General features: G+C 75.1%; 102 protein-coding genes (2 of these 102 only partly in view). 62 read left to right on the forward strand and 40 right to left on the reverse strand.

Annotation, left to right across the window (positions count from 1 at the left end; genetic code table 11):
• Nucleotides 1-4590: the 5' portion of an ATP-dependent RNA helicase HrpA gene (hrpA, locus tag NF338_RS01515; RefSeq protein ID WP_412845844.1), read on the reverse strand. Its footprint begins 180 nt before the window's first position; 4590 of the gene's 4770 nt are visible here — the first part of the coding sequence; its start codon is at nucleotides 4588-4590; its stop codon lies off the left edge, out of view.
• Nucleotides 4591-4697: 107 nt separating this feature from the next.
• Here hrpA and NF338_RS01520 point away from each other — a divergent pair, with 107 nt between their 5' ends.
• Nucleotides 4698-4985, forward strand: a complete 288-nt coding sequence (locus NF338_RS01520; RefSeq protein ID WP_047231257.1) for a FitA-like ribbon-helix-helix domain-containing protein — start codon at nucleotides 4698-4700, stop codon at nucleotides 4983-4985.
• A complete protein-coding gene (locus NF338_RS01525; protein ID WP_264029157.1) occupies nucleotides 4982-5410 on the forward strand; it encodes a type II toxin-antitoxin system VapC family toxin in 429 nt (142 codons plus the stop codon). The genes NF338_RS01520 and NF338_RS01525 overlap by 4 nt, the downstream gene beginning before the upstream one ends.
• Before the next feature lie 10 nt (nucleotides 5411-5420).
• On the opposite strand, the gene NF338_RS01530 is transcribed toward NF338_RS01525, so the two are convergent.
• Both NF338_RS01530 and NF338_RS01535 read right to left on the reverse strand, forming a co-directional pair.
• The gene (locus NF338_RS01530) at nucleotides 5421-5984 is read right to left on the reverse strand and encodes a GNAT family N-acetyltransferase (RefSeq protein ID WP_264029158.1); all 564 of its coding nucleotides are present in this window, start codon (nucleotides 5982-5984) and stop codon (nucleotides 5421-5423) included.
• Nucleotides 5985-6154: 170 nt separating this feature from the next.
• A complete protein-coding gene (locus tag NF338_RS01535; RefSeq protein WP_264029159.1) occupies nucleotides 6155-7105 on the reverse strand; it encodes a helix-turn-helix transcriptional regulator in 951 nt (316 codons plus the stop codon).
• 130 nt (nucleotides 7106-7235) lie between these two features.
• Between NF338_RS01535 and NF338_RS01540 the strand changes: the two genes are divergently transcribed.
• Entirely contained in the window at nucleotides 7236-8363 is a 1128-nt protein-coding gene (locus tag NF338_RS01540; RefSeq protein ID WP_264029160.1) for an epoxide hydrolase family protein, read from the forward strand.
• A gap of 104 nt (nucleotides 8364-8467) precedes the next feature.
• Nucleotides 8468-9376, forward strand: a complete 909-nt coding sequence (locus tag NF338_RS01545; RefSeq protein WP_264029161.1) for a siderophore-interacting protein — start codon at nucleotides 8468-8470, stop codon at nucleotides 9374-9376.
• Between the two features lie 32 nt (nucleotides 9377-9408).
• On the opposite strand, the gene NF338_RS01550 is transcribed toward NF338_RS01545, so the two are convergent.
• Both NF338_RS01550 and NF338_RS01555 read right to left on the reverse strand, forming a co-directional pair.
• The gene (locus tag NF338_RS01550) at nucleotides 9409-9801 is read right to left on the reverse strand and encodes a type II toxin-antitoxin system VapC family toxin (RefSeq protein WP_264029162.1); all 393 of its coding nucleotides are present in this window, start codon (nucleotides 9799-9801) and stop codon (nucleotides 9409-9411) included.
• On the reverse strand, nucleotides 9798-10052 hold the full coding sequence (locus tag NF338_RS01555; RefSeq protein WP_264029163.1) for a type II toxin-antitoxin system Phd/YefM family antitoxin: 255 nt from the start codon (nucleotides 10050-10052) through the stop codon (nucleotides 9798-9800). Before NF338_RS01555 ends, NF338_RS01550 begins: the two co-directional genes overlap by 4 nt.
• Before the next feature lie 157 nt (nucleotides 10053-10209).
• Here NF338_RS01555 and NF338_RS01560 point away from each other — a divergent pair, with 157 nt between their 5' ends.
• Nucleotides 10210-11265, forward strand: a complete 1056-nt coding sequence (locus NF338_RS01560) for an NAD-dependent epimerase/dehydratase family protein (protein ID WP_264029164.1) — start codon at nucleotides 10210-10212, stop codon at nucleotides 11263-11265.
• Between the two features lie 153 nt (nucleotides 11266-11418).
• On the opposite strand, the gene NF338_RS01565 is transcribed toward NF338_RS01560, so the two are convergent.
• The 8 genes from NF338_RS01565 to NF338_RS01600 form a co-directional block, all read right to left on the reverse strand.
• A complete protein-coding gene (locus NF338_RS01565; protein WP_264029165.1) occupies nucleotides 11419-12513 on the reverse strand; it encodes an LLM class flavin-dependent oxidoreductase in 1095 nt (364 codons plus the stop codon).
• Between the two features lie 205 nt (nucleotides 12514-12718).
• Nucleotides 12719-13021: a hypothetical protein gene (locus NF338_RS01570; RefSeq protein WP_204538222.1), complete on the reverse strand. Its 303-nt coding sequence runs from the start codon at nucleotides 13019-13021 to the stop codon at nucleotides 12719-12721.
• Between the two features lie 168 nt (nucleotides 13022-13189).
• The gene (locus NF338_RS01575) at nucleotides 13190-14839 is read right to left on the reverse strand and encodes a bifunctional phosphatase PAP2/diacylglycerol kinase family protein (RefSeq protein WP_264029166.1); all 1650 of its coding nucleotides are present in this window, start codon (nucleotides 14837-14839) and stop codon (nucleotides 13190-13192) included.
• A 66-nt stretch (nucleotides 14840-14905) separates the two neighbouring features.
• The gene (locus NF338_RS01580; protein ID WP_087470265.1) at nucleotides 14906-15406 is read right to left on the reverse strand and encodes a hypothetical protein; all 501 of its coding nucleotides are present in this window, start codon (nucleotides 15404-15406) and stop codon (nucleotides 14906-14908) included.
• A 136-nt stretch (nucleotides 15407-15542) separates the two neighbouring features.
• Nucleotides 15543-16415, reverse strand: a complete 873-nt coding sequence (locus NF338_RS01585; protein WP_264029167.1) for a metal ABC transporter permease — start codon at nucleotides 16413-16415, stop codon at nucleotides 15543-15545.
• Nucleotides 16412-17176, reverse strand: a complete 765-nt coding sequence (locus NF338_RS01590) for a metal ABC transporter ATP-binding protein (RefSeq protein WP_264029168.1) — start codon at nucleotides 17174-17176, stop codon at nucleotides 16412-16414. Before NF338_RS01590 ends, NF338_RS01585 begins: the two co-directional genes overlap by 4 nt.
• The gene (locus NF338_RS01595; protein ID WP_318782936.1) at nucleotides 17173-18105 is read right to left on the reverse strand and encodes a metal ABC transporter substrate-binding protein; all 933 of its coding nucleotides are present in this window, start codon (nucleotides 18103-18105) and stop codon (nucleotides 17173-17175) included. Before NF338_RS01595 ends, NF338_RS01590 begins: the two co-directional genes overlap by 4 nt.
• A 127-nt stretch (nucleotides 18106-18232) precedes the next feature.
• Nucleotides 18233-18994: an IclR family transcriptional regulator gene (locus tag NF338_RS01600; protein WP_264029169.1), complete on the reverse strand. Its 762-nt coding sequence runs from the start codon at nucleotides 18992-18994 to the stop codon at nucleotides 18233-18235.
• Nucleotides 18995-19028: 34 nt separating this feature from the next.
• On the opposite strand from NF338_RS01600, the gene NF338_RS01605 reads away from it, so the two are divergent.
• Nucleotides 19029-19562 (forward strand): helix-turn-helix transcriptional regulator, encoded by a 534-nt coding sequence (locus tag NF338_RS01605; RefSeq protein WP_264029170.1) that lies wholly within the window; start codon nucleotides 19029-19031, stop codon nucleotides 19560-19562.
• Between the two features lie 10 nt (nucleotides 19563-19572).
• Complete coding sequence (locus NF338_RS01610; protein ID WP_047231031.1) at nucleotides 19573-19983, forward strand: VOC family protein; 411 nt, start codon at nucleotides 19573-19575, stop codon at nucleotides 19981-19983.
• A gap of 6 nt (nucleotides 19984-19989) precedes the next feature.
• On the opposite strand, the gene NF338_RS01615 is transcribed toward NF338_RS01610, so the two are convergent.
• Complete coding sequence (locus tag NF338_RS01615; protein WP_204538211.1) at nucleotides 19990-20910, reverse strand: LysR family transcriptional regulator; 921 nt, start codon at nucleotides 20908-20910, stop codon at nucleotides 19990-19992.
• A 130-nt stretch (nucleotides 20911-21040) separates the two neighbouring features.
• Here NF338_RS01615 and NF338_RS01620 point away from each other — a divergent pair, with 130 nt between their 5' ends.
• The 6 genes from NF338_RS01620 (at nucleotide 21041) to hutI (ending at nucleotide 29409) form a co-directional block, all read left to right on the forward strand.
• A complete protein-coding gene (locus NF338_RS01620) occupies nucleotides 21041-21331 on the forward strand; it encodes a hypothetical protein (protein ID WP_047231033.1) in 291 nt (96 codons plus the stop codon).
• Nucleotides 21332-21441: 110 nt separating this feature from the next.
• Nucleotides 21442-21915, forward strand: coding sequence for a nitroreductase family deazaflavin-dependent oxidoreductase (locus NF338_RS01625; protein WP_264029171.1), 474 nt, complete (start codon nucleotides 21442-21444; stop codon nucleotides 21913-21915).
• A gap of 187 nt (nucleotides 21916-22102) precedes the next feature.
• On the forward strand, nucleotides 22103-24487 hold the full coding sequence (locus NF338_RS01630; RefSeq protein ID WP_264029172.1) for an excinuclease ABC subunit UvrA: 2385 nt from the start codon (nucleotides 22103-22105) through the stop codon (nucleotides 24485-24487).
• A gap of 189 nt (nucleotides 24488-24676) precedes the next feature.
• On the forward strand, nucleotides 24677-26314 hold the full coding sequence (hutH, locus tag NF338_RS01635) for a histidine ammonia-lyase (protein ID WP_264029173.1): 1638 nt from the start codon (nucleotides 24677-24679) through the stop codon (nucleotides 26312-26314).
• 33 nt (nucleotides 26315-26347) lie between these two features.
• Entirely contained in the window at nucleotides 26348-28021 is a 1674-nt protein-coding gene (gene hutU / locus NF338_RS01640; RefSeq protein WP_264029174.1) for a urocanate hydratase, read from the forward strand.
• A complete protein-coding gene (gene hutI / locus NF338_RS01645; RefSeq protein ID WP_264029175.1) occupies nucleotides 28021-29409 on the forward strand; it encodes an imidazolonepropionase in 1389 nt (462 codons plus the stop codon). The genes hutU and hutI overlap by 1 nt, the downstream gene beginning before the upstream one ends.
• Nucleotides 29410-29442: 33 nt before the next feature.
• Here the strand turns inward: hutI and NF338_RS01650 are convergent, their stop codons facing one another.
• The 3 genes from NF338_RS01650 to NF338_RS01660 are packed head-to-tail and all read right to left on the reverse strand — an operon-like array spanning nucleotide 29443 to nucleotide 31593.
• Nucleotides 29443-30492 carry an arginase family protein gene (locus NF338_RS01650; RefSeq protein ID WP_264029176.1) on the reverse strand — a complete coding sequence of 350 codons (1050 nt, stop codon included), beginning with the start codon at nucleotides 30490-30492 and terminating at the stop codon, nucleotides 29443-29445.
• A gap of 37 nt (nucleotides 30493-30529) precedes the next feature.
• Nucleotides 30530-30907, reverse strand: a complete 378-nt coding sequence (locus NF338_RS01655) for a DUF1304 family protein (protein ID WP_087470256.1) — start codon at nucleotides 30905-30907, stop codon at nucleotides 30530-30532.
• On the reverse strand, nucleotides 30904-31593 hold the full coding sequence (locus NF338_RS01660) for a maleylpyruvate isomerase family mycothiol-dependent enzyme (RefSeq protein ID WP_264029177.1): 690 nt from the start codon (nucleotides 31591-31593) through the stop codon (nucleotides 30904-30906). The genes NF338_RS01655 and NF338_RS01660 overlap by 4 nt, the downstream gene beginning before the upstream one ends.
• Nucleotides 31594-31683: 90 nt before the next feature.
• Between NF338_RS01660 and NF338_RS01665 the strand changes: the two genes are divergently transcribed.
• Nucleotides 31684-32124, forward strand: a complete 441-nt coding sequence (locus NF338_RS01665; protein WP_264029178.1) for a MarR family winged helix-turn-helix transcriptional regulator — start codon at nucleotides 31684-31686, stop codon at nucleotides 32122-32124.
• A gap of 426 nt (nucleotides 32125-32550) precedes the next feature.
• A complete protein-coding gene (locus NF338_RS01670) occupies nucleotides 32551-37050 on the forward strand; it encodes a PQQ-dependent sugar dehydrogenase (RefSeq protein ID WP_264029179.1) in 4500 nt (1499 codons plus the stop codon).
• 172 nt (nucleotides 37051-37222) lie between these two features.
• On the opposite strand, the gene NF338_RS01675 is transcribed toward NF338_RS01670, so the two are convergent.
• The gene (locus NF338_RS01675; protein WP_167551021.1) at nucleotides 37223-38122 is read right to left on the reverse strand and encodes a universal stress protein; all 900 of its coding nucleotides are present in this window, start codon (nucleotides 38120-38122) and stop codon (nucleotides 37223-37225) included.
• A gap of 214 nt (nucleotides 38123-38336) precedes the next feature.
• Here NF338_RS01675 and NF338_RS01680 point away from each other — a divergent pair, with 214 nt between their 5' ends.
• From NF338_RS01680 to NF338_RS01690, 3 genes are all read left to right on the forward strand, one after another.
• Nucleotides 38337-39068: a response regulator transcription factor gene (locus NF338_RS01680; protein WP_082379792.1), complete on the forward strand. Its 732-nt coding sequence runs from the start codon at nucleotides 38337-38339 to the stop codon at nucleotides 39066-39068.
• 142 nt (nucleotides 39069-39210) lie between these two features.
• On the forward strand, nucleotides 39211-39684 hold the full coding sequence (locus tag NF338_RS01685; protein ID WP_204538192.1) for a pyridoxamine 5'-phosphate oxidase family protein: 474 nt from the start codon (nucleotides 39211-39213) through the stop codon (nucleotides 39682-39684).
• A 31-nt stretch (nucleotides 39685-39715) separates the two neighbouring features.
• Nucleotides 39716-40237, forward strand: coding sequence for a GNAT family N-acetyltransferase (locus tag NF338_RS01690; protein WP_264029180.1), 522 nt, complete (start codon nucleotides 39716-39718; stop codon nucleotides 40235-40237).
• An 18-nt stretch (nucleotides 40238-40255) separates the two neighbouring features.
• Here NF338_RS01690 and NF338_RS01695 read toward each other — a convergent pair whose 3' ends face one another.
• Complete coding sequence (locus NF338_RS01695; protein WP_264029181.1) at nucleotides 40256-41443, reverse strand: GAF domain-containing sensor histidine kinase; 1188 nt, start codon at nucleotides 41441-41443, stop codon at nucleotides 40256-40258.
• Between the two features lie 198 nt (nucleotides 41444-41641).
• Between NF338_RS01695 and NF338_RS01700 the strand changes: the two genes are divergently transcribed.
• Nucleotides 41642-42424, forward strand: coding sequence for a tetratricopeptide repeat protein (locus NF338_RS01700; protein WP_264029182.1), 783 nt, complete (start codon nucleotides 41642-41644; stop codon nucleotides 42422-42424).
• Nucleotides 42425-42651: 227 nt separating this feature from the next.
• On the opposite strand, the gene NF338_RS01705 is transcribed toward NF338_RS01700, so the two are convergent.
• Entirely contained in the window at nucleotides 42652-43224 is a 573-nt protein-coding gene (locus tag NF338_RS01705) for a hypothetical protein (RefSeq protein WP_264029183.1), read from the reverse strand.
• A gap of 228 nt (nucleotides 43225-43452) precedes the next feature.
• Nucleotides 43453-43971 (reverse strand): hypothetical protein, encoded by a 519-nt coding sequence (locus NF338_RS01710; RefSeq protein WP_264029184.1) that lies wholly within the window; start codon nucleotides 43969-43971, stop codon nucleotides 43453-43455.
• A 205-nt stretch (nucleotides 43972-44176) separates the two neighbouring features.
• On the opposite strand from NF338_RS01710, the gene NF338_RS01715 reads away from it, so the two are divergent.
• From NF338_RS01715 to NF338_RS01735, 5 genes are all read left to right on the forward strand, one after another.
• Nucleotides 44177-46207 (forward strand): M15 family metallopeptidase, encoded by a 2031-nt coding sequence (locus NF338_RS01715; RefSeq protein ID WP_264029185.1) that lies wholly within the window; start codon nucleotides 44177-44179, stop codon nucleotides 46205-46207.
• Nucleotides 46208-46424: 217 nt separating this feature from the next.
• Nucleotides 46425-48161, forward strand: a complete 1737-nt coding sequence (locus NF338_RS01720) for an ABC-F family ATP-binding cassette domain-containing protein (RefSeq protein ID WP_264029186.1) — start codon at nucleotides 46425-46427, stop codon at nucleotides 48159-48161.
• A 94-nt stretch (nucleotides 48162-48255) separates the two neighbouring features.
• Nucleotides 48256-48789, forward strand: coding sequence for a DUF2087 domain-containing protein (locus NF338_RS01725; protein ID WP_264029187.1), 534 nt, complete (start codon nucleotides 48256-48258; stop codon nucleotides 48787-48789).
• Between the two features lie 65 nt (nucleotides 48790-48854).
• Nucleotides 48855-49394 (forward strand): aminoacyl-tRNA deacylase, encoded by a 540-nt coding sequence (locus tag NF338_RS01730; protein ID WP_264029188.1) that lies wholly within the window; start codon nucleotides 48855-48857, stop codon nucleotides 49392-49394.
• Between the two features lie 272 nt (nucleotides 49395-49666).
• Nucleotides 49667-50041, forward strand: coding sequence for an STAS domain-containing protein (locus NF338_RS01735; protein ID WP_244286300.1), 375 nt, complete (start codon nucleotides 49667-49669; stop codon nucleotides 50039-50041).
• 1 nt (nucleotide 50042) lies between these two features.
• Here the strand turns inward: NF338_RS01735 and NF338_RS01740 are convergent, their stop codons facing one another.
• Nucleotides 50043-50279: a hypothetical protein gene (locus NF338_RS01740; protein WP_264029189.1), complete on the reverse strand. Its 237-nt coding sequence runs from the start codon at nucleotides 50277-50279 to the stop codon at nucleotides 50043-50045.
• 146 nt (nucleotides 50280-50425) lie between these two features.
• Between NF338_RS01740 and NF338_RS01745 the strand changes: the two genes are divergently transcribed.
• The 3 genes from NF338_RS01745 to NF338_RS01755 all read left to right on the forward strand — a co-directional run bounded on the left by NF338_RS01745 (nucleotide 50426) and on the right by NF338_RS01755 (nucleotide 55849).
• Nucleotides 50426-51718, forward strand: a complete 1293-nt coding sequence (locus NF338_RS01745; RefSeq protein ID WP_264029190.1) for an exonuclease SbcCD subunit D — start codon at nucleotides 50426-50428, stop codon at nucleotides 51716-51718.
• Complete coding sequence (locus NF338_RS01750; RefSeq protein ID WP_264029191.1) at nucleotides 51718-55032, forward strand: AAA family ATPase; 3315 nt, start codon at nucleotides 51718-51720, stop codon at nucleotides 55030-55032. The genes NF338_RS01745 and NF338_RS01750 overlap by 1 nt, the downstream gene beginning before the upstream one ends.
• 145 nt (nucleotides 55033-55177) lie before the next feature.
• Nucleotides 55178-55849: a class I SAM-dependent methyltransferase gene (locus NF338_RS01755; RefSeq protein ID WP_264029192.1), complete on the forward strand. Its 672-nt coding sequence runs from the start codon at nucleotides 55178-55180 to the stop codon at nucleotides 55847-55849.
• Here NF338_RS01755 and NF338_RS01760 read toward each other — a convergent pair.
• Nucleotides 55803-56630: a TetR/AcrR family transcriptional regulator gene (locus NF338_RS01760; protein ID WP_264029193.1), complete on the reverse strand. Its 828-nt coding sequence runs from the start codon at nucleotides 56628-56630 to the stop codon at nucleotides 55803-55805. The two genes, NF338_RS01755 and NF338_RS01760, sit on opposite strands and share 47 nt — an antisense overlap.
• Before the next feature lie 85 nt (nucleotides 56631-56715).
• Here NF338_RS01760 and NF338_RS01765 point away from each other — a divergent pair, with 85 nt between their 5' ends.
• Both NF338_RS01765 and NF338_RS01770 read left to right on the forward strand, forming a co-directional pair.
• Nucleotides 56716-57144 (forward strand): VOC family protein, encoded by a 429-nt coding sequence (locus NF338_RS01765; protein ID WP_264029194.1) that lies wholly within the window; start codon nucleotides 56716-56718, stop codon nucleotides 57142-57144.
• A 163-nt stretch (nucleotides 57145-57307) separates the two neighbouring features.
• Nucleotides 57308-57472 carry a hypothetical protein gene (locus NF338_RS01770; protein ID WP_157759503.1) on the forward strand — a complete coding sequence of 55 codons (165 nt, stop codon included), beginning with the start codon at nucleotides 57308-57310 and terminating at the stop codon, nucleotides 57470-57472.
• Nucleotides 57473-57654: 182 nt separating this feature from the next.
• Here the strand turns inward: NF338_RS01770 and NF338_RS01775 are convergent, their stop codons facing one another.
• The 3 genes from NF338_RS01775 to NF338_RS01785 all read right to left on the reverse strand — a co-directional run bounded on the left by NF338_RS01775 (nucleotide 57655) and on the right by NF338_RS01785 (nucleotide 62840).
• Entirely contained in the window at nucleotides 57655-58476 is an 822-nt protein-coding gene (locus NF338_RS01775) for a uracil-DNA glycosylase (protein ID WP_264029195.1), read from the reverse strand.
• Between the two features lie 113 nt (nucleotides 58477-58589).
• Entirely contained in the window at nucleotides 58590-60068 is a 1479-nt protein-coding gene (locus tag NF338_RS01780) for a multidrug effflux MFS transporter (protein ID WP_264029196.1), read from the reverse strand.
• Nucleotides 60069-60146: 78 nt separating this feature from the next.
• On the reverse strand, nucleotides 60147-62840 hold the full coding sequence (locus NF338_RS01785) for a tetratricopeptide repeat protein (protein WP_264029197.1): 2694 nt from the start codon (nucleotides 62838-62840) through the stop codon (nucleotides 60147-60149).
• A 76-nt stretch (nucleotides 62841-62916) separates the two neighbouring features.
• On the opposite strand from NF338_RS01785, the gene NF338_RS01790 reads away from it, so the two are divergent.
• From NF338_RS01790 to NF338_RS01815, 6 genes are all read left to right on the forward strand, one after another.
• Complete coding sequence (locus tag NF338_RS01790) at nucleotides 62917-63828, forward strand: DUF1266 domain-containing protein (protein WP_264029198.1); 912 nt, start codon at nucleotides 62917-62919, stop codon at nucleotides 63826-63828.
• 2 nt (nucleotides 63829-63830) lie between these two features.
• On the forward strand, nucleotides 63831-63968 hold the full coding sequence (locus NF338_RS01795) for a hypothetical protein (RefSeq protein WP_264029199.1): 138 nt from the start codon (nucleotides 63831-63833) through the stop codon (nucleotides 63966-63968).
• Nucleotides 63969-64080: 112 nt separating this feature from the next.
• A complete protein-coding gene (locus tag NF338_RS01800; protein ID WP_264029200.1) occupies nucleotides 64081-64770 on the forward strand; it encodes a DUF2993 domain-containing protein in 690 nt (229 codons plus the stop codon).
• A gap of 28 nt (nucleotides 64771-64798) precedes the next feature.
• Complete coding sequence (locus tag NF338_RS01805) at nucleotides 64799-65968, forward strand: winged helix DNA-binding domain-containing protein (protein WP_264029201.1); 1170 nt, start codon at nucleotides 64799-64801, stop codon at nucleotides 65966-65968.
• A gap of 50 nt (nucleotides 65969-66018) precedes the next feature.
• Nucleotides 66019-66654, forward strand: coding sequence for a hypothetical protein (locus tag NF338_RS01810; protein ID WP_264029202.1), 636 nt, complete (start codon nucleotides 66019-66021; stop codon nucleotides 66652-66654).
• 17 nt (nucleotides 66655-66671) lie between these two features.
• The gene (locus NF338_RS01815; RefSeq protein WP_264029203.1) at nucleotides 66672-67067 is read left to right on the forward strand and encodes a MerR family transcriptional regulator; all 396 of its coding nucleotides are present in this window, start codon (nucleotides 66672-66674) and stop codon (nucleotides 67065-67067) included.
• A gap of 11 nt (nucleotides 67068-67078) precedes the next feature.
• Here the strand turns inward: NF338_RS01815 and NF338_RS01820 are convergent, their stop codons facing one another.
• Nucleotides 67079-67963 carry a CPBP family intramembrane glutamic endopeptidase gene (locus NF338_RS01820; RefSeq protein ID WP_264029204.1) on the reverse strand — a complete coding sequence of 295 codons (885 nt, stop codon included), beginning with the start codon at nucleotides 67961-67963 and terminating at the stop codon, nucleotides 67079-67081.
• 110 nt (nucleotides 67964-68073) lie between these two features.
• Between NF338_RS01820 and NF338_RS01825 the strand changes: the two genes are divergently transcribed.
• From NF338_RS01825 to NF338_RS01840, 4 genes are all read left to right on the forward strand, one after another.
• Nucleotides 68074-69369 (forward strand): FAD-binding protein, encoded by a 1296-nt coding sequence (locus tag NF338_RS01825; RefSeq protein WP_264029205.1) that lies wholly within the window; start codon nucleotides 68074-68076, stop codon nucleotides 69367-69369.
• 371 nt (nucleotides 69370-69740) lie between these two features.
• Entirely contained in the window at nucleotides 69741-70685 is a 945-nt protein-coding gene (locus tag NF338_RS01830) for an ABC transporter substrate-binding protein (RefSeq protein ID WP_087470228.1), read from the forward strand.
• Nucleotides 70686-70841: 156 nt separating this feature from the next.
• On the forward strand, nucleotides 70842-71858 hold the full coding sequence (locus NF338_RS01835; RefSeq protein ID WP_264029206.1) for an amino acid ABC transporter permease: 1017 nt from the start codon (nucleotides 70842-70844) through the stop codon (nucleotides 71856-71858).
• 56 nt (nucleotides 71859-71914) lie between these two features.
• Nucleotides 71915-72679 carry an amino acid ABC transporter ATP-binding protein gene (locus tag NF338_RS01840; protein WP_264029381.1) on the forward strand — a complete coding sequence of 255 codons (765 nt, stop codon included), beginning with the start codon at nucleotides 71915-71917 and terminating at the stop codon, nucleotides 72677-72679.
• Between the two features lie 13 nt (nucleotides 72680-72692).
• Here NF338_RS01840 and NF338_RS01845 read toward each other — a convergent pair whose 3' ends face one another.
• Complete coding sequence (locus NF338_RS01845; protein ID WP_087470226.1) at nucleotides 72693-72917, reverse strand: hypothetical protein; 225 nt, start codon at nucleotides 72915-72917, stop codon at nucleotides 72693-72695.
• Between the two features lie 188 nt (nucleotides 72918-73105).
• Here NF338_RS01845 and NF338_RS01850 point away from each other — a divergent pair, with 188 nt between their 5' ends.
• The gene (locus NF338_RS01850) at nucleotides 73106-73546 is read left to right on the forward strand and encodes an SRPBCC domain-containing protein (RefSeq protein ID WP_264029207.1); all 441 of its coding nucleotides are present in this window, start codon (nucleotides 73106-73108) and stop codon (nucleotides 73544-73546) included.
• Nucleotides 73547-73576: 30 nt separating this feature from the next.
• Here NF338_RS01850 and NF338_RS01855 read toward each other — a convergent pair whose 3' ends face one another.
• Nucleotides 73577-74632, reverse strand: a complete 1056-nt coding sequence (locus NF338_RS01855; protein WP_264029208.1) for a hypothetical protein — start codon at nucleotides 74630-74632, stop codon at nucleotides 73577-73579.
• A gap of 277 nt (nucleotides 74633-74909) precedes the next feature.
• On the opposite strand from NF338_RS01855, the gene NF338_RS01860 reads away from it, so the two are divergent.
• Entirely contained in the window at nucleotides 74910-78770 is a 3861-nt protein-coding gene (locus NF338_RS01860) for a TM0106 family RecB-like putative nuclease (RefSeq protein ID WP_264029209.1), read from the forward strand.
• 185 nt (nucleotides 78771-78955) lie between these two features.
• Here the strand turns inward: NF338_RS01860 and NF338_RS01865 are convergent, their stop codons facing one another.
• The 3 genes from NF338_RS01865 to NF338_RS01875 form a co-directional block, all read right to left on the reverse strand.
• On the reverse strand, nucleotides 78956-79702 hold the full coding sequence (locus NF338_RS01865; RefSeq protein ID WP_264029210.1) for a hypothetical protein: 747 nt from the start codon (nucleotides 79700-79702) through the stop codon (nucleotides 78956-78958).
• 294 nt (nucleotides 79703-79996) lie between these two features.
• Nucleotides 79997-80200, reverse strand: a complete 204-nt coding sequence (locus NF338_RS01870; RefSeq protein ID WP_047231069.1) for a cold-shock protein — start codon at nucleotides 80198-80200, stop codon at nucleotides 79997-79999.
• 239 nt (nucleotides 80201-80439) lie between these two features.
• Complete coding sequence (locus tag NF338_RS01875; protein WP_264029211.1) at nucleotides 80440-80916, reverse strand: nitroreductase family deazaflavin-dependent oxidoreductase; 477 nt, start codon at nucleotides 80914-80916, stop codon at nucleotides 80440-80442.
• A 347-nt stretch (nucleotides 80917-81263) separates the two neighbouring features.
• Between NF338_RS01875 and NF338_RS01880 the strand changes: the two genes are divergently transcribed.
• The 5 genes from NF338_RS01880 (at nucleotide 81264) to NF338_RS01900 (ending at nucleotide 86824) form a co-directional block, all read left to right on the forward strand.
• Nucleotides 81264-82517 carry a branched-chain amino acid ABC transporter substrate-binding protein gene (locus NF338_RS01880; RefSeq protein ID WP_087470221.1) on the forward strand — a complete coding sequence of 418 codons (1254 nt, stop codon included), beginning with the start codon at nucleotides 81264-81266 and terminating at the stop codon, nucleotides 82515-82517.
• Nucleotides 82518-82631: 114 nt separating this feature from the next.
• Nucleotides 82632-83690, forward strand: a complete 1059-nt coding sequence (locus NF338_RS01885) for a branched-chain amino acid ABC transporter permease (protein ID WP_239576557.1) — start codon at nucleotides 82632-82634, stop codon at nucleotides 83688-83690.
• The gene (locus NF338_RS01890; RefSeq protein ID WP_264029212.1) at nucleotides 83687-85045 is read left to right on the forward strand and encodes a branched-chain amino acid ABC transporter permease; all 1359 of its coding nucleotides are present in this window, start codon (nucleotides 83687-83689) and stop codon (nucleotides 85043-85045) included. Before NF338_RS01885 ends, NF338_RS01890 begins: the two co-directional genes overlap by 4 nt.
• The gene (locus tag NF338_RS01895) at nucleotides 85042-86118 is read left to right on the forward strand and encodes an ABC transporter ATP-binding protein (RefSeq protein ID WP_087470218.1); all 1077 of its coding nucleotides are present in this window, start codon (nucleotides 85042-85044) and stop codon (nucleotides 86116-86118) included. Before NF338_RS01890 ends, NF338_RS01895 begins: the two co-directional genes overlap by 4 nt.
• Entirely contained in the window at nucleotides 86105-86824 is a 720-nt protein-coding gene (locus tag NF338_RS01900; RefSeq protein WP_087470217.1) for an ABC transporter ATP-binding protein, read from the forward strand. The genes NF338_RS01895 and NF338_RS01900 overlap by 14 nt, the downstream gene beginning before the upstream one ends.
• Before the next feature lie 60 nt (nucleotides 86825-86884).
• Here the strand turns inward: NF338_RS01900 and NF338_RS01905 are convergent, their stop codons facing one another.
• Entirely contained in the window at nucleotides 86885-87901 is a 1017-nt protein-coding gene (locus tag NF338_RS01905) for a GGDEF domain-containing protein (protein WP_264029214.1), read from the reverse strand.
• A 184-nt stretch (nucleotides 87902-88085) separates the two neighbouring features.
• Between NF338_RS01905 and NF338_RS01910 the strand changes: the two genes are divergently transcribed.
• Nucleotides 88086-89909 carry a PQQ-binding-like beta-propeller repeat protein gene (locus tag NF338_RS01910; RefSeq protein ID WP_264029215.1) on the forward strand — a complete coding sequence of 608 codons (1824 nt, stop codon included), beginning with the start codon at nucleotides 88086-88088 and terminating at the stop codon, nucleotides 89907-89909.
• 21 nt (nucleotides 89910-89930) lie between these two features.
• Entirely contained in the window at nucleotides 89931-91658 is a 1728-nt protein-coding gene (locus NF338_RS01915; protein ID WP_264029216.1) for a PQQ-like beta-propeller repeat protein, read from the forward strand.
• Between the two features lie 23 nt (nucleotides 91659-91681).
• Here NF338_RS01915 and NF338_RS01920 read toward each other — a convergent pair whose 3' ends face one another.
• A complete protein-coding gene (locus NF338_RS01920; RefSeq protein ID WP_264029217.1) occupies nucleotides 91682-92620 on the reverse strand; it encodes a transglutaminase-like domain-containing protein in 939 nt (312 codons plus the stop codon).
• Between the two features lie 141 nt (nucleotides 92621-92761).
• Here NF338_RS01920 and NF338_RS01925 point away from each other — a divergent pair, with 141 nt between their 5' ends.
• The gene (locus tag NF338_RS01925; RefSeq protein ID WP_264029218.1) at nucleotides 92762-94243 is read left to right on the forward strand and encodes a DUF1254 domain-containing protein; all 1482 of its coding nucleotides are present in this window, start codon (nucleotides 92762-92764) and stop codon (nucleotides 94241-94243) included.
• A gap of 4 nt (nucleotides 94244-94247) precedes the next feature.
• On the opposite strand, the gene NF338_RS01930 is transcribed toward NF338_RS01925, so the two are convergent.
• Complete coding sequence (locus NF338_RS01930; protein ID WP_264029219.1) at nucleotides 94248-95084, reverse strand: MerR family transcriptional regulator; 837 nt, start codon at nucleotides 95082-95084, stop codon at nucleotides 94248-94250.
• Between the two features lie 73 nt (nucleotides 95085-95157).
• On the opposite strand from NF338_RS01930, the gene NF338_RS01935 reads away from it, so the two are divergent.
• A complete protein-coding gene (locus NF338_RS01935) occupies nucleotides 95158-97533 on the forward strand; it encodes a S9 family peptidase (protein WP_264029220.1) in 2376 nt (791 codons plus the stop codon).
• A complete protein-coding gene (locus NF338_RS01940; RefSeq protein ID WP_264029221.1) occupies nucleotides 97530-98516 on the forward strand; it encodes a hypothetical protein in 987 nt (328 codons plus the stop codon). The genes NF338_RS01935 and NF338_RS01940 overlap by 4 nt, the downstream gene beginning before the upstream one ends.
• Nucleotides 98517-98563: 47 nt before the next feature.
• Here the strand turns inward: NF338_RS01940 and NF338_RS01945 are convergent, their stop codons facing one another.
• The 3 genes from NF338_RS01945 to NF338_RS01955 all read right to left on the reverse strand — a co-directional run bounded on the left by NF338_RS01945 (nucleotide 98564) and on the right by NF338_RS01955 (nucleotide 101351).
• Nucleotides 98564-99208 carry a zinc ribbon domain-containing protein gene (locus tag NF338_RS01945; RefSeq protein WP_264029222.1) on the reverse strand — a complete coding sequence of 215 codons (645 nt, stop codon included), beginning with the start codon at nucleotides 99206-99208 and terminating at the stop codon, nucleotides 98564-98566.
• 152 nt (nucleotides 99209-99360) lie between these two features.
• Complete coding sequence (locus NF338_RS01950; protein WP_264029224.1) at nucleotides 99361-100278, reverse strand: hypothetical protein; 918 nt, start codon at nucleotides 100276-100278, stop codon at nucleotides 99361-99363.
• 2 nt (nucleotides 100279-100280) lie between these two features.
• A complete protein-coding gene (locus NF338_RS01955) occupies nucleotides 100281-101351 on the reverse strand; it encodes an SPFH domain-containing protein (RefSeq protein ID WP_264029226.1) in 1071 nt (356 codons plus the stop codon).
• Nucleotides 101352-101447: 96 nt separating this feature from the next.
• On the opposite strand from NF338_RS01955, the gene NF338_RS01960 reads away from it, so the two are divergent.
• The 4 genes from NF338_RS01960 to NF338_RS01975 all read left to right on the forward strand — a co-directional run bounded on the left by NF338_RS01960 (nucleotide 101448) and on the right by NF338_RS01975 (nucleotide 105907).
• Nucleotides 101448-102299 (forward strand): NUDIX hydrolase, encoded by an 852-nt coding sequence (locus NF338_RS01960; protein ID WP_264029227.1) that lies wholly within the window; start codon nucleotides 101448-101450, stop codon nucleotides 102297-102299.
• Nucleotides 102300-102363: 64 nt separating this feature from the next.
• Complete coding sequence (locus NF338_RS01965; RefSeq protein ID WP_264029228.1) at nucleotides 102364-104115, forward strand: hypothetical protein; 1752 nt, start codon at nucleotides 102364-102366, stop codon at nucleotides 104113-104115.
• A 189-nt stretch (nucleotides 104116-104304) separates the two neighbouring features.
• Nucleotides 104305-105603 (forward strand): inorganic phosphate transporter, encoded by a 1299-nt coding sequence (locus tag NF338_RS01970; protein WP_264029229.1) that lies wholly within the window; start codon nucleotides 104305-104307, stop codon nucleotides 105601-105603.
• A gap of 25 nt (nucleotides 105604-105628) precedes the next feature.
• On the forward strand, nucleotides 105629-105907 hold the full coding sequence (locus NF338_RS01975; RefSeq protein WP_087470202.1) for a hypothetical protein: 279 nt from the start codon (nucleotides 105629-105631) through the stop codon (nucleotides 105905-105907).
• A 100-nt stretch (nucleotides 105908-106007) separates the two neighbouring features.
• Here the strand turns inward: NF338_RS01975 and NF338_RS01980 are convergent, their stop codons facing one another.
• Both NF338_RS01980 and NF338_RS01985 read right to left on the reverse strand, forming a co-directional pair.
• Nucleotides 106008-107060, reverse strand: coding sequence for a LacI family DNA-binding transcriptional regulator (locus NF338_RS01980; RefSeq protein WP_264029230.1), 1053 nt, complete (start codon nucleotides 107058-107060; stop codon nucleotides 106008-106010).
• Between the two features lie 227 nt (nucleotides 107061-107287).
• On the reverse strand, nucleotides 107288-109063 hold the full coding sequence (locus NF338_RS01985) for a discoidin domain-containing protein (protein WP_264029231.1): 1776 nt from the start codon (nucleotides 109061-109063) through the stop codon (nucleotides 107288-107290).
• Between the two features lie 267 nt (nucleotides 109064-109330).
• Here NF338_RS01985 and NF338_RS01990 point away from each other — a divergent pair, with 267 nt between their 5' ends.
• The 7 genes in view from NF338_RS01990 to NF338_RS02020 are tightly spaced (at most 49 nt apart) and all read left to right on the forward strand, a layout consistent with a single transcriptional unit that may run on beyond the window.
• A complete protein-coding gene (locus tag NF338_RS01990; protein ID WP_264029233.1) occupies nucleotides 109331-109903 on the forward strand; it encodes a MauE/DoxX family redox-associated membrane protein in 573 nt (190 codons plus the stop codon).
• 49 nt (nucleotides 109904-109952) lie between these two features.
• On the forward strand, nucleotides 109953-110495 hold the full coding sequence (locus NF338_RS01995) for a TlpA family protein disulfide reductase (RefSeq protein ID WP_264029234.1): 543 nt from the start codon (nucleotides 109953-109955) through the stop codon (nucleotides 110493-110495).
• On the forward strand, nucleotides 110495-112447 hold the full coding sequence (locus tag NF338_RS02000; RefSeq protein WP_264029236.1) for an ABC transporter ATP-binding protein: 1953 nt from the start codon (nucleotides 110495-110497) through the stop codon (nucleotides 112445-112447). Before NF338_RS01995 ends, NF338_RS02000 begins: the two co-directional genes overlap by 1 nt.
• A complete protein-coding gene (locus NF338_RS02005; protein WP_264029237.1) occupies nucleotides 112444-113196 on the forward strand; it encodes an AfsR/SARP family transcriptional regulator in 753 nt (250 codons plus the stop codon). Before NF338_RS02000 ends, NF338_RS02005 begins: the two co-directional genes overlap by 4 nt.
• 16 nt (nucleotides 113197-113212) lie before the next feature.
• Nucleotides 113213-113995, forward strand: coding sequence for an ABC transporter ATP-binding protein (locus tag NF338_RS02010; protein ID WP_264029238.1), 783 nt, complete (start codon nucleotides 113213-113215; stop codon nucleotides 113993-113995).
• Nucleotides 113992-114504, forward strand: a complete 513-nt coding sequence (locus NF338_RS02015) for a S26 family signal peptidase (protein ID WP_264029239.1) — start codon at nucleotides 113992-113994, stop codon at nucleotides 114502-114504. The genes NF338_RS02010 and NF338_RS02015 overlap by 4 nt, the downstream gene beginning before the upstream one ends.
• Nucleotides 114501-114742: the beginning of an ABC transporter permease gene (locus NF338_RS02020; protein WP_264029240.1), read on the forward strand. Its footprint extends 2548 nt past the window's final position; 242 of the gene's 2790 nt are visible here — the first part of the coding sequence; its start codon is at nucleotides 114501-114503; its stop codon lies off the right edge, out of view. The genes NF338_RS02015 and NF338_RS02020 overlap by 4 nt, the downstream gene beginning before the upstream one ends.

A 114742-nucleotide genomic window follows, 5' to 3' on the forward strand; every position in this document is an offset into this window, starting at 1 on the left:
GTACGCCTCTTCGACGTCGTGCACGCGCCACGCGAGCTCGGCGTCGCGGTTCGGGTTCGTCTGCGCCTTCTCCAGCCGGTACGACGCCGCGCGCAGGTAGCGCGTCAGGTGCGGCAGCCGTCGGGGCGGGGTCTGGGAGACGAAGCCGTCGTGGATCAGGCCCGCGGCCTGGTCGCGCAGGTCCGTGAGCGTGTTGAGCAGCGCGAGGCTGTTCGACGCGCGGATCTCCGCGTCGAGGTTGCGCGACGCCGTGAGCGCCGCGACCACGTGCCCGACCACCTGGTGCACCTGCTCCTCCAGGTGCGCCCGCACGAACGCCCGCGCCGCCGCGTAGCCCTCCGCGTCGCGGATCGTCGTCGCGTCCGGCTGCGCCCCGTGCTGCCCGCTGCCGCCGCTCGTCAGCGCGATCACCGCGGCGAGCTGGAGGTCCGCGACGAGCGCCTCGGTGTTCCGGTACGGGCTGGCCGCCATCGTGAGCGACTGCGTCCCGTTCCACCGGCTGGTGATGCGCCCGGTCTGCAGCGCCGTCTCCGACAGCAGCAACCGCCGCACGCCGCGCGCGTGCTCGCGCGTCTGCGCGTTCGCGTCGGCGAGCACGCGCAGCGCGACGACCGGCTTCCCCTTCGCGTCCTGCTCCTCGACGACCGCGGGGTACCCCCGCACGACCACCCCGCCCCCGAGGTCCGTCGACACCGTCGCCGGGAGTCGGCCGTCGCTCAGGTCGTCGGGCCAGGTGGTCAGGTTCGCGCGTTCGGTCACCAGGGCGGGGGTGGTCGCGTCCGCGGCGGCTGCCCGTCGCGTCGTCGCCTCGTCGAGGTCCGACGACGCCAGATCGGTCCGCACGTCGGCTCGCCCGGGCGAGCCGGTCGCCACGGCCGGAACTGCGCCGCCGCGCACTGCGGCTTGTCCGTTGCGGGACGGTGAGCCGGACGCGGAGGCGGGGGAGGGGGCGTCGGATGCGAAGGGCGTGGCGGGCCTGGCGGGAGCGCCGTGAGGAACGAGCGGCGCGGATGGTAGCCCGAACACCGACGCCCCCTCCGTCGCCGGACCCGACCCCGAGACCGACGCACCCGACCCGGGAACCGATCCCGAAGCGGCCTCACGAAGAGCAGCACCCACCGCTCCCTTGACCGCCGCGCGGACCGCGGCCTGGTTCTGCGCGGCGAGACGGCGCTGGAGCGCGAGAAGGTCCTTCGACTCGTCGAGGACGACGGACCCGCCGCGGCCGCGCGGGTCCTCGACGCGGAACGTCATGCGCAGGTGCGCGGGCAGGCGCGCCTCCTGCTCGGGGCCCCACGCGTCGTCGGGGACGGCGACGTCGCGCAGCGCCCGGACGGCGCGCGTGAACGCGACGTGGAACGGCTCGGCCATGTCGCCCGCGCGGGCCATGTCCTCCCAGGCGGGCGTGTGCGCGCGGAGCCAGGCGACGACGTCGCGCGCGACGTCCGGTGCCGGCACGAGCTGGACGCGGACCGGCTTGGGCAGCGAGCGGATCGTCGCCGTGGCGAGCTCGTCGAGCAGGCCGGGCACCATCCAGTCGAACCCGTCGGGCACGACGCGGTTGAGCACGGAGATCGGGACGTGCACGGTGACGCCGTCGGCGTCGGTCCCGGGCTGGAACTGGTACGTGAGCGGGAGCGTGAGCTCCCCCTGGGGCCAGGTCTCGGGGAACTGCGACGTGTCGATCTGCTCGGCGTCGGGCACGAGCTGCTCGAGCGTGAAGGTGAGCAGGTCCGGGTCGCGGCGCCGCGCCGTCTTCCACCAGCGGTCGAAGTGCGCGGCGGACACGACGTCGTCGGGGACGCGCTCGTCGTAGAAGTCGAACAGCACGTCGTCGTCGACGACGAGCCCGCGCTGGCGCGAGCGCGCCTCGAGCTCCTCGGCCTCGTCGAGGAGCTTCCGGTTGTCGTGGAAGAACCGGTGGTGGGTCGTCCACTCGCCCTGCACGAGCGCGTGCCGCACGAACATCTCGCGCGCGGCCTCGGGGTCGACCTTCGCGTAGAGGACCTTGCGGTCGGCGACGATCGGCACGCCGTAGAGCAGCACCTTCTCGGTCGCGATCGCCGCGCCGCGCTTGGTCGACCAGTGCGGCTCGGAGTACGCGCGCCGCGCGAGGTCGCCCGCGAGGTCCTCGGCCCACTCGGGCTGGATGCGCGCGACGTCGCGCGCCCACAGCCGCGACGTCTCGACGAGCTCGCCCGCCATGATCCACGCCGGCGGCTTCTTGCTCAGCGGCGACCCGGGGAAGATCGCGAACCGCGCACCGCGCGCGCCGGTGTACTCGTTGCGTGCCTGCTTCTGCGCGCGCCGCAGCGCCTTGGCCCGGGCCTCGCCCTTGAGGTGCGCGACCGACGACGCCTTCACGTCGCCCGTGTCCTGCATCCCGATCTGCGACAGGAGGCCGGACAGGAGCGCGCGATGGATCGTGTCGCCGTCCCAGGCGCACTTGTACGCCTGGCTGTCAGGGGTTGCGTCGGGGGCGGTGGTCGGGTCCGCGGCGGCTGCCCCCGAGGTGCTCGGGCTACCGGCCGCGCCGCGTGCGCGCGGCTTGTACGACATGTCGATGCCGAGGGGCTTGGACATCTCGCGGAGCTGGGCGACGACGTCCTGCCACTCGCGGATGCGCAGGAAGTTGAGGTACTCGGCCTTGCAGAGGCGGCGGAAGGCCGACGACGAGAGCTCGTGCTGCTGCTCGCGGACGTACTCCCAGACGTTGAGGTACGTGAGGAAGTCGGAGTGCGGGTCGGTGAAGCGCGCGTGCGCCTGGTCGGCCTGCGCGCGGACCTCGGCGGGGCGCTCGCGCGGGTCCTGGATCGACATGACGGCGGCGATGATCGCGACCTCGCGCGCGACGCCGAGCGTCGAGCCCTCCCAGATCATGCGGGCGAGGCGCGGGTCCATGGGGAGCTGCGCGAGCACCCGCCCGACCTCGGTGAGGCGCGTGACGCCGTCGGACGTGGCCAGGGCGCCGAGCTCGGTGAGGAGCTGGACGCCGTCGCGCACGGCGCGCGTGTCCGGGGGCTCGACGAACGGGAAGCGCGCGACCTCGTCGGGCGTCTCGACGACGCCGACGGAGATCATCTGCAGCAGCACGGACGCGAGCGACGTGCGCAGGATCTCGGGCTCGGTGAACTCGGGCCGGGAGACGAAGTCGTCCTCGGAGTAGAGCCGGATCGCGATGCCGTCGGCGACGCGGCCCGAGCGGCCGGAGCGCTGGTTGGCGCTCGCCTGCGACACGGGCTCGATGGGAAGCCGCTGCACCTTGGTCGCCTTGGAGTAGCGCGAGATGCGGGCCGTGCCCGGGTCGACGACGTAGTGGATCCCCGGCACGGTGAGCGACGTCTCGGCGACGTTCGTCGCGAGCACGATGCGCCGCGACGTGTGCGCCTGGAACACGCGATGCTGCTCGGCCGACGACAGCCGCGCGTACAGCGGCAGGATCTCGACGCGCTGCGGGTGCTTCGGGTCGGTGACGCGGTCCTTGAGGTGGCCGGTGAGCGCGTCGGCGGCGTCGTGGATCTCGCGCTCGCCGGAGAGGAACACGAGGATGTCGCCCGGTCCCTCGCGCATGAGCTCGTCGCACGCGTCGACGATGCCGGTCACGAGGTCCTTCTCCTCGGCGCCGGCGCGGCCCTTCGCCTTCGTGCCGGTGCCGGTGGAGGCGCCGGGGTCGACATCGGGCGACAGCGGTCGGTACCGGATCTCCACCGGGTAGGTGCGGCCGGACACCTCGACGACGGGCGCGGCGTCGGGCAGCGCGTCGACGACGTAGTCCGGGGCGCCCCCGAGCGACGCGAGGTGCGCGGGGGAGAAGTGCTGCGCGAACCGCTCGGAGTCGATCGTCGCCGACGTGATGACGAGCTTGAGGTCGGGGCGGCGCGGCAGGAGCCGCGCGAGGTAGCCGAGCAGGAAGTCGATGTTGAGGGACCGCTCGTGCGCCTCGTCCACGATGATCGTGTCGTACGCGAGCAGCTCCGGGTCGCGCTGGATCTGCGCGAGCAGGATGCCGTCGGTCATGACCTTGACGAGGGTGTCCTCGCTGGAGGTGTCGGTGAACCGCACCTGGTAGCCGACGACGCCGCCCAGCTCTGTGCCGAGCTCCTCCGCGATGCGCTCCGCGACCGTGCGCGCGGCGATGCGACGCGGCTGCGTGTGCCCGACCTGCCCCTTGCGGCCACGGCCGAGCTCGAGCGCGATCTTGGGGAGCTGCGTCGTCTTCCCGGAGCCCGTCTCGCCCGCGACGATGACGACCTGGTGGTCGCGGATCGCGGCGGCGATGTCCGCGCGCCGTGCGCTGACGGGGAGCTGCTCGGGGTACGTGATCGGCGGGACCGTCACGGTCTCGCGCGCCTGCGCGGCCCGCTCGAGCTGTGCGCGGCTCACCTGCCGCGGGCCCGACGGCGTCCGCTCGCCCCGGCCGCGCCGCGCCGTCGTGCCGGTCGTCGAGGCGCCCGACGTCGGGCGGTCACTCTGCCCGCGGCCGCGGCGGTTCCCGCGGCGACGACGACCCTCGCGCGGGGTGCCCTCGGCGGCGCCGCCCTGCTGGGCAGGGCGCGCGTCAGGCTGGTTCGCTGCGGGCTCGGTACTCACGACGGTCCATTCTCTCAACCCGTCGCAACTTCATTGCTCCCGAGGGTGGGACGACCCTGGCGGACAGTGCTGTCATTTTGCTAGCGTGGTTCTCGGAGGTGGTCGAGATGGCGACGCTGACGATCCGGGGGCTCGACGACGACGTGCGCGAACGGCTGCGTGCCCGGGCCGCAGAGCACGGCCGCTCCATGGAGGCGGAGATCCGCGCGATCCTCACGTCTGCGGTGACGGCACCGAGCGGGTTGGAACGCGGGCTCGGCACGTTCATCCACAGCTCGTTCGCCGACGCCGGGCTGACGGTCGAGCTCGACCTGCCCCCGCGCTCGGAGCACGGACGCGCCGTCGACTTCTCCGACGAGCCGGGCGGGTCGAACCGCGAGGTCGCGGACGCGTGATCGTCCTCGACACGAACGTCGTGTCCGAGGCGATCCGCCCGGTACCCGAGGCGCGCGTGCTCCGCTGGCTCGACGCGCAGGCTCCGGAGGCACTGTGGATCACGGCCGTCACCGTCGGCGAGATCGTCCACGGCGTGGCTCGGCTGCCCGAGGGGCGGCGCCGGGACAGCCTCGCCGCGCTCATCGAGGAGCACGTCACCACGACCTTCTCGGGCCGGGTGCTCGCGTACGACGCCGACGCCGCGCGCGTCGGCGGCACCCTCCTCGCGCTGGGCGAGCGAGCGGGGCGGCCGATGAGCATGGCCGACGCGCAGATCGCCGCGATCTGTCGCGTGCACGACGCGACGCTCGCGACGCGCAACGTCCGCGACTTCGTCGGCACCGGCGTGGCCGTCGTCGACCCGTGGGGCACCGGGCCGTCCTGACCGAGCGCGCTCAGCCGAGCGCGTGGCGCATGACGACGCGCGGCACGCCGCCGCTCACGCCGGTGGTCGGGGCCGCGCGCACGAACCCGGCCCGCTCGAACAGCGCGACGGTGCCGACGTACCCGGAGATCACGTCGACGCGCTCGCCGCCCGTGTCCACGGGATAGCCCTCGACGGCCGGCGCGCCGTGCGCGGCCGCGTGCTCGACCGCGCCGGCGAGCAGGTGGTGCATCAGCCCGCGTCGCCGGTACCCGGCCCGGACGACGAAGCACACCGCGCTCCACGCGTCGAGGTCGTCGACGAACGGGATGGTCCGGGCGTTCATCAACCGGCGGTAGGTGCTGCGCGGCGCGACGGAGCACCAGCCCGCGACCTCGCCGTCGACGTAGGCGAGCACGCCGGGCCCGGGGTCGGTCGTGCACAGGTCGGCCATGAACCCGGGGCGGTCCTCCGCGCCGACCCGGCTGTCGCGGTAGGACATGCACCAGCAGCCGCGCACGCCCTCCTTCCGCGGGCCCACCACGGTGGCGAAGTCGTCGTAGCGCCCGACGGCGGAGCGCACCTCCACGTCCATCCCGCCACGCTAGGCGCGCCCGCCCACACGGGCGAGCACCGCCGTCGGGCCCTACGTCGGGGCGGCGCCGAGAACGACCCTGCTCCCGGTCGAGCACGACATCAGTCCCGGAAAGAGGGCCAGAACGACAGCAACGTCGTGTTCGGCTACCGGGGGCGGGCAGGGCCCGGTCAGGGTGAGGTCGCTCGGGCGTAGCGGGCGGCGAGAGTGTGCACGTGGTCGACGAGTGCCTGCGGCTCCGTCACGTGGAAGTCGAGGCCGAGCATGCCGACCCAGACCGCGACGACCTCCACGCTGTCGCCGCCCGTGACGAGGACGCAGCGGTCGTCGTCGAGCGGTTCGACCGTGCCGACCGTCGGGTTGATGCGCCGCAGCACCTCGTCGGCGGGCGCGTCGACGACGATCCGCGCGTGGACCGCCCATCCCGTGCGCGCGACCTCGCGCACGACGAAGTCCGTCAGGTCCCCGGGGAAGTCGACCGGCGCGAACCGTCGCCCGCCCGGGACCCGGAGGACGAGCCAGTCCACGCGGAAGGGGGCCCAGGTGCCCGTCGCCGGGACGCGGGCGACGAGGAACCAGCGGCGCTGCCACGCGACGAGGCGGTACGGCTCGAGCTCGAGCGGCTCGTCGCGGTAGAAGCAGCGCAGGCCTTGGTGGTCGCGCACGGCGTCCGCGAGCGCGGTCAGCGTGTCCGGGTCGACGACCGGGTCCTCGACGTTGGAGTCGGTGTTCGCCGGGCCGGCGGCGCTCGCGGACCGCAGGGCGGCGAGGCGGCGGCGCAGCCTGTCGGGCATGACCTGCTCGAGCTTGGCGAGCGCGGACGCCCCGGACTCCTCGAAACCCGCCGTGCCGGTCGCGGCCCGCAGCCCGACGGCGACCGCGACGGCCTCGGCGTCGTCGAGCAGGAGCGGGGGGAGCCGGGCGCCGGCCCCGAGCCGGTAGCGACCACCGGGGCCGCGCACCGCGTCGACGGGGTAGCCGAGCTCGCGCAGGCGCGCGACGTCGTTGCGGACGGTGCGGTCGGTGACGTCGAGGCGGGCGGCGAGCTCCGCACCCGACCAGTCCGGGCGCGACTGGAGCAGCCCGAGCAGGGCGAGCATGCGGGCCGAGGTGGAGGCCACGAGGTCCCTCCGAGAGGTCGCCGGAAGAAAGCCGGAACAGGGCCAGAATAGCGGAAGAAACTGTTCCTGAACCCTCCGTAACGTCGGTACCAGAGCAGGGCACGAGGCCCGCTCCGACCGAGGAGAAATCATGAGCAGCACGACCCTCGAGCACCGCCCGTTCTCCGTCGCCGTCCCGCAGGCCGACCTGGACGACCTGCGCGAGCGCCTCGAGCGGACCCGCTTCGCGCCGGCCGCGCCCGGCGACTCCTGGGACTACGGCACGCCCGAGTCCTACCTGCGCGACATGGTCGGGCGCTGGACGGCGTTCGACTGGCGCGCCGTCGAGGACCGGGTCAACGCCTACCCGGGCTTCCGCACCGAGATCGACGGCCAGCCGATCCACTACCTGCACGTCCGCTCGCAGCACGAGGACGCGACGCCGTTGCTCCTCGCACACTCGTACCCCGGGTCGTTCCTCGACTTCCTCGACATGATCGACCCGCTCGTCGACCCCGTCGCGCACGGCGGCCGCCCCGAGGACGCGTTCCACCTCGTGATCCCGTCCATGCCGGGCTTCGGGTTCTCGACGCCCGTCGTCGGCGACACCGACTGGACGATGGCGCGAGTGGCCCGCGCCTACGACGTCCTCATGCGCGACCTCGGCTACGCCTCCTACGGGATCCACGGCAGCGACGGCGGCGCGATGGTCTCGCGCGAGCTCGCGATCCTCGACCCCGAGGGCTTCCGCGGCGCCCACGTGCTCCAGCTCTTCTCCTTCCCGTCCGGCGCGCCGGGGGAGATGGACGGCTTCGGGGAGAAGGAGTTCGCGGCGCTCGGGCACCTGCAGTGGTTCCAGTCCGTCGGCGCCTACAACACGATGAACGCGTCCCGGCCGCAGACGATGGCCGCCGGCCTCGCCGACTCGCCGGTGGCCGTGCTCGCGTACCACGAGCTGTTCGAGAGCTTCGGCAACGGGACGAGCCTCGTGAGCGCCGACCAGGTGCTCGCCCAGGCGACGCTGTACTGGCTGACCAACTCCTACGCGACCGCCGCGCGCTACCACTACGCGGAGCAGCGCTCCGGTGCCGAGCCGGTCGTGAGCCAGGGTCGGATCGGCGTCGCCGTCTTCCGGGACGACTTCCAGACGATCCGCGCCTTCGCCGAGCGCGACAACGCCCGGATCGAGCACTGGTCCGAGTTCCCGCGCGGCGGCCACTACGCCTCGCTCGAGGTCCCGCAGGACGTCGTCGCCGACCTCCGGGTGTTCTTCGACTGACACCCCGATCGTCGAGAACGGGGCGACGCGCCCTCGACCACGACGTTGCTGTCGCTATCGGCCGGATAACGACAGCAACGTCGTGCTCGGCGCAGAATGGGGCGGTGTTCGCCCGAGCCCGCACCACCCTCGATCTCGTTCCCCGCCGCGCCCGCGTGCACCGCGTCCAGGAGACGTCCGGCGCGCTGCGGCGCATCACGTTCCGCGATGCCGCCCCGACCGCGCACGACGGACGGGCGGCCGGGCCGGACGTCGACGGCTCGCGCCTGGCCTCGCTCGCTGCGCTGCGCGCCCCCGGCCCGGACGACCACGTCAAGGTCTTCCTGCCCGACTCGGCGAGCGGAGTCCTGCACGCCCCGACCCTGGCGGCGGACGGCGCGCTCCAGCGCCCGACCGGCGTCGTGTCGATCTCGCGCGAGATGACCGTGCGGGCGACGCGAACGGTCGACGGGGTCGCCGAGGTCGACGTCGACTGGGTGCTGCACGGCGGCGCCGACCCGGGCGCGCCGCCCACCGGGGAGGGCGGTCCGGCATCGGCGTGGGCGGCTCGGGCGCAGGTCGGTGACGAGGTCGTGCTCGCAGGCCCGACGACGAGCCGCGGCGTGCCCGACGGCGTCGCGCGGCTGCTGCTCGTCGGGGACGAGACGGGGCTGCCCGCGCTCGCCCGGTGGGTCGACGCCGTCGGGACGGACGTGCCGGTGACGGCGATCGTGGAGATCGGCGACGACGTGGACGAGGCGTTCGTCGAGGACGAGCTCGGTCGTGCGACGCTCGAGATCCTCTACCGCACGGACGGTCCCGGCCAGCTCGCGGAGGCGGTCCGCGCCCTGGGCCCGCTCGACTCCGACGAGTACGTGTTCGGCGCCGGTGAGGCGACCGACCTCGTCCCGGTGCGTCGCGACCTACGACGGACGGGGGCACGGCCCGACCAGGTCGAGGTGCACGGCTACTGGCGCCGCGGCGTCGTCAACCTCGACCCCGACGCACCCCTGGACCCGGCCGACCCCGACTGAGCGTCGGTCGGTGCGCGCACCGGGGGTCCGGGTCAGGTGCCGTGCAGCACGTCCACGGCGAGCCCGCGCCCGGCGACCGCGAGCCGCGCGTCGTTCGTCCACAGGGCGGTGCACCCGTGCACCTGCGCGGCGGCGAGGTGGAGCGCGTCGGGCGTGCGGAGCGACGAGGCGGCGCGAAGACGCGCGGCGCGTTCGAAGACGACGCCGTCGAGCGGCACCTCGGCGAACAGCCCGAGCGCCGAGCGGTACCGGTCCTCGAGCTCCACGTCCCCCGACCGGAGCGGCCCGACGAGGCACTCGAGTCGGACCAGCGGGCTGATCGCGAACTCCTCCTCGCCGTGCCGGGCGAGCAGCCCGCGCATGTGGGACCCGCGCTCCGCGTCCTCGACCAGGTAGATCACGAGACACGAGTCGAGGTAGATCACTCCCAGCCCTCGCGCTCGGCCTCGATCCCGGCGTCGACCTGCTCCGCGGGGCGGATCGAGCGCGTGGACGGCGGATGGTCGTCGAGCCACTCGACGATCGCCGCGCCCGTGCCGTGCGCGAGGTCCGCGCGGACCGGCACGAGCCGGACCAGCGGGACGCCGCGGCGGGCGATGACCACGTCCTCTCCGGCCGCGGCGCGACTCACGAGCTGGGAGAGGTTGTTCTTGGCCTCGAGCACGTTGACCTGCACGGTGCCTCCTCGGTGTCGGCGTCATGGCCAGGATACCTGGCCAGGTGGGTCAGGCGGGACCCGGGTCGAGAGGACCTGTCCGAGCGCGTGCGCCTCCGGCCGTCTGCCCGCGGCGAAACCGCCTGCGGGCGAGTCGACGACCCACCAGAGTGGGTCCATGACCCGACTCCTGGTCCTCGGCGGTTCCGACTTCGTGGGACGTGCCGTCGTCGACGACGCGCTCGCCCGCGGCTGGGACGTGACCGTCCTCAACCGCGGCAGCACGCCCGTGCCCGACGGCGTCCGGCAGCTCCTGGGGGACCGCACCCGCGCGGACGGCCTGGATGCGCTACGCGCCGACGACGTCCCGCAGGCGTGGGACGTCGTGGTGGACACGTGGTCGTGGGCGCCCGCGGCGGTCCGCGACGCCGCGCGGCTGCTCGCCGGCAGGATCCCCGGCGACAGCTGGTACGTCTACGTGTCGTCGCGCTCGGTGTACCCGTTCCCGAAGCCCCGCGGAGCCGACGAGACGGCGTCGGTCGTCGACGGCGACCCGGACGACACGACGCACGACGACTACGCCCGCGCCAAGCGGGGGGCGGAGATCGCCGCCGTGGACGCGCTCGGCGACCGGGCCGTCCTGCTGCGCGCGGGGCTGATCCTCGGCCCGCGGGAGAACGTCGGGCGGCTGCCGTGGTGGCTCCGGCGCGTCGCGCAGGGCGGGCCCGTGCTCGCGCCCGGGCCGGCGGACCTGCCGCTGCAGTACGTCGACGCGCGCGACCTCGCGGCGTTCGCGCTGGATGCGGCGCTCGCGGGCGCGTCGGGACCGGTCGACGTCGTCAGCGCACCGGGCCACACGACGACGGGCGAGCTGCTCGCCGCGTGCGTCGCCGTGACGGCCGACGACGCCGCCGCAGCCGGGAACCCGCCCGCCGAGCTCGTGTGGGTCGAGCCGGAGGTGGTGCTCGCCGCGGGGATCGCGCCCTGGACGCAGCTCCCGGTCTGGCTCCCGCCCGGCGAGCTCCACGACGCGCTCCACGGCTCCGACACGTCGCACGCGTACGCCCTCGGGCTCCACCCCCGGGACGTGCGCGAGACCGTGCGCGACACCTGGGCCTGGCTCCGCACGCTCGACGCCGCAGGCGAGGCGACGCCGCAGCGCGCGGACCGTCCCGCCGTCGGACTCCCGCCGGACCTCGAGGCCGCCGCCCTCCGCGCAGCCGCCACCGGCTGACCCGCCGACTACCCTCCGCGCGGCCGCCACCCAGGGACCGGCCGTCGTCGAACACGACCCTGCCCGCCGTCGAACACGAGGTTGCTGTCGTTATCAGCCCGATAACGACGGCAACCTCGTGTTCGACGGCGGGCGGGGCCGGGGCCGGGCGGCTCAGGACTCCGCGAGGAGCTCGCGGACGCGGGGGATGACCTGTGTGCCGTAGAGCTCGATGCTGCGCAGCATGGCCGAGTGGGGGAGCGTGCCGGTCGAGTACTTGAGGTCGAACCGGCCCGCGCCGAGGAGCCGGACCGTGCGGGCGATCTTGCGCGCGACGGTCTCGGGCGAGCCGACGTAGAGCGAGCCGTCGCGCACGTCGTGGGCGAAGCGCCCGCGGTGGTACGCGGGCCAGCCGCGCTCGCGGCCGATGCGGTTGTTCATCGCCGCGAAGTGCTCGTAGACCTCCTCCTGCGCCTGCTCGTCGGTCTCGGCGACGTGGCCGGGGGAGTGCACGCCGACCGGCAGCACCGGGTTGCCGAGCTCCTCGACGGCGCGGTGGTAGAGGTCCACGTAGGGCCGGAACCGCTCGGGCTCGCCGCCGATGATCGCGAGCATGAGACCGAGCCCGTGCCGCGCCGTCCGGACCACCGACTCCGGCGACCCGCCCACGCCGACCCACGTGCGCAGGCGCCCGCCCTCCGTCTTGGGCCAGACCTCCTGGTCGGCCAGCCCGGCGCGCGTCGTGCCCGACCACGTGACCGGGCCCTCGTCGAGCAGGTGGACGAACAGGTCGAGCTTCTCCTCGAACAGCACCTCGTAGTCGCTGAGGTCGTACCCGAACAGCGGGAACGACTCGATGAACGACCCGCGCCCGAGGATGACCTCCGCGCGCCCGCCGGACAGCGCGTCGAGCGTCGAGAACCGCTCGAAGACCCGCACCGGGTCGTCCGAGCTGAGCACGGTCACCGCGGAGCCGAGGCGGATCCGCGACGTCCGCGTCGCGATCCCCGCGAGCACGACCTCCGGCGCACTGATCGCGAAGTCCGCGCGGTGGTGCTCGCCGACGCCGAAGAAGTCGACACCGACCTGGTCCGCGAGCTCCGCCTCCTCGACGACGTCGCGGATCGTGCGCGCCCCGCTGAGCAGGGCGCCGTCCGCGTCGGAGGTGACGTCGCCGAACGTGTCGAGGCCCAGCTCGACGGTCGCGGGGTCCGGCGGGCCGACAGGGGCGCTCGCCGGGGTGGTCGGGGTGCTCGTGTCGTCGGTCATCGTCTGCTCCTGCGGTCGGGCGACCGTCGGGGGACCGGTGGGGCTCACCGGCGGCGCGGTCGTGCGCCGTCTCAACCGTGCCCGGCCGCAGGATCTTCCGCGACCGGTCGCGGTCGCGTGCGGCACACCCCGAGCACGACGACGGCCGCCGTCCCGGGTGGGACGACGGCCGTCGGACGGGGCGCCGGCTGGCGGCGCGGCGACGTCAGTACGTCGAGGTCACGGCGCCGTTCGCGACGAGCGCGGCGATAGCGACGATGTAGATGATCGTCCCGATGGCACCCAGCACCGTGAAGATGATGCTGAGGATGAGGCCCCACTTGGCGAGCTGGTTGTCGAAGCCCGCCTCCTTGCTCTTCTTGCGCGCGATCGCGCTGACGACGATGCCCGCGATGGCGAAGACGAACGCGAGCACGAAGCCGACGATGCCCAGGGTCTTGCCCGGGTCCTCGATCGGGGCGGCGTAGCCGGCGGGGGCCTGCGGGGCGGCGGGGTACTGCTGGGCCATGGTTCTTCTGCTTTCTGGGGTGGGCCGACGTGGCCGGGTCCGGTGGCGGCGCGGACGGGCCGTCCGCGCGCGTGCGGGGCTCATTGTGGGCCATGTCGTGTGTGTCTGAACAGGGGGAGTTCTCCCCGATGTCCGTGAAAGCGTGACAAAAGGGATAGGCGTGACGTCCTACCCGGCGGTGGGGTCGCGTGGCGCGTAGATCCGCACAGCGCCGGGCCGCATCGTGAGACGGACGGTGACCGCGTCGCCGCTCCCGGCGCCGTCGAGCGCGAGGGTCTCGCCGTCGTGCGCGAGCACCACGGGCGGCGGCCCGGCAGCCTCGCGCGAGGCCCCTCCGTCGGGCACGGGTGATCCGTCCGGGCCGACCACGGCGCCCCGGGAGGGGAACCGCAGCTCGAGCGTCGGGACGGCCGTCGCGTCGACCACGAGGTGCCGTCGCACGCCGGGCACCCGGCGCGCGACGCGGGTCCCGGTGTCGCCCGCCGCGACCTCGAGGAACGTGCGCAGCCGGCTCGCGCGCCGCTCGGCGCGGGCCGTGCGGACGTCGAGCACGCCGTCGTCCAGCCGGCGCCGCTCGACCGGGGCGAGGCTCTGCGGGTAGTAGCGGTTGACGCCCGCGAACAGCGACCAGTACTCGCCTTCGTGCCCGTCCACCTCCATCCGCACGCGGTGCGCGCGCCGCAGGACCCGCGCCGCGGCGAGCACCGCCGCCGGCCACTTGCCGAGGCGGTGCTCGTGCTTCTCGCGCTCCGTGACGAGCTCCGGGTAGACGCCTGCCGAGAAGGTGTTGAGCACGGTTCGCGGCGGGCCGTCGTCCCCGTCGACCTCGAGGTCCGCGACGTCGATCGTCACGCCCGAGCCGGTGCGGACGGCGGCGACGGTCGCGCCCATGGAGGTGAGGTCGGCCGCGCGCGCGAAGTGGTTCAGCGTGCCGCCGGGGAACACCGCGAGCGGGAGGTCGTGCGCGCGGGCCGCCGCCGCGGCCGTGGAGACGGTGCCGTCGCCGCCGCTGATGCCGAGGGCGCGGGCACCGTCCACGGCGGCGTCGTCGAACAGACGGCGCAGGTCGTCGTCCTCGCCGAGCAGGTGCACGACGGCGCGCGGCAGGCCCTCGCGCAGCGCGACGAGCGGGTCCTCCTTGAGCATGCGCCCCGACCCCGCGGCCGGGTTGACCACGACGAACAGCCCCACCCCGTCGTCGAGCGCGGGGACGACGGCGGGCGGCCCGGCGGGGACGTCGGGGCCGCGCTCGGCCCGGCCGGGCACGAGCGCACGACCCACGAGGGCGACCCCCGCTCCGAGCGCGGCGCCCGCGGCGACGTCCGAGAACCAGTGGGACCCGGTGTGGAGGCGCGAGTACATGACCGCGCCCGCGAGCGGTGCGAGGGCGAGGCCCAGCGTGGGCCACACGGTCGCGACACCCGTGACGAACGCCGCCGCGGACGCCGAGTGGCCGGACGGGAACGACGGCGACGTCGGCGGGTCGGCGAGCCGGCGCCACAGCGGGAGCGGTTCGAGCGAGGGGCGCTCGCCGCCGAACACGGTCTTGCCGACGACGTTGGCCAGCAGGCTCGAGACGAGCAGCGAGCCGTAGCCACGCAGCGCCGCCTCGCGCCCGCGCCGGCCCGTCGCGGCGATCCCCAGGGCAGCCCCGGCCCACAGCACGCTGTGGTCGGCCGCGGTCGAGAGCCGCGACAGCGCGGCGTCCGCGAGGGGGCCGAGCGCGCGACGGTTGGTCCAGTCGTTGACGGCACGATCGAGCCGCGCGATCCCGGGGAACGCCTCGTGCGGCTTGACGATCCCGGTGACGCGCGGCATCCCGCCATCGTAGGAAGCGTCGCGACGGACCGCGCGGCGGCGGCCGGGCTCTGCGAGGAGGCGGGGTCAGACCCCGGCGCGGCTCGTCTCGCCGCGGAGCACGTCGATGTGGGCCTGCAGCCGCTCCAGCGCGACGGCGACACCCTCGCCCGCGTCGTGGGCGAGGTCCGTCGCGTACCGGAGCTGCGCGGACGCCGCGTCGAGCGCGACCTGCGCGTCCGCCAGCGCGACGGCGGCCCGGCCGTCGGCGGCCTCGTCGCCGTCGGTCGCGCGGTCGAGCGCGGAACGCGCCTCGTCCGTCGCCGCCTGGACCGACTCGACGGCGTCGAGCACGTCGTTGCGGAGCACGGGGTGGAGGGCGGGGAGCTGGGCGTGGACCCGGTCGAGGTCGTCACCGATCGTCTCGGTCTGGACCTGCGCGTCGGCGATGAGCTGCTGGACCTCGGCGGCGGTGGCCGTCGCGCACATCGGGAGCATCATGGCCAGCGCGAGCAGGCTCGCCGCGGCGAACCGGGCAGACGTGCGCGTGCGCTGCGGCGTCGTGGGCTCGCTCGTCCTCGCTGACATGGCACCTAGTCTCCCGGTCGAACCTGAGAAGAGCCAGGGAATCGTGGGCGAATTCATGGAGATTTCGCACACAGCGCACGTGGGCGACACGTCGCCCGACGTCCGGAACGGTCCGCGGCCCCCGGCGGGCGGAGGGTCAGACCCGGACGAGGCGCCGGCGTCGTGCGGCGGCGACGCGGGTCCCGATCAGGCCGTGGCGCGGGCTGAACAGGTACGCGAGGGCGAACGCGACGCCCAAGGCGACCACGACCGTGCCGCCCGAGGCCGTGTCGAGGTAGTAGCTCACGTAGATCCCGACGACCCCGCACACCGCCGCGACGAGCGGCGAGAGCCACAGCATCCGCGAGAACCGGTCGGTGAGCAGGTAGGCCGTCGCGCCGGGCGTGATGAGCAGCGCGACCACGAGCACGACCCCGACCGCCTGGAGCGCGACGACGACCGTCAATGCGAGCAGGCCGAGGAGCAGCGCGCCGAGCCGCCGCGGGGACAGGCCGATCGCGTGCGCGTGCGTCGGGTCGAACGCGTAGAGCGTGAGGTCGCGCCGCTTGAGCACGACGACCGCGAGCGTCACCGCGCCGAGGGCCAGCACCTGCGCAAGGTCGGCCCGCGACACCCCGAGGAGGTTGCCGAACAGGATGTGGTTGAGGTCCGTCTGGCTCGGCGTGACGGAGATGAGCACGAGGCCCAGCGCGAACAGCGTCGTGAACACGACCCCGATCGCCGCGTCCTCCTTCACGCGGCTCGTGTCCCGGACCGCGCCGATGAGCAGGACCGCGAGCAGCCCGAACACCAGCGCGCCGAGCGCGAACGGCGCCCCGACCACGTACGCGAGCACGACGCCGGGCAGGACCGCGTGCGAGACGGCGTCGCCCATGAGGGACCAGCCCACGAGCACGAGCCAGCACGACAGCACGCCGCACACGATCCCGGCGGTCACCGTGACCGCGAGCGCGGTGCGCAGGAACTCGAACGATAGGGGCTCCAGGAGGGTGGCGAGGAGGTCGGTCACGGGGCCACCTCCACGCCGAACGCGAGCGCGAGGTTCTCGGGCCGCAGGACCTCGTCCGGTGTCGAGTGCAGCAGGACGCGCCGCTGGAGCAGCACCGCCTCGTCCGCGAGCTCGGGCAGGGCGTGCAGGTCGTGGGTCGAGACGAGCACGGTCGCCCCGCCCGCCGCGAGCTCGCGGAGCAGCGCGGTGATCGTCGCTTCGGTGCGCTTGTCGACGCCCGCGAACGGCTCGTCGAGCAGCAGGATCGTCGCCCCCTGCGCGAGGCCGCGCGCGACGAACGCGCGCTTGCGCTGCCCGCCCGAGAGCGCGCCGATCTGCCGGTCCGCGAGGTCGGTCAGCTCGACGCGCTCCAGCGCGTGCGCGACGGCCTCCCGGTCGGCGGGGCGCGTGCGCCGCGTGAACCCCTGGTAGCCATAGCGGCCGGTCATGACGACGTCGCGCACGCTCAGCGGGAACGCCCAGTCGACGTCCTCGCTCTGCGGGACGTACCCGACGGCCTGGGCGCGCCGGGCGCGCGCGGGCGGCGCGCCGTCGACCAGGACGGTGCCGCGGTCCGGGCGGACCATACCCATGACCGCCTTGAACAGCGTCGACTTGCCCGACCCGTTCATGCCCACGAGCCCGCACACGGTGCCCGGCCCGCCCGCCGACCCCAGGGCGAGGGTCGCGCCGTCGAGCGCGAGCACGTCGCCGTAGTGGACCGTGAGGTCGCGCACGTCGATCGCGGGCGTGCCCGACGGCGCCCGCTCGCCCGCGCTCACGCGTCACCGCCCGCGGTGGTCCCGGCGAGGCCCGCGACGATGGTCTCCGTGTCGTGCCGCAGGAGGTCGAGGTACGTCGGCACGGGTCCGCCGGGCTCCGAGAGCGAGTCGACGTAGAGCGTGCCGCCGAACGCCGCCCCGGACTCCAGGGCCACCTGCCGCATCGCCTTGTCCGAGACGGTGGACTCGCAGAACACGGCCGGGACGTCGTGCTCCTCGACGAACTCGATCGCGCCGACCACGGACCGCGGCGTCGCCTGCTGCTCCGCGTTGACCGCCCACAGGTACTGCTCGGCGAGGCCCGCGTCGCGCGCGAGGTAGGAGAACGCGCCCTCGCACGAGACGAGCGCGCGGTGGCCCTCGGGGAGCGTGTCGAGCGCGTCGGTCAGCTCGCCGTGGACTGCCGCGAGCTCGGCCGCGTACGCCGCGGCGTTCGCCGCGTAGTCGTCCGCGTGCGCCGGGTCGAGCTCGGCGAACGCGTCGGCCATGTTCTGCGCGTAGAGCTGACCGTTGACGGGCGACATCCACGCGTGCGGGTTGTCCTTGCCCTGGTACTCCGCGGCCGTGTCATCGCCCAGTGCGATCGGGTCGACGCCCTCGCTGACGACGACGTGCGGCACGTCCAGCCCGTCGACGAACCGCCCGAACCACGCCTCGAGCCCCATGCCGTTGTCGAGGATCAGGTCCGCGTCCGACGCCCTGCGCAGGTCGCCCGGCGTCGGCTCGTAGCCGTGGATCTCCGCGCCCACCTTGGTGATCGACTCGACGCGCAGGTGGTCGCCCGCGACGTTCTGCGCCATGTCCGCGAGCACGGTGAACGTCGTCAGGACGACGGGCCGCCCGTCGTCGACGGAAGCCCCGCCCCCGGCGTCGGTCCCGGCCGAGCACCCCGCGACGGCGAGCGCGGCCACCCCGGCCGCGACGGCCACGCGAACGAGGGATCCTCCGGTAGCCCGGGAAGTAAAGTTCGGCACACCGAAAAATCTAGTCCGGGAGTCCAGTGAACGCAACGCCCGTGCCACCCACGAGTGCACCCGACTGCCGAGGTAGAGCCCTCTACCTCGCGCCGAGGCGGCGGCTGACCTCGGTGGCGGCGCGGCCGACGGCGGCGGCGAGCTCGGCGCGGCGGGCGGGCGGGGCGTCGTCGGCCCAGAACGTGAGGGCGATGCCCGCGACGGGGAGGCTGGTGTGGTCCACCGCCGCATGGGCGACGGACGCGAGACCAGGCGTGACCTCGCCGTCCTCCTCGGCCCAGCCGCGCTGTCGGACGCCGCGCAAGATCTCGCGCAGGGCGCCGAGGGACTGCGGTCCGACCCCGGTGCGGTCGGCGAACGCGGCGGCGCTGGGGAACAGGGCGCGGACCTGGGCGGCGGGCAGGCCGGCGAGGACGGCGCGCCCGCTCGCGGTGAGATGGGCGGGGAGGCGGACGTCGACGTCGGTCACGAGCGTGGGGCGGCGCGGTGCGCGCTGCTCGACGAGGTAGAGGACCTCGCGTCCGTTGAGGACGGCGAGGTGCGCGCTCTCGCCGGTCGACTCGACGAGGCGCGCGACGACGGGCCGCGCGAGCCGGGCGAGCGGCGCCTGCCGCGCGTACGCCGACCCGAGCGCGAGCGACGCCGTGCCGAGCCCGTACCGGTGCTCCTCGGGGAGGTGCGTCACGAACCCCTCGTCCACGAGGACGGACAGCAGGTGGTAGACGGTCGAGCGGGGAAGCCCGAGGCCCTGCGCGACGGCGGCCGCGGGCGACGGGCCGGCCTGCGCGGCGAGGTAGGTGAGCACGCGGACGGCCTGGCGCGCGGCGGGGACGTCGCTCGGCATGGAGTCCACGGTAGGGCCGTGGCACGATCGAGGCGTGACGACCCTCCCCGACGACCAGCGCCTGCGCGACCTCGCGCGGCTGCGGCGCGTGCGGGACCGGATCGACCGCGAGTACGCGCAGCCGCTCGACGTCGCGGCGCTCGCGGCCGGCGTGCACGTGTCGGCCGGGCACCTGAGCCGCGAGTTCAAGGCCGCGTACGGGGAGTCGGTGTACGCGTACCTCATGACGCGCCGCATCGAGCGCGCGAAGGCACTGCTGCGGCGCGGCGACCTGAGCGTCACGGACGTCTGCTTCGCCGTGGGGTGCTCGTCGCTGGGAACGTTCAGCACGCGGTTCGCCGAGCTCGTCGGCGTACCGCCGAGCGTCTACCGGCGCCGCGCGGCGGAGGCCGACGCCGCGTCTCCCGCGCCCGTGGAGTCCCGGACGGCCGCGGCGGCCGCCTCACGCGGCGAAGGGACCGGCACCGACCCCGGTGCGGAGCGCCTCGACGGGATGCCGGCGTGCGTCGCGCGGCGCGTCACGCGACCGGTCAGGAATCGAGAAGCGCGGGCCGGGCGCGCGTCCTAGCGTCGTTCCCATGAACCTCACCATCAACTCCAGCTTCCTGCCCCAGACCGACCCCGACGCCTCGCTGGCCTTCTACCGCGACGTCCTCGGCTTCGAGATCCGCAACGACGTCGGCTACGAGGGCATGCGGTGGATCACCGTGGGCCCGGCCGACCAGCCGGACACCGCGATCGTGCTGCACCCGCCGGCCGCGACGCCCGGCCTCAGCGACGACGACAAGCGCGCGCTCCTGGAGATCGTCGCGAAGGGCGCCTACTTCGGCGTGAACCTCGCGACGGCGGACGTCGACGAGACGTTCGCGCGGATCGAGGCGGCGGGCGCAGAGGTCGTGCAGGAGCCGATCGACCAGCCCTACGGCGTGCGCGACTGCGCGTTCCGCGACCCGGCGGGCAACGAGATCCGGATCCAGCAGCGCCGCTGAGGGCCGTCAGACCCGGCCGCTCGACCCCGCGGCCTCGAGGTCGAACGTGAGCGCGAGCGGCCCGAGCTCGGCCGCGACCTGCGAGAACTCGGCGACGAGCGGGGGGATCGGCCCGGCGCGCCGGACGAGACCCCAGCGCAGCACGGGCCGCTCGTCGAGCGGCACGTAAGCCACGTCGGAGCGCTCCAGGTAGCGGATGCCCTGGGCGCACGCGACGGCGACGCCGTCGCCGGACATGACGCGCCACAGCACCTCCTCGCGCGTCGGGGCGGTGCCGCCGCGGTCGGGCTCGCTGCGGGGGACGGGGCTGACGGCGTCCTCCCAGTAGTCGGGGACGGGCAGCCCGGACGGGAGGACGTTCTCGTCGGCCAGCTCCGCGACGGACACCGACGAGCGCGTGGCGAGCGGGTGCGTCCGCCCGACGGCGAGCACGATCGGCTCGGTGAACGTCACCGGGCCCACCGCGAGGTCCTTCTCCTCGACGGGCAGCCACAGGAGCGCGACGTCGACCTCGCCGTCGCGCAGCAGGCGGAAGGGCTCGTCGATGCGGACCTCGCGCATGCGCAGGTCGACGTGCGGGTTGCGGGCGCGGAACAGCGCCGTGACGGGGGCGAGCTCCTGCCACAGCGGCCCCATGACGCCGAACGTCAGGGTCTCGCGCGCGGCCCGCGCGGTGCTCGCGGCGGACTCGACGCCCTCGAGGATCCGGCGGTACCCGGCCTCGAGGTCGGCGCGGAGCTGCTCCCCGAGGGGCGTGAGCGTGACGCGCCGGCTGGTGCGCTCGAACAGGGGCGCGCCGATCCGGCGCTCCTGCTTGGCGATCGCCTGGCTCACCCGGGGCGCGGACACGTGCAGGCGCTCCGCCGTGCGTCCGAAGTGCAGCTCCTCGGCGAGCGTCAGGAAGATCTCGATGTCGCGCAGCTCCACCTGACGATCGTCGCGTTCGTTAACCCCGCGCGCAACCACCGTTGCCGGATCGGCCGTTGTTCGCGCGACCGCGCGGCCCGAGCCTGGAAGGGCACGGCGAGAGGCGCCGGCGGACCGAGAGGAGACGACCATGGCCGTCGTCAGGACGCACCGGTACACGGTGGAGACGGGCCGGCTGGCCCAGATGCTCGAGCAGCGCAGCGCGCTGATCCAGGGGCTGCGCGCGGCGAACCCCGCGTTCACCGCGGCCACGCTCGTCCGGCTGGAGGACGGGTCGTACCTCGACATCTGGCGGTGGGACTCGGCCGCCGCGATGCAGACGGCGGCGCAGGCCGCGCGCGACGTCCCGCTCGTCGGGGCGACGCTCGGCCTCACCACCGACCACGAGGCGCTCGACGGCGAGGTGCTCGACGAGCGGTGAGGACCGCCGTCGTCCCCGGTCACCACGGCGGGGACGACGGCGCAGACGGGCGGGCCGCGACCGACGCGGCACTCAGGGCACGGCTGGACCGACGCAGGAGGAGCAGGACGATGAGCACCGAAGGACGCACGACGAACGGCGCGGGGCGCGCCCCGGGCACGCCGGGACGGTTCTCGCGCTGGATGCAGCGCCGCTCGAACGCGCGGCTGGTCCGCAAGGTCCGTGGCGGCAAGGCCACGTTCATGGGGATGGACGTCCTCGTGCTGCACACGGTCGGCCGCCGCAGCGGCGCGCCGCGCGAGACGCCGCTCATGTGGCTGCCGGACGAGGGCGACGCCGTCCTCGTGGTCGCCTCCGGGGGCGGCAGCCGCAACCCGGACTGGCACGCCAACCTCGCGGCGCACCCCGGCGACGTCGCGATCGAGCTGCCCGGGAGGACGCCCGTCCCCGCGGTGCCGCACGAGCTCGACGGCGCGGACCGGGAGCGCGCGTGGCAGCGCGTCGCGACGGCGCAGCCGCGGATCGCCAAGTACCAGAGCAAGGCCGAGCGGCAGTACCCGCTCGTGCGGCTCACGCCGCGATGAGTCGCGCGCGCGGGGACGGTCCTGACACGGGGCGGCCGCGCGGCGCGGGAGAGACCACGCGCCGAACCGACCACTGCTCGGGCAGACTTTCACCGGGCTGCGAAGGCCGGGCGGCCGGCGCCGTCGACCGGCCCGTCCACCGGATCAGCGGGGGCCGCGCGACGAGGCACGACGACGAGGAGACACGATGAGCACGGCAACGACGACGCAGACGCAGGCCTCGGTACCCCAGGACCCCGACGCGCACGACGTCATCCGGGTCCAGGGGGCGCGGTCGAACAACCTCCAGGACGTGAGCGTCGAGATCCCCAAGCGGCGCCTCACGGTGTTCACGGGTGTCTCCGGCTCCGGCAAGAGCTCGCTCGTGTTCGACACGGTCGCGGCAGAGTCGCAGCGCCTCATCAACGAGACGTACCCGGCGTTCCTCCAGGGCTTCATGCCCACGCTCGACCGCCCCGACGTCGACGTCCTCGAGGGGCTCACGACGGCGATCGTCGTGGACCAGGAGCGCCTGGGCGCGAACCCGCGGTCCACCGTGGGCACGGTGACCGACGCCAACGCGATCCTGCGGGTGCTCTTCAGCCGGTTCGGCGAGCCGCAGGTGGGGCCGCCCACGGCGTTCTCGTTCAACATCCCCGCGCGCAAGGCGAGCGGCATCATGACGTCGGCAACGGGTGAGAAGACGATCGTCCGCAACGCGATCTACCACGGCGGGATGTGCCCGCGGTGCGAGGGCCGCGGGTCGGTGTCCGACCTCGACCTCACGGAGATCTTCGACGACTCGAAGTCCCTGCTCGACGGCGCGATCAAGGTCCCGGGGTACACGGCCGACGGCTGGATGGTGCGGGGGTTCGTCGAGTCCGGGTTCTTCCCGGGCGACAAGCCGGTCCGCGAGTTCACCGAGAAGCAGCTCCAGGACTTCCTCTACAAGGAGCCCACCAAGATCAAGGCGGCGGGCATCAACCTCACGTACGAGGGCCTGATCCCCAAGATCCAGAAGTCGATGTTCTCCAAGGACGTGGACTCGCTCCAGCCGCACGTCCGCGCGTTCGTCGAGCGCGCGGCGACGTTCGCGCCGTGCCCCGACTGCGGTGGCACGCGCCTGTCGGAGTCGGCGCGCTCCTCGAAGATCCGCGGCGTCAACATCGCCGACCTGTGCGCGATGCAGATCACCGACCTCGCCGCCTGGATCCGCGACCTCGACGACCCGAACATGGCGCCCGTCGTCAACGCGCTCGGCGAGAACCTCGCGTCGTTCGTCGAGCTCGGGCTGGGCTACCTCAGCCTCGACCGGCCGTCGGGCACGCTGTCGGGCGGCGAGTCGCAGCGCATCAAGATGCTGCGCCACCTGGGCTCGTCGCTCACGGACGTCACCTACGTCTTCGACGAGCCGACCATCGGCCTGCACCCGCACGACATCGACCGCATGAACGGCCTCCTGCTCCAGCTGCGAGACAAGGGCAACACGGTGCTCGTCGTCGAGCACAAGCCGGAGACGATCGTCGTCGCGGACCACGTCGTCGACCTGGGACCCGGCGCGGGGACGGCCGGCGGCACCGTGACGTTCGAGGGCACGGTCGACGGGCTCCGGGCGAGCGATACCGTGACCGGCCGCCACCTCGACGACCGGGCGACGCTCAAGGACGCGGTGCGGACGCCGTCGGGCGCGCTGGAGGTCCGCGGCGCGGACGCGCACAACCTCCAGGACGTGGACGTCGACATCCCGCTCGGCGTGCTCGTGGTCCTGACCGGGGTGGCGGGGTCGGGCAAGAGCTCGCTCGTCGAGGGGTCGGTGTCGCGGCGCGAGGACGTCGTGACGATCGACCAGGGCGCCGTGCGGGGCTCGCGCCGCAGCAACCCCGCGACGTACACGGGCCTGCTGGAGCCGATCCGCAAGGCGTTCGCGAAGGCCAACGGCGTCAAGCCCGCGCTGTTCAGCGCGAACTCCGAGGGCGCGTGCCCCGAGTGCAAGGGCGCGGGCGTCATCTACACCGAGCTCGGCTTCATGGAGACCGTCTCGACCCCCTGCGAGGACTGCGGGGGCCGCCGGTTCCAGGCCGCGGTGCTCGACTACACGCTCGGCGGGCTGAACATCGCCGACGTGCTCGACCTGCCGGTCTCGAAGGCCCGCGAGTTCTTCTCGTCGGGCGAGGCCAAGGTCCCGGCGGCGAAGGCGATCCTCGAGCGGCTCGACGACGTCGGCCTCGGGTACGTGAGCCTCGGCCAGCCGCTCACCACGCTGTCCGGCGGCGAGCGCCAGCGCCTCAAGCTCGCCACGCACCTCGGCGACAAGGGCGGCGTCATCGTCCTCGACGAGCCGACGACGGGCCTGCACCTCGCCGACGTGCAGAACCTCCTCGGCCTGCTCGACCGGATCGTCGACGCGGGCAAGTCCGTCATCGTCATCGAGCACCACCAGGCGGTCATGGCGCACGCGGACTGGATCATCGACCTCGGCCCGGGCGCCGGCCACGACGGCGGTCGCGTCGTCTTCGAGGGCACCCCGGCCGACCTCGTCGCGGCGAGGTCGACCCTCACGGCCGAGCACCTAGCAGCGTACGTGGGCGCCTGACCCGTCTCCCCGAACACGAGGTTGCTGTCGTTATCAGCCCGATAACGACAGCAACCTCGTTCTCGACCCGGAGCAGGGTCGGGTCGGCGTCGTGGTCGGTCGGCACGGCTGGAGCGCGAGTCTGGGATACCAGACTGAACCTCGGTCGGCGGCCTGCCCGCGCGACGCGCGGCGGTGTGTCCTGGGGGCATGGCAGCGACGACGCACTCCCCGGCAGTCCCCGGCGCGACGGCGGCCCTCGCCACGGACCCGGCCCGCGCCGCGCGCGTGGTCGTGGTGGGCGACGGTCCGCTGACGATCGACGACGTGGTCGACGTCGCGCGGCACGGCGCGCGCGTGCGGCTCGCCGACGCCGCGGTCGAGGCGATGGCCGCGAGCCGGGCCGTCGTCGAGGGGCTCGCGGACGACGACCGCCCGCACTACGGCGTCTCGACCGGGTTCGGCGCGCTCGCCCGGCGGCACATCCCGGTCGAGCGGCGCGCGCAGCTCCAGCTCTCCCTCGTGCGTTCCCATGCCGCGGGTGCCGGGCCCGAGGTCGAGCGCGAGGTCGTGCGGGCGCTGCAGCTCCTGCGGCTCGCGACCCTGGCGACCGGGCGGACCGGGGCGCGCCCCGTCGTCGCGCAGACGTACGCCGCGATGCTCGACGCCGGGATCACGCCCGTGGTGCGCGAGTTCGGGTCGCTCGGCTGCTCGGGCGACCTCGCGCCGCTCGCGCACGTGGCGCTCGCCGCGCTGGGCGAGGGCGAGGTCCGGGACGCGACGGGCGCCCTCGCGCCGGCCGCCGACGCGCTCGCCGCCGCCGGGATCTCCCCGCTCGCCCTGCGTGAGAAGGAGGGCCTCGCGCTCATCAACGGCACCGACGGCATGCTCGGCATGCTCGCGCTCGCGCTGCACGACCTGCGGTCCCTGCTCACGACGGCCGACGTCGCGGCGGCGGCGAGCGTCGAGGCGCTGCTCGGCTCGGACGCGCCGTTCGCGGCGGACCTCATCGCTCTGCGCCCGCACCCCGGCCAGGCGGCGTCGGCCGCGAACCTGCGCGCGCTGCTCGACGGCTCGCCCGTCGTGGCGAGCCACCGCACGCTCGACGCCGAGGGGCGACCCGAGTGCACGCGCGTGCAGGACGCGTACTCGCTGCGGTGCGCGCCCCAGGTGCACGGCGCCGCGCGCGACACGCTCGACCACGCGGCCGCCGTCGCGCGCCGGGAGCTCGCGGCGGCGATCGACAACCCGGTCGTCACCGTGGACGGCCGCGTCGAGTCGAACGGCAACTTCCACGGCGCCCCGGTCGCGTACGTGCTCGACTTCGTCGCCATCGCGGCGGCGGACGTCGCGAGCATGAGCGAGCGCCGCACCGACCGGTTCCTCGACAAGGCCCGCAACGAGGGCCTGCCGCCGTTCCTCGCCGACGACCCCGGCGTCGACTCGGGTCTGATGATCGCGCAGTACACGGCCGCGGGGATCGTCTCGGAGCTCAAGCGGCTCGCGGTGCCGTCGAGCGTCGACTCGATCCCGTCGTCGGCCATGCAGGAGGACCACGTCTCGATGGGCTGGGCCGGGGCGCGCAAGCTCCGCCGCGCCGTCGACGGCCTCGGCCGCGTCGTCGCGATCGAGCTGCTCACCGCGACGCGCGCGCTCGACCTGCGCTGCGACGGCGGGTCCCTGCACCCCGCGCGGGGGACGGGCGCCGTGCGCGACCTCGTGCGCACCGTCGTCGACGGTCCCGGACCGGACCGCTACCTGTCGCCCGACATCGAGGCCGTGACCCACCTCGTCACCACCGGTGCCGTGGCCGCGGCGGCGAGCGGCGCCGTCGGGTACCTGGCCTGACCTCCCGCCCGCCCCCGAAGGAGCGAGACGACCATGACCCACGAGCCCCACCGACTCGGCACCCCCGTCCCCGTCCGCGCGCCGCGCGGCACGACCCTCACCGCGCGGTCGTGGCAGACCGAGGCGCCGCTGCGGATGCTCATGAACAACCTCGACCCGGAGGTCGCGGAGCGTCCCGACGACCTCGTGGTCTACGGCGGCACGGGCCGCGCGGCGCGGGACTGGCCGAGCTACCACGCGATCGTCCGCACGCTCACGACGCTCGCCGACGACGAGACGCTCCTCGTGCAGTCCGGCAAGCCCGTGGGGGTGCTGCGGACGCACGAGTGGGCGCCGCGCGTGCTGCTCGCGAACTCGAACCTCGTGGGGGACTGGGCGACGTGGCCCGAGTTCCGGCGGCTCGAGGCGATGGGGTTGACGATGTACGGGCAGATGACGGCCGGGTCGTGGATCTACATCGGCGCGCAGGGCATCCTCCAGGGCACGTACGAGACGCTCGCGGCCGTTGCGGCCAAGCGGTTCGGGGGGACGCTGGCCGGGACGCTCACCCTCACCGGCGGGTGCGGCGGCATGGGCGGCGCGCAGCCGCTCGCGGTGACCCTCAACGGCGGCGCGTGCCTCGTGGTCGACGTCGACCGGTCGCGCCTCGACCGCCGGGTCCGGGAGCGGTACCTCGACGTCGTCGCCGACGACCTCGACGCCGCGGTCCGGCTCGTCGAGGACGCGCGGCGCGAGCGCCGGGCGCTGTCGGTGGGGGTCAAGGGGAACAGCGCGGCGGTCGTGCCGGAGCTGCTGCGCCGGGGCGTGGAGATCGACGTCGTCACGGACCAGACGTCGGCGCACGACCCGCTGTCCTACCTCCCGCTCGGGGTGGACGTCGCCGACTGGGCCGACTATTCGGCGGCGAAGCCCGACGAGTTCACCGACCGCGCGCGCGAGTCCATGGCGCGGCACGTCGAGGGGATGGTCGGGTTCCTCGACGCGGGCGCCGAGGTGTTCGACTACGGCAACTCGATCCGCGACGAGGCGCGCCGCGGCGGGTACGACCGCGCGTTCGACTTCCCGGGGTTCGTGCCCGCGTACATCCGGCCGCTGTTCGCGCAGGGCAAGGGCCCGTTCCGGTGGGCCGCGCTCTCGGGCGACCCGCGCGACATCGCCGCGACCGACGCCGCCGTGCTCGACCTGTTCGACGACGACCACCTCCACCGCTGGATCCGTGCCGCCCAGGAGCGGGTCGCGTTCCAGGGCCTGCCCGCGCGCATCTGCTGGCTCGGGCACGGCGAGCGCGACCGTGCGGGCCTCGCGTTCAACGACCTCGTGGCGTCGGGCGCGGTGCGCGCGCCGGTCGTCATCGGCCGCGACCACCTCGACGCCGGGTCCGTCGCGTCCCCGTACCGCGAGACCGAGGCCATGGCCGACGGCTCCGACGCGATCGCCGACTGGCCGCTGCTCAACGCCCTCACCGCCGCGTCGTCGGGCGCGACGTGGGTGTCGATCCACCACGGAGGCGGCGTCGGCATGGGCCGCTCGATCCACGCGGGCCAGGTGTCCGTCGCGGACGGCACGCCGCTCGCCGCGGCCAAGCTCGCGCGCGTGCTGTCGAACGACCCTGGCCTCGGCGTGCTGCGCCACGTCGACGCGGGCTACGACGACGCGATGGCCACGGCCGAGCGGAACGGTCTCCGCGTCCCGACGCGGGAGTCCTGATGGGTCACCCCCCGCTGCCGAACCCGGGATCGTTCCTCACGGACGGCCGATCCTGGGGAGAGACCCCGGGTTCGACGGCGTCCGGGTGGACCGTCGGCCCCGCTTCGGCGAGTGGGTCGACGCTCCTCGTCGGGATCGGGGAGCTGACGACCAACGTGCCCGGCGGGCCGGGGACGCGTGAGGGCGACCCGACCGGGCTGGTGACGGACGCCGTCGTGCTGCTCGACGGCGGCCGCGTCGCCTGGGCGGGGCCGGCGCGGGAGGCGCGCAACGCCGTCGGGCACGCGCTGGGCGGGCGCGAGCCCGACGTCACCGTCGACGCTGGCCGGCGTGCCGTGCTCCCGGGGTTCGTCGACTCGCACACGCACCTCGTGTTCGCGGGCGACCGCGCCGCCGAGTTCGAGGCGCGCATGGCGGGCCGCCGGTACGAGGCCGGCGGCATCCGCTCGACCGTCGCCGCGACGCGCGCGGCGTCCGACGACGAGCTCCGGGCCGGACTGACCCGGCACCTCGACGAGGCCGCCCGCCAGGGCACGACCACGGTCGAGGTGAAGAGCGGCTACGGGCTCACCGTCACCGACGAGGCGCGCGCCGTGCGGCTCGCGCGCGAGGTCACCCCGGAGGTGACGTTCCTCGGGGCGCACGTCGTGCCGGTGGAGTACGCGGGCCGGGCCGACGAGTACGTCGACCTGGTGTGCGGCGAGATGCTCGCCGCGTGCGCGCCCCACGCGCGGTGGGTCGACGTGTTCTGCGAGACGGGCGCGTTCATGCCCGAGCAGGCGCGCCGCGTCCTCGACGCCGGTTCCGCCGCGGGCCTCGGCGTGCGCGTGCACGCGAACCAGCTCGGGCCGGGGGAAGGCGTGCGCCTCGCCGTCGAGCTCGGTGCGGCCGCCGTCGACCACTGCACCTACCTCGCCGACGACGACGTCGAGGCGCTCGCGGGCTCGTGGTCGGGGGCCGCCCCGGACGCAGCGCCCGGGACCGGGGCGGCGTCGGGGGCGGTCGTCGGGACCGTGGCCACCCTGCTCCCCGGGGTCGAGTTCTCCACGCGCCAGCCCTACCCCGACGCGCGGCGCCTCCTCGACGCGGGCGCCGTCGTCGCGCTCGCGAGCGACTGCAACCCCGGGTCGAGCTACACGTCGTCGATGCCGCTGTGCGTCGCGCTCGCGGTCCGCGAGATGCGCATGACGGTCGCCGAGGCCGTCTGGTCCGCGACCGCGGGCGGTGCCCTCGCGCTGCGTCGCGACGACGTCGGGCACCTCGCCCCCGGCGCCCGGGCCGACGTCGTGCTGCTCGACGCCCCGAGCCGCGTGCACCTCGCCTACCGCCCGGGCGTCCCGCTCGTCGCCGCGGTCTGGCAGGACGGCGTCCGCCTCCCGCCGAGATAGAGCCTCCGGTCACGAGAGAGAGCTCGCCGCGTTCTACGTCGCGACCGGACGCTCTACCTCGCGGAGGGCGAGGCCGGCGGCGAGCTCGAGGACGCAGAGGGCGGCGAGGCGGACGGTGCGGCCGTCCGGGGCGTCGGCGGTGGCGTCGACCTCGACGACGTCGGCGGACCGCACGCGGTCGTCACGGGCCGCCGCGCGGACCAGGGCGCGGAGCTCCCACGCCGCGATGCCGCCGGGGACGCTCGCCGGGCACCCGGGGGCGACGGACCGGTCGCACACGTCGACGTCGACGTCGAGGTGCACCGGCCCGCCCGCGGAACCGGCGATCTCGAGCGCTGCCCGCATGACGTCCTCCGGGCCGCGCCGGCGCAGCTCGTCGACGTGCACGACCGTGATCCCGAGCTCGACCGCCCGGCGCGCGTACGCGGCGGAGTTCGCGAAGTCCGCGATCCCGACCTGCACGACCCGCGCCGGGTCGAGCCCTGCCTCGACCAGCCGCCGCACGGGCGACCCGTTCGAGACGCCGTCGCGCAGGTCGTGGTGGGCGTCGAGGGTGACGAGTCCGGCGCTGCCGAGGTCGTCGCCCCACGCCCCGAGAGCCGTCGCGACGGTCACGGAGTTGTCGCCGCCGAGCGCGACGAGCAGGCGCGCGCGGTCCAGGGCCGAGCGGACCGCCGCGCGCGTCCGCGCCTCGCCCTCCTCACCGTCGGGCTCGTCGACGTCGCCGAGGTCCGCGAACGCGAGGTCCGCGAGGTCGACGGGCCCGCTGCGGTCCGACGTCGTCCCGCGCCCGGTCCCACCGTTCCCCTCCGCGGTCTGTCCGGTCGTCGCGGCGGGCCGCACGCGGGCGGAGGCTCCGCCGTCGGGCAGGGGACGGTCGGGAGCGAGGGCGGGGCTGAACCGGCGCAGCGCGTCGCGCACGGCGGCGGGCGTCGCGTGCGCGCCGGTGGGGGAGAGCGACGTGCGCCAGGCCGGGACGCCGAGGATCGCGACGTCGACGTGGGCGTCCCCGCCGGGCGGGGGCCAGTCGCCCGCCCGGGGCCAGGACGGGTCGTGGGACAGGGTCTGCGCGGCGCTGCTCACGCCTCGACCGTAGCAACGCCCCGGGCGGCGGGACCCGTCAGGACGCGAGCGTCGCGACGAGCGTTGCGAGCCCGAACCCGGACTGCCCCAGGGTCCCGGTCCACAGGCGGTGGTCGGAGATCCACAGCACGATCCCGCCGAGGGTCATGAAGCCCGCGGTGTACAGGACGAGGGTCCGCCCCTCGTCGACGAGGCCGTTCGCGGCGAGCACGACCCCGAGCACCGTCCCGGCGCCGAGGAACATGTTGTAGAACGCGACGTTGAACGCCCACAGCGTGACCTCGCGCGGCGAGGACCGCGTGCGCAGCAGGAACTGCTGGGCCCAGGGCCGGTGGAAGAAGAAGGCCTCGACGACCCCGACGCCGACGTGCAGCACGCCGGCGGCGACGGCGAGGACCTGGGCGAGCGTGCTCATGGGAGCTCCTCCCGGTCGTGCGGCGCGAACGAGCGGGCGAGGCGGCGTGCACCGTCACCGTCCAGGTGGGCGAGGGCCGCGGGTCGCCCGGTGAGCAGCAGGAGCAGGGCCGTCATGGACCCGGTCACCTGCTGGCCCTCGCCGCGCCGCCAGGGCACGTCGGCGGCGACGAGGCGGAACCCGGCGAGCCGTCGTCGGGCGCGGAAGGGGAAGGAGACGGCCCACACGCGCTCGGCCGCCTCCCGGGCCGCGACGGGCGGGGCGGGGACGTCGAGCCCGAGCGCGACGGCGACGTCCTGCGTGTGGACGAGCGCGTCGACGAGCGCGACGTGCGGGGTCGTCCCGGGGGCGAGGCGACGCGACCCGACGGAGGCCCGCAGCGCCGCGAGGAGCTCTTCGCGAGGTCGCGTCCCGGCCTCGCGCGTGAGCAGGTCCATCATCCCGTCGAAGCTCGTGCGGCCGCGGGCGAGCGCCGTGAGGAGCCCCCGGGCGAGCGCCGCGCGCGAGGAGGTGGGGGCGAGGGTGAGGTGCGCGGCGACGTCGTGCACGCGCCATCCCGTGCACAGGCTGGGGCGCCCCCAGTCGGCAGGGTCGAGACCGGCGACGAGGTCCACGAAGGAGGCCCGGGCGGTCGCGACGGCCGCCCACACGTCGTCCTCCGTCATCCAGTAGTCGGGTGCACTCATGGGAGCGCCTCCAGAACTGATACGATGATCTGACTACTTTAGTCAGTCGGACTGACGATGGTCAACCCCCGCACACCCGAGGAGGCGCCCGTGAGCGAGCAGGACGAGCTCAACACCGGGCTGCTCCTGTTCATCCCCTACCGCGCGCTCGAGCTGCGGGTCTACACCGCGGTCCGGGACGCGGGGTTCGACGACGCGACGCCCGCGCAGCTCCGCGTGTTCCAGCGGGTCGGGCCGCACGGCACGCGCCTCACGGAGCTCGCCGAGGCGGCGGAGATCACCAAGCAGACCGCGGGGTTCCTCGTCGACCAGCTCGAGGCCGCCGGATACGTCGAGCGCGTCCCCGACCCTGCCGATCGCCGGGCCCGCCTCGTGCGCGTGACTGCCCGGGGCGAGGCGGCGTCGCGCGTCGCCGCGGCGGAGCTCGCGCGGGTCGAGGCGGAGTGGACCGCGCACCTCGGGGTCCGCGGCATGGCGTCCCTGCGGCGTCAGCTCGCGCGCCTGCGCGAGATCACCGACCCCTGGGCCTAGCTCGAACGACTCGGCGGCTGGCGCTGGCGCTGGCGCCGGCGTCAGGCGCGGGGCGCAGCGCCCGCACCCTTTCCTGAGCGACTGGCCGGCGTGCGACTCCACTTGTGCATAGCAAGCGTGCATAACAAAGATCCACGACACGCATCTTTCGACTAAACGTCGACAAAAGTAGATCCCGAAGGTACGGTCGGGTTTCGTCGGCTGACACGGGCATCCTCGGTCGGTCGCACGTGCAGCCTCAGCGTCGAGTGCTCGCAGGCGTCGACCGGCGCGAGCCACGGAGGAGCGCGGCCAGAGACCCTGTGCCGCGCCCTCACGGTGCAGGCTGCTTGGTTCCCCAAGTGCGTCAAGGAGGACGTTGTGCACAGATTTTCCCCAGGCCACCGAAGGTGGTCCCGCTACGCCGCTGCGGCGGTCTCAGCCGCGATGCTGGTACCGCTGACGGTCGGAGGGGCGTACGCCCACCCCGGGCACGAGGAGGGCGGCGACACCGCCGCTGCCGACGCGGCCGCGCTCGACTGGGACAACTACGAGAAGGTGCTGCTCAGCAAGGACACCGGCGAGCCGATCGACCTCGCCGTCCTGCCCGACTCGCGCGTCCTGCACACGGCCCGCGACGGCGTCGTGCGACTCACGGACCCGACGACGGGTCTGACGAGCCAGATCGCGCAGCTCGACGTCTACAAGAACTCGGAGGACGGCCTCCAGGGGATCTCCCTGGACCCGGACTTCGAGGAGAACCACTTCGTCTACATGGTCTACGCGCCTCGGGTGATGGAGGGCACGTCGCCCTCGGGCGTCGACTACCCGGAGACGACGCCGAGCGGGAGCGCGCCGAACTCGCTGCCCGCAGGCGAGGACGAGAGCTACTGGGACCGGTGGCTGGGCTACAACGTGCTGTCGCGGTTCACGTGGGACCCGGCGACGGCCACGATCGACCTCTCCACCGAGCGCGAGCTCCTCAAGGTCGACGCGCAGCGCGGGCAGTGCTGCCACGTCGGTGCGGACATGGCGTGGGACGAGGACGGGAACCTGTTCCTCTCCACCGGTGACAACACGCCGGCGAGCGCGCCGGGTGCGGCGGGGTACGCGCCCAACAACAACGCCCCGGGCATGAACCCCGGCTTCGACGACCGTCGCGGCGCCGGCAGCACCAACGACCTGCGCGGCAAGATCCTGCGGATCAACCCGATCGAGGACCTCGCCGCCGGCACCGAGGTCGGCCCGGGAAGCACGTACACGATCCCCGAGGGCAACCTCTTCGACGACCCGCAGTACGACGACGTCCGCGACCTCGTGCGCGACGAGACCTACGTCATGGGCCTGCGCAACCCGTTCCGGATCGACTACGACGTCGAGTCCGGCGCGCTGGTGTGGGGCGACTACGGCCCCGACGCAGCCACCGCGAACCCGGACCGTGGGCCCATGGGCTACGTCGAGTGGAACCTGACGACCGAGCCGATGAACGGCGGCTGGCCGTACTGCCACGGCCCCAACGCGAACTACAACGAGTACGACTACGCGACGTCGACGCCGGGAGACTTCTTCGACTGCGAGGCCGGCGCCGAGAACAACTCGACGTGGAACACCGGCCTGGACGTCCTGCCGCCCGCGACCGCGCCGCAGGTCTACTACGGCGACAACCCCGGCGACCAGCCCGAGCTGCTCGACCCGCTGACCGAGTGGGGCGGCGGCGGCCAGGCCCCCATGGGCGGCCCGATCTTCCGCTCGGCCGACTACCCGGACGCACCGGGCAAGTTCCCCGCGTACTGGGACGGCAAGCCGTTCATGGCGGAGTTCTCCCAGGACTACGTCGCCGCGTTCACGCTCGACGAGCTGAGCAGCGCCGGCGTGGTGACGGCCGTGGAGGACTTCCTGCCGAACGCGCACCTCACGAGCGCCGCACAGCCCATCTGGGACAACGTCATGGACTTCGAGTTCGGTCCCGACGGCAACCTGTACGTGCTCGAGTACGGTGACGGCTTCTTCCGCCAGAACCCGGACGCGGGCCTGTACCGCGTGTCCTACAGCGAGGGCAACCAGCACCCGCAGGCGTCGTTCACCGCCAGCGCGATCTCCAGCAGCGAGGCCCCGCTCGAGGTCACGTTCGACGCCTCGCGGTCGAGCGACCCCGAGGGCGCCGAGCTCACCTACGAGTGGGACTTCGACGGTGACGGCCAGACCGACGCCACCGGCGTGAAGGTCACGCACGAGTTCACCGAGCTCGGGCAGTACGACGTCATCCTGCGGGTCACGGACCCCGAGGGTCTGTTCACGCTCTCGACGAAGCAGATCACCGTCGGCAACACGGCGCCCGAGATCAGCGTCGACGTCGCGGACGGGGCGATCTTCAACTGGGGTGACAAGCTCGAGCTCGGCGTCTCCGTGCACGACGCCGAGGACGGCGACGAGGTCACGTGCACCGACGTGAAGTTCACGTTCGGTCTCGGCCACAACACCCACGCCCACCCGGAGGTCACCGGGACGGCGAAGGACACCGCCGACGGCTGCGGCATCACCATCGCGACCAACGCGGACGCCGTGGAGCATGGTGAGGGCGAGAAGATCTTCGGCACCCTCGTCGTGACCTACACCGACCAGGCGCAGGGCGACGTCCCGGCCACGACCGGTGAGCTGACGCGCATCTTCAAGCCCGAGGAGCAGCAGGCCGAGTGGTACGACGAGGCCGAGGGCATCGAGGTCGTCGTCGACGAGACCGCCGACGCCGGTGGCTACGTCACGTCCCTCGACGCGGGCGACTCGTTCGCCTACGAGCCCGTGGCCTTCGAGCACGCCCCCTCGGGCGAGGCCATCAACCGCGTGACCGTCCTCGGTCGCGGCGAGGGCACCGTCACGCTGGGCTGGGAGGGCGCCGACGGCACGACCGACGAGTCGCTCGCCGAGCTCCGCTTCGGCAGCGAGGGCTGGACCGACGTCACCCGGACGCTCACCAGCGTGCCGGAGGGCTCGGGCAAGGTCGTCGTGACGAGCACGGGCGGCGTCGACGTCGACAACGTGTTCTTCGGCAAGTCCGTCATCATCCCGGCGGAGCAGGTGTCGATCCAGATGTTCTCGCTCATCCCGTGGGTGGGTGCGGACGGCCAGGAGGCGGTGCTCGAGCGTCTCGGCGAGATCGGGCTCCAGAACATCGAGCCCTTCGGCGGCAACTACTCCGGGCTGACGGGTCAGGAGTTCCACGACATGGCGGAGGCGGCAGGCCTGAAGGCCCCGTCCTCGCACTACAACGTGGGTGAGGGCGACTTCGACCAGACCCTGGAGTACGTGGGCGCGGTCGGCCAGCAGTACGTGGGCTCGGGTGGCTTCCCCTCCCCGGGGATCGGCACCTACGAGAACACGCTCGCGACGGCCGAGGCGATGAACCGTCTCGGTGAGCGGGCTGTGGCGGCCGGGTTCGAGAAGTTCTTCGGCCACAACCACGACAGCGAGTTCCGGACGAAGTACGTGCACGACGGTGTCGAGATGTCCGCGTGGGAGATCCTCGTGGCCGAGACCGACCCCGAGTACGTGACCTTCGAGGTCGATGTCGCGTGGGCCGCCCACGCCGGGGTCGACGTCCCCGCGCTGCTCGCGCAGTACGGTGACCGGATCGAGCTCCTGCACATCAAGGACGCGGTCAACCTCAACAACGGGGGCCGGCCGACGTTCACCAACCTCGGTGACGGCGACGTGCCGCTGCAGGACATCCTGGCCGCCGCGAAGGAGGCCGGTGTCGCGTACTACGTCATGGAGTACGACATGGCCGCCGACGGCGAGTCCTTCGCCACGACCGGGTTCGAGTACCTCACGGGTGAGGCCGCGGGCGGCTCGGAGGAGCCGACCGAGCCGGTCACCATCCCCGTGGACAAGGTCTCGATGCAGCTGTTCTCGCTCAGCTCGTGGAGCCGCCAGATCGGCTGGGAGGGCGTCTACGACCGCCTGGGCGAGATCGGCTTCGAGAACGTCGAGCCCTTCGGGTCGAACTACTCGGGCCTCACGGCGGAGCAGGCTCGTGCCCAGTTCGACGCGGCCGGTCTCCGTGTCCCGTCCTCGCACTACAACGTGAACGAGGGCACCTTCGACGCGACCCTCGCGTACGTCAAGACGCTGGGCCAGGAGTACGTGGGCTCGGGCGGCTTCCCGTCCCCCGGTATCGGTGGGGGCCTGGAGAACGTGCTGGCCACGGCCGACGCCATGGACCGTCTTGGCGAGCGTTCGGTCGCGAACGGCACCGGCAAGCTGTTCGGCCACAACCACGACCAGGAGTTCAACACCCAGTACGAGTACAAGGGTGAGCTGACCTCCGCGTGGGAGATCCTCGTGGCGGAGACGAACCCCGAGTACGTCGCCTTCGAGCTGGACACGGCCTGGGCGGCGAACGCCGGCGTGGACGTCCCGGCGCTGATCGACGAGTACGCGGACCGCATCGAGCTCCTGCACATCAAGGACGCGACCAACCTCAACGCGGGTGGGCGTCCGACGTTCACCAACCTCGGTGAGGGTGACATGCCGCTGCAGGACATCCTGCGGGCCGGTCTCGACGCGGACGTGGCGTACTTCGTCATGGAGTACGACGGCTCGCCGGCGAACGACGAGTTCTCCGCCGAGGGCTTCGAGTACCTCACCGGCATCCCTGCCGGTGCGGACACCCCGGAGGTCGACGTGACGGTCGAGCCGCGCTGCCTGGCCGGCAAGGTCTACGTCGCGGTCCGTGCGCTCAACGTGGACGACTCCGCGCTGGAGATCGCGGTCGAGACGCCGTTCGGCGCCAAGACCTTCGCGGACGTGGCCCCGGGCAAGAACGCCTACCAGTCGTTCAGCACGCGTGCCACGGAGATCGAGGCCGGCGAGGTGACCGTCACCGTGACGGACGCCGACGGCGGCACCGACACGGTCACGGCCGAGTACGCCGCGCGGTCGTGCGGCTGATGTGACCCGAACGCCGGGCGAGACGGGGGTCCGACACCGTCTCGTCCGGCGCCACCGGGGCGCCGCGTGGGGCGGCGGCCGATGCTGCCCCACTTCTCAGGGGTGGTGTGCCCGTCCGGCAGCGGGCGCACCACCACCTGTCCGTGCCGGGCGTGGTGAACGCCGTGGCGGGCTACGCCTTCTCGGCGTGCACGACGGCGACCGGGTGCGTCGCGTGGTGCAGCACCTGCTGGCTCACGGAACCCAGGACCATGCCGCGCAGGTCACCCCGGCCGCGCGAACCGACGACGGTCAGCGCGGCTCCCGCCGCGGCCTCCCGGATCGCGACGGACGGCTCGCGGTCCACGACGAACGTCTCGACGAGGACGTCGTCGTGCTCGGCGGTGCGCACGCGCGCGAGCGCCGCCTCGACGGTGCGCGACGCCTCGGCCCGCGCGTCGCGCTCGGCCGCGGTGTAGAACGACGGGTTCTCCTCCCACAGGGGCCCCGCCGGCAGCCGCCACGCGCACACCGCGACGACGCGCGACCGGGTGCGCGCCGCCTCGTCGAGCGCGAACCGCAGCGCCGCGTCGCCGTGCACGGACCCGTCGACGCCGACGACCACGTCGGTCGTCCGCTCGGCCCGGTCCACGACCGGCGGCACGACGACGACCGGCACGGGCGAGCGCGCGGCGAGCCGCGTCCCGACGGAGCCGAAGAACATGGAGCCGACGGAGCCCAGGCCGCGCGACCCGACCACGACGAGGTCGGCGTCCTTGGCCTCGTCGAGCAGCGCCTCCGCGGGCGGGCCGGAGCGCAGCGTGGTGCGCACGGGGACAGTGGGGTCGACGTGCGCGGCGCGCTCCGCGGCGGCCGACAGGATGGGCCCGGCGATCTCGCCGAGCTCCTCGACGCTCGGGTAGTACGCGCCGCCGACGAACGGCGTCGCGACCACCGGCACGTAGGCGACGTGCAGCACGCGGAGCTGGGCGCCGCGCCGGGCCGCCTCGCGCACCGCCCAGTCCAGGGCCTTGCCGCTCGTCGCGCTGCCGTCCACACCGACCAGCACGACCTGCTGCGTCGATCCGCTCACGGTTCCCACCTCGGTCCCTCGTCCCCTTCGCGGCGGACGTCCTCCCGCCGCCTGCACACCTCCTGGATACCCCCCGAGACCGGGCGCACGCACCCTGCGACCGCCCCGGCGCGCGGGGACCCACGGCTCCAGGTCGCGGGACGAAGGTCCCGTACCTGCGGCGTCGCACCCTCGCGCGCGCGAGAATCCGCCCCCGACGGGCTACGTTGAGGGCATGGGCTCTCCCCACCCGATCCGTGTGTTCCTGCTCGACGACCACGAGGTGGTCCGGCGCGGCGTCGCCGCGCTGCTCGAGGCGGCCGGTGACATCACCGTCGTCGGCGAGGCCGGCACCGCCGCGTCCGCGCTCGCGCGCATCAAGGCGACGCGACCCGACGTCGCGATCCTCGACGTGCGCCTGCCCGACGGCTCCGGCGTCGAGGTGTGCCGGGAGGTGCGCTCCGAGCTCCCCGAGGTCGGCTGCCTCATGCTCACGTCGTTCGCCGACGACGAGGCGCTGTTCCAGGCCGTGCTCGCCGGCGCGTCGGGGTACGTGCTCAAGCAGATCCACGGGTCCGACCTCGTCGGCGCGGTCCGCACCGTCGCGGCGGGCGGGTCGCTGCTCGACCCGGCGAGCACGGCGCGCGTGCTCGAGCGTCTGCGCCACGCCGCGGACGAGATCCCGGACCGGCTCGAGGGCCTGTCCCAGCAGGAGCGCCAGATCGTCGCGCTCATCGGCGAGGGCCTGACGAACCGCGAGATCGGCAAGCGTCTCTACCTCGCGGAGAAGACGGTCAAGAACTACGTCTCGCACGTCCTCGCGACGCTCGGGCTCCAGCGGCGCACCCAGGTCGCGGTGCTCGCGACCGAGATGCGCCAGGAGGAGGCGACGCGCCAGGGCGGCACCCCGGGCGCGGGCGCGCCGGCGGGGGACCGGCAGCACGGTGGCCAGCCCTTCCGTCCCTGAGGGCGACGCCGGGGTGCGCCCCGCGGGGTCCGAGGGCTCGTCGGCGGACGGACCGGGGGCCGACGGCGAGGGTCCGGGCGACCGCGCGGCGTCGGGACCTTCGGCTCTCGCCGATCTGACACCGCGGCGCGACGATGTGGAGATGGACACAGTCGAGCGGACCGGGACAGGGGCACCGGTGGCGGGAGCGGGGGCCATGACGGCCGAGCGTCCGCGCGCCTCGGCAGGGCTCTCGGAGCTCACGCCGGAGGAGAGCTACGCGCTCCTCGCGACCGTCCCCGTGGGCAGGATCGTCTACACCGACCACGCGCTGCCGGCGATCCAGCCGGTGAACTTCGTCCTCGACGGGCCGGACGTCGTCTTCCGCACCGCCGAGGGCTCCAAGCTCGCGGTCGCCGCGAGCCGCGCGGTCGTCGCGTTCGAGGTCGACCAGTTCGACGCCGAGGCGCGCTCCGGCTGGTCCGTCGTGCTCGTGGGCCGCACGTTCGAGGTCACCGAGCCGGTGGAGCGGGCACGGCTGCTCGCGCTCCCGCTCGTGACGTTCGTGCCGGGCGTGCGCGACCGCGTCATCAAGGTCGTCCCGCGCATCGTCACCGGGCGGCGGATACTGCGCTGAGGCGGTCGCCCGGCGCGGCTACGCTCGCCGCATGACGGAGGCGACCGAGGTGCGCGACGCGACGCCCGACGACTGGCCGGGGATCTGGCGCGCGCTGGAGCCCGTCTTCCGCGCCGGGGAGACGTACACGTACCCGCGGGACATCAGCGAGGCCGACGCGCGTGCCGCCTGGACCCGGGCGCCGGGCGCGCGGGTCCTCGTCGCGGTTGCCGCGTCCGGCGACGCGAGCGCGGCACCGGGCACGGTGCTCGGCACGGCGAAGTACCTGCCCAACCACCCGGGCGCGGGAGCGCACGTCGCGAACGCGAGCTTCGTCGTCGGGCCCGACGGCGCAGGGCGGGGCGTGGGCCGGACGCTCGCCCGCGCGGTGCTCGACGGAGCGCGCGCCGACGGCTACCGGGCGATGCAGTTCAACGCCGTCGTGGAGACGAACGAGCGTGCGGTGCGGCTCTGGGAGTCGCTCGGCTTCGTGGTCCTCGCGACCGTGCCCGAGGCGTTCGACCACCCCGTGCACGGCCTCGTGGGCCTGCACGTCATGCACCGCACGCTCTGAGGAGCGCGGCGTGCCGCGTCAGACGAGCGGCACCCACCACTCGAGCCGCGTGCCGCCGTCGGGCAGCGCGGTCGCGGTGCTGGACCCGCCCAGCGCCGCCGCGCGCGCCTGCATGTTCCGCAGCCCCGAGCGCCTCCCGCCGGGCTGGATCCCCACGCCGTCGTCCGTGACGGCCAGGCGCGCCTCGTGCGCGGTCACGGACAGGTGCACGACGACGTGGCTCGCCTGCGCGTGCCGCGCCACGTTGGTCAGGGACTCGCCGAGCACCACGACGAGCTGGTCGGCGACCTCGGCGGGCAGGCTCGGGCCGCCGTCGGACACGCCTGCGCCCGATCCCTCGGAGGCGACCTCGACGCTGACCTCCGGCGCGAACCCGAGCACCGTCGTCGCGGCCTCCGCCTGCGCGCGGAACCGGTCCTCGATGGAGGGCGCGTCCGGGTCGGTCGCCGTGTGCAGGGCGAAGATGGTCGAGCGGATCTGCCGGATCGTCTCGTCGAGGTCGGAGACGGTCTCCTCGATGCGGGTCCGCGCGTTCGGGTCGGCCACGAGCGGCTGCACGCTCATGAGGGTCATCGCGGACGCGAACAGCCGCTGGATCACGACGTCGTGCAGGTCGCGCGCGATGCGGTCGCGGTCCTCGAGGACGCCCACCTGCTTGGCCCGCCCGTAGAGCCGCGCGTTCTCGATCGCGACGCCCGCGGCCGCGGCGAGCGCGATCACGGCCGCCTCGTCCTCGGCCGTGAACTCCGTCGTGGAGTCCTCGCCGCCCGCCCCGGGCACCCGCTTGTCCGTGAGGTAGAGGTTGCCGAACACGGTCTCGCGCACCCGGACCGGGACGCCGAGGAACGTGTGCATCGGCGGGTGGCCCTCGGGGAAGCCCGCCGAGCGGACGTCGTCGGCGATCTCCGGGACGCGGATGGGCTCCGGGTTGTCGATGAGCTCGCCGAGCAGGCCCTCGCCGTGCGGCCAGTGGTCGATCGCGGCGACCTCGTCGTCCGAGAGACCCAGCGGGATGAACTGCGCGAGGCGCTCGCGGCCCGAGGCGTCGAGCACCCCCAGCGCCCCGTACCGCGCGCCGGTCAGCTCCATCGCCGCCTCGACGATGCGCCGCAGCACCTGCGGGAGGTCGAGGTCGCTCGTCACCGCCACGACCGCGTCCAGCACGCGTTGCCCGGCGGTGGCCGGCAGGTCCGTCGTTCCGCTCACCCGAGCCAGTCTCCCAGACGAGAGGCACCGGGCAGCACCCCGCCTGACCTGGAGGTGTGACGTGGGCGACACCCCCGCGCTATCGTGCGTCCACATCTCGGGACGTCCGTCGCCGTCCTGCCGGTCGCACACCGCTCCCGGCCCGGCACGGGCCGACCGAGGCCGTCGACGCAGGGGGCCGAAGGGACGCGGTGCCGCATGCCGACCACCGACCAGGGCGCGGGCCCCGCCGCGGCGACCGCGCTCGCCGACCTGCGGGCCGCCGTCGGGCACCTGCACCCCGACGACCCCGCCGAGCTCGTCGCCATCGCCGACGACCTACGCGCCCTCGGCAGTCCCGCCGCCGCGGTGCCGTTCTACGAGTCGGCCGTCGCGCACGGAGTCCCCGGGGCCGTGTACCGGCTGGGGGTCGCGCACCACGAGGCAGGCGACGCCGCCGAGGCGTTCCGCTGCTTCGAGCTCGCGGGCCTCGCGGGCGACGTGCTCGGCGCGTTCATGGCCGCGCAGGTCGCGACCGAGCGCGGGGACCTGCACGCCGCCCGCCGGTGGTACGAGCAGGCGCAGGAGGTCGAGGGCGCCTCCGTGCGGCTCGCGCAGGTGCTCGCCGAGCTGGGGGAGCAGGACGCCGCCGCCGACCTCCTGGCCGCGACGTCGGGCGAGAGCTGGGAGGCCGCGGTCGAGCTGACGCGCAGCGGCGCGCTCACGGGGGACGACGCCGTCGCCCTCCTGGAGGGCTGGGCCGAGGCGGGCGAGGCACGTGTCGCGGCGCCGCTGGCGGACCTCTACGTCCGTGCGGGCCGTGGCCTCGACGCCGAGGACCTGCTGGAGCAGGCGGCGCTCGTCGGCGAGCCGACCGCGCGCACGAGCCTCGGCGTCCTGCGGCTGCGGGCCGGTCGGGTCGCCGAGGCGATGACGCTGTGGAGCGAGGCCGCCGGCCAGGGCGACGCCCAGGCGGCGGAGCTGCTCGCGCGCTTCGGCTGACACCGGGGGCCACGCGGGTGGGGACAGAAAGGCGCCCGGCGGGCGACCCGCTCCGTCGAGCGTCGGTCGCCCTGCCGGGCGCGGAGGGCGGGACGTGCGGGTGGTCTCCCCACCGCCCGCACGTCCCTCTTCCCCCGGGAGCGACTCCCTGCAGCGACGGCCTCAGAATCGTCGCGCGGTATCGGTCGCCCCGTAGGCCCGCCGCACACGGCGGGCTGTCGTGACCGTCAGACCAGCCAGGCGTTGCGCTGGACGAACGGGATCTTCTTCCACGTCTTGCCGAGACCGAGCACGCTGCCCGCCCCGAGGAGCGTGAGCGCGATGATCGTCAGGGCCATCGTGATGTGGTCGTCGATGATCGGGTTGGTCACGAGCGGGAGCTCGGCCAGGTACATGAGCAGGAGCAGGAGCGTGCCGCTCACCGAGGCGACCCGCATGCCGATGCCCAGGATGAGGGCGAGCCCGATGCCGAGCAGGCCGACCATGAAGAGCACGTCGATGAACGCGTTGCCGGCCAGGCCGCCGAAGAAGCCCGAGAACGTGCCCTCGAGGTTCGACAGGAAGCCGGTGGTCGGGCTGTTCCCGTTGATCCACGACCGCTCGGCGGGGGTCGCGAACCCGAGCCCGAACGTCTTGTCGAGGAACGCCCAGAGGAAGTAGAAGCCGAGCACGATCCGCAGGACGCCGAGGACGACCTGGGTGTGTCGCGGAGCGCGCTCCGCGAGGCTGAGGGTCTCCGGCTCGTTGCCTTCGACCGTAGGGAGCGGCGCGTTGGCGCTCCGCTCGATCGTCCCCTTCATCACTGTCCCCTCTCATCGACCCGGCCGGTGCGGTCGGGCTCCTGAGACCAAGCAAACCCCTGTGAAGGAAGGGTGGACGTCAGGCAAAGGTCGCCGCCCACGGGGACCTAGGTCACCGGTGAGCCGGGCGATTCCGCGCGAACGATGCGTCCCGGGCCGAGCGCTGCGTCCGGGGACGCAGCGCTCGGGCGCCGACGCATCGCTCGCCGCGCCCTCCGGCCGGGTCGCTCAGGAGCCGGTGGAGCCGTCGATCTCCGCACGCAGCTCGTCCACGCGCGTGCGCAGGCTCTCGATCGCGTCGCGGACGGCCGCGTCGGCGCCGGAGAGGGAGTCCGCGACCGCGTCGAGCTCGGTGGACGCGTCCTCGAGCGCGGTCTCCGCGTCGGCGAGGCGCTGCTCGGCCTCGGCCCGGGTGTCCTCCGTGGCCGTGGCGGCCTCGTCCGCCGCGGCGCGGGCCTCGTCCGCCGCCTCCTGCGCGGCCGCGACCGCGTCCTCGGCGCGCGTGCGGGCGTCTCCGGACAGGGACCCGAGGTCGTCGGTGAGCGCCCGGACGTCGTCGCCGATCGTCTCCGCCTGGGACCGGGCGTCGTCGAGGAACTGCTGGACCTGGTCCCCGGTGAGGGTGAACTCCGGCACGCTCACCGAGCCGTCCTCCGCGCAGCCGGAGAGCGCGAGGGCCGCGACGACCGCCGCGCCGAGCGCGAACGAGCGTGACGTTGACCTGCGGTGACGCGTCGGTGAACTCATGGCGGCATTCTCCCCCGCAAACATGAGACGGGGGTGAGAGCCGCGTGGAGGCGGTGTACGGTAAGCGGACGAGGGCACTGTGGCGTGCAGCATGCAGCACACCGACCGGTGGGCGCGCGCAGCCGTGACGTCGGGCGCGACGACGCGCTGAACCGGCGCGCGGGACCGCAGGTCCGTGGCAGGGCACGAAGCACGGGAGTGAGCGGTGAGCACCACGGCGGAGCACGAGGGCGCGACGGACGACGTGCCCGAGACGCCTGAGCCTGCGGTGCCCGCAGCCGCCCCGTCGCCGCGCTTCGCGCGACGGGCTCGCACCGTCTCCCACGTCCTCATCTCCTCGGCGCTCGCGATCACGCTCGCCGCGGCGCTCGCGGGGAGCGTCGAGCCCCGACCGGGCGCGTCGTTCTTCTCCGCCGAGGGCACGACCGCGACGCAGGTCTCGGCGCTGTCCAGCACGCTCGGGGCCGGGCTCGACGAGGACCAGCAGCTCGACGGCGCGATCGAGGTCCTCGCCACGGCCAACGCGCTCGCGGACGGTGAGGTCACCGCCCCCGTGGAGCAGGCGCGCGCGGAGCTCGGCATGCTCCTCGCCACGTACCTCGCCCAGCAGGACGCCGCGCGCCGCGTGCCCGTCCAGGTGGTTCCCGACGGCGGGCTCGACCTCGACGAGTCGCTCGACGACGCCGAGGTTCCCGAGCTCCCGGAGCCGCTCGACCCGGGCACGGGCTCCGACGACCGAACCGTCCCCGGCACGGACGACCAGGGGACGACGCCCGCCGGGCGTCCCGCGCAGCAGCCGGCGTCCGTGGACGCCGCGGGCGACGTGGACGTGGTGCGCACGTCTGCCACGCGCACCGCCCCGTCCCCGAGCCCGACGAGCAGCCCCGACCCCAGCCCGTCCCCCAGCCCGAGCGGGTCGCCGAGCCCGTCGCCGTCGAGCGACGCGCCGACGGGTCCGACGACGCCGGGCTCCACCGACGGTACGAGGACCCCGGGGGACCGCACGCTGCCCGAGGACGCCGTGCCGGCTCCCGACGGCGTCGCTCCGGGGGAGCTCGACGGCACCTCGGGCGATGCTGCCGACCCGTCGGATGACAGCGGTGACGGCGAGCACGCCGAGGACGACGACCACGCCCACGGCGACGTGACGCTCGAGGACGTCGTGGTCTCGGCGACACACCTCGCGGACCTGCTCGGTACCGACTTCTCTCCCGTCGGCGTCGTCCCCGCGGCCGGCGTGACGGCGCTCGCGGGCACGACCCTCGCGGAGCGGCTCGCCGAGGTGGTCGAGAGGTACGCGGGCTCGACCGCGCAGTACCAGAACGGCCGGATCCCGCCCGAGGCGCTGTGCGCGCTCGACTTCGCGCCGGGCAAGACGCTGCGCTGCGACGCGGCGGAGCAGCTCGAGGCGCTCGCAGCCGAGTTCCAGAAGGAGTTCGGGTACGCGCTCAAGATCACCGACGCCTACCGCCCGTACGACGACCAGGTGCGGCTCAAGGCCATCAAGCCCTACCTCGCCGCGGTCCCCGGGACGTCCCAGCACGGCTGGGGCCTCGCGATCGACATCGGCGGCAACGTCCCGTCGGGGACGTCGCGCGAGTACGTGTGGCTGCGCACGCACGGCCCGGACTACGGCTGGGACAACCCCGCCTGGGCGCGGCCGAACGGGTCCAAGCCCGAGCCGTGGCACTTCGAGTTCTTCGCCGCGGGCAAGATGCCGACGCGCTACACGCCCTCCGAGGGCACGTCGCCGACGACCCCGCAGAAGCCGTCGACCCCGACCGCGCCCCCGGCGCCGAAGCCGACCCCGACCCCGCCCACCGAGCCCACGAAGCCGACCGAGCCCACGAAGCCGACCGAGCCCACGAAGCCGACCGAGCCGACGACGCCGACCGAGCCGGAGGAGCCCGCGAAGATCGCCGTGCCGGCCGGGCTCGTCGGGCGGACGCAGGCCGACGTCGAGGCAGCGCTCGCGAAGGCAGGGCTCAAGGTCAGCGTGACGACCAAGGAGGACGCCGCCGCGGCGGGTACCGTGATCGCGGTCGACCCGGGCTCCGGTGCCCAGGTCGCGCCGGGGAGCACGGTGACGATCGTCGTCTCGACCGGCCCCGCGGTCGTCGAGCCCGAGCCCGAGCCCGAGCCGACGCCGGATCCCACCGACGAGCCGACCGCCGCACCGACGTCGGCGCCGACCGAGGAGCCCACCGGGGACGCGACGGAGACGGCCGCACCCTGACGCGGGACGGCATCGAGACGCGGAAGGTCGTCGGGTCCCCGAGCCCACGGCGCGCGCGATAAATCCCGTGCGCCGTGCGGCGCGACCGCGTAGCCTCGTCGACGATGTGATCCTCACCTGCCCCGACCGCTCCGTCCCGTCGAGCCCGTCGTCGTGGCCCCCGCGCCGTCCTCGGCGCGCGTGCGTGCCGCCCGGGCACCCTGGTAGGTGATCACCCATGGCCCGTTCCACCCCTGTCCTCCGTGCGTCCGACGTCCGCGTGTCGTTCGCGGGTCGTCCCGTCCTGCGCGGCGTCGACCTCGCCGTCGACCCCGGCCACCGCACGGGTCTCGTCGGCGAGAACGGCGTCGGCAAGTCCACCCTGCTGCGCGTGCTCGCGGGCGCCCTCGCGCCCGACGACGGTGCGGTGACCCGGCCCGACGATCTCGGGTTCCTCCACCAGGAGTTCCCGTACCCGCCGTCGACGACCGTGCGCGCGGTCGTCGACGACGCGCTGGCGCGCGTCCGGGCGATCGAGCGCGAGCTCGAGGAGGCCGCGCTCGCCCTCGCGGGTCCGGACGGCGGGGGGCCCGTCGCGGGCGCCGACGAGGCGTACGCCCGCGCCCTCGCCCGGGCCGAGCTCGCGGACGTGTGGGACGCCGACGCGCGGGCCGCGCGCACGCTCGCTGGCCTGGGGCTCGACGTCGACGGTGTCGCCGGTCGGGCCGTCGGCTCGCTCTCGGGCGGGCAGCGGACGCGGCTCGGGCTCGCCGCGCTGCTGGTGCGCCAACCCGGCGCGCTGCTGCTGGACGAGCCGACGAACCACCTCGACGACGACGCGGCCGAGTTCCTCGCGGCGGCGCTGCGCGCGCTCCCGGGCGCCGTCGTGCTCGCGAGCCACGACCGGGTCTTCCTCGACGAGGTGTGCACGGAGATCCTCGACCTCGACCCCGTGGCCGAGCCGCTGCGGGGCGCCGCGGACGGCGCGTCGCGACCCGGGGGCACGGCCACGCTGTACGGCGGCACGTACAGCGACTACCTGGACGCGAAGCGCGTCGAGCGCGCGCGCTGGGAGCAGCGGTTCGAGGCCGAGCAGGCGGAGCTCGTCGAGCTGCGCCGGTCCGTCGCGGTCACCGCTCGCGACGTCTCGAAGAACCGCGAGCGCGGCAACCAGGCGAAGATCCTCTACGACTTCAAGGGGGAGCGCGTCCAGAGCCAGGTGTCGCGGCGCGTGCGCAACGCGCAGCAGCGCCTCGACGCCCTCGATCGCGACCAGGTCCGCAAGCCCCCGCCGCCGCTGCGCTTCGCCCCGCCGAGCGGCGACGGCGCGATCACCCCGGGAGGGGGCGACGTCGTCGCCTGGGCGCGGGGCGTCGTCGTGCACCGACCGGCGGGCACGGGCGCGCCCGGCGAGCGCGCCGAAAGGCTCGACATGGCGGCGTCGGGCGTGCCCTCGATCGAGGTCGCGCGCGGCACGCGGCTGCTCGTCACGGGCGCCAACGGCGCGGGGAAGTCGACGCTCCTGCACGTCCTCGCGGGCGACCTCGCACCTGACGCGGGCACGGTCGGGCGGGCGCGCGGGGTGCGCGTCGGGCTGCTGGAGCAGGACGTGCACCTGCACGACGACGACCGCACGTCGCGCGAGCTCCTCGCCCTCGCGCAGGGCTGGGACCCGACGGACCGGGCGGGCGCGCGCGAGGCCGCCGTGGACGCGCACGGGCTGCTCGCGCCGCGCGACCTCGGGCGCCCGCTCGCGGAGCTGTCCGTGGGCCAGCGGCGGCGCGTCGTGCTCGCCATGCTCGTCACGCAAGCGCCGGACGTGCTGCTCCTCGACGAGCCGACGAACCACGTGTCGCTCACGCTCGCGGGGGAGCTCATGGAGGCCGTCGACGAGTGGCCGGGCGCCGTCGTCGTCGCGTCGCACGACCGGTGGCTGCGGCAGCGCTGGACGGGCGACGTCGTGCACCTCGCGTGAGCCCTGCACCTGTCGGCGCCCCACGCGTCGTGTGACCCGTGGGGCGCCGACAACTCGCTGGCCCAAGGCGCCGGAGGGTGCCTAGGGTCGGTGGGTGGACGAGGAGCAGACCGGTGCCGTGGCACCGGACAACGCGTGGAGGCAGGTCGTCGCGTCGCTCGCCGACGCGGGGCGGTTGGAGGTGCTCGCGCGCGTCGTGACGGAGGGCCCCGCCGAGGCGGTGCTGTCGGCGGACGAACGGCGGCGGCTCGCCCCGCTCCTCGCCGCGGGGGTGGTCGTGCGCGACGAAACCGGGTTACTGCGTGCCGCGCCGGAGCGGTTCGCGGCGCTGCTCGCGACGGTCCCCGCTCTCCGGCCGACGGGTCCCGAGCGGTTCCTCGTCGACGGCCGGCTGCTGCGCTCGCCCAAGCGGCTGCGGGACCGCGAGCTCGTGGTGCGGTTCCTCGCGGCGCGGGTGCTGCCGCTGGAGGAGCCCGTCACCGAGCTCACGCTGACCAAGCGGCTCGCGGAGCGCGCGGCAGACCCCGTGTCGTTGCGGCGCGCGATGGTCGACGCCGGCCTCGTGCACCGCACGCGCGACGGCGCGGAGTACTGGCGCACGGTCGTCACGGAGTTCGACGACGTCTGAGGCCGAGGCTGCGCGGGCCCCGCGGCCGGGGCCGCGCGTCGGACGCGGCGGCTAGGGTCGGTGCCATGAGCAGCGAGCGCGCCCTGGCGGCGCTGGAGGCGACGGGCATCGACTACACCGTCACACGGCACGGCCGGGTGGGGTCGCTCGAGGAGGCCGCCGCGGCCCGCGGCGTGGACCCGTCGCGTGTCCTCAAGACGATCGTCGTGCGGCGCGCGGAGGACGACTATCTGTTCGTCCTCGTCCCCGGCGACCGCCAGATCTCCTGGCCCAAGCTGCGCGCGCTCCTCGGCGTCTCGCGCCTGTCGATGCCGGACAAGGAGGTCGCGCGCGACGTCACGGGCTACGAGCGCGGCACGATCACCCCGTTCGGCTCGACGCACCCGTGGCCTGTGGTCGCGGACGTCCGGGTCGTGGCCGGACCGGGGGAGGGCGACGACGTCGACGTCGCGGGTGACGCCGACGGGCAGGGCGCGGGGTCCGAGGCCGCGGCGCGCCTCGTCTCGATCGGCGGGGGCGCGCACGGCGTCGCCGCGACGGTGGACGGGCAGGCGCTCGTCGGGGCGCTGGGCGCGCAGGTCGCGGACGTCACGGAGCCCCTGTAGCGCGTCCGTCCGGCCACGGCGCGGCGGTTGTGTGGGTTCGGAGAAAGGTCGAGGACCACCCCCGCGGGGGCTGGTGCGTGCAGCGCGTCGGGTGCAGACTCGTTCTGCTCCGGTCACGGTCGCCCGGCGCGGTCCGTCGCCCGACGGCGGCGCGCGCGACCGGACGGAGCCTCGCGGGGGCGCGCGGGGAACAGGCCGTCACCACCGGACGTTGTCCGGAGGGGCGGCCGACAGCACGCAGGACGACTCGAGAGAGACGGTGAGCGGGAACCGTGGACACAGGCAGCGCGATCGACCGGACGAGCGGGATCGTCTACGCCCCGGCGGACGGCGGCGTGGTCGTGACGATGTGGGGAGAGATCGACGCGGCGCTGCGCGACCGCGCGAGCGAGGCGATGTCCTACGTGCTGGACACACGAGGTCGCGTCGTGGTCGACGTCGCCGACGTGACCTTCATCGACTCGTCGGGCATCGCGTTCATCATCCAGCTCTACATGCTCGGCGAGGAGGACGGCCGGGACGTGGTGCTCCGCGACCCGTCGACCAGCATCGTCGAGCTGCTCGACATGATCGGCATGGGCGGCCGCATCCCCGTGGAGCGCAGCGGCGCGACGACCGGCCCCATCGAGGTCGTCGGGGCGGTCTGACTCAGGCCGACCCGTACGGCGGGTCGTCGTGGCGGGGCGGTGGCGCGTCCTGGGTGCCGGAGCCGCGGGGAGGGTTCTGCGCCGGGAGCTTCTGGCGCAGCGCCGCCCAGTAGAGCCCGGTGAGCATGCCACCGACGACGGCGATCGGCACGAGCGCGTCCCTGAACCACAGCGCGGAGCAGGCCAGGAGCGCCCCGTACACCATCGGGACCGCCAGGTCGAGGGTGCGTCGGTCCACGGGTCCTCCGTCGGTCGGGTGCCCGCGCGGGCACCGTGCGGCTCGACCCTACCGGGGCGCGGCCTGTGCCGCGGTGCCCCGCCGCAGGTCGGACCGCACCGCCGTCGGTCCTTCGGCCTGTGGGACGCGGTCGGTACGGTGCGGACATGCGCATCCTGCACACGTCCGACTGGCACCTCGGGCGCACGCTGCACGGGGTCGACCTGCTGGAGCACCAGGCCGCGCACCTCGACCACCTCGTCGAGCTGACCCGCACGGAGGGCGTCGACGCCGTCGTCGTCGCGGGTGACGTGTACGACCGCGCCATCCCGCCGGTCGACGCCGTCTCGCTCCTGTCCGACGCGGTGACGCGGCTCGCGGAGCACGCGCACGTCGTCGTCACGCCGGGCAACCACGACTCCGCGGTGCGGCTCGGGTTCGGGGACCGCGTGATGCGTCCGGGCGTGCACCTGCGCGCGCGGCTGTCCGACGTCGGGACGCCCGTCGTCCTCGCGCCGCGCCAGGGGAGCGGCGGGGGAGACGACGCGCCGCTGCTCGTCTACGCCCTGCCGTACCTCGACCCGGACACGGCGCGTCACGCGCTGGCCGAGAGTGACGACGCCGAGCGCGAGCTCCAGGACCCGAGCGCCGGCAGCGGGCGGCGGCCGCTCGCCCGGTCGCACGAGGCCGTCATGGCCGCGGCGATGCGGCGCGTCGGGACCGACCTCGCGCGTCGTCGCGCGCAGGACCCGACCGCCCGGGCCGTCGTCGTCGGCCATGCGTTCGTGGTCGGCGGGCTCGCGTCGGAGTCCGAGCGGGACATCCGTGTGGGCGGGGTCGACGCCGTGCCCGCGGCCACGTTCGGGGGCTGGGGGATCGACTACGTCGCGCTCGGGCACCTGCACGGGCCGCAGCGCGTCACGGTGCCGGACGTTTCACGTGAAACCGCAGGTCACGCCAGCGGGCCGGTGACGGTCGCGCGCTACTCCGGATCGCCGCTCGCGTTCTCCTTCTCCGAGCTGCACCAGCGCAAGTCCACGGCGCTCGTCGACCTGGACAGGCTCGGTGCCGGCGGAGACCCGGACGCGGCCGTCGAGCTCGTCCCCGCGCCGGTGCCGCGGCGGCTCGCCGAGGTCGCGGGGACGCTCGACGACCTGCTCGGGGAGGCGGGCGAGCCGCACGTGGACGACTGGCTGCGCGTCGTCGTGACGGACGCGGTGCGCCCCGCGGAGCTCTACGCGCGCGTCCGGGGACGCTTCCCGCACGCGCTCCAGGTGACCCACCGCCCACCGCGCCCCGCCGAGCGGGAGGTCGTGACCGCCGTCGGGCCGGGGCGGGACCCGCTCGACGTCGCGCGAGACTTCGTCGAGCACGTGGCGGGCCACGCGCCGACCGACGCCGAGGTCGCCGTGCTGCGCGAGGCGTTCGAGCTCGCGCTGGCGGAGGAGCGGAGCGCCTGATGCACCTGCACTCGCTGACCTTCCAGGCCATCGGACCGTTCGCGGGCCTCCACCACATCGACCTCGCGTCCCTCGGCGCGTCCGGGATCTACCTCCTCGACGGGCCCACGGGCGCGGGCAAGTCGACGATCATCGACGCGATCGTCTTCGCGCTCTACGGCAAGGTCGCCTCCGACGCGGCGAGCGACGACCGCCTCCGCTCGGCGTTCGCGGGGCCCGACGTCGAGTCGTTCGTGGACCTCGTGCTGGAGGTCCCGTCGGGCGTGTACCGCGTGCGCCGGACACCCGAGTACCGGCGGCCCAAGAAGCGCGGCACCGGCACGACGACCCAGCAGGCGTCGGTGCGGCTCTGGCGCCTGGCGGGCGTGCCGTCCGCGGAGGCCCTCGCGGGGGTCGACGGCCCGCCCGGCGAGCTGCTCTCGGCGCGCCTCGACGAGGCGGGGGACGAGATCCGCCGGATCGTCGGGCTCGACCGGCGTCAGCTCGTGCAGACCGTCGTGCTGCCGCAGGGCGAGTTCGCGACGTTCCTCCGCGCGAAGCCCGAGGACCGGGCCGTGCTGCTGCAGAAGGTCTTCGGCACCGAGCTCTACCACCGCGCGGCGGTGCGGCTCGCGGAGCTCGCGCGCGCGGCGCGGGCACGGTCGGACGGCGCGCGGCAGGGCGTGCGCGGCGCGGTCGAGCGGTTCACCGGGGCAGCGGGGCTCGTGCCCGACGACGCCCGGCGACTGCGCGAGGCCGCGCAGGACGACGCGCGGCTGCGGCGTGCCGACGAGGCGGACGTCGCCCGGGCCGTGGCGGACACCGGTCGGGGTGTGGCGGACGACGCTCGGGTTGAGGCGGACATCGCTCGGGAGAAGGCGAGGCCGACGGGCCTCGACACCGCGGACACCGCGCCGCCGTCCCCGGCGCCGCTCGACGACGGACGGGTCGCGGTGTGGGATCCCGCCGCACCCGCGGCGGTGATCGAGGAGGCAGCCGCCCCGGTCGCGGGCGTGCACGCGCTGGCCCTCGCGCGCGTCGCGGGGCTGGAGGCCGAGGCGGAGGTGCTGGCCGAGCGCGAGGTCACGGCCAACGCGGCTCTCGTCGCGGCACGCGACCGGCTCGACGCCGAGCGGGCGCTCGCCGACGCCGTCGAGCGCCGGGCGCGGCTGCGCGCCGAGGAAGCGCGCCTCGCGGAGGAGGAGCCCCAGGTCGCCGTCGACCGGCGTCGGGTCGACGCCGCGACCCGGGCCGCCGTCGTCGCTCCTGCGGCGCAGGGCCTCGTCCGCGCGGAGCGGCTCCTCACCGCCGCGCACGACCGGCTCGCGCTCGCCCGGACGGGCGCGCCCGCGCCCCTCGCCGACGCCGACCCGACGACGCTCGAGGCGCTGCGTGCCGACGTCGCGACGGCCGGGGTGCGCGTGACCCGCCTGCTCCCCCTCGGTGCCTCGCTCCCGGCCCGGGACCGGGAGGTCGCGGACGGACGCAAGGACGTCGTGCAGGCCGCCGAGGAGCGAGCGCGCACGCTCGACGAGCTCGCCGCGCGCCCGGCGCGCCGCGAGGAGCTGCGCCTGCGGCTCGCATCGCTCGCCGAGACGGCCGCGACGCTCGGCGCCCTGCAGGAGCGGGCCCTGCGCGCGCGTGCGGTCGAGGAGGCGGCGCGACAGGCCGCGACGCTCGCCGTGGACGAGCAGGCCGCGCGCGCTGCGCGCACGGAGGCCGCGACGGTCGCGCGCGCCGCCGTCGAGCAGGAGGCGCGGGTGCGGGCGGCCCGCATCGCCGGCCTCGCGGGCGAGCTCGCCGCCGGCCTCGCCGACGAGTCGCCGTGCCCGGTGTGCGGCGGGACGGACCACCCGACCCCGGCGCCGCTCGCGGACGACCACCCCACGGCGCAGGACGTCGAGGACGCGGAGCGCGGCCGGGCCGAGGCGGAGCGGGCGCTGCACGACGCCTCCGCGCGGGTCGAGGTGCTCGCCGAGCGGCTGAACGCGCGCCGTCGGGACGCCGAGGGCCTGACGCCGGACGAGGCTGCGGAGCGGGTCGCGGAGGTCGACGCCCTCGTCGCGGGCGCGCGGGTGGCGGCCCACGAGCGCGCGGACGCCGAGCGCGAGCTCGACGCCCTCGACGTGGCCACGGTCGCGCTCCAGCAGCGTGCCGCGACGCTCGCGGAGGAGATCGCCGGCACGACGGCCCGCCTCGACGAGCTCGAGACGGCGATCGGCGCCGACCGGGCCGAGATCCGCGCGGAGGTCGCCGCGGCCGGACCGCTGGTGGAGCTGGCCGACCTGCCCGACGCCCTCGCCGACGAGGGTGGGACCCGCAACCCGGTCGCCGTGCTCGCCGTGGCGCTCGAGGAGCGGCTCCGCACGATCGACGCGCTCGCCGACGCGGGGGCCGCGGTCGCCGCTGCGGGACGGGCCGTCGAGGAGCGCACGGCCGAGCTCGGTGCGCTCGTCGAACGGTCGGGGTTCGCGGACGCCGCCGAGGCGCTGGACGCCGTCCTCGACGAGCCGGTCCGCCTCGCCCTCGCGCGCGGCGTCGCCGAGCACGAGGCGGCGTGCGCCGCCACGGCCGCGGGGCTCGCCGACCCCTCCCTCACGGACCTCCCCCCGGACGCCGAGCCCGACGTCGCCGCGGCGCGGGCCGCCGTCGCGGAGGCCGAGGCGACGGCCCGGGCCGCGGGTCGTCGGCACGAGCTCGTCGCCCGTCAGGCACAGGCTGCGCGCGTCGCCGCGGAGGGGATCGGGACGACGGCGGACGACTGGGACCAGGCACGGGCCGCCGCCGAGCCGGTCGCCCGCATGGCGGCGCTGGCGTCCGGCTCCGGGGACAACGCCCACGCGCTCACGCTCGCGACGTTCGTCCTCGTCCAGCGGTTCGAGGACGTCGTCGCCGCCGCGAACGAGCGCCTCGCGGAGATGTCGTCGGGCCGGTACGAGCTCGTGCGCAGCGCGACCCGCGAGGACGTGCGCGCGCACAAGCGCGGGCTCGCGATGAAGGTCCTCGACCACGTCACCGAGCGCGAGCGCGACCCGCGCACGCTGTCCGGCGGCGAGACGTTCTACGTGTCCCTGTGCCTGGCCCTGGGTCTCGCGGACGTCGTCACGGCGGAGGCGGGTGGCGTCGAGCTCGGGACGCTCTTCGTCGACGAGGGCTTCGGCAGCCTGGACCCCGAGACGCTCGAGGCGGTGCTCGCCGCCCTCGGGCGGCTCCGAGCGGGCGGGCGCGTCGTCGGCGTCGTGTCGCACGTGGAGGCGCTCAAGCAGTCCATCGCGGAACGCATCGAGGTGCGGCGCGTGCCCGGAGGCGGGAGCACGCTCACCGTGCGAGCGTGAGGACGGCGGTGCTTGCCGGACACGCCTGTCAGGGACGCTGAGCGGAGGCACCCACCGACGTCGCCGATGCCGGGTCGACGGCGTCGATGCCCTGGCCGGCGCGACCGAGCGCAGCGCCGTCCACCGGCGGTGAGGGGTGGTGCGGATGGCAGGACCGACCGGGCACGACGGCGCGGTGACCCCGCGCGCCGCCCGGCTGCGGCGGCGCTGGGACCGGGAGGCGGGCGCCTACGACCGCGGCATGGCCGTCGCCGAGCGCCGCTTCTTCCCGGACGTCCGTCCCCGGGCGTGCGGGCTCGCGACGGGCGAGACGCTGGAGGTCGCGATCGGCACGGGCCTCAACCTCGCGCACTACCCCGCGCACGTGCTCGACGGTCGTCTGACGGGCGTCGAGTGGAGCCCGGGGATGCTCGCGCTCGCGCGACGTCGGGCGGCGGAGCGGGGGATCGATGTCGACCTCCGGCTCGGCGACGCGCAGCGGCTCGAACTGCCCGACGACGCCTACGACACCGTCGTCTGCACCTTCTCGCTCTGCGCGATCCCCGACCACCGTGCCGCGCTCGCGGAGATGGTCCGCGTGCTGCGGCCCGGCGGCCTGCTCGTCCTCGCCGACCACGTCGAGTCGACGTCGTGGCTGCTCCGCGCGCTCCAGGCGGCGGGCGACGTCGTGAGCGTCCCGCTCGCCGGGGAGCACTTCCGCCGCCGCCCGCTGCGCTGGGTGCTCGACGCGGGACTCACCGTCGAGCGGCACGACCGCACGCGGGCAGGGGTCATCGAGTGGTTCGCGGCGCGCACACCCGGTCCACGAGCTCCGTGACCGCCGCGCGCACGGGGTGCGGCGGCGCGCCGCCGTCGAGCGCGAGCGCCGCGCGGTCGAACGCCGCGGAGAGCAGGAGCGTCAGCGCGTCGAGCCGGTCGTCGTGCGCGATGTCGAGGGCGGCGTCGTCTGCGGCGTCGTCCGTGACGCGCGGTGCGGTCGGCCCGTGCTCGCGCGCGGGGACGGGGCTCGGACGCTCGGGCGCGGGGTGCGCCTCGTGGCGCGGTCCCGCCGTCGGCCTCCTGGTGCCGTGGTCGCGCGCGCTGCCCTCGCGGGTGCGCTCCTGGTCCGGCGCGATGTCCAGAGCCGCGGCGAGGCCCGCGCGCAGCGTGCGACGGGCGTGGCGCGCGTCGAGGGCGTCGGCCTCGGCGGCGCCGAGCACGGCCGGGGCGTCGACGAGCAGCAGGCGCGTCCGGCCGGGGACCGCCATCGCGTCGAGGTAGGCCCGCGCGCCCTCCACGAGCAACCCGCGGGCGTCGGGTGCGTCGGGTGACTCGGGCGCGTCGCTCGTGCGGGGTGCCGTCCTGGCGGGCGGGCCGGTCCGCGCCTCGATCTCGCGTGCGACGGCCTCCGCCTCGGCCTCGACGACCGCCCGGAACAGGTCCCGCTTGTCCGCGTAGTGGTGGTAGAGCGCGCCGCGCGTGACGTGCGCGGCCGCGGCGATCTGCGGCGTCGACGCCTCCGCGTACCCGGGGTCGACGAACAGCGCGCGCGCCGCTGCGACGAGGGCGGTCCGGGTGGCGAGGGTGCGCTCGGCGTTGGTGCGACGGGTCTCTTGCATACCGACAGACTGTAGGTCATTCTTGGATACATGCAGCCTGTTTGTTTATTCGGAACGGCTGCCCATGACGAGGAGGAGAAGAACCGTGCGCATCACGAGCTGGTACCCGGTGATCATGACCGGAGACGTCGCGGCGACCGCGGCGTTCTACGTCGAGCACCTCGACCTCCGGCCGCTCTTCACGAGCGACTGGTACGTGCACCTGCAGTCCGTGCACGACGACGCGGTGAACCTCGCCGTGCTCGACGGCGACCACGAGACGATCCCCGAGAGCGGGCGGGGGAGGGCGAACGGGCTCCTGCTCAACCTCGAGGTCGAGGACGTCGACGCCGTCCACGACCGGTTCGTCGCGGCGGGCCTGCCGATCCTGCGCTCGCTGCGCGACGAGGCGTTCGGCCAGCGGCACTTCATCACGGCCGACCCGAACGGCGTCCTCCTCGACGTCATCACGCCGATCCCGCCGACGGGCGAGTTCGTCGAGCAGTACGAGGAGTCCGACCTCCCGACGGCGTGAGCGGACCGGACGGGCGCGCCGGAGGGTGTCACGAACCGGGACCGCGTCCGTCCCTCCTACGGGGGCAGGGCGACGACCGACCGCGGTCGTCGCGCGTCATCACCGGGACCGTCGCGACCGCGGCGGGTGGACCGCTGCCCGGTGCCGTCGAAGGAGAGCAGCAATGTCAGCAGCATCGTCCCCGCTCGAGCGCGAGCTGCGGCGCATGGAGGTCATCGCGCGCCGTGAGCAGCTCCGGCTCGTGGGTCGCGTCCTGCCCCGCGTGGCCGAGCGCCGCCGCTGGGCGGACGCCCCGCGGCGTCAGTCCCCGACGACCGCGACACGGTAGACGACCCCGTCGGGCGCACGTCGGCCGAGCGCCGCGCCCGCGGCCGAGCGTCGTACCCGCGGCCGAGAGCTGCGTCTGCGGCCGAGCGTCGTACCCGCCGCCGAGCGCTGCGTCTGCGGCCGAGCGCTGCACGTCCGGGTGCATCCCTCGCCCCGGAGCGCATCTCTCGGCGCGCGGGGTGCTCAGCGCGGTGCGCCCAGGCCGGCGAGGTCGCGCGCGCGGAGCAGCACGTCGTCGAGCATCTGCGGCGTGAGCCGTCCGGTGAACGTGTTCTGCTGGCTCACGTGGAAGCACCCCAGGAGGGTGAGGGTCGGCGCGGGGTCCGCCTGCCCGACGTCGGGCACCGCGCTCGCGGGACGTCCCGCCGCGGCGCCGGCCGGCGTGGGTGCCCGACGCCGCAGCGTCACCTCCGCGCCGTGCGCGAACCGTGGGCGGGGGCGCGGCACGTCCCAGCCCTGCTCCGCGAGCGTGGACAGCAGCGCCTGCCACCCGAACCCGCCGAGCACGACGGCGACGCGCACGGTCTCCCCGAGCAGCTCGACCTCGCGCGCGAGGTACGGCCCGCACCGGCGGCGTTCCTCGGGCGTGGGCTTGTTGTCGGGCGGGGCGCACCGCACCGGGGCGGTGACGCGGATCCCGGTGAGCCGCAGCCCGTCGTCCGCGGACACGGACGTCGCCTGGTTGGCGAGGCCCGTGCGGTGCAGGGAAGCGAAGAGGAAGTCGCCGCTGCGGTCGCCCGTGAACATGCGGCCGGTGCGGTTGGCCCCGTGCGCGGCGGGCGCGAGCCCGACGACGAGGATCCCCGCGCGCTCGTCGCCGAACCCGGGTACGGGGCGGGCCCAGTAGTCGTCCTCGCGGAACGACGCGCGCTTGACCTCGGCGACGTGCTCGCGCCACGCGACGAGCCGCGGGCACGCCCGGCAGTCGACGAGGTGCGCGTCGAGCGCCGCGAGCGTCGGTGCGCCGCGCGCGCCGAGCGGATAGTCGGGTTCGTCGGGCGTCACCCGCCCATTCTCCGCGTCGAGCACGACGTTGCTGTCGTTATCCGGCGAATAACGACAGCAACGTCGTGCTCGACGGCGCGTGGTGTCGTTCTCGGCGCCGGGGCCGCGCCGGGTCAGGCGCCGCGGTCGGCGAGCACCGTCGCCTCGGCGAGCGCTGCGGCGTCGTCGGGGACGGCGACGGTCGCCTCGTGGCCGGGCTGGTCGACGGCGCCCGCGGTACGGGATCCGTCGACCGTCGCGCCGGACGCGGCGGTGGCGCTGCCGACCACCGCCGCGTGCCGGGTGCCGAGGGCGTCCGCCGCATCGTCCGGGACGGGCGCGCCGAACGTGTGCCGCAGGCCGAGCAGGACCGCCCCGGCGATGACGACGACGCCGAACATCACCGCGGCCATCGTCACGGGCGGTGACCCGCCGAGCAGGCCGGTCAGGGGCGCGACGACCGCGCCGACGCCGAACTGGAACGCCCCGATGAGCGCCGCCGCGCTGCCGGCGCGGTGCGCGTTGCGCTCGAGCGCGATGGCGGGGACGGACGGCATGACGAAGCCCGCGGTGCCGAGCGTGAGGACGATGAGCGGGACGAGCCACGCGAGCCCGCCACCGGCCAGCGCCGCGACGAGCAGACCGCCCGAGAGGACGAAGCCCGCGGCGACCGCGCCCTGGAGGATGCGCTCGGGCGCCACGCGGCCCACGAGCGCGCCGTTGATCTGGCTGCCCGCGGTCACGGACACCGCGCCGACGCCGAACACGATCGCGTACTGCTGCGCGGACATGCCGAAGAAGTCCTGGAACACGAACGTCGACGCGGAGATGTAGGTGAACATCGCGGCCATGTAGAAGCCCGCGATGAGCGCGAGCCCGATGAACGACCAGTCGGTGAGGAGCGAGCCGTACGACCGCAGGGCGGCGACGGTCCCGCCGGAGCGGCGGCGTTCCGCGGGCAGGGTCTCGCGCAGGCGGAGCAGCACGAGCACGAACAGCACCGCCCCGACGACCGCGAGCGCGACGAACATGCCGCGCCACGACCCGAGCCGCAGGAACTGGGCGCCGATGGTCGGGGCGAGGATCGGCGCGACGCCCACGACGAGCATGAGCCGCGCGATGACCTTGCCGATCTGGTAGCCCTCGAACGAGTCGCGCACGATCGCCATGGAGAGCACCATCCCGGCGGCCGCGGCGAGACCTTGGACGAACCGCAGGCCGGTGAGCGCGGCGACGGACCCGGCGAACACGATCCCCACGGACGCGGCGACGTAGACCGCGAGGGAGACCAGGAGGGGTGCGCGACGGCCGATCGCGTCGGAGACCGACCCGATGAGGAGCTGGCCGAGCGCGAGCCCGGCGAGCGTGGCGGTGAGCGTGAGCTGGACGCGGGACTCGGTCGTGCCGAGCTCGTCGACGATGCGCGGGAAGGCGGAGAGGTACAGGTCGATCGTCAGCGGACCGATCGCGGTGAGCGCGGAGAGCAGCAGGACGAGGCCCGCGCTGATGCGCCCGGGTCGGGCGGGAGCGGCGGGGCTCGTGGAAGGTCCGGTGCCCGGCTGGGCGGCGACGGGCGCGGTCGGCGCCGGGGTCGCGGGTGGGGTGGAAGCCATGAGAGGGGCAACCGCGGGCGGGGCGTCACATGTTCCCGGACGCCGTACGTGATCGGATGCTGAGACGGCGGAGCGGTCTCAGGCCCTGCCGCGCGCCTCGCCGTCGTGCTGGCCGTCAGCGTCGTCGGTGCCGACCCCGTGCCCTGCCGCTGCAAGACCACGCCGCGCACGGGCCTCCTCGGCGGCGTCGTCGAGCTCGACGGCGAGCGTGCGCGCCTCGTCGTGCAGGTCAGCCGCGCGGCGGGCGTCGCCCGCGGCGAGCACGGCCTCGCCGAGCGCGTTGAGCGCCTCCGTCTCGACGAGGCGTGCGCGGACGCGCCGCGCCAGGTCGACCGCGGCGTCGCCCGTGGTCACCGCCTCGGCGACGGAGCCCGCCGCGAGCAGCGCGGTCGTGAGGGCGCTGCGGCCCTCGGCCTCGGCGTCGGGGTCACCGAGCGCGACGGCGGCCCCCACCGCCTCGCGCAGCTCGGCGACGCCGGACCCGGTCTCGCCGGCGCGCACGAGGAGCCGACCCACGTGCACGCGAGCCCGCGTCGCGAGCCCTGCGTCGCCCAGAGACGTCGCACTGGCGAGCGCGTCGCGGTGCTGCGCGAGCGCACGGTCGAGGCTGCCCTCGGCCTCGGAGAGGATCGCGGCGTTGCTCGACACGATGGCGACGTTGAGGACGTCACCCACGCGGCGCGACAGCGCGAGCGCCCGGTCGTAGCCGGCGCGCGCGTCGTCGTGCCGCCCGAGGATGCGGTGCACGTCCGCGAGGTTGCCGACGGCGCGGCCCTCGCTCACGGGGTCGCCCGCGGTCCGCGCACCGGCCGCCGCGTCGCGGTACGCCGCCTCGGCCTCGTCGAAGCGCCCGAGCCGCTTGTACACGTTGCCGACACGGTTGAGAGTCTGGCCGGGGCGCGGGTCGTCGCCGCGCTCGAGCGAGCGGACGAGCTGGGCGAGCGCCTCGTCGTACCGGCCGAGCCGTTCGAGCGCCCGGCCGAGGTCGCGCCCGGCCTGGGACCGCCCGGACGCCCGCCCGTGCTCGACCGCCGCCGCGTGCACCGCGACGGCGTCCTCCCAGCGTCCCGCCGAGTCGAGGTACGGCGCGAGCAGGGCGGAGAGGTCGGCCACCGGGTCGGCGAGCTCGTGCTCCGCGGCGAGCGCCGACGTCGCGACGAGCAGGTCTCGGTGGGCATCGAGCCACGCGAGCGCGACATCCGTGGTGCTCCTCGCCGACGCGACCCCCGACGCGGACGAGCCCGGCCCGGTCGGCCCCTTCTCGGCGGCGCCCTGCTCGCTCGGGCCGCCCTTCTCGGTCGAGCGCCGGGCCGCGTCGTGGTGGGGTGCCGCCGCACGCACCGCGGGCCGGGCGTCGTCGAGCAGCCGGGTGGCGAGCCGCCCGACGGCCGCGGCCCGCGCGGAGAACGGGTCGTCGGACCGGGCGAGGTCGGCGGCGAGGGTGCGGACGGCGTCGGGCACGACGACCTCGCCGCGCGGTCCGCCCGTGACGAGGTGCGCGCGCCCCAGCGCGGCGAGCACGTCCCGGCTCTCGCTCGTCGAGACGCCGAGGAGTACGGCGACCCAGGCGGCGTCGAGCGGCACCGGGACGAGGGCGAGCAGGCGTAGCGCCCGGGCGTGGTCGGCGGGGAGTCCGCGGTGCGCCGCGGCGAGCGCCGGGTGGAGGGCGGGCCCGGGCAGGTCCTCCACCCGGCGGGCGTGGTCGGCGAGGGACCAGCCCGGCCGCGCGCGGACGTCGCCGCCGACGTGGACCAGCGCGGCGGGGAGCCCTCCGGACGCGCGGACCAGCCGGGTGGCCGCGCTCGGCTCGGCGGCCACGCGGTCCGCGCCGACCAGCGACCCGAGGAGCGCGAGAGCCTCGTCCTCGGGGAGCGGCTCCAGTGTCAGGCCGACCGCGCCGGGGACGTCGAGCACGTGGTGGGCCGCGGCCACGGCGCGTGCCGTGGCCGGCAGGTGCGCGACGACGTCCGTGACCTGGGCGGCCTCGGCCACGTCGTCGAGCACGACCGTCGCGCGCCGCCCGTCGAGCGCGGTCGCGAGGTGCGCGGCGAGGGCGGGGAGGCTGCGCGCGTCCGCGGCGGGCGGCGGCGCGCCGAGCGCCTGGAGCAGCGCGTCGAGCACGACGTCGGTCGAGAGCGTGGCGGCGCTCGGCCCTCCGTGCAGCTCGACCCGCACGACCACGTCCGCCGGGACGTGCGCGACGGCGAGCGCGACGCTCGTCGTCCCCGTCCCGGGGAGGCCCGTGACGGTCACGACGCGCGGCGCGGCACCGCGCCCGGGCGCGTTCCCCTCGTGCGGCGCCGTCCCGAGCGCCGCGACCAGCCGTGCGACCTCGCGGTCCCGGCCGACGAGCGGACGGGCGGCCACGGCATCCTCCACCCGCACGGTCGGCACGACGGCGTGCGGCCCGCCCGCCGGCCCGGCACGCGACGCCGCTCCCTGCGCGGCGACGTGGGCGGGGACGGCCCGCGCCGCCGTCCGGTACGCCGCACGCCATCCGGCGGGTCGTGCGTCGCCGAGGACCTGGGCCACGTCGGCGAGGAGGCCGACGTCGAGCCGCGTGCGGCCCGCGCGAAAGACGTCGTAGACGGTCACGCGGCCCGGCCGCGCCTCCGCGACGGGCACGCCCCGTGCGGTGCGGAGCGCGCCGACGCGGCGCGCGATCTCGGTGTACGACGGGTCGCCGGCCCAGGCGCGCAGCGCGCGCAGACGGGCCGCGAGCTCGTCCACCGACCCGGCGCCCACGGGGGACGGCGGCGGGTCGAGGGGCACGGCGCCAGGCTAGCGACGGCCACCGACCGGCGCCCGACGTGACCGCGGCCACGGAGGCGCTGGCACGCGCGACCGGATGAAGAACGGGCCCGCGCCGTTCGGGATCGTTCGGGACGCGTGCCCCGGGACCGCCCGCACGGTCACGCTGCCCGGAGGCCGCGACGACCGCGGCGCGACGGACCGCGTCGGTGGCGCGGGAGACGAAGGAGCGACGGTGGGCCTGTTCGACAAGCTCAAGGACATGTTCTCGGGGACCGCGGACCTGTACGCGAAGGAGGACGCGCCCGTCCTCACGCCCGCGCAGCAGCGGGGCCTCGCGCTGGGTGCGGTCTACGCCGTCGAGGGCGTGCTGCCCATCAACGCGCTGACCGTGGAGGCCGACGCGCGCACGGCCGCGAAGCCGCTCGCGGCGGGGTGGGACGTGCGGGGCGCGGACGACGTCGAGCGCACGTACGAGTTCCTGCTCACCCAGGGGCACCGCGGCTACTACGCGATCGCGATGCCCAAGGTCGAGGAGCTGTACTCGGGCCGGCTGAGCCGCCGGGACGCGAAGGGCGCGGCCGAGCAGCACGCCGCGCAGGCGCGCCAGGAGGCGACCGCCCGCGGGCTCGACCCCGAGCGCGCGGTCGCGTTCTACCAGGGCTGGAGCGCGTCGGCGCAGGTGGGCGGCCACGGCGAGCTCGCGGACCCGCTGCCGCCGTCGATCGCGGCGTGGGACGCGGCGCGGGTCGTGCACGTGAGCCGCCTCGCGGTCGACGCCGGGTTCGTCACGCCGGAGCGGGCATGGGCGGCGATCGAGGAGGCCGTCGTGATGTCGCGCCCCGCGTACGCGTCGTGGGAGCAGCTCGGCGACGGGTTCCTCGCCGGGCGCGCGTTCTGGTCGGCGGGCAACCGCACCCCGATCGACCAGGACCTGCCCGACTTCAAGCGCGCGGTGCGGCGTCTCCTGGACACCGAGTCGTCCCCGTGGCGGACGCTGGCCTACTGATCGTGCGGTCGCCCTGGTGGTGGCGTGCGGGTGTCCTGCTCGTCGTGATCGGGGTCGGCGCGGCGGTGGTCCTCGCCGACGACGGTCTGCGCTCCGAGGTCCACGCCGCGCTGTCGAACCTCGTGCGGGCCCTGTTCTGACGACGGACGCGCCCGTCGAGAACGACGACGCTCCGCGTCGAGCACGACCTTGCTGTCGCCACGAGCGTCAGAACGACAGCAAGGTCGTGGTCGGCGGACCTAGGGTGGGCGCATGAAGCGACTGGTGGGCCTGCTCGTGACGCTCGTGGTGATCGTGGCGGTCGCCGTCGTGGCGGACCGGGTCGCCGTCGGGGCCGCGGAGCGTGGCGCGGTGACGGCGTTCGAGGAGCAGGCCGACGACGTCACCGGGGCGCAGCTCGACATCACGGGGTTCCCGTTCCTCACGCAGCTCGCGCGCGGCGAGCTGACGCACGTCACCGGCTCCGCGGACACCGCGTCGTTCGGCGGCTACGCGATCTCCGACCTCCAGGTCGAGGCCGACGGCGTGAGCACGTCGACGCCGTACCGGATCGCGTCCGGGACCGCGTCGGGGGTCATCGCCGCAGAGTCGCTGCAGCAGATCGTCGCGGAGCAGACCGGCCTGGACGTGGGGGTCACCGCGACCGACGACGTCCTCTCGCTCGCCTTCGACCTGCTGGGCGCGACGATCACGGTCGACGTGACGCCGCGCGTCTCCGGGCCGGCCGAGCTCGCGGTCGACGTCGTCGCGGTCCGCACGGGCCTCGGGACGGTGTCGGTCGACGACCTCCCGTCGGGGATCTCCCGCGCCCTGTCCGACCTGCGGGTCCCGCTCGACCTGCCGGACGGCGTCGCGCTCGACTCCGTGTCCGTCGTCGAGGGCGGGGTGCGCGTCGGGGTGACGGGGACCGACGTCGTCGCCGAGGACCTGGTGGCGTCGTGACCCGCGCGGGCGGGACGGGGGCGGCACGGTGAGCGAGGCGGCGGTCGACGAGCGGCACGTGCTCGCGGCACGCCTCGCCGCGCACCGGCTGCGGTCGCCCGACCTGCCCGACGTGCCGACCGCCGTCGGGCACCTCGTCGCGGTGCAGGGCCAGGAGTTCCACCCCGCGCTGTGGGGCCTCACGCGCCGGCTGCGACCTGACGCCCGGCCCGGCGCGGCGGGGGCCGCCGCGGCCTGCGACCGCGGGGAGGTGGTGCGCACGCACGTGCTGCGGCCCACCTGGCACCTCGTCCGGTCCGACGACGCCCGCTGGCTCGTCGAGCTCAGCGCGCCCCGGGTGCACCAGGCCAACGGGACGATGTACCGGCAGGTCGGGACGGTGGGCCACGCCACCGAGACCGACCTCGTCGTCGCGGCGGTGCAGGAGCGGCCCCGGACGCGCCGCGAGCTCGCGGGCCTGCTCGCCGCCCACGGACACCCCCTCGAGGGCATCGCCCTCGGCTACGTGCTCATGCAGGCGGAGCTCGACCGGCAGCTCGTCAGCGGGCCGCTCGACGGCAAGCAGCAGACGTACGCCGCGTTCGACGACCGCGTCCCCGCGGGCTACGGGCCGCTCGGCGAGCGGTTCGACCGCGACGCCGCGCTCGTCGAGCTGCTGCGCCGCTACCTCGCGGGCCGCGCGTACGCGACGGTGAAGGACGTCGGGCAGTGGTCGGGCTTCACGCTCACCGACGTGCGGCACGCGCTCGACCTGCTCGGCGAGGACGTCGTGGCCGTGCCCGGCGCGGGCGCGCTGGAGGGCGTAACCCTGTGGCGGCTCGCCGACGCCGACCCGCGCGTGGTCGACCCCGGCCCGTTCGTCGGCCACCTCGCGCCCGACGGCGACCCGGACCGCCCGGTCGTCGACCTGCTCCAGAGCTACGACGAGCTCTTCATGTCCTACGGCGAGACCCGTGCGCTCGTCGTGGCGGAGGGGGTCGACCTGGGCGACCGCCTCGGGTCGTTCATCCACGGGCTCGCCGTCGACGGCGTGGTCGTCGGGCGGTGGCGCTGGGTCGTCGGGACGCGCGACGTCGTCGTCGAGCCGCAGTGGCGCCGCGCGCCCACGCCTGCGGAGACGGCGGCCTTCGACGAGCAGGTCGCCGCCGTCTCCGCGCACTGGTCCCGACCCGCTGACACCACGCCCGCGCGCCGGTAGGGTGCGGGCACCCGCAGAGCGGCGGGTCGCGCAGGGGGACAGGGGGACGCATGCACGAGGCAGCACCGGAGGACGAGGGCCGCACCGAGGGTCCGGGGGACGACGCGCGGACAGGGCGCGGCCCACGTGCGCGGGCCCTGCTCGTGGGCGGGGCGCTCGTCGTGGCCGTCCTCGGGGTCGGGGTCGCCGCGGCTCTGACCGGTCGCGCGGCAGGCACCGAGCCGAGCGACGCCGTCGGCGGTGCGCCGGCCGCGGAGGCGCCCGGGGACGACCCGGCGCTCGCCGCCGAGACCCCGGCGCCGACACCCGTCGAGACGAACGGGGTGCAGCAGTGCGGCACCTTCACCGGTACCGCGGGCACGCCGGTCCGGGTCCGTGGCGACGACGGCGAGCCGACCGAGCTCGGCGGTCTCGAGGGCTGGTGGAACGGCACGCCGGCGAGCGACGCCGGGGGCTGGCTCGACGTCGAGAAGTGGCCGCGCCAGGTCCTCGACCACCCGGCCACCGTCACCGTCGAGACGACGACCGGCACCGTCCTGGAGTCGTTCGACCGCCGCACCTGCACGGGCGTCGAGGGCTGGACGGCGCCGGACCTGTCCGCGCTCCCGCCGTCGACCGTCGTCGTGCTCGACGCCGAGACGGGCGAGGTCCTGGCCGAGCACCCCGTGGAGCTCGTGACGCCCTGAGCGCGCACACTGGCGGCATGACCACTCTCGCGACAGACCGCGGCCTGACGATCGCCGAGGCGGCGGAGGCGACCGGGCTCACCGCGCACACGCTGCGCTACTACGAGCGCGACGGGCTGCTGCCGGACCCGGTCGAGCGCGCGTCGTCGGGCCACCGGAGGTACCGCGAGCAGGACCTCGGCTGGATCACGCTCGTCACGCGTCTGCGCGCGACGGGCATGCCCGTGCGCGAGGTGCGCGCCTACGCGGAGCTGGTGCGCGCCGGGGAGGGGAACGAGGCGGAGCGGCTCGACCTCCTGCGCGCGCACCGCGAGCGCGTGCGTGCCGAGCTCGCGGCGGTCCGCACGCACCTCGACGCGATCGAGCACAAGATCGACGTGTACGAGGCCCGCGCCGCGCGGGAGGACCGCTGACGGGTCCCGCGTCAGGGGCGGGGCGCGCCGGGGCGCGTGACGAGATGGACCAGCACCGACGTCAGCACGATCACGCCGACGTACACCGCCATCGCGACGGGCGACGTCACCGCGACGACCGTCAGCGCGACGTTCCCGACGAGGTGCAGCGCGACCGCGGCCGGCACCCCGCCCCGGAGGCGCTCGCTGACCAGCCAGTACGCGCTCGAGAGCGGGATCATCGCGAGCAGGAACAGCACCGCCTCGACGCTCACGAGGCCGAGCGACGACTGCCACGTCCCGGTGAGAGCGAACAGCGGCAGGTGCCAGACCGCCCACACCGCGCCGAGCACGATCGACGTCACGAGCGGCGAGCGTCGACGCCGCAGGCGGGGCTGCGCATACCCGCGCCACCCGAACTCCTCCGACAGCGGCCCCGCGCACAGCGAGACGAGGGCGAACAGGAGCGGTCCGCCCGACCCGGCGACGGCCGCCGCCCCGGCCGACAGGTCCGTCGTCGGGCCGCCGAGGAACGGCACGACGAGCGCCGTCAGGACCGCGGGCGCGGCACCGATCCCGACCGCGGCCGGGAGCCATCGTCCGGCCGCGCCCCAGCGCGCCGCCCGCGGGCTGCGGCGGCCCGCCGCCCGCAGCACGAGCGCGGCGAGGCTCGGGCCGAAGCCGCCGAGCGCGAAGAGCGTGAACACGAGCGGGTCGGCGAGGTCGCCGCCGAGCAGCCACGCGGCGCCCCACGACGTCCAGGACAGCCCGAACGCGAGCACCCAGAACGCGGCGAGCCCGCCGCGGAGCGGCCGCTCGGGGCCGTCCGGGGACAGGGCGGAGGCGTCCCGGGACGAGGCGGGCGAGACGTGCCGGGACCGTGCGGGAGCGGGGAGAGGACGTGCGCTGGTCGTCATGTCTCGATCTCACCGCTTCGTCCCGTTCCGCGGACCCCGGGCCGCCCCCGACCGCGGGTGGGGACAACCCCCGTCCGGCTCGGCGGGGAGGGGGGTGGCAGGGTGGGGGCGTGACGACGACGCCCGAACCTGCCCGACCCGCCAACTGGGCCGGGAATCTCACCTACTCCTCCGTCGAGGTCGTGCATCCCCTGACGCCCGACGCGCTGGCCGACGTCGTGCGGCGCTCGCGCCGCGTGAAGGCGCTCGGGTCCCGGCACTCGTTCGGGGACGTCGCGGACACGACCGGGACGCACGTCGTCCTCGACCGGTACGACGACGGACGCCCGCCCGTCGTGATCGACCCCGTCACGGGCGTGGCGTCGGTCGCGGCGGGGCTGCGGTACGGCGACGTGACGCGGCACGTGCAGGCGGCGGGTCGTGCGTTCGCGAACCTTGCCTCGCTCCCGCACATCTCCGTCGCCGGTTCCGTCGCGACGGCGACCCACGGCTCGGGCGACGCGGTCGGCTCGCTGGCGAGCGCCGTCGTCGGGCTCGAGCTGGTCGCGGGAGACGGCGAACGGCGCCGCCTGCGGTGCGGGGACGCGGACTTCCCGGGAGCGGTCGTCGCGCTCGGGGCGCTGGGCGTGGTGACGCGGGTGGAGCTCGAGACCGTCCCGACGTTCGACGTGCGCCAGGACGTGCACGTCGGGCTGCCGTGGGAGGCGGTGACGGCGCACTACGACGAGCTCACGGCGTCGGCGTACTCGGTGAGCCTCTTCACGGACTGGGGGCCCGACGGCGTGCAGCAGGTCTGGCGCAAGTCGCGCCTCGCGCCGGGGGAGACCGGGACCGCGCGCGAGGAGCTCTTCGGGGCGACGCCCGCCGCGACGCTGCTGCACCCCCTGCCAGGGGTCGACCCGCAGCACTGCACGCCGCAGCTCGGCGAGCCCGGCCCGTGGAACGAGCGGCTGCCGCACTTCCGGCTCGACTTCACGCCGAGCAACGGCGCGGAGCTCCAGTCGGAGTACCTCGTGCCGCGCGCGCGGGCGCAGGAGGCGTTCGCGGCGATGCGCGACCTCGGCCCGCGCGTGACCCCGCTGCTCCAGGTGGGGGAGGTCCGCACGGTCGCGGCCGACGCGGAGCCCCTGTGGCTGAGCCCGTTCGACGGCGCGGCGGTCGGCGTCCACCTCACGTGGAAGCCCCTGCCCGACGACGTCGCGCGCGTCCTGTCCGACGTCGAGGCCGCGCTCCTCCCCCTGGGCGCCCGCCCGCACTGGGGCAAGCTCTCGCACGCGCTCGTCCACGACCCGGGCTCGGTCGCGGCGCTCTACCCGCGCTTCGACGACTTCGGCGCCCTCGTCCAGCGCTACGACCCCGACGCCCGCTTCCTCGGCGGCTACGTCGAACACCTCCTGGCATCCTGACCCCCCGCCCCCCGCCGACCCCCCTCCCCGCCCCCCACCCCCCACCCCCCCGCCACCCACCCCCCCCGCCACCCGCCCCCCCGACCACGACCCTGCACCCCGTCGAGCACGACGTTGCTGTCGGAATGCGGGTCATTCCGACAGCAAGGTCGTGTTCGGCGGGGTGGTTCGTCACGGTTCGGCGTCGATGTCCCTGCCGGTTTGGTGAGTGGAGCGGTGCGGCCTCACACTCGTGCGCAGGTGCTGCGCACCGCCGGGTCCTCTGTTCCCCGTACGTTCCTCGGCCTCCGGGCCGGGTGCTGACGTAACACGACGGAGACGATCGGTGTCTACGCTGCCCCTGCCCGGCCCCCACCCGATCGGAGAACACCATGCGTACGACCCTGCGCAAGCTCCCCCTCGGCCTCGTCGCGCTCACCGCGACGAGCGCCCTCCTGCTCACCGCGTGCACCGACGCCTCCCAGACCGGGACGGACGGCAGCACCGCAGGATCCGACGAGACGTCGTCCGCGCCGTCGTTCGACCCCTCGACGATCGAGGTCGACGACGCGGCCGCGGCGCTGCTGCCCGAGGACGTCGCGTCCGCGGGGACGCTCGTCGTCGCCTCGAACACGGAGTACGCGCCCGCCGAGTTCATCGACGCGGACGGCACGACCCCGATCGGCTTCGACATCGACGTCATCAAGGCCGTCGGCGCGACGCTCGGCCTCGACGTCGACGTCCAGTCGGCCGACTTCCCGGCGATCATCCCGGCGCTGGGCACCAAGTACGACGCCGGCATCTCCTCCTTCACGATCACGGAGGAGCGCATGCAGGAGGCCAACATGATCTCCTTCCTCAACGCGGGCTCCGCGTACGCGGTCGCGGCGGGCAACCCCGACGACGTCGACCCGGCGAGCCTGTGCGGCCTGACCGTCGCGGTCCAGACCGGCACCATCCAGGACGAGGACATCGCCGTGCAGAGCCAGGCGTGCACCGACGCGGGCGAGGAGAAGATCGACATCCTCCAGTACGAGTCGCAGTCCGACGCCACGACGAACGTCGCGGGCGGCAAGGCGCAGGTCCTCTACGCGGACTCGCCCGTCATCGGCTACGCGGTCGAGCAGACCGGTGGGCAGCTCGAGCAGCTCGGCGACGTGTTCGACAGCGCGCCCCAAGGCGTCGTCGTCGCGAAGGACGACACCGAGCTCGCCGCCGCGATCCAGGCGGCGCTGCAGTCGCTCATGGACAGCGGCCAGCTCGTCGAGATCCTCGGCGCGTGGGGCAGCGGGGACGCCGCGCTCGACACCGCGGAGATCAACCCGTCCGTCGGCTGACGCCCTCGCGCGGCCTCAGCCCATCCCTCCTCCCAGTCCCCGCCGTGTCGCGGGCGCCCACCCGGCGCCCGCGACCGGCACACTGGACGCCTGCACGGACGACGCCGTCCGCGCGGCCCGGCTCGTGCCCCGAGCCCCGACACCCCGAGGTGCACCATGACCGGTAGGACACCCGGCGGCGACGCCGCCGGCGCACCGGGCGACGACCCGGTCCCCGACCGCATCCACGCCCGACCCGTCCCGCGGCCCGGCCGGTGGATCTCCGCCGTCGTGCTGCTGGTCCTCGCCGCGATGGCCGCGAACGCGCTGCTGACGAACGAGAAGTTCCGCTGGGACGTCGTCTGGCTCTACTTCCGCGACGTGACGGTCGTGCGCGGCGTGGGCTGGACGCTCGTGCTGACGTTCTGCTCGATGGCGATCGCGATCGTGCTCGCCGTGCTGCTCGCGATCATGCGACGGTCGGACAACCCCGTCATGAAGTCGGTGAGCTGGGGCTACATCTGGTTCTTCCGCGGCACCCCGATCTACACCCAGCTCGTGTTCTGGGGCCTCGTGTCGGTGCTCTACCCCCGCCTGAGCCTCGGCATCCCGTTCGGCCCCGAGTTCTTCGAGTTCCGCACGGCGGACCTGTTCACGGCGTTCGTGTGCGCGCTCATCGGGCTCTCGCTCAACGAGGCCGCGTACCTCGCGGAGATCGTCCGCGCGGGCCTCGGGTCCGTGGACCCGGGGCAGACCGAGGCGGCCAAGGCGCTCGGCATGAAGGACGGCAAGATCCTCCGGCGCATCGTGCTGCCGCAGGCCATGCGGGTCATCGTGCCCCCGACGGGCAACGAGACGATCTCCCTGCTCAAGACGACGTCGCTCGTGCTCGCGGTGCCGTTCACGCTCGACCTGCAGTACTCGACCAACGCGATCGGCAACCGGCTCTTCCTGCCGATCCCGCTGCTCATGGTCGCCGCGATCTGGTACCTCCTCATCACGAGCGTCCTCATGGTGGGCCAGCACTACATCGAGCGGTACTACGGCCGCGGGTTCGGCACGCAGACCGCGGCCCGACGCCGCAGGCGCAGGCCGGGCGGCACCGGCGGCGGCCGCAGGAAGCCCAGCAAGCAGGACCTCATCGCCGCGTCCGGCACGACCAAGGACGACCCCTTCCTGGAGGTGACCCCGTGAGCGGGACGCACGACACGCCGTCGGGCAACCGGGCGCAGGCCGGCACGAGCACGCCCATGGTGCAGGTCGAGGGCCTGCACAAGATGTTCGGCGACCTCCACGTGCTCCGGGGCGTGGACCTCGAGGTCCCGCGCGGGTCGGTGTGCGTCGTCCTGGGGCCGTCGGGCTCGGGCAAGTCGACGCTCCTGCGCTGCGTCAACGAGCTCGAGGAGATCACGGGCGGGCGCATCCGCGTCGACGGCGAGCTCATGGGCTACCGCGAGGTGACCAAGGACGGGCGCACGCGCCTGCACCGCCTGCACCCCAAGGTCGTCGCGCGCCAGCGCTCGCGCATCGGCATGGTGTTCCAGCGCTTCAACCTGTTCCCGCACATGACCGCGCTCGAGAACGTCGCGGAGGCGCCGGTGCAGGTGCAGGGGCTCGGGAAGGCGGCCGCGCGGGCACGGGCGGCCGAGCTCCTGGAGCGCGTCGGCCTCGCCGACCGCGCCGACCACTACCCGGCGCAGCTCTCCGGCGGCCAGCAGCAGCGCGTGGCGATCGCGCGGGCGCTCGCCATGGAGCCCGAGCTCATGCTGTTCGACGAGCCGACGTCGGCGCTCGACCCCGAGCTCGTCGGCGAGGTGCTCGCCGTCATGCGCGACCTCGCGCGGTCCGGCATGACGATGATGGTCGTGACGCACGAGATCGGGTTCGCGCGCGAGGTCGCGGACACCGTCGTCTTCATGGACGAGGGCGTCATCGTCGAGCGGGGCACGCCCGACCAGGTGCTCGGCGACCCGCAGCACGAGCGCACGCGGTCGTTCCTCGCGCACGTGCTGTAGGGGAGGGTGCTCCTCAGCCCGCGCGGCGGCGGCGCGGCAGGGCGGGGGCGTCGTGCGCCGCGAGGAGCCGGGGCGAGAGACCGGTGGGGCGCGCGACCGTGACCATCTCCCCGCTGAGCGCCCGGCCCAGGTGCACGAGCGGGAGCATGTTCTCGTGCTCGACCACGAGCGCGTCGTAGATCGGGGTCTCGTCGTCCGAGGCGTGGGAGCGGGTGTGGGAGAGGGATCGCGTCAGCACGCCTCCCACCTTCTGTGAGGGACGTGCGTTCCGCGACCGGAAGCGGTGACGTGTCCGTGAGGCGTTCGTGGAGACGTTCGTGAAGTTCCGGCCGCCGTGGGTCACCGGTGGCGGGACGCGGAGCGGCGCAGTTCAATGCTGCTGACCCGAGTTCGTCGTCGCGTCCGGGCCGTCCCCGGGAGGACCGCATGAGCCTCGCCCCGATCGTCCACGAGCTCCGGCTCGCGTGCCCCGTCGAGGTCGCGTTCGACACGTACGTCGACCGGATCGCGGAGTGGTGGCCTCCCGGATACACCGACGACGCCCGCTCGTTCACCGGTCTCGTCGTCGAGCCCGTGGTCGGCGGTCGCGTGGTCGCGTCCCACGGTGCGGACGAGCAGGTGTGGGGTCGTGTCACCCTCTGGGAGCGCGCGACCCACCTCGCGCACACCTTTACCCCCGGACAGCCCCCGGGCCGGGCGTCGCTCGTCCGGGTCGACCTGCGGCCGAGCGCGAGCGGGACCGCCGTGCGGTTCGAGCACGGCGGCTGGGCGCCGGGCAGCGAGCGCGTGCGGTCGCGCTTCACGGGGTGGCCGCGCATCCTCAGCCGCTACGCGCACCTCGCCGAGCACCCCGACCCGGAGAAGTGACGTCCGGGCTCGCGGGGGACCGCCGCGGTCTCACCAGCCCCAGTCGCCCCAGTCCCAGCTGCCGTCGTCGGTGTTGCCGTTGTTCCCGTTGCCGGGCTGGTCCTGCTGGTCGCGGTCGTCCTGCTTCTTCTGCCGGTCGTCCAGCTCCTGCGACCGCTTGGCGGCGTCCTCCTCGGCCTTCGTGATCGCCGCCTCGCGCTCGGTGAGCTGGGTCGTCGCCGCGTCGAGCTCGGCGCGCTGAGCCTCCAGGTCGGCGCGCTCCGACTCGAGCTGCTCGCGCTCGGCCGCGACCTCGCTCTGCACGCGCTGCGCCTCGGCCTTCTCGCGCTGCGCCTCCCCCTGCGCGGAGAGCGTCAGGCCGATGCCGACGAGCAGGCCGAGGGCGACGCCCGCGAGGCCGACGGCGGTCGGGACGAGCCATCGGCGGCCGCGGTCGGGGGCTGCGTCCTCGTCGTCGTCGGCGCCGGGGAGCGCGAGCGGGCCGACGCCCCCGGAGGCGCGCGTCGGGTTCGCCGTCGCGCGCGCCGGTGCCGTGGCCGGGCCTGCGGGCGTCGGGCCGACGGGCACCACGCCGGAGCGCGCGGCTCCGGTGGAGACCGTCGGGGCCACGCTCGCGACCGCCGGCCGCGCGGCCGGGTCGTCGAGCAGCGCCCCGAGCGCGGGGAGGATCATCGTCGAGCTGGCGACCGGGTGGTCGTCGCCGGCGCCCGTCGTCACCGGGGCGAGCGTCGCCACGTGCGTCGCGTCGGCCGCAGGGCCCGCGGGGTGCGCGCCGACCACCCCGGTCACGCCCACCGCCGGGGTCGCGCCGGACGAGCGCTCCCGCAGCGACCGGCGGGTCGGCGCCCCGCCCGCGGAGGGTACGGGCTCAGAGCGCGACGGCCCCGTGGGCAGGGGCTCGGTCGTGCGGAGCACCGGCGCGTCCGGGAGGGGCACGGGGACCGGGGACGCGGAGGCCCCCGCGTCCTCCCAGAACACCCAGCCCGGGGGCGGGGCCGGCCAGGACGGGTCCGGGTGCCAGTCGGTCGTGGGGGTGAAGCCCTCGGGGACGGGCCACCCCGGGGGCGGTACGAACCGCACGGCCATGGGTCCTCCTTCGGTAGCGCCCGGTGCGCGGTCGACGGGGACGCGGGGTCTCGACGGGGCTCCGGGTTCGACGGGAACAGTAGGGGAGTCGTGGCCTCCGGCACGAATCGCACCGGACGTGGGCCGACGCCTGAACCCGCCGTGACCCGGCCGTGGCCCGGGCAGCACCGCGTCCGGCCGCGCAGCGACGTGGGTGGTCGCTGGTAGAACGGGGGCAGACCGGCGAGGCGGCCCCGCTCCCGCCCCGGCGGCGATCGTCCCCGACCCGGAGGTGTGCGTGTTCCTCGTCGACGAGCCGGCGCTGCGGACCGCCGCGGCAGACCCCGGCCGGACCGCCCCCGGCGGCGCCCCCGCGCGCGAGCGTGTCCTCGTGCACTCGGCGAGCGACCTCGTCGTCGCCGCCGACTGCGAGTACCGGCTCCTGTGCCGTCTCGACGAGCAGCTCGGCCGGGCGCCGCGCCACGACGCGGGGGAGGACGCGATGCTCGCGCGCACCGCCGCGCTCGGCGCGCGGCACGAGCGGGAGGTCCTCGCACGCTTCGAGGCCGAGCACGGCGCGTTCGACCCGACGACGGGCCGCGGCGTCGTCCGGCTCGAGCCGCCGCGCGGGGTCTCCTGGGACGAGCTCGTGGCCGCGCAGGCGCGCACGCTCGCCGCGCTCGAGTCCGGCGCCGACGTCGTGCACCAGGCGGCCTTCTTCGACGGCTCCTTCCACGGGCGCGCGGACTTCCTCGTCCGGACCGGCACCGACGACGCGGGGGCGGCCCGCTACGCCGTCGTCGACACGAAGCTCGCACGGCGCGCCAAGGTCCCCGCGCTCCTCCAGCTCGCCGCGTACGGCGACCAGCTCCAGGCCGCGGGCGTTCCCGTCGACCCCGACGTCTCTCTCGTCCTCGGCACGCGCGAGCGCACGTCGCACCGCCTCGCGGACCTCCTGCCCGTGTTCCGGGACCGTCGCGACCGGCTCGTGCGGCTCACGGCCGAGCACGTCGCGCGCGACGGCCGCGCCCCCTGGGACGACCCCGCCGTCCGGGCGTGCGGGCGCTGCGACGACTGCCGGGCGCAGATCGACGCCCACCGCGACGTGCTGCTCGTCGGCGGCGTGTACGAGTCGCAGCGCGCACGGCTGCACGCCGCGGGGATCCGCACGATCGAGCAGCTCGCCGCCGCGACCGACGAGACACCCGTGCCCGACGGCATGAGCCGGTCCGCGTTCGCGAAGGTCCGACGCCAGGCGGCGCTCCAGCTCGGCACCGGGCCCTCCGACGGGACGGTCGTGTGGGCCGACGCCTCGGGTCCGCACGAGCTCTCGTGGCGTATCGACGACCCGGCGCCCGTGCTCGCGCTGCCCGCGGCGAGCCCCGGTGACGTCTTCTTCGACTTCGAGGGCGACCCGCTGTGGACGGACGAGGGCGGCACGAGCTGGGGCCTCGACTACCTGTTCGGCTGGGTCGAGCGTCCCGCGGCGCCCGAGGACCGCCCGCCCTTCCACGCGCTGTGGGCGCACGACCTCGCGGCGGAGCGCGACGCCCTCGTCGCGTTCGTCGACCACGTCAACGCGCGCCGCCGCACGTACCCGGACCTGCACGTCTACCACTACGCCGACTACGAGCGCGCGCACCTGCTCGCCATCGCCGCGCGGCACGGCGTGTACGAGGAGGAGGTCGACGACCTCCTGCGCGACGGCGTGCTCGTCGACCTGTACGCGGTGGTGCGCCAGGCGCTCCACGTCTCGGACAGGTCCCGGTCGATCAAGAAGCTCGAGCCGCTCTACATGGGCGACGAGCTGCGCACCGGCGACGTGACCACCGCCGCCGCGTCCGTCGTCGCGTACGCGGAGTACACCGCGCTGCGCGAGGCCGGCCGCGACGACGCGGCGGACGAGCTGCTCCGCGGGATCGCGGACTACAACCGGTACGACTGCGTGTCGACGCTGCGGCTGGGGGAGTGGTTGCGTCATGCGGTTCTCGACTCCGAGGTGGTCGCCTCGGGTGCGGTGTCGGGGGAGGTGCGCGCCGTCTACCATCCGCGCCGCTCGTCCCTCGCGGCGCTCCCGCCAGACCCGACCACGACGGCGCGCACCTCCCCCGACACCGCCATGTCCGTCACCTCTCCCGGGGGCGAGACCGCGCCCGACACGCGGGGTGAGGATCCGGTGGACGTCGAGCTGCGGGAGCGGCCGTCCGCGGTGGTGCTGGAGGAGGAGATCCGGGAGGTCGTGGGGGAGGACCGGGCCCGGCGGGGCGCCGACGAGGGGGCGCTCGCGCTGTACGGCGCGGCGGCGGGGTACTTCCGGCGTGAGGCGAAGCCGTTCTGGCACGAGCACTACTCGCGGCTCTCGCTCCCGGTGGACGAGTGGCTGGGGCGCCGCAACGCGTTCCTCGTCGAGCAGGCCGAGGTCGTCTCGGGCTGGGAGGTCGAGCCGGGGCGCCGGACGTGGTCGCGCCGCCTGGCGCTCGTGGGCCGGCTGCCCGAGGGCAGCGACCTGCGCGTCGGCGTGGCGCCGTACCTGCTCTACGACCCGCCGCTGCCGCCGTGCGCCAAGACCGCCGCCGACGGGGTGCGGGGCTGGCTCACGGGGGCGTCGGTCGTCGACGCGGCGCGTCGCGCGACGCCCGCGGGCGAGCGGGACGTGCTGGTCGTGCGCGAGCAGCTCCCGACCGGCGCCGAACCGTTCGACGCGACCCCCGTCGCGCTCACCCCGTCGCCCGGCCCGAGCGCCAAGCCGCTCGAGGCGGCTGCGGAGGCCGCAGCCCGGGCCGCGCTCCAGGCGTGGCGGACGACAGGGACGCTGCCGCTCGACGCCGCGACCGACGTGCTCCTGCGACGACCCCCACGGCTCGCGCCGGAGACCGCCGCACGATCAGCCGGCGCGCACGTCCCGGCAGGTGCCGACGGACCGGCCGGTCCCGGGCTCCCGCCCGTCGTGGACGGCGACGTCGTCACGGCGGTCACGACCGCCGTCGAACGGCTCGACGACTCGTACCTCGCGGTCCAGGGGCCGCCCGGGACGGGCAAGACGTACGTGGGGTCGCGCGTGGTCGCCCGGCTCGTCGCCCAGGGCTGGCGCGTCGGGGTCGTCGCGCAGTCGCACGCGGTCGTCGAGAACATGCTGCGGGCGATCGTGCTCGGGGCGGGCGTCCCGCGCGAGGTCGTGGCGAAGAAGGTCGCGGCGGACGGCCCGTCGGCGCGCGCCGTGTACGACGAGCTCGACGGCACCCACCTCGCGGCGTTCGCGACGCAGCCGGGGCCGCGCGTCGTCGGCGGCACCGCCTGGGACTTCGCTGCGGACCGCCTCCCGGCCGGCACGCTCGACCTGCTCGTCGTCGACGAGGCCGGCCAGCTCTCGCTCGCGACCACCGTCGCGGTGTCGCGCGCCGCGCGCCGCCTCCTCCTGCTCGGCGACCCGCAGCAGCTCCCGCAGGTGAGCCAGGGCCGCCATCCGGAGCCCGTCGACCGGTCGGCGCTCGGGTGGCTCGCTGACGGTCACGGGGTGCTGCCCGCACGGCGTGGCTACTTCCTCCCCGTGACGTGGCGCCTGCACCCGCGCCTCGCGCGCGCCGTCTCGACGCTCGCGTACGAGGACAAGCTCCACGCGCACCCGCTCACCGCGGCCCGGCACCTCGACGGCGTGCCACCCGGGGTCGAGCAGGTGCTCGTGGAGCACGCCGGGAACTCTGTGCGGTCCCCGGAGGAGGCGGCAGAGGTCGTCCGGCAGGTCGAGAGCGTCCTCGGTCGGTCGTGGACGACGACGGTCGACGGGGCCACGGAGGAACGTCCCCTCGGGCAGGGCGACGTCCTGGTCGTCGCGGCGTACAACGCGCAGGTGTGGGCGGTGCGCGCGGCGCTCGGGGCCGCGGGCTACCCGGACGTCGAGGTCGGCACGGTCGACCGGTTCCAGGGCAAGGAGGCGCCGGTCGTCGTGGTGACGCTCGCCGCGTCCTCGGGCAGAGACGCCTCGCGCGGCCTCGGGTTCCTGCTGTCGCGGCACCGCGTCAACGTCGCGGTCTCGCGGGCGCAGTGGCGCGCGGTCGTCGTGCGGGCGCCCGGGCTCACCGACGTGCTGCCGCACTCGCCGCGGGGCGTGGAAGAGCTCGGCGCGTTCCTCGGGCTGACGGGCTCCGCGCCTCTGGGCTGACCCGCCGCCGACCTGCTCCGACGCTGGGCGCAGGCCGACGGCGGCGCCGTCACGGATCAGGACCGCGGCCGGGGAGTGCCGGACCCGGCGTCGCGGGGTCGGAGCCCACCGTCATGGTGTCGGGACTTGGCGGTGCGGTGTCGGGACTTGGCCGTGCGGTGTCGGGACCTGGCGGTGCGGCCGGGTCAGAACTCGCCGAAGCCCCCGAAGTCGTCGAAGCCGCCGCCGAAGTCGGCACCGCCGAAGTCGCCACCGGCCGAGGGGTCCTCGCCCGCCGCCTCGACCGCTCCACCGTCCCCGCCCTCGGCAGCGCCGGGGTCCTCGGCGCCCTGCTCGGCCGCGGCGTCCTCCGCGACGGGCTGCGTCGGGTCGGCGAACGTGGGCCCGAAGAGGGCGTTCGCGACCGCCGACCCGATGACGACGCCCGCGATCGTGCCGAGCAGGCTCGAGCCGACCATGGCGCCGAAGCCGGGTGCGCCCTGGCCGCGGCCGGCGAACGTGCGCTCGAGGGTGCCGGGCTGGCGCATCTCGGCGCGCGTCGCCATCCGGGCGAGGTCCTGCGGGGCGTCGGACGTCGCGCGCTCCGACGCCGGGACCTGCTCGCCGAGCTCGGCGAGCACCTGCCGCCGCTGCTCGGGCGTCAGGCGGGCGAACGCCTCCGCGTGCGCCTGCTCCACCTGGTCCGGGGGCGCGGTGCGCAGCAGGTACCGGTAGCGGTCGACCGCGACCTGGTCGGGCGTGCGGGGCGCGGCCGCCCCGGGGCGCGCGTCCTGCGGGGCGCTCCCGTAGGCGGGCTGTCCGGGGTGCTGCGGGGCGGGGTACTGGGTCGGGTGCTGCGTCGGGTGCTGCGCCGGCGAGCCGTGGGGGCCCGCCTGCGGGGCGCCGTACGGGTCGCGCGGCTCGCGGCCGAGGAGCCGGTCCAGGAATCCCATGGGTCGTCCTCCGAGTTCGGTGGCGCGGCGTCGTGCGCTCGCGCGTGGCTCGTGGCCGGGTGCGGCTCACTCCCGGACCAACGAGAAGCCCCGGCTCGTGGTTCCGCCCACCCCGCCGAACCCGGGGTCGTTCCTCACCGCACCGCCGGTGTGAGGAGCCATCCCGGGTTCGGCACCTCACGTGCCGGGCGAACCCTGCCCCAGATGCACGAGTGCCCCCGACCGGACGGTCGGGGGCACTCGGTGAACGATCGGTCGGCGCGACCTGCGAGGGTCGTCACCGGGGAGATCGGATCAGATCGCGCGGATGTTCTCCGCCTGCGGGCCCTTGGGGCCCTGCGTCACGTCGAACTCGACGCGCTGGTTCTCCTCCAGCGTGCGGAAGCCCTGCGACTGGATCGCGGAGTAGTGCGCGAACACGTCGGCGGAGCCGTCCTCGGGGGCGATGAAGCCGTAGCCCTTCTCGCTGTTGAACCACTTCACGGTTCCGGTAGCCATTGTTACTCCTTCAAGAGTGTGGAAACACCCCCCGCGGGCGCAGGGGAGTACATCACGGTGTTCGTCGTCAACTCTTGGGTAACAAGGTCCGCCGGGCGCCCGCCGGGTGGCGGTCACATCGACGCGAGGACAAGCGAGGCACTGCAATCTCGGGGTCAACCGTACAGGGTATGCCCCTTCTTGGCCATGGCTTGCCCCGCGAGTGTCGTGACGACCTCACGACGGCGCGACGTCGCAGGTCACGGCCCGAGAGCGGTCAGCTCCACCACCGGCACGACCCGCCGCCAGTCGGCCTCTCCGCGCTCGGCGGCGAGCGGCTCGGCCCACTCGCGGAGCACCGGCTCCAGCACGGCCCAGCCCCGCGCGTACCGGGCGGCGTACTCGCGCAGGAGCCGTGCGCCGTCGTCGGGCGGGAGCGTGCGGGCGGTGCTCCGCACCTGCCGGCGGCGCCCCACCCACACGAGCACGCGCGGGTCCGCCACGACGTTGCGGTACCACTGCGAGCGGGGTCCAAGCCCCGCGACGACGACCCACGACCCGGGCGCGGGCCGGTCGGTCACCTCGAGGACGACGTACCGCGCCTCGCCGGACGTCCGGCCGCGGTGCCCGAGGAGCAGGAGCCGCCCGCCGGCGAGGAAGCCGAGGCCGGAGCGGAAGAGAACGATCGGGGCCCGGACGAACCAGCGGGTGTGCAGGAGGCGCGACGCGAGGGTCATCGCCCCACCGTAGGCCGACGCCGGAATCGGCACATTCGTACCGTCCACGGAACGAAACGAGACCCTTACGTTACGAGTCGGTAACAACTCCCTGCGTCCCACGAAATCCGATCCGCCTACGTTCGCGTCACCCAGGAACGCGGAGGGCGCCACCTCCCGCGGATTCGTGGGTCCGGAGCCCTCCGAGATGCCGCGGAGGGCTCCGGGCGACACGTCTGCGGGCAGGTTTCGTCACCGGGTGACCTGTGTCACTATTCAGCACGCAATTCAGTGTTGAATTCAGCGATCGACCGCGGAGAGAAGCGGCTTGGCTGCCCTCCGCGGGGATCAGGACCACGGAGGTTGGCATGCATCGCACAGCACGACGGGCGAGCGGGGGTGCTGCCCTGCTCCTCGCGGCCACTCTCGTCCTCACCGCCTGCGGTCCCCAGTCCCAGGGCGGCGGAGACGACGAGACGACCGGGACGTCGACCGAGACCGACGACGGTGGCTCGGCCGACCTGAGCATCGTCCCGTCGGTCCAGATCGACATCGACGGCGCAGAGGTCCCCGCGGCCGAGGCCGGCAACCCGGTCGACCCGGCAGGCGACGGCAGCGCCGAGTGCGCCGAGGGCACGTCGATCGCGATGGCGGGCGCCCTCACGGGCCCGAACGCCGCGCTCGGCCTCAACATCCAGTACGGGGCGCAGGTCGCGGTGGACGCGTTCAACGCCGCGAACCCCGGCTGCCAGGTCACGCTCAAGCCGTTCGACACCGAGGGCGACCCGCAGAAGGCCACCCAGGTCGCGCCGCAGATCGTCGGCGACGCCACGGTCCTCGGCCTCCTCGGCCCGGCGTTCTCGGGCGAGACCGCGGCGACCGGCGACGTCTTCAGCCAGGCCGGCCTGCTGTCGCTCACCGCGTCGGCCACGAACCCCGACCTGACGACGAACGGGTGGACGAACTTCTTCCGCGGCCTCGCCAACGACGCCGTCCAGGGGCCGTCAGTCGCCAAGTACCTCGTCAACACGAAGGAGTTCGGCAGCGTCTGCGTCGTCTCCGACAACTCGGACTACGGCATCGGCCTCGCCCAGCAGATCACCGAGGGCCTGGGCGACGCCGCGAACGAGGACTGCGCCGCCGAGGTCAAGACGGGCGACAAGGACTTCTCGGCCGCCGTCCAGATCATCTCGGGTGCGGACGCCGACGCGGTCTTCTACGCCGGCTACTACGCCGAGGCGGCACCGTTCGTGCAGCAGCTGCGCGACGGCGGCGTCGAGATCCCGTTCGTCTCGGCGGACGGCACGAACGACCCGCAGTTCGTCTCGCAGGCCGGTGCGTCGTCGAAGGGCGCGATCCTTTCCTGCCCGTGCGGCCCCGCGCCGGAGGACTTCGCGGCCACCTACGAGGAGTCGGCCGGCCAGGCGCCGGGCGTGTACTCGGTCGAGGGCTACGACCTCGCGACGATCATGCTCACGGGCATCGCGTCCGGCGTGACCGACCGCGCGGGCCTGATCGACTACGTGGCGAACTACTCCGGTGAGGGCCTGGCCCGCACCTACGAGTGGGACGACACGGGCGAGCTCGCCTCGGCGCTCATCTGGATCTACGAGGTCCAGTAGTCCGACGACGACGGGCGCCCTGCCCCGACGCCCCCGCACCGCGCGGGGGCCGGCGGGCGGGGCGCCCGTCGTGGACCACGACCTCGTACACCAGAGAAAGAATCAGGGAGCGTCATGCCCGCTCTTGCTGACGCGCTGATGCACAGCGCGACCGCCGGTCCCCTCGTCCACCAGTCCCTCATCGACTTCAACATCGCGGGCCTCGCCCGGAACTTCTGGGGCCTCACCATCGAGGGCCTCACCTACGGCGCGATCTACGCGCTCGTGGCCGTCGGCTACACGCTCGTCTACGGCGTGCTGCGGCTCATCAACTTCGCCCACTCCGAGGTCTTCATGCTCGGCATGTTCGGGCAGTACGCGACCCTCATGCTCCTGGGCTTCGCCCCGAGCGGGAACGCATACGACAAGGGCATCGCCCTCACCGTCCTCTACCTCGGCATCGCCATGCTGGGCGGGATGCTCGTCGCGGGCGGCGCTGCCGTCGGGCTGGAACGCGTGGCCTACAGACCGCTGCGACGGCGCGGCGCGCCGTCGCTCGTGTTCCTCATCACCGCGATCGGGATGTCGTTCATCATCCAGGAGTTCGTGCACTTCGTGCTGCCGAAGCTCACGGGTGGCACGCTCGGCGGCGTCAACGCGCAGCAGCCGATCCGGCTGGTGCAGCCGGAGGTGCAGTTCACGATCGGTGGCGCGCCGGTCACGAACATCACCATCGTCATCATCCTGTCGGCCCTCGTGCTCGCGCTCGCGACGGACATGTTCATCAACCGCACCAAGTTCGGCCGCGGTATCCGCGCGGTCGCGCAGGACCCGGTGACAGCGACCCTCATGGGCGTCTCGCGCGAGCGCGTCATCATGCTGACGTTCCTCATCGGCGGCATCCTCGCCGGCGCGGCCGCGCTCCTGTACACGCTGCGCGTGCCGAACGGGATCATCTACTCCGGCGGCTTCATCCTCGGCATCAAGGCGTTCTGCGCCGCGGTGCTCGGCGGGATCGGCAACCTGCGCGGCGCGCTGCTCGGCGGCCTGCTGCTCGGCGTCATGGAGAACTACGGACAGGTCGTCTTCGGGACGGAGTGGCGCGACGTCGTCGCGTTCGCGCTCCTCATCATCGTCCTCATGTTCCGCCCGACGGGCATCCTCGGTGAGTCGCTGGGGAGGGCCCGCGCATGAGCACCTCGACCCCCGCTCCCCAGCCGGCGCCCGAGGGCCGCCCCACGTCCATGCCCCCGGTGGGACGGGTCGCGACGAAGGACCGCCCGCACGGCGGCGTCGGCGACCGGTTCCGCCTGTGGTGGGACGCCCAGGCGCGACCCACGCAGTGGCTGATCGGCGTGCCGTTCCTGATCTTCATCGCGCTCGTGCCGGTCCTCAACATCCCCGTGCTCACCACGGTCGGTACCAACTTCGGCGGCGTGATGGCGCAGTTCGGCATGATCGCGCTCATCGCCATCGGCCTGAACGTCGTGGTGGGACAGGCCGGCCTGCTCGACCTCGGGTACGTCGGCTTCTATGCCATCGGCGCGTACACGGTCGCGATCCTCACGAGCCCCGACAGCCCGTGGAACCAGACGGACGAGTGGCTGTCGAGCGACTGGGCCTGGCTCGCGGCGCTCCCCGTCGCGGTCGCGATCACGTCGCTGTCGGGCCTGATCCTCGGGTCCCCCACGCTGCGTCTGCGCGGCGACTACCTCGCCATCGTCACCCTCGGCTTCGGCGAGATCGTCCGCCTCCTCGCGGACAACCTCGACGAGCTCACGGGTGGCGGCCAGGGCCTGCGCGGCGTGGCCTACCCGCGCGTCGGGGTCACGGAGGAGCTGCCCAACGGCGTCTTCTCCGCCGGCAACGCGGCGGGCACGTTCAACTCGGGCGTGTGGTGGTACTGGCTCAGCCTCGTGTTCATCGTCATCTCGCTGCTCCTCGTGGGGAACCTCGAGCGCTCGCGCGTCGGGCGCGCCTGGGTCGCGATCCGGGAGGACGAGGACGCGGCGGAGATCATGGGCGTCCCCACGTTCCGCTTCAAGCTGTGGGCGTTCGTCATCGGCGCGTCGATCGGCGGCGTCGCGGGCGCGCTCTACGCGGGCCAGGTCCAGTTCGTCATCCCGACGAACTTCAACGTCATCAACTCTGTGCTCTTCCTCTGCGCGGTCGTGCTCGGCGGCCAGGGGAACAAGCTCGGGGTGATCCTCGGCGCGTTCATCATCGTGTACCTGCCGAACTTCTTCCTCGGCCGCACCGAGCTGTTCGGCATCCCGATCAACGGCAACGAGATCGCGAGCTACCGGTACCTGTTCTTCGGGATCGCGCTGGTCGTGCTCATGATCTTCCGTCCACAGGGCCTGATCCCCGTCCGGCAGAAGCTGCTCGCCTACGGGCGCGAGCTCTACGTGGCGGCGCGCCGCGCGGCGCAGGCCGCCACGCGGTCGGGGTCCGACGGCGGTGCGCGGCCGGGCTCCCCGGCCGTCGCCACGGCGACGGGCGGGACCGGCACGGGAGAGAGCACGACGGACGGGGAGGAGACCCGATGAGCACCCACGACCCCGGCGGCATCGGGGCGGGCGGCGAGCACGGCGACGAGCACCTCGCGTCGTCGGGCCGCGCCGACTCGTCGCGCGCCGACCTGTACATGCCGGGCGCCGTCCTGGAGGAGCCCGCGATCGTCGACGTCGCCGAGGTGCGGCCCGAGCTCGCGAACCCGGAGCTCGTCGACGCGATGGTCGCGCCGGACCGCACGGTCCACGCGAAGGTCGGCGAGCCGCTGCTCCAGATGCAGAACGTCACCGTGCAGTTCGGCGGCCTCGTCGCGCTGGACGACGTGACGTTCGACATCCGGCGCGGAGAGATCCTCGGCCTCATCGGGCCGAACGGCGCGGGCAAGACGACGGCGTTCAACGCGATGACCGGCGTCTACCGGCCCACCAAGGGGCAGGTCGTGTTCGACGGCTCCCCGGTCGGCAAGCTCAAGCGCTACCGGATCACGCAGCGCGGCATCGCCCGCACGTTCCAGAACATCCGCCTGTTCAACGAGATGACGGCGCTCGAGAACGTCGTCGTCGGGTCGGACGCGCGGCACCGCACGTCCGTCCCGGGCGCGCTGTTCCGCACCCCGCGCCACCGGCGCGAGGAGCGGGACGCGATCGACCGGGCGCTCGCGTTGCTGGAGTTCGTGGGCGTGGGCGGGCGGGCGACGGAGAAGGCGCGCAACCTCTCCTACGGCGACCAGCGCCGTCTGGAGATCGCGCGCGCCCTGGCCACCGAGCCCAAGCTCCTGTGCCTCGACGAGCCCGCGGCGGGCTTCAACCCGGCGGAGAAGGAGTCCCTCATGGACCTCATCCGCCACATCCGCGACGACGGCTACACCGTCCTGCTCATCGAGCACGACATGCGCCTCGTGCGGGGGGTGACCGACCGCATCGTCGTGCTCGAGTTCGGGCGCGTCATCGCGGACGGCACGCCCGACGAGGTCACGAGCGACCCCAAGGTCATCGCGGCCTACCTGGGCGTGCCGGACTCCGAGCTGACCGCCGACGAGGGGGGCACGGGCGCGGACCGTGCCGCAGGGCCGACGACCGAAGGAGGCAGCGGCGATGCCTCTGCTTGAGCTGCAGGACATGACGGTCGCCTACGGGCGGATCGAGGCGGTGCGGGGCATCTCGATCACCGTCGAGGAGGGCGAGCTCGTCACCCTCATCGGGGCGAACGGCGCCGGGAAGACGACGACGATGCGCGCGATCTCGGGCATCCGCCCGGTCTCGCGCGGCAAGGTCCTCTTCGACGGCAAGGACATCACCAAGATGAAGGCCCACCTGCGCGTGCTCGAGGGCATCGTGCAGGCACCCGAGGGCCGCGGGATCTTCCCCGGCATGACCGTCATCGAGAACCTCGAGATGGGCTCGTACGCGCGCACGTTTGCGTCGAAGGCCGAGCACGACGAGACCCTCGACCGGGTGTTCGACCTCTTCCCGCGCCTCGCCGAGCGCAAGGAGCAGGTGGGCGGCACGATGTCCGGCGGCGAGCAGCAGATGCTCGCGATCGGGCGCGCGCTCATGGCGCGCCCGCGGCTCCTGCTCCTCGACGAGCCGTCGATGGGTCTCGCGCCCATGGTCATCCAGCAGATCTTCCGCATCGTGTCGGAGATCAACGCCCAGGGCACGACGGTCCTGCTCGTCGAGCAGAACGCGCAGCAGGCGCTGTCGCGCTCCGACCGCGCCTACGTGCTGGAGACGGGCGAGGTCGTGCGCAGCGGCGGGGGCAAGGAGCTGCTGGCCGACTCGAGCATCAAGGAGGCGTACCTCGGCGTGGCCTGACCCCCGGCGCAACCTGGTCGAGCACGCCTCTGCGCGCTGCCGAGAACGACATGGGTGCCGCTATCCGACGGATAACGGCACCCATGTCGTGTTCGGCGGGGTGGGGGTGGTCAGCGGCACGCGGGCCGCCGCGAGGCGGGCCTCGCCCTCGCGCACGAGTTCGTCGGCGTCCGCCGCTCCGGCGACCGACCATGTGAGCGAGGTGCGGAACGTCGGCCGTGCCGGGCCGTCGGGGCCGCCGAGCCGGGCGAGGACCTCCTGCCGCAGGGCCTCGGCGCTCGCGGCGGCCTCGACGTCACCCATCGCGGGCAGCGTCGCGAGCACCGCGAACCGGTCGCCGTCGACGCGACCGGCCTCGCAGCCCCCGGGGAGCCACGACCGCAGCCGTCGGCCCACGCCGGCCAGCAGCGCGTCCCCGGCGTCCTGTCCGTGGAGCGCGTTGACCCCGGACATGTCCTGGACGTCGAGCAGGAGCAGCGCGACGCGTGTGCCGCCGTGCGCGACCAGCCGGCAGCGCCGGGTGAGCGAGTGCCAGGTGCTGCGGCGCGAGAGCAGGCCCGTCAGCGCGTCGTGCGTGGACCGCTCCGCGAGCGTCCCGACGAGCGAGCGCACGAGCTCCGCCGCGCCGACGCTCGCCCAGTGGCCGCCGTGGACGAGGACGTCGTCGTACCGGTGGTCGTCGGGCCGGGACATGGCGAGGGTCGCGACCTCGGTGACGGCCGCCGTCGGCGCGACGACGAGCGGCGCCCAGTCCGTGACGCTCGCGACCGGTCGGCGTTCCAGGACCGCGCGGCCGTAGCCGAGCCGGCCCGTGAGCGCGGCGACGAGGCTCGAGCGCACCACGACGCCGAGGCGACCGTGGGCGTCGGCGGCCGGAGCGCCCGGCGGGGGGACCGCGTCGTCGTGCACGACGACGCACGTGACGTCGGGATTGCGGAACACGACCTCCAGCTGGCCCACCGGCATGGAGGAGCCGACCGACAGGACCGGCCGCGCGAGGTCGGCGACGGTGCCGCTCGCGCGCGCGGGCGGCCGCATCGCGGTGTGCTGGGCCAGCTCGGTGAGTTCGTCGTGCACACGGGCAGTGTGGCGGCGCCGCGACCGTCACGGCCGAGGTCGAGGACAGAGTTCGTCGAGAGTTCACGGCCGCGTCACGCGGCCGTCGCCGGGCGTCACCGCGCGGCCCGTGACGGGCCGTGAGGGCCGTCCCACGGTCACGTGCGAGGCGAGGTCGGAGCACGGGAGCCCCTAGGCTGGCAGGGTGCCGCTCCGCCGTCGTGACGCCCGGGACCGACTGACCTTCGAGCTGGTCGAGTCGGCGGACGCGGACGCGGACCTCGAGGACGACTCACCGGCCTGGGGTTCCGCCGCCGGCACCACGCCCGTTCCTCGCGGCAGCACCGCGGGCGCCTCCCGGTCGGGCGCCGCGTCGCCGGTCGACCTCGACGCGCTCGGAACCGGACAGGGCGTGCCGGTCCCGGGCCCGGAGGACGCCCCCGGCCCGGCCGAGCCCGCGGACGGCGACCCTTCCGGCGGTGCCCGGGCGTCCCGCTCCGGCCGACGGACGGCCGTGGTCGGCGCGGTCGCCGCCGGGGTCGCCCTCGTGCTCGGCGGGATGTTCGCGGTCGACGCGTGGCACGGCCGGGCCGACCTCGACCGCCTGCGCGCAGCACCAGGCGGGGTCGAGCCGCTCCCCGACGCCCCGCGGGAGCAGTGGACCGCCGACGTCACGCTCCCGGGCGGCTTCTCCCTCGTCCCCGGCGCCCTCGTGACGTTCGAGGGGGAGTCCGCCGTCGCGCGCTCGCTCGACACGGGCGAGGAGCGCTGGCGCGTCGAGGTCGGCGCGTACGCGGCGTGCGGCAGCGCGCTCGTCTGGTCCCTGCCGTTCGGCGAGCCGGACGACACGCTCGTGTGCCTGGCCCCCTCCCTCGACGCGGCGGGCGCACCGCTGCCCGAGGACGAGCTGCCGGTCGACCCGATGACGGGGCGCGTCGAGGCCTCGGCGTGGACGGTCACCGTCGTCGACGCGGACGGCGAGGTGCTCGGCCGTCGAGACGTGACCTCGGAGGGCGGCGCTCCCTCGCCCGGGCTCGGCGGGACGATCGTCCGGGCGGAGCGCGTGGGCGAGGTGCCGGAGGGTGACGGTGCCCTGGTCGAGCAGGACACGGTGACGGGCGAGATCAGCGAGATGCCCGACGGACGCCCGGCCGTCGTCCGGGTCGAGGACGCCCTCACGGGTGACCTGCGCTGGGAGGCCGACCTCCCGTTCGTCGCACGGTCGGGGCAGTGCGTCGAGTGGAGCGAGACCGACGGCACCCAGACGACCCGTGCCGAGCTCGAGAACCTGTGGGTCGCCGTCGAGACACGACTCGTGCGCGTCGACGGCTGCGGCGTCACCTCGTGGTTCACGCCCGACGGGACCCGGCTCGACGACGTCGGCGTCCCGACGGACGGCGTCGTGGCGCTCGGCGACGGCACCTACTACCGCGACCCGACGAGCAACGACTACAGCTGGGGCTACCCCGCGGGCGGGGACGTCACGGCGGCGCCCGCGATCCTCGCGCCGGACGGGACGGTGCGCTGGGAGGCGCCCGGCCCCGTCGTCGTGCCCCGGTCGACGGACGGGCGGCCGAGCCCGCACGTGGTGCGCGACGGGCTGGGGGTCGTCGCCTACGACCAGGCGGGCGCGGAGCTGTGGCGCACGGACGAGGTCGGGACGCCGGAGAGCGTGCTCGTCGCGGCGAGCGACACGCTGGTGATCTCGAACGGGTACGGGAACGGCGTCCTCGTCGGGCTCGACGCCGCCACGGGCCACGAGCGCTGGTCGTTCGGCAGGGAGGAGGCCGAGGCGGTGCTGGACGTCGGGTCGGGCTGGGGGACCGACACGGCGTACACCGACGGCACCCGGGCGATCGTCACGGTCTCCGACTGGGACGTCGGGAGGACCACGCTCGTCGCGCTCGACCTGTCCGACGGCCACGTCGCGTGGACGACGGAGGTGTCGGCCGACGGGGGCTCCTGGGCGGCGCCGCTCCAGGGTCGGCTCCTGCGGATGAGCGAGACGGAGATCACCCGGCTCGGTTGACGGCCGTCCTACTCTGGGCGTGTGCCGCTCCGACGACGAGACGGCGGTGACGACCGTCGCACGTTCGAGCTCGTCGAGTCGGTCGGGGTCGACGTGGATCCCGACCTCCTCGACGCGCCCCACCCCGTGCTGCTCGGTGCGCTCCCGCGCGACGCCCCGCCCGGTCTCGAGCACCACGACCCGACGCGGCTCGGCGGCGACGACCTCGACGACGCCGGCGTCGGCGTCCCGGGCACCGCACCGCGTGCGCCCGGCGCGGACCGTCGGCGACGGCGGTGGGTCGCCGCCGCCGTGGTGACGGGTGTCGTGGCCGCGCTCGTGGGCGGGATGCTCGTCGTCGACGCGGTGACGAGCCGGGACGCGCAGGAGCGGCTCGAGAGCGCGCGGGGAGCGGTCCACGCGCTCGACGGTGCCCCGACGGAGCGGTGGACGGCGCCGGCGTCGACGGACCGTGGCGCCGGGTTCCTGCCCGGCCTGCTCGTGACGGTCGAGGGTGACGAGGCGGTCGCGCTGGACCTGGCCACCGGCGCCGAGGCGTGGCGCGTCCCGCTCGGCGGGGACGAGGCCGTGTGCGGGTCGTGGAGCCCGTGGGAGCTGTCGAGCGCGGTGTCGCGCGAGGTCGTGTGCGTCGCGGGGTCCGGGGTGGGGCCCTACTGGTACGACCCGAGGACACCGTCGCAGGCCGAGCCGGGCGCGGACGTCCCCCCGGCGCACGTGACCGTCCTCGGCGCGGCAGGGCAGGTCGTGGGGGAGCGCGACGTCGAGGTGGGCGACGCGGTCCTCGCGCCGGGTCCCGACGGCGGCCTGGTCCGGGCCGAGCGCGTCGGGGAGCCGGGGGAGCCGAGCGGGCCGCCCGTCGCGGTCGACCCGGGCGCCGGGGAGTCGGTCGACGGCGTCGCGGGGCGGGACGTCGTCGTGACGGTCGAGGACGCCCTGACCGGCGCGGTGCGCTGGCGCAGCGAGCTCCCGTTCCAGGACGTGCCGTGGTCGTGCACCACGTGGGACCCCGAGACGGGTGGCGAGGAGATCGAGCCGGACCGGCTCACGCTCGTCTCGACGGAGACGCTGGTCGACGTCGGCGGCTGCGGCGTCGCGGCGTCGTTCCTCCCGGACGGCGTGCGCCTGGACGACCCCGACCTGCCCACCGACGGCGCGGTGCCGCTCGCGGGCGGTCGGTTCCTCGTGGACGCGGACCGGCAGGGCGCGACCGGGGCGCTGCGCGCCGACCGCGTGCTGGACGCCGCCGGGGTGCCTGTCCTCGACGTCCCGGGCGAGCTGCTCGACCCGCAGGCGACCGACGACCCGGCGCCCGGCGTGCTCCTCGTGCGCGACGGGATCGACCTGCGCGCGTACGACGACGAGGGTGCGCGCCTGTGGACGTACGACGGCGCGCGCGTCCCGGAGGCCGTCTACGTGCTCGCGGAGGGCACGGCCGTCGTCGGGACGGCGAGCACGGTGTTCGGGCTGGATGCGCTGTCCGGTGAGCAGACGTGGTCGCGGTTCCTCGACGACCTCGGGGGCTACGAGGGCTGGTCGGCGATGGTGACGCAGGCCTTCACGGACGGGCGGTGCGTGATCCTGGTGCTGGTCGACCCGGCGACGGGGACGCACCCGCGCGTGGTCGCGCTCGAGCTGTCGTCCGGTTCGGTCGTCTGGGAGCAGGACCTGGACGGGGAGCAGGCGTCGTTCGTCCCCGTGCAGGGTCGGCTCCTGCGCTGGGACGGGCAGACGGTCACGCTGCTGGGGTGAGCCGCGCCCCGGCTCGGCCGGGCTCACCCGACGAGCACCGCGTCCCGCGGGACGGCGGCCCAGCCGGTCCGGCGCGCCGTGAGGTCGGTCCAGCCCAGTCGGCCGGTGGGCGACCACGTCGTGACGTAGCGTCCGGGCCGCAGGCGGTCGTCCGTGGCCCACAGGACGGTGAGCGCCGCCTCGGCGGTCCGGTCGCCCGCGTCGGCCAGGAGCGTGAGCTCGGCGACCCGGTCCGTGAGTGCGACGGCGCGGTCGTCCGGGGCGGCGCCGGGCAGGGCGGACGCGCCCCACACGTCCCACAGCAGGAGCTCGTGCCGCTGCCGGTGCGCGAGGTCGGCGAGCACGTACCGCTGCACGAACCCGGGCCCGGTCAGCCAGGGCAGGTCGGGGCCGGCACCGTGGTCGGCGAGGTCGCGCCGCCCGGCGCGGTACGCCGTCCAGGCCTCGGCCGCGGTCTCGAACGGGGACCCCTCGCCCGTCGGCAGGTCGAGAGGGTCGAACGCGACGCCGTCGGGCGCGATCTCGGGGTCGGACCGGACCCACCGTGCGCCGTCGTGCCGTTCCACCACGACGTGGTCGTGGTGGAACCCGTCCGCCCCGAGGTAGTTCGCGAACCCGAGGCGCGTCCGGGCCGGGACGCCGTGCTCGCGGAGCACGGCGACGGCGAGGAGCGAGTGGTCGCGGCAGCATCCCCCGACCTGCGCGTCCGCGGGCCGCGGCGCGGCGAGCGGCGCGCCGGGCGCGCGCTGGGTCGCGGCGTCGAGGATCGACGCGACCCAGCGTCGGTCGACGTCCGCGCACTGGGCCGGGGTGGGTGCCGTCGCCCCGGCGCGGTAGTGCACGACGGCGTTCGTCACGGCCGCGTGCAGGCTCGCCGGGTCGGGTGCCACGGCCGCGAGGAGCGGCGCGTGGTGACGCGGGTCGGAGTAGGGGCTGTGGGAGGCGTAGCGCGAGACGTCCATGCCGCGAGCCTCGAGTCCGCCCCAGGGGCAGGGTCAAGCCTCCTTCCCGGTGGCGGTGCGGTGGCCCCCGATCTACGGTCGGCCCAGCCGCTCGGCGTCGAGCGTGCGTGCCGTGCACCGATCGACGAAGGGGCCAGAGCCATGTCCGACGCGAGCACCGAGACCAGCACCGGGACGAGCACCGAGACCGGCCCGGCGACGAGCGCCGTGACCGACGCTCTGGCCGCGGCGGTCGCCGCGGTGAGCACGCCCTCCCCGGTGGACACCCCGCTCGGGCGGTTCGACCTGGTCGACGGGGTGCCGACCCCGGAGTCGGTCGAGCGGCTGTACGGGTCGCTGGACTTCCTGCGCGGCGTGGAGGCGTTCCTCAGCGCGATGCCCGGCGCGTCGCTCGTGGCGATGCGGCGCGGGTTCCGCGAGCTCGGCCTCCTGCGCTCCAACCAGGTCGGCTACACCGACCCGCGGGCCGACTCGGGCGGCATCTTCCTCACGCCGAACACAGCGACGACGTACGGGTCGCTCTTCGTCGACCTGCGCGAGACGGGCCCGCTCGTCATCGAACCCCCCAAGAACTCGCTGTGCGTGGTCGACGACTTCTGGTTCCGCTACGTGGCCGACATGGGCATCGCCGGGCCGGACCGTGGCGAGGGCGGCCGGTACCTGTTCCTTCCGCCCGGCTACGACGGCGAGGTACCGGACGGCTACTTCGTCTACCGGACGCCCACGTTCACCAACTGGGTCGTGCTGCGCGCGCTGGGCGGCGTGCCGGCGATGAAGGAGACGCGGATCTACCCGCTCGCCGACGCGGGGGACCCGCCGCCGACCGAGTTCGTCAACATCGCGGGGACGCGCGTCAACACCGTCCACGCCAACGACGCCTCGTTCTTCGACGAGGTCGCCGAGATCGTCGCGGAGGAGCCGACGAGCGCGCTCGACCCCGAGCGCGCCGGGCTGCTGCGTGCGGTCGGCATCGTGCCCGGGCGTGCGTTCGACCCGAGCCCGGAGCTGCGCGCGACGCTCGACACCGCGGCTCGGGCCGGAGCGGCGATCAGCCGCGCGCTCGTCTACTCGCCCCGCGACCCGGAGGCGCGCGTCGCGCCCGGGTCGAGCTGGCTCCAGGCGTTCCTCGGCGGCTCCTACGAGTTCCTCGCCGACGGCGCGCGCCTGCTCGACGCACGGGCGCAGTTCCACTTCTTCGCGACCGTCATCACGCCCGCCATGGCGCACGCCCAGGTCGGGGCCGGGTCCGCCTACGCCTACACGGCCCACGACGCGCAGGGCCGGATCCTCGACGGCGCGCGCACGTACCGGCTCGTGCTGCCGCCGAACCCGCCCGCGAAGAACTTCTGGTCGGTGGACCTCTACGACACCCAGACCCGGTCGCTGCTCCAGACTGACAACCCGTACCCGAGCCTCCTGAGCCTCAGCGGCACCGTGGCCACGGAGGAGGACGGCAGCACCGTGCTGTGGTTCGGTCCGGAGCCGCCGGCGGGGCGCGAGTCCAACTGGGTCGGGACGGTCCCGGGCAGGTCGTGGTTCCCGATGCTGCGCCTGTACGGGCCGCTCGAGCCGTGGTTCGACCGCACGTGGCTCCCGGGGGACCTGGAGCTCGTCGAGGACTGACGGGCTAGCGCGCGGGGCCGGGCCCGACGGCGAGCGCGACGTCCGCGACGACCACGTCCGGGTCGTCGGACCACGGGACGGCGTACACCTCGCGGGACAGGGCGTGCGCCTGCCCGGTCGCGACGCGCAGCGCGTCGAGGTACCCGACGATCTGCGGGAACCGGCAGTCGCGCGACGGCACCTCGACGTACGCCTCCGTGCGGGCCGGGTCCTCGCGGAGCACGACCGGCCCGGCGGGGACGACCGCCCCCCGGTACGGGACGCACGCCTCGACGCGCCCGGGGACGTCGCGGCCGACCGGCGAGTGGTAGATCACCCAGTGCGCGGCCCCCGCCTCGGCGCCCGCGGCGGCGAGGTGCGCCCGGATCGTCAGCAGGTCGGCGCTGAACGTGGGGACGAGGTCGGCCTGGGTCGTGGACGACGTGATCGTCGCGACCGTGCACGCCGGGACGTCGCGCCACCGGACCTCGGCCGCCCCGCGCCGCACGGCGAGCCGGCGCGCGAGCTCCTCGGCGGTCGCGCGCTGCTCCGCGAGCGACCGCTGCTGCTCGTCCCACCACCCGAGGAGGACGTCGCGCACGTCGCGCGGGTCGGCGTCGAGCACCTCGGGGACGCGTGCGAGCGGCACGTCGATCCGGCGCAGCAGCGCCAGGGCGCGGCCCCGTTCGGCCTGCTCGGGCGCGTAGGCCCGGTAGCCCGTGCGGGGGTCGACGCGGGCCGGGACGAGGAGCCCGTTCGCGTCGTAGAGCCGCAGCGCCTTGATGGACAGCCCCGACGCGCGCACCATCTCGCCGCTCGTGAGCGACGTCGTCGTCCGGCGTGCCCCCTGCTCCTCCGTCACGCGTCGAGCGTAACGACCGGTGCGGGACGCGCCACGGCGACCGCGCGCCGTCGGGCGGCACTACCCTGGCCAGATGCCTGACGACCTCACGCAGACCGCCACGCCGCCGACCCCCGCGGAGCGGGAGGAGCCGCAGGCGCCCGTCGCGCCCCGCCGCCCGGCGCCGCGCACGCACCACGGGGAGACCGTGGAGGACGACTACGAGTGGCTGCGGGACAAGGAGTCGCCCGAGGTCGTCGCCCACCTGGAGGCCGAGAACGCGTACACCGAGCAGCGGCTCGCGCACCTCGAGCCGCTGCGCGAGCGGATCTTCGAGGAGATCAAGGCGCGCACGCTCGAGACCGACCTGTCCGTGCCCGTGCGGCAGGGTGCGCACTGGTACTACGCGCGCACGGTCGAGGGCTCGCAGTACCCGATCCGGGCGCGCGCGCCGATCGACGCGAGCCTGGGCAGCGACGCGCCGTCGTCCTGGGTGCCGCCCGTGCTGGAGCCGGGCGTGCCCGTGCCGGGCGAGCAGGTGCTGCTCGACGACAACGTGGAGGCCGAGGGCCACGACTTCTTCTCGCTCGGGGCGTTCGACGTGTCCGTCGACGGGACGCGGCTCGCGTACGCGGTCGACGTCGTCGGCGACGAGCGGTACACCCTGCGGATCCGCGACCTCGACACGGGCACGGATCTCGTCGACGAGGTCCCCGGGACGTTCCCGGGCGCCGTCTTCTCCCCGGACGGGCGGTACGTCTTCTACCCGACGGTCGACGACGCGTGGCGGCCCTGGCGCGTGTGGCGCCACGAGGTGGGGACTCCGGCGACGCAGGACGTCGTCGTCTTCGAGGAGCCCGACGAGCGCTACTGGGTCGGCGTGGGCGTCTCGCGCTCGCAGCGGTTCGTGCAGATCGACGTCGGCTCGAAGATCACGTCGGAGACCTGGCTGATCGACGCCGCCGACCCGACCGCCGAGCCGCAGGTCGTGTGGCCCCGCCGAGAGGGCGTCGAGTACACGGTCGAGCACGCTGTCCTGCCGAGCACGTGGTTGCCCGCCGTCGAGCACGAGGAAAGTGGCGGAAAGACGGCGAGAACGACAGCAACGTCGGGTTCGGCGGGGGAGCGGCGGGACGTGCTGCTCGTGCTGCACAACGACGGTGCGGAGAACTTCGAGCTGGTCGTGACCCGGGTGCCCGACGGCGGTGCGTCCGCCGGCGGGCCGGCTGGCCCGAGCGACGCGACCGTCGTCGTGCCGCACGACCCCGAGACCCGGCTGGAAGGGGTCGACGCCTTCGCCTCGCACCTCGTCGTCTCCTACCGGCGGGACGCGCTGTCGCGGGTCGGGGTGATCGACCTCGCGTCGGCCGAGCCGCCGCGCCCTGCCGGCCTGCCGACCCCGATCCGGACCGGGGACACCCCGGCGCCCCCGGCCGACCACTGGCACGTGCACGAGGTGCAGTTCGACGAGCCGCTGTACACCGCCGCGCTCGCCGGGAACCCCGAGTGGGACCAGCCGAACGTGCGCCTGTCCTACGCGAGCTTCGTCACGCCGTCGACCGTGTACGACCTGCGTGTCGAGACCGACGAGCTCACGCTGCTCAAGCAGCAGCCCGTGCTCGGCGGGTACGACGCCGCGGACTACGTGCAGCGCCGCGAGTGGGCCACGGCCGAGGACGGGACGCAGGTGCCGGTCTCGCTCGTGTGGCGGCGCGACGCCGTCGGGCTCGACGCGACGGGCACGGGCGCCGAGCCCGCGCCGCTGCTGCTCTACGGCTACGGGTCGTACGAGATCAGCATCGACCCGGGCTTCTCCGTCTCGCGCCTGTCGCTGCTGGACCGCGGGGTCGTGTTCGCCGTCGCGCACGTGCGCGGCGGGGGCGAGATGGGGCGCCGCTGGTACGACGAGGGCAAGACGCTCACCAAGCGGAACACGTTCACCGACTTCGTCGCGGTCGCGCGCCACCTCGTCGACGCGGGCTGGACGACCCCCGAGCGCCTCGTCGCGCAGGGCGGCTCGGCGGGCGGGCTGCTCATGGGCGCGGTGACGAACCTTGCGCCCGAGCTGTTCGCGGGTGTGCTCGCGCAGGTGCCGTTCGTCGACGCGCTCACGTCGATCCTCGACCCGTCCCTGCCTCTGACCGTCGTCGAGTGGGACGAGTGGGGCGACCCCCTGCACGACCCCGAGGTCTACCGGTACATGCGCACGTACACCCCGTACGAGAACGTGCCCGACGACGCGGCCCGCTACCCGCGGATCCTCGCCGTGACGTCGCTCCACGACACGCGCGTGCTGTACGTCGAGCCGGCCAAGTGGGTCGCGCGGCTGCGCGCCGCCGGGGCGCCCGCGCTGCTCAAGATCGAGATGCACGCCGGGCACGGCGGCGTCTCGGGCCGGTACGAGGGCTGGCGCGAGGTCGCGTACGAGGACGCGTGGGTCCTCGACGTGCTCGGGCTCGCGGGGCGGTGACGGGCCCGACGCCCGACCCGCGGGCGGCGCGCGACGCGACGCCCCCGGGGACGGCGGCGCTGCTGCTGCGCCCGGTCGGCTACCTCGCGATCGGGCTGGTGTGGACGACGATCGGGCTGTTCGTCGTCGGCCTGTACCTCGCGGTCGCGGCGTACGGGCTGTTCGAGCCGCCCGCGGACCAGGAGCCGTGGGCCGAGCTCGCGGCCTCGCCCGGCGCCGTGCTGGGCCGGCTCGCCGTGGTCGCGCCGATCTTCGTCGTCCTCGCCGGGCCGGTCGCCTGGTACCTGTCGTGCGCGACCTGGCCGCTCGCCGCGCTGTCCTTCGTGTACGCCGGGCGGGCGCTGCGGCCCTCGTACCGCGGCGACCGGCTGTCGTTCACGAGCCACGTCGCGCCCGGCACGACGCTCGGGCCGCCAGTGCCCGGGCCGGTCGCGATGTCGCTCCAGCCGCAGCGGCGCTCGCGGCTCACGGACACGCTCATGCGCTTCTACGCGTGCGGGTGGAACCTGGACTTCCGCGAGTTCTGGCCCGCGGTCCCGGCGGGGATCGCCTGGGCGCTCGCGAGCACCGGGGCGTCGACGGCGCTGCCGTCGGGCTGGCGGGTCGGGCTCGTCGTGGCCGCCGTCCCGTGCGCGCTCTGGTCCGTCGTCGCGTTGCGCCGGGCGTGGACCTGGCGGTTCCACCGGGAGCGCGCACGACTCGCGGCACGCCGCCGCCTCGAGCGGCACGGCGACCAGTACCGGATCGACCCGCGCGTCGTCCGCACGCGCCCGCAGTCGGCCGAGCACCGGGCCGGTGTCGAGGCCGAGCGCGCCGAGGCGCGCGTCGCGCAGGACCGCCTGACGAGCCTCACGAGCGACGAGATCGGCGAGCGCCGCGAGGCCGTGCTCCGGGCGCGCCGCGACCGCGAGGCGCGTGCCGAGCGAGAGGCTCGCAAGGCGGCGCGTCGGGACCGGCGGGGCGGGGCGCCGTCGGACCGCTGAGCCTGCCGCACCGGCTCCAGAACAGCCTGGGCTCGGGCGGCCTGCGGTCAGGCGGCCTGCGGGCTGCCGCACTCCGCGCAGAACCGCGCCCCCGCGGCGTTCTGCGTGCCGCACTCGCGGCACGCGGCGACCTGCGTCAGGCGCTCGCCGCACTCGCCGCAGAACTTGCCGCCCTCGACCTTCGCGCCGCACGACGGGCACCGGGTGACGGCAGCGGTCCGCACGTCCGCGCCACCGACGAGGTCGGTCGTCCGGAGCTGTTCCTGGAGCTGGTACCGGCGGGCCTCGGCCTGGAGCTGCGCGAGCTCCTCCACCTGCTTCGGTGAGCAGCGCACGCACTGACCGACGGTGTCGTTCCAGCAGATCTCGTGGCACATCCAGTCGCCGCACCCGTGGCACTGGCGGAAGGCGTCGCGCACCTCGCCGACGGCGGCGTCGAGCGCCTTGTCCTTCGCCGACGAGTTGGTCTGCCGGTCGGCGGCCCACGACCCCGCCGCGTACGACAGGTCGGCGACCCTGCCGCCGAAGAACCGGCCCGCCGCCTGGACGAGGCTGCTGCCCTTGGCCACGAGGTCCGCCTGGTACGCCGACCGGTACCCGTTGCCGCACCGCTCGCACCGGAACTCGAACTGGTAGCCGCCCGCGTTCGACAGATCGCGGACGTTGTCGGTGAAGGCGATGGGCGCGCTCATGGCAGGGTCCTCGGCAGGCTCGGGGGTCGGCGTCCCCGCAGGCCAGGCCCGCGGGAGGGGGACGTCATGGGGAGCCCATGACCGCAGCGATGCTACCCACGGACCCTCGTCGCCCGGGCGGATCACCCGGGTGAAATCGGGCACCCCGGCGGTCAGGGGCGGACGAGCCGCAGGGGCGAGCCGGCGGTGCGGACCGTGACGGTCTGGCCCCAGGCGGCGACGAGGCGGTCATCCTCCACGCCGTCGCCGAACACGACGAGACGGTCCGACGCGACGGTGAGCGCGACGTCCGTGCCGTCCTCGACGATGCCCTCCGTGAGCGTGACGCCCGTCGCCGGCGAGGGCCACGCCTCGCGCACGAACCAGCCGAGCCGGTGCTCGGTGCGCCCCGGCGCCGGGCGGCCGCCGCGGTCGTGCGCGAGCGACGCCCACCAGCCCGTCGCGCCGGTGCCGGTCGCGACGAGCACGCCCGACGACGACTGCCGCTCCTCGCCCGCCGCGCACCGCAGCGTGTAGCGCGCGCTCTGGTGGCTCGGGTGCCCGACGAACACCTCGTTGAGCGCCGTGAGGTGCTGCCCGTCGTCGAGGTCGGCGCGGACCATGGTGAGCGCGTCGACGGGCAGGACCGCCGTGGGGTCGGGAGCGCCCGCGGGGGCGTCGCCCCCGAGACCGCGGAGGAGGGCCGTGGCGGCGCCGACCGAGTGCCGCACGAGCACCCCGGGGTTCACCCCGGGCTCGGGGTCCACGCCGAGCACGGGCTGCCCGCGGAGATACTTCGCGACGTTCGCGACGAGGCCGTCCTGCCCGACGACGACCACGACGTCCTCCGGCGCGAGGAGGAACCGCGACAGGTCGGCGCGCTCGACGTCCGCGCGCGCCCAGCCCGCGGGGAGGGCGGCCACGACCGCGTCGCGCGCCGCGCCGAGCGCGTCGTGCCGCGCCTGGACCTCGGCGAGCGACCGGCCGCGCGAGCGGAGGAAGAACTCCGCCTGGCCGCGGGTCCCGTGCCGGTCCAGCAGGTCGTCGAGCTCGGTCCGCCGGTGCACGACGACGGCGCGTCGCCGCAGCATCGTCAGGCCGCCCGCCCGGTGGTCCCCGACGCCGTGCCCGACCTCGTGCCGTCCGGCCCGCCGTCGGGCCCACCGAGCGCGCCGCCGAGCAGCGAGCCCAGCACACCCGTCAGGAGGTCAGGCGTGATGGTGAGGTTCTGGACGTCGGGGAGCGAGCCGGCCGCCTCGCGGACCGCGAGCGCGAGCAGCGTGCCCTGGCCGGCGCTCGCCCAGACGTCCATGCGGGCCTGCTCGGCCGCGGCCTCGGCCGCGCCGACGACGCGCACCTGCTCCGCCTGCGCGTCGGTCGCGAGCCGCGCGCGCTCGGCGGTCGCGCGGGCGTCGACGAGCGCGGCGGCGGCCTTCTCCTCGGCCTCGCGCCGGGCGTTCGCGCCGTCCTGGGCGACGAGGCGCTCGCGGCGGGTCGCAAGCTCGATCTTGCTCGCCAGCTCGTTCTCGGCGATCGCGCGCTCGCGCTCGACGGCGAGGGCCCGGCGCTCGTACGTCGCGCGGTCGGCCTCGGCCTGCACCTGCTCGCGCGCCGGCGTCTGGAGCGCGCGCTCGACGTCCTTCTCGGGCCGGACGGCGAGCACCTGGACGCCGATGACGACGATGCCCGTCGCCATGAGGCGGGGGTCCGTGGTCAAGGCGTCGGCGAGCACGTCGCGCACGCGCGGCACGCCGGCCGTGAGCGCGTCGGCGAGGGGCATCGCGGCGAGCGCGTCGGCGGCCCGGCTCTGCGCGAGCCGCCCGACGATGCTCGTCACCTGGTCGCGTCCCGCGGTGCTCGACTCGCCGCTGCGGGGGTCGACGGCGAAGTCGAGGCGCTGCGAGACGGTCACGGGGTCGGCGAACCGGTAGGTGACCCCGGCCTGGACGGTGACGTCCTGGTGGTCGGCGGTCACGGCGTGGAAGAAGACGGGCAGCTCCTGGTCGTCGACGGGGACCTCCGAGAGGACCGACGTCGTCGGGCGGAACCAGAACGCCTGGCCGACGCCCTCGTGCGCGACGCGCCCGCGGCGCAGGTGCACGACGTGCCCGGTGGGGCTGCCGAGGAAGTGCCGCGTCCACGGGTAGGTGCGGATGGTGGCCATGGTCGTCTCCGTTCGTTCTCGTCTCTCTGACGATAAAGACGCTAGACCTCTCCGATCGTTCTCGTCAACCTGACGCTAATGTGCGACGATGGCCGCATGACCCCGTCCGTCAGCCCGACCCCCGACGTCCCGCCGACCGCCGCGCTGCTGCCCGTCACCGTCGACGTCGTCGCGCTCACGGTCCGCGACGACGCCCTGCACGTGCTGCTCGTCGAGCGCGGCATCGAGCCGTTCCGCGGCGCGCTCGCGCTCCCGGGCGGGTTCGTGCTGCCGGGGGAAGGGCTCGCCCGGGCGGCCCGGCGCGAGCTCGCGGAGGAGACCGGCGTCCGCCCGCCCGGCCATCTCGAGCAGCTCCGCACCTACGGGCCGCTCGACCGCGACCCGCGCGGGCCGGTCCTCTCGGTCGCCTACCTCCTGCTCGCGCCGGAGTTCGGCGTCGTGCACGCCGGGTCCGACGCCGGGGGAGCGGCCTGGTGCCCCGTCGAGCCCCTGCTCGCGGCGGCACCGGGCGGGCCGACGGCGTCGGGCGACCGGGCGCCGTCGGGCACCGGCCTCGCGTTCGACCACGCGCGGATCCTCGCCGACGGCGTCGAGCGCGCCCGCGCCAAGCTCGAGTACTCGGCGCTCGCGACGGCGTTCTGCCCGCCCGAGTTCACCGTCGCCGACCTGCGGCGCGTCTACGAGGCGGTGTGGGGCGTGCGGCTCGACCCGCGCAACTTCTCGCGCAAGGCCACGACCACCCCCGGCTTCCTCGCCGACACCGGCCGGACGACGTCGGGCGGCACCGGCCGCCCCGCGACCCTCTACCGCGCCGCGCCGAACCCGGGATCTCTCCCCACGACCAGCCCCGCCTGGGGAGCGACCCCGGGCTCGGCGGCGGACCCGGACCTCGCGCCCGCGAGCGTGCCCGCCGTCCTCGACCCGCCGCTCATGCGCCCGCGACGGTGACCGCCGGGGGGCCCGGGGAGAACTCCCCCTCGACAGGGGCGCGCGGCTGAGTACGCTCGCGCGCATGTCGACGTACAGCTACTGGCGCAGCGACCAGGGCAACATGCAGGCCCTCTCGGACGAGCTCGCCGCGCAGGCCGCGATGGCGCGGTCGCGCGAGGCGTCGCTCAGCCGGCGCCTGCGCTCGCTCGAGGGCGACCTGTCGAGCCGCGTGGAGGTGCTCACGCGCCTCGTCAACGCGCTCATCGAGCTGGGCGAGGTGCGCGAGGAGCTCGCGCTGTTCACCCCCGCGCGCCGCGCCCGGGACGCGGCGCGCGCCCTGACGCGCGCGGTCGTGGCGGGCGAGGGCGACGTGTCGCACCTGCGCCGGTCGCCCGACCTCGCCGACGTACCCGGCTACTGGCTCGTCCCCGCGGCGCTCGCCGTCGCCGAGCTGCCCGCGGGCCGCCTCGACCCCGAGGCTGCGCGGGAGGCGCTGCTGCGCGACCGCCGTCGGGCCGCGACGTACCTCGTCGCGGTGTGCGCGCTCGTCGGGCAGCCCGACCTCGCGCGCGAGTGGACGCCCTGGGTGCTCGACGCCCCCGTCCTCCCGGCGGCCGGCTGGGGCAGCGCCGACGGGGCCCCGGAGGCGGCGCCGGAGCGCCCCGGCGAGGCGCCGGACGAGGTCCTCGTGACGACCTCCGAGCGGGCGCTGTGGCGCGCGGCGGCCGCGGGGCACCTCGGGAACGACGGCGTCGCGGTCGTCCGCGCGGCGCTCGCCGAGCGCGTGGCCCTGCTCGACGACGACGCGCACGCCCGCTGGCGCGCCCGGCTCCTCGAGGCCGCGCCCGCGCTCCCCGGGAGCGGGGGCGACTGGGGCTCGCCCGAGGCCGTGGCCGCCGACGGGCCCGGGTCGCGTCGCCGGGCCGCGGCGCCCGACGCCCTGCCGCTGCTGCGGTCCTGGACCGCGTGGTCGCGGGCCGTCGTCGCCGGGGAGGTCGGCCTGCCCACAGCGGCGCCCCGCCCGCTCGCGCTCGGGGCGTCGTCGGGCAGCACGGGCGCCCCGCCCGCCGCGCCCGGCACCGCCGCGACGCCGAGCGGCGCCCCGGCCCCGGGCGCGGCGCTCCTGCGGGTCGTCGGGTCGCTCGTGAACGAGGGTGCGCCCGTGGAGCGCGGCCTCCTCGAACGAGCCGAGCTGCTGGCCGACCGCGTGGGCCGCGCGCCCGAGGACGACGGCCCGGAGTGGGACGCGTCCGCGGGGACGCTCGTCGACCTGCTCGTGGACGACGCGCGCGGCGCCGACCCGGGGCTCGCGGCGCTCGCCGCACCCCTGCTCGTCGACGACCTGCGCGTCGCGAGCCACGCGCGGGCCGCCGAGCTCGCGGCGACCCCGGCACCGTCGCGCGCGCTGCGCCTCGCCGGCCGGACGGTCACCGTCACGCCGACCGAGGACGGTGCGGCGCTCGCGACGACGGCACGGTCGGAGCTCCTGGCACGCCCCGTCGACGGGGTGTCGTGGGGCGTCGTCGGCGGTGTCGGGGCGATCGCGGTGGCGACGCTCGTGCTCGGGATCGCGGTCGCGCCGGCGTGGTTCGCGGTGACCGTCGTCGCGGGCGTCGTCGCGGCGTGGCAGTGGTTCTCGGGCGAGCAGCGCGCACGGGACCAGCGCGCGGCCGCGCGGTCGAGCGCGGAGCGGTTCGACGCCGAGCTGGCCGAGGCGCGCACCGCGGTCGCCGCGGAGGCGGAGCGCGCGCGGACGCAGCGCGAGGCGGTCGCGACCGTCGTCGACGATCTCGACGACGCCCTCGCCGACCTGGGCGCGCCGACCCCCGCCTGAGGCCTGCCCGACGGCCCCACCAGGGCCGGACCGCCCGTGCCCGCGGGCCGTCCGGCCCTGCTCGGCACCTGCTCGAACAGACCCTCGTCAGACGTTCGAACACCGGCTTCGAACGCCGGATGAACTGTCGGTGAACAGTGGCGGAAGAATCCACAGGATGGTCGAGCGCGCTCCGGGGATGACCCCACCATGGACGACGTGACCGAGACGCTCCTGCTGGTGCTCGTCGTCGTGACCGCACTGGCCTTCGACTTCACCAACGGCTTCCACGACACGGGCAACGCGATGGCCACCTCCATCGCCACCAAGGCCCTCAAGCCCAAGACCGCCGTCGCCCTCTCCGCCGTCCTCAACATGGTCGGGGCGTTCCTCTCCCTGGCCGTCGCGGCGACCATCGCGAAGGGCCTGGTCGACGCCGACGTCATCACCCTCGAGGTCGTCCTCGCGGGGCTCGTGGGCGGCATCACCTGGAACCTGCTGACCTGGCTGCTCGGCATCCCGTCGAGCTCGTCGCACGCGCTGATCGGCGGCGTCGTGGGCTCGGTGCTCGCGGCCGTCGGCACGCAGGGCGTGATCTGGAGCGGCGTCGCCGCGAAGGTGCTCATCCCCGCGCTGATCGCCCCCCTCGTCGCGGTCGGCGTCGCGAGCGTCGGCACGTGGGCGGTCGCCCGCCTCACGCGCGACGTGCCGGAGGACGTGTCGACCCGGGCGTTCCGCTGGGGGCAGGTCGGCTCGGCCTCGCTCGTCTCGCTCGCGCACGGCACCAACGACGCGCAGAAGTCGATGGGCATCATCCTGCTCGCGCTCATCGCGGCGGGCGCCGTCCCGGCCGACTCGAGCGTGCCGTTCTGGGTGATCCTCGCCTGCGCGTCCTTCATGGCGCTCGGCACGTACCTGGGCGGCTGGCGCATCATCCGCACGCTCGGCAAGGGCCTCGTCGAGATCGACACCCGTCAGGGCATGGCCGCCGAGACGTCGTCCGCGGCCGTCATCCTCATGTCCGGCCTGTTCGGCTACTCGCTCTCGACGACGCACGTCGCGACCGGCTCGATCCTCGGCTCGGGCGTCGGGATGCCGGGCGCCAAGGTCCGCTGGGGCGTCGCGGGCCGCATGCTCGCCGCGTGGGGGCTGACGCTCCCGGCCGCCGGCCTCGTCGGCGCGGCCTGCTACGGCATCCAGCACGGGATCGGCGGCGCGGCCGGCACGGTCGTCGTCTTCGCGATCCTCGTCGCCACCTCGGTGGCCATCTGGGTCGCGTCGCGCCGCAAGCCCGTGGACCACAACAACGTCAACGACGCCTGGGAGGAGGGCGCGGTGGACGCCGGGCTCGAGTCCGAGGTCGTCGAGGCGCGCGAGGCCGCGCTGGAGCGCCGCCTCGACGCGGCCGACCCGTTCACCGACGCCGAGCCGCAGGCGGCGTCGCCCGTGCCCGCCTCGGGCGCACCCACCGTGACCCCGACCGCCGCGCGCCAGCGCGCGAGCGTCTGACCCCGGCAGCCCGGAGGAGAGAACCGTGTTCGTCGAGATCGACTCGCTGCTCAAGGTCGTCGTCGCCGGCCTCGTCGTCGGCGCGGGCCTGCCCGCCCTCTTCGCGCTCGGGGTCCGGCTCGCCGCCGGCCGCGCCGTGCCCGTGGAGGTCGGCACCCCCGACGGCCGCTTCACGTCCGACGGCCGGACCGTGCGCGTCGAGCGCGCCACCCGGGGCCGCCAGGTGGGCGCGCTCGTGTGCTTCGCCGTCGTCGTCGTCGCGATCGCGGTCGGCATCGCCTTCGTCGCGAGCGGCGGCCACTGACCGGACCCCCAGCCCCCGCTGAGGGCAGGAGACAGTCGCGGTCGGATCGATTCGGCCGCGACTTTCTCGTGCACTCAGCTTCGTGCGCTGCGCCCGGAGGTCAGGCGGAGTCGCGCACCACGAGGCTCGGGTCGAACAGGACGGAGCGGGCCTCGGTCTCCGGGGCGTCGATGGCCGCGAGCAGGAGGCGCGCCATCTCGGCCGCCATCTCCTCGACAGGCTGACGCACCGTCGTGAGCGGCGGGTGCGCCTGGTGCGCGACCGTGGAGTCGTCGAAACCGACGACCGCGACGTCCTCCGGGACGTGTCGCCCGGCCGCCTGCAGGACCGTCGACGCGCCGTCGGCCATGAGGTCGCTCGCGCCGAACACGCCGTCGACGTCGGGGCGCGCCGCGAGGACCTCGCGGGCCGCGGCCTCGCCGCCCGCGCGCGTGAAGTCGCCCTCCACGACGAGCGGCTCGGGGAGCCCCGCGGCCCGCACCGCGTCGAGGAAGCCCTCGAGCCGAGCACGCGCGAAGGGGACGTCGGACGGCCCGGCGACGGTCGCCAGGCGCGTCCGGCCGCGGGCCACGAGGTGCTCCGCCGCGAGCCGGCCGCCCGCTGCCTGGTCGAGGTCGACCCAGCTCACGCCCGCGGACTCGTCCGCGCCGTCGAGGTGCGTCGAGAGCACGACGGGCACGGACAGCGCGGCGAACCGCGCCGGGAGCGGGTCGCCGGAGCTCGACGTGATGAGCAGGACGCCGTCGACGTGGCCCTGGCGCACGTAGCGCACGACCTGGTCGTGCGCGGGCGGGTCGGCGGGCAGGATCGCGAGGTGGATGTCGCGCGGGCGGAGCACCTGCTGCGCGCCGGCCGTGACGCGGCCGATGTAGGGGTCGGTGAACAGGCGCTCCAGGAAGGGGCTGGTGTGCTGCCGCTCCGTCGGCTCGGAGACGACGAGCGCGACCGAGCCGGTGCGCCGCGTCACGAGGGTGCGCGCGGCGAGGTTGGGGACGTAGCCGGTCTCGTCGATCGCCTTCTCGACGACCTCGACGATCGCCGGGTCGACCGTCGGCACACCGTTGATGACGCGGGACACGGTGGCTCGGGAGACGCCGGCGACGGCCGCGACGGCCTCGAGCGTCGGGCGGGGGGCGGAGCGACGGGCAGCCATGGCGTCAGTTATACCGCCCGCCCGGGCGTGCGCGGCCGACCATCCCCGGGGCCGGGCTCGGTCCGGGGGCGTGGGCGGTGCCCGACGGCGCAGGAGCAGCACCGCGCCGTCGGGCACCGGGGGTGCGGGCGCTGGAGGGACGCCCGCCGTGGACCGGTCACCGGGAGAGGCGGAACCTCACCACGGGAACGGGCCGGCGACCCGCAGGGGTCGCCGGGTGCGGGCGCTCACCGGTACACCCGCACGTAGTCCACGAGCATGCGGGACGGGAACGGCGTGCTCGCGTCGGGAGCGCCCGGCCAGTCCCCGCCGACCGCGAGGTTGAGGATCAGGTAGAACTCGTGGTCGTAGACCCACGGGCCGCGCGTGGACTCGACGGTCTCCTTCGACGCGTAGAACGTGTCGCGGCCGTCGAGCGAGAACTGGATGCCCTCGCTGTCCCACTCCGCGGCCCACACGTGGAAGTCGTCGGCGAAGCGTGCGCCGCCCGGCAGGGTCGCCGGGCCGCCGTAGCCGCCGGCGCCCCAGTACGCGGGCGCGTGCAGCGTCGAGTGCGTGATCGTGGGCTCGAACCCGACGTTCTCCATGATGTCGATCTCGCCGTTGTACGGCCATGGGCGACCCTCGAGGAAGTCGGAGCCCATCATCCAGAACGCCGGCCACAGGCCCTGGCCAGCGGGGATCTTGATCCGGGCCTCGAAGCGGCCGTACTGCGTGTTGAGCGCCGTCGACGTGTTCATGCGGTGCGACGTGTACTCGCGGCCCTCGACGTTCTCGCGGCGCGCCTCGAGGACGAAGTGGCCCTGGCCGTCGTGGAAGCCGTTGCCCGACGCCGTGTAGACCTGGTGCTCGGCGTTCTGCGGCATCCCGGGGTCGATGTGCCACTTCGCGGCGTCGGCGGGCGTGCCGGCCGGGGCGTCGAACTCGTCGGACCAGACGAGGTCGAGGTCGTCGAAGTCGGGGTCCGCGGGCTGCGCGGGCGGGGCCGTGGGCGCGCCGCCGGTGCCGTAGACCTGGAACTCCCACAGCGAGTAGCCGTACGCGCTGCTGCGGTCGTTCATGTGCACGCGCACGTGCCGGCCGTCGGCGTCGAGCGGGATCGTCTCCTTGAACCCGCTCCCCGTCGTGGTGGAGAACACCGAGCGCCAGGACGACCCGTCGTCCGACACCTCGATCGAGTAGCCCGTCGCGAACGCCGGGTCCCACTGGAGGACGACCCGGCTGACGTGCGCGGGTGCGCCGAGGTCGACGGCGATCCAGCCCTCGTCGACCCAGCCCGTGTCCGGGGACGTGGCCCAGCGCGACGCCGGGTCGAGGTCGAACGCCTTGTCCGGGGTGCAGTCCCAGCAGTTCGGGTCGAGCGTCTGGGAGCTCGACGCGCTGCCCTGCTTGCCGTAGGAGAGCAGGCCCGCGGTGCCGGGCTCGGGGTCTCCGGGACCGCCCGGCTCGCCCGTGCCGTCCTCGTCGCCGAACACCTGGAGCTCCCAGAGGGACACGCCCCAGACGGTCGCACGCTGCGTCGCGGTGAGGCGCACGTAGCGCGCGGCGACGTCGAGCGGCAGCGTCTCGTCGCCGCCCTGGCCGTTCGTGGTCGAGTACGCGGTCGCCCACGCGGCGCCGTCGGTCGAGACCTCGACGCGGTAGCCGGACGCGTACGCCGTCTCCCAGTCGAGCTCGACGCGGTCGAGGTCGTGGACGCCGCCGAGGTCGACCTGGATCCAGGCGCCGTCGGCGTGCGCGCTGGACCATCGCGTGCCGCGGTCGCCGTCGACGGCGGCGGACGCGGTGCTCCAGTCGAACTCGGTGGCCGACGAGGTCGCGGTGCGGCCCTGCGAGAGCGGGTCGCCGGGCGCGGCGGTCGCAGGCGCCTGGACGAGCGCGCCGAGGGCGAGGAGCCCGACGGCGGTCGTGGCGGCCGCGAGGGCGCGGCCGCGGGACCGTGGCAGGGGCCTTCGGGAGGTGCTGCTGGAGGTGCTGCGGGTGCCGCGAGACGCGGTGCGCATGGACGTGCTCCTTCGGACGTCGGACGGGTCACGAGCTGCTCGAGGAGTCGGGCGAGCCGCTGTGCTCGCGCCGATAGAGCGCTCTCTCACACCCTGGACCACGGGGTCAGGGCCGGTCAAGTAGGCGGTCGATTTTTTCTTACTTACCGGTCAGCCAGTATTGACATCGGGGCCGCCGCCCCGCGATCCTTGGGGACGGCGGACGAGACCGTGACCCGGGACCTCGCCATCGTCACGACATGGTTGGAGCAGGGCCAAGGGGGGCTCGTGTCGTACCCATGGATCGTCGCGTGCCTGGTGACGGCCGGCGTCTTCGCCGCCTCCGTCCACGGCGCGGTCCGCTCGCCGGAGAACCGCAGCGAGTTCGTCGGGTCCGTCGTCGCGCTGGCGCGACGGCCGCGCCCCGTCGCCCGCCGCCTGGCCGTCGTGGTCGTCGTCGCGGAGAGCGCCGTCGTGCTCGGGACCGGCGCGGCCCTGCTGCTGGCGTCCGCAGGAGGGGCCGCGAGGGCGCCCGCCGGAGCGCTCGCGGCCGCCGCCGGGACGGGCGGCGCGGCGCTGCTCCTCGTGCTCGCCGCCGCACTGCGCCGGGCGCTGCGCGAGCAGCCCGGGGCGCGGTGCCACTGCTTCGGTGCCGGCGACGAGGTCGCCACGCGGCACGTCGTCCGCAACCTCGTGCTCGCCGCCGTCGCGCTCGTGCCGGTCGTCGACCTCCTCCTCCCCGCGCCGGACCCGCCCCGTCCCGCCGGGGCCCTCCTCTGCGCGGTCGTCGCGACCGTCGCCGTGGAGGCTGTGCGACGTCTCGACGACGTGGCCGGCCTCCTCGCCCTGCCCCGCGCCTGACCGCCCCCACCGCGTCCCGCAACCCGCCCCCGCCCCGAGAGGCTTCGCCGTGCCCGTGCTCACCGCTGCCGTGGTCGTCCTGACCGTCCTCGTCCTGCTCAACCTCGCCCTCACGGGCGCCGTGATCCGCCGGCTCCGCGCCGACGCCGGACCGGGCGCGGACGGGAGCCCGCGCCCGCTCGTCGACCTCGCCGTCGGCGCCTCCGTCCCGGCGTTCGACGCGACCGGGACCGAGGGCGAGACCCTCACCACCGCGGACCTCGACGGCGGGCGCACGCTCCTCGCGTTCGCGTCGACGACCTGCGCCGCGTGCGTCGAGCACGCCCCCGCGCTCGCCGCGGCGGCGGACGGGCTCGCCTCCGCGGGGGTCGCGGTCGTCCCGGTCCTCCTCGGCGACACCGACCCGCAGGGCCTCGCGCCCGTCCTCGGCGCGGCGGGCCCGCTGGTCCGGGAGCCGCACGGCGGGCCGGTGAGCGCGGCGTTCGGCGTGCGGGGCACGCCGTCGTACGTGCTCGTCGGTCCCGACGTGCGGGTGCTTGCGGTCGGGGGCGTCCTCGCCGACGTCGTGGCGCCGGTCGCGGTGGTGCGCTGATGGGCGCCGGGCCGGGCCGGTGGCGCGCGCTCGGCGTCGCGGTCCGGCTCTACCACCGCGCCGCCCCGGGCACCGTCGCGGCGCGGGCCGCGACGATCGCGGCCGCGGGCCTCGTCCCGGTCGCCGCCGCCTGGCTGACGAAGGAGCTCGTCGACGGGGTCGGGTCCGGCCTGACGACGCGCGCGGTCGTGCTCCTCGCCGTCGGTCTCGCCGTGACCGGCGCGCTCGGGGCGGTGCTCGCGCACGTCGCGCGCTACCTCGACCAGGAGATCGGGCGCCGCGTCGGGCTGCACATGCAGACCACGCTGTTCGGCGCGGTCGTGCGGCCGACCGGGATCGCGCAGCTCGAGGACCCCGCGTACCACGACCGCCTGCAGCTCGCCCGGCTCGCGGGCGAGTCCGGCCCGCTGCTGCTGACGGCGGCGCTCGTCACCGTGGTCCAGTCGCTCGTCACGGCCTCCGCGTTCGTCGTGTCTCTCGTGGTGCTGTCGCCCGTCGCGGCGGTCCTCGTCCTGGCCTCGGCGGTGCCCGCGCTCGTGGCGCAGCTCCGCCTCGGCCGGCTCCGCAGCTCGACGACGGCGCTCACGAGCCCGCGGTCGCGGCGCCGACTGTTCTACGTGACGCTCCTGACGGACCTGCGCGCGGCCAAGGAGATCCGCCTCTTCGGCCTGGGCGAGCACTTCCGTCGCCGGATGCTCGACGAGGTCGGGTCGGTGCACGACGCCGAGCGGCGCGTCGACCGCGTCACCGTGCGGACCGAGACGCTGCTCGCCCTGGTCACGGCGGCCGTCTCCGGTGCGGTCCTGGTCCACGCGGTGGTCCGGATCTCGCGCGGCGCGGGCAGCGTGGGCGACCTCGCCCTGCTCGTCGCGGCGCTCGGAGCGGTCCAGGCCTCCGTCGCGGCGGTCGTCGGCCAGCTCGCGGTGGCCGACGAGGCGCTCGTCCTCGTCGCCCGGTACACGGAGGTCGTCGAGGGCGCGCCGGACGTCGCGGCCGTGCCCGGTCCCGTCGCCGACGCTGTCGCCGAGGTGCCCGAGGCGGCGGAGCCCGCCGGACCGGGCACGATCCGGCTGGAGGACGTCTGGTTCCGCTACGGCGACGACGCGCCGTGGGTGCTGCGGGCCCTCGACCTGGAGATCCCGGCGGGCGCGTGCGTCGCGCTGGTCGGGGCGAACGGCGCCGGCAAGTCGACCGTGGTCAAGCTCCTGTGCCGCCTGTACGAGCCGACGCGCGGCCGGATCACCTGGGACGGGGTCGACGTCGCGACGATCGACCCGGCGGCCCTGCGTGCCCGCGTCGCGACCGTCTTCCAGGACTTCGTCTGCTACGAGCTCTCCGCGCGCGAGAACGTCGCGCTCGGCGACCTCGACCGCGCCGCGCGGCCGGGCGCGGTCGAGGAGGCCGCCGCGACGGCCGGGGTGGGGGGTGTGCTCGCCGCGCTGCCGCGCGGCTACGACACGATGCTCACGCGCGCGTTCGCCGGGCTGCCGACTCGGCCGGGCGCCACGGCCCCCGACCGGACCGGGAGCGGCACCGACGAGACCGGGACCGACGGGACCGGGGCAGGCGGGCTCGACGACGTCGGGGCGGCGGGCGTGGTCCTGTCCGGCGGGCAGTGGCAGCGCGTCGCCGTCGCCCGGGCGCTCCTGCGCGAGGACGCGCGGCTCCTCGTGCTCGACGAGCCGTCGTCGGGCCTGGACCCGCGCGCCGAGGCGGACCTGCACGCGACGCTGCGCACGGTCGGCCGCGGCAGGTCGCGGCTGCTCGTCGCGCACCGGCTGAGCACCGTCCGCGACGCGGACCGGATCGTCGTCCTGGATCAGGGCGCGGTGCTGGAGAGCGGCACCCACGACGCGCTCATGGCGCACGACGGCGAGTACGCCGCGCTGTTCCGGTCCCAGGCGGAGGGCTACCGCGAGCACGTCGCCGCGACGGCGGGGGAGGCGTCGTGAGCCTGACCGTCGACGTCCTCGGCCCCCTGCGGGCCCGGGTCGGCGACCAGGACGTCCAGCTCGGCGGTCCGGGCAGGCGCGCGCTGCTGGCCGCGCTCGTGCTCGGCAAGGGCCGCCTGGTGCAGGTGAGCGCGCTCGTCGACGCCCTCTGGGGCGACGACCCGCCACCGAGCGCGGTGACGAAGATCCACGGGCACGTGTCGGGGCTGCGCAAGGCGCTCGCGGCCGCCGGGCACCCCGACCCGACCGCGGCGCTGGTGACGGCGGCGCCCGGCTACCTGCTGCAACTGGAGCCCGCGGCCACGGACCTGGGGCGGTTCGAGGCGGACGTCGTCGCGGCGCAGGCAGCACGCCGCGCCGAGGACCTCGACGCCGCCGAGGCACACCTCGCCGACGCGCTCGAGCGGTGGCGCGGCCCGGCGCTGGCCGACGTGCCGGCACCTGCCCTGCGGGCGGTGGCCGAGGGCCTCGACGACCGGCGGCTCCGCGTCCTGGAGGACCACGCGGAGCTGTGGCTCGCGCTCGGCCGGTCGCGGGACGTCCTCGACGAGGTGGGCCCGCTGCTCGTCGCCCACCCGTTCCGCGACCGGCTCAACGAGCTGTTCATGGTCGCGCTGATCCGCACGGACCGGCCGTCGGAGGCCATCGCCACGTACCGCCGCTGCCGCGAGGTCTACGGCCGCGAGCTCGGCATCGAACCCGGGTCCCGGCTGCGCCGCATCGCGGCGTCGCTCGGCTACCCGTCGTAGGAGGAGACCGACCAGCATGTCGACCGAACGCACGACCACGCGCGCGGACCGCACGGGCCGCGCCGACCGAGAGGCCCCGACGGGCGGCCCGGCCGGCCCGTCCGACGCGCCGGACCCGTCTCAGGGCGCCCACGTCCGCCTCGCGCAGGTGGTCCGGTCCTTCCCGCTCGGGCAGCGCGAGCGGCTCGTCGCGGTCGACCACGTCGACCTCGACCTCGAGCCGGGCAGCCTGACCGCCCTCACGGGGCCGTCCGGGTCGGGCAAGTCGACGCTCCTGCACCTCGTGGGGGCCATCGAGCGCGCGGACTCCGGCTCGGTCCGGGTCGACGAGGAGGAGCTCGTCGGCGCGCCGCGGGGCCGGCTCGCCCGGTACCGGCGGCGCGTCGGGTTCGTGTTCCAGCGGTTCCACCTTCTCCCGGCGCTGAGCGTCCTCGACAACGTGCTCGTGCCGCTGCTCCCGGACCGCGCGGCGCGCTCCGCGGCGGTCGACCGCGCGCGGGACCTGATCGACGCCGTCGGCCTCGCGGGACGCGAGCACGCGCTGCCGGGCACGCTCTCGGGCGGGCAGCAGCAGCGGGTGGCGATCGCCCGGGCGCTGGTCGTCCGGCCGCGGCTCCTGGTCGCCGACGAGCCGACGGGCAACCTCGACTCGCGCACGGGCCGCGCGGTCCTCGACCTGCTGCTCGGCCTGCGCGAGCAGCACCCCATGACGGTCGTGCTGTCGACGCACGACCCGGCCCTGGCCCGCGAGTGCGGACGCACCGTGCAGCTCCTCGACGGCCGGGTGGTGGCCTCGTGACCCGCTCGGACGCGGTGCGCCGTCGCGGCGCCCGGCGCGCGGCCGTCCTCGCGCTCGCGACGCTCGCGGTCCTGGTGCCCGTCGTGGCGCGCCGCCGCCTGCTCGTGGTGACCGTCTCCGGCGCGAGCATGGAGCCGGCCTACGGCGCGGGGACGCGCGTCCTGGTCGCGCGGGGTTCGCGCGCACGGCCCGGGGACGTCGTCGTGCTCGACGGCGCACGGGTCGCCCCCGCCCCGGACGGCCTCCCTCGGGGGTCGCGCGCCGCGACGGGAGGCCTCGTGCTGAAGCGTGTCGCGGCGGGCGGCGGGGACCCGGTGCCCGCGGAGGTCGTCGACGCCGTCGGCGGGCAGGAGCACGACCGCGTGCCGCCCGGCCGGCTCGTCGTCCTCGGGGACGCGCCGGAGGCGAGCGTCGACTCGCGCCGCTGGGGCTACGTGCCCGCGGACGCGGTGGTCGGCCGTGTCGCCGCCGTGCTCGCGGCGGGTCCGGGCACGGGGGTCGCGCGATGATCTCGCTCGTGGTGTCCCAGCTCCGGCACGGGCTGGGCCGTGCGGTCGCGACGGTGCTGGCGGTCGCGGTCGCCGTCGCGAGCTTCGCGCTCCTCTCCTCCACGGCGGCGGTCTCGCGCCTCGCCGCGTCGGGCACGGTCGAGGCGAACGCCCGACCGCTGTACGACGTCCTCGTCCGTCCGGCGGGCACGCCCGGCCCGGCGGACGGCCTGGTCCGGGCCGACGACGTCGCGTCGGC

Origin of the sequence: Cellulosimicrobium sp. SH8, from assembly GCF_025818875.1 — a bacterium.
In the GTDB taxonomy this organism is placed as follows: domain Bacteria; phylum Actinomycetota; class Actinomycetes; order Actinomycetales; family Cellulomonadaceae; genus Cellulosimicrobium; species Cellulosimicrobium cellulans_D.

Coding starts and splice junctions, on each gene's coding strand:
- NF338_RS01520 (WP_047231257.1), top strand. CDS start 4,698: ATGGCGACGCTGACGATCCGGGGGCTCGACGACGACGTGCGCGAACGG.
- NF338_RS01530 (WP_264029158.1), bottom strand. CDS start 5,984: ATGGACGTGGAGGTGCGCTCCGCCGTCGGGCGCTACGACGACTTCGCC.
- NF338_RS01540 (WP_264029160.1), top strand. CDS start 7,236: ATGAGCAGCACGACCCTCGAGCACCGCCCGTTCTCCGTCGCCGTCCCG.
- NF338_RS01560 (WP_264029164.1), top strand. CDS start 10,210: ATGACCCGACTCCTGGTCCTCGGCGGTTCCGACTTCGTGGGACGTGCC.
- NF338_RS01565 (WP_264029165.1), bottom strand. CDS start 12,513: ATGACCGACGACACGAGCACCCCGACCACCCCGGCGAGCGCCCCTGTC.
- NF338_RS01570 (WP_204538222.1), bottom strand. CDS start 13,021: ATGGCCCAGCAGTACCCCGCCGCCCCGCAGGCCCCCGCCGGCTACGCC.
- NF338_RS01575 (WP_264029166.1), bottom strand. CDS start 14,839: ATGCCGCGCGTCACCGGGATCGTCAAGCCGCACGAGGCGTTCCCCGGG.
- NF338_RS01580 (WP_087470265.1), bottom strand. CDS start 15,406: ATGTCAGCGAGGACGAGCGAGCCCACGACGCCGCAGCGCACGCGCACG.
- NF338_RS01600 (WP_264029169.1), bottom strand. CDS start 18,994: ATGCCGAGCGACGTCCCCGCCGCGCGCCAGGCCGTCCGCGTGCTCACC.
- NF338_RS01610 (WP_047231031.1), top strand. CDS start 19,573: ATGAACCTCACCATCAACTCCAGCTTCCTGCCCCAGACCGACCCCGAC.
- NF338_RS01620 (WP_047231033.1), top strand. CDS start 21,041: ATGGCCGTCGTCAGGACGCACCGGTACACGGTGGAGACGGGCCGGCTG.
- NF338_RS01625 (WP_264029171.1), top strand. CDS start 21,442: ATGAGCACCGAAGGACGCACGACGAACGGCGCGGGGCGCGCCCCGGGC.
- NF338_RS01630 (WP_264029172.1), top strand. CDS start 22,103: ATGAGCACGGCAACGACGACGCAGACGCAGGCCTCGGTACCCCAGGAC.
- hutH (WP_264029173.1), top strand. CDS start 24,677: ATGGCAGCGACGACGCACTCCCCGGCAGTCCCCGGCGCGACGGCGGCC.
- hutU (WP_264029174.1), top strand. CDS start 26,348: ATGACCCACGAGCCCCACCGACTCGGCACCCCCGTCCCCGTCCGCGCG.
- hutI (WP_264029175.1), top strand. CDS start 28,021: ATGGGTCACCCCCCGCTGCCGAACCCGGGATCGTTCCTCACGGACGGC.
- NF338_RS01655 (WP_087470256.1), bottom strand. CDS start 30,907: ATGAGCACGCTCGCCCAGGTCCTCGCCGTCGCCGCCGGCGTGCTGCAC.
- NF338_RS01660 (WP_264029177.1), bottom strand. CDS start 31,593: ATGAGTGCACCCGACTACTGGATGACGGAGGACGACGTGTGGGCGGCC.
- NF338_RS01670 (WP_264029179.1), top strand. CDS start 32,551: ATGCTGGTACCGCTGACGGTCGGAGGGGCGTACGCCCACCCCGGGCAC.
- NF338_RS01680 (WP_082379792.1), top strand. CDS start 38,337: ATGGGCTCTCCCCACCCGATCCGTGTGTTCCTGCTCGACGACCACGAG.
- NF338_RS01685 (WP_204538192.1), top strand. CDS start 39,211: ATGGACACAGTCGAGCGGACCGGGACAGGGGCACCGGTGGCGGGAGCG.
- NF338_RS01690 (WP_264029180.1), top strand. CDS start 39,716: ATGACGGAGGCGACCGAGGTGCGCGACGCGACGCCCGACGACTGGCCG.
- NF338_RS01700 (WP_264029182.1), top strand. CDS start 41,642: ATGCCGACCACCGACCAGGGCGCGGGCCCCGCCGCGGCGACCGCGCTC.
- NF338_RS01705 (WP_264029183.1), bottom strand. CDS start 43,224: ATGAAGGGGACGATCGAGCGGAGCGCCAACGCGCCGCTCCCTACGGTC.
- NF338_RS01710 (WP_264029184.1), bottom strand. CDS start 43,971: ATGAGTTCACCGACGCGTCACCGCAGGTCAACGTCACGCTCGTTCGCG.
- NF338_RS01720 (WP_264029186.1), top strand. CDS start 46,425: ATGGCCCGTTCCACCCCTGTCCTCCGTGCGTCCGACGTCCGCGTGTCG.
- NF338_RS01730 (WP_264029188.1), top strand. CDS start 48,855: ATGAGCAGCGAGCGCGCCCTGGCGGCGCTGGAGGCGACGGGCATCGAC.
- NF338_RS01745 (WP_264029190.1), top strand. CDS start 50,426: ATGCGCATCCTGCACACGTCCGACTGGCACCTCGGGCGCACGCTGCAC.
- NF338_RS01750 (WP_264029191.1), top strand. CDS start 51,718: ATGCACCTGCACTCGCTGACCTTCCAGGCCATCGGACCGTTCGCGGGC.
- NF338_RS01755 (WP_264029192.1), top strand. CDS start 55,178: ATGGCAGGACCGACCGGGCACGACGGCGCGGTGACCCCGCGCGCCGCC.
- NF338_RS01760 (WP_264029193.1), bottom strand. CDS start 56,630: ATGCAAGAGACCCGTCGCACCAACGCCGAGCGCACCCTCGCCACCCGG.
- NF338_RS01770 (WP_157759503.1), top strand. CDS start 57,308: ATGTCAGCAGCATCGTCCCCGCTCGAGCGCGAGCTGCGGCGCATGGAG.
- NF338_RS01780 (WP_264029196.1), bottom strand. CDS start 60,068: ATGGCTTCCACCCCACCCGCGACCCCGGCGCCGACCGCGCCCGTCGCC.
- NF338_RS01790 (WP_264029198.1), top strand. CDS start 62,917: ATGAAGAACGGGCCCGCGCCGTTCGGGATCGTTCGGGACGCGTGCCCC.
- NF338_RS01800 (WP_264029200.1), top strand. CDS start 64,081: ATGAAGCGACTGGTGGGCCTGCTCGTGACGCTCGTGGTGATCGTGGCG.
- NF338_RS01810 (WP_264029202.1), top strand. CDS start 66,019: ATGCACGAGGCAGCACCGGAGGACGAGGGCCGCACCGAGGGTCCGGGG.
- NF338_RS01815 (WP_264029203.1), top strand. CDS start 66,672: ATGACCACTCTCGCGACAGACCGCGGCCTGACGATCGCCGAGGCGGCG.
- NF338_RS01820 (WP_264029204.1), bottom strand. CDS start 67,963: ATGACGACCAGCGCACGTCCTCTCCCCGCTCCCGCACGGTCCCGGCAC.
- NF338_RS01830 (WP_087470228.1), top strand. CDS start 69,741: ATGCGTACGACCCTGCGCAAGCTCCCCCTCGGCCTCGTCGCGCTCACC.
- NF338_RS01835 (WP_264029206.1), top strand. CDS start 70,842: ATGACCGGTAGGACACCCGGCGGCGACGCCGCCGGCGCACCGGGCGAC.
- NF338_RS01840 (WP_264029381.1), top strand. CDS start 71,915: ATGGTGCAGGTCGAGGGCCTGCACAAGATGTTCGGCGACCTCCACGTG.
- NF338_RS01850 (WP_264029207.1), top strand. CDS start 73,106: ATGAGCCTCGCCCCGATCGTCCACGAGCTCCGGCTCGCGTGCCCCGTC.
- NF338_RS01855 (WP_264029208.1), bottom strand. CDS start 74,632: ATGGCCGTGCGGTTCGTACCGCCCCCGGGGTGGCCCGTCCCCGAGGGC.
- NF338_RS01865 (WP_264029210.1), bottom strand. CDS start 79,702: ATGGGATTCCTGGACCGGCTCCTCGGCCGCGAGCCGCGCGACCCGTAC.
- NF338_RS01870 (WP_047231069.1), bottom strand. CDS start 80,200: ATGGCTACCGGAACCGTGAAGTGGTTCAACAGCGAGAAGGGCTACGGC.
- NF338_RS01875 (WP_264029211.1), bottom strand. CDS start 80,916: ATGACCCTCGCGTCGCGCCTCCTGCACACCCGCTGGTTCGTCCGGGCC.
- NF338_RS01880 (WP_087470221.1), top strand. CDS start 81,264: ATGCATCGCACAGCACGACGGGCGAGCGGGGGTGCTGCCCTGCTCCTC.
- NF338_RS01885 (WP_239576557.1), top strand. CDS start 82,632: ATGCCCGCTCTTGCTGACGCGCTGATGCACAGCGCGACCGCCGGTCCC.
- NF338_RS01890 (WP_264029212.1), top strand. CDS start 83,687: ATGAGCACCTCGACCCCCGCTCCCCAGCCGGCGCCCGAGGGCCGCCCC.
- NF338_RS01895 (WP_087470218.1), top strand. CDS start 85,042: ATGAGCACCCACGACCCCGGCGGCATCGGGGCGGGCGGCGAGCACGGC.
- NF338_RS01900 (WP_087470217.1), top strand. CDS start 86,105: ATGCCTCTGCTTGAGCTGCAGGACATGACGGTCGCCTACGGGCGGATC.
- NF338_RS01920 (WP_264029217.1), bottom strand. CDS start 92,620: ATGGACGTCTCGCGCTACGCCTCCCACAGCCCCTACTCCGACCCGCGT.
- NF338_RS01925 (WP_264029218.1), top strand. CDS start 92,762: ATGTCCGACGCGAGCACCGAGACCAGCACCGGGACGAGCACCGAGACC.
- NF338_RS01935 (WP_264029220.1), top strand. CDS start 95,158: ATGCCTGACGACCTCACGCAGACCGCCACGCCGCCGACCCCCGCGGAG.
- NF338_RS01945 (WP_264029222.1), bottom strand. CDS start 99,208: ATGAGCGCGCCCATCGCCTTCACCGACAACGTCCGCGATCTGTCGAAC.
- NF338_RS01950 (WP_264029224.1), bottom strand. CDS start 100,278: ATGCTGCGGCGACGCGCCGTCGTCGTGCACCGGCGGACCGAGCTCGAC.
- NF338_RS01955 (WP_264029226.1), bottom strand. CDS start 101,351: ATGGCCACCATCCGCACCTACCCGTGGACGCGGCACTTCCTCGGCAGC.
- NF338_RS01960 (WP_264029227.1), top strand. CDS start 101,448: ATGACCCCGTCCGTCAGCCCGACCCCCGACGTCCCGCCGACCGCCGCG.
- NF338_RS01965 (WP_264029228.1), top strand. CDS start 102,364: ATGTCGACGTACAGCTACTGGCGCAGCGACCAGGGCAACATGCAGGCC.
- NF338_RS01970 (WP_264029229.1), top strand. CDS start 104,305: ATGGACGACGTGACCGAGACGCTCCTGCTGGTGCTCGTCGTCGTGACC.
- NF338_RS01980 (WP_264029230.1), bottom strand. CDS start 107,060: ATGGCTGCCCGTCGCTCCGCCCCCCGCCCGACGCTCGAGGCCGTCGCG.
- NF338_RS01985 (WP_264029231.1), bottom strand. CDS start 109,063: ATGCGCACCGCGTCTCGCGGCACCCGCAGCACCTCCAGCAGCACCTCC.
- NF338_RS02000 (WP_264029236.1), top strand. CDS start 110,495: ATGGGCGCCGGGCCGGGCCGGTGGCGCGCGCTCGGCGTCGCGGTCCGG.
- NF338_RS02010 (WP_264029238.1), top strand. CDS start 113,213: ATGTCGACCGAACGCACGACCACGCGCGCGGACCGCACGGGCCGCGCC.